117 protein-coding genes, 1 tRNA gene and 3 pseudogenes (2 of these 121 cut by a window edge) are annotated in these 109,948 nt (G+C 70.5%); 65 read left to right on the forward strand and 56 right to left on the reverse strand.

Features of this window, described 5'->3' with window-relative positions; translation table 11 throughout:
- From ACIBL4_RS31610 to ACIBL4_RS31640, 7 genes are all read left to right on the forward strand, one after another.
- A protein-coding gene (locus ACIBL4_RS31610) for a hypothetical protein (RefSeq protein WP_399415204.1) crosses the window boundary here: on the forward strand, positions 1-735 show its 3' portion. Its footprint begins 360 nt before the window's first position; 735 of the gene's 1,095 nt are visible here — the last part of the coding sequence; its start codon lies beyond the left edge, outside the window; it ends in the stop codon at positions 733-735.
- Between the two features lie 378 nt (positions 736-1,113).
- Positions 1,114-1,854 carry a DUF2993 domain-containing protein gene (locus ACIBL4_RS31615; protein WP_399415205.1) on the forward strand — a complete coding sequence of 247 codons (741 nt, stop codon included), beginning with the start codon at positions 1,114-1,116 and terminating at the stop codon, positions 1,852-1,854.
- Between the two features lie 204 nt (positions 1,855-2,058).
- Positions 2,059-2,139, forward strand: a complete 81-nt coding sequence (locus tag ACIBL4_RS31620) for a putative leader peptide (protein ID WP_350310325.1) — start codon at positions 2,059-2,061, stop codon at positions 2,137-2,139.
- Positions 2,140-2,275: 136 nt separating this feature from the next.
- On the forward strand, positions 2,276-3,121 hold the full coding sequence (locus ACIBL4_RS31625) for a sulfurtransferase (RefSeq protein WP_399415206.1): 846 nt from the start codon (positions 2,276-2,278) through the stop codon (positions 3,119-3,121).
- Between the two features lie 43 nt (positions 3,122-3,164).
- A complete protein-coding gene (locus ACIBL4_RS31630) occupies positions 3,165-3,452 on the forward strand; it encodes a DUF1416 domain-containing protein (protein ID WP_010036201.1) in 288 nt (95 codons plus the stop codon).
- Between the two features lie 86 nt (positions 3,453-3,538).
- The gene (locus ACIBL4_RS31635; protein WP_399415207.1) at positions 3,539-3,799 is read left to right on the forward strand and encodes a DUF3099 domain-containing protein; all 261 of its coding nucleotides are present in this window, start codon (positions 3,539-3,541) and stop codon (positions 3,797-3,799) included.
- Between the two features lie 21 nt (positions 3,800-3,820).
- The gene (locus ACIBL4_RS31640; RefSeq protein ID WP_399415208.1) at positions 3,821-4,207 is read left to right on the forward strand and encodes a VOC family protein; all 387 of its coding nucleotides are present in this window, start codon (positions 3,821-3,823) and stop codon (positions 4,205-4,207) included.
- Here ACIBL4_RS31640 and ACIBL4_RS31645 read toward each other — a convergent pair.
- Positions 4,201-4,563, reverse strand: coding sequence for a DsrE family protein (locus ACIBL4_RS31645; protein ID WP_356927799.1), 363 nt, complete (start codon positions 4,561-4,563; stop codon positions 4,201-4,203). The two genes, ACIBL4_RS31640 and ACIBL4_RS31645, sit on opposite strands and share 7 nt — an antisense overlap.
- A 101-nt stretch (positions 4,564-4,664) precedes the next feature.
- On the opposite strand from ACIBL4_RS31645, the gene ACIBL4_RS31650 reads away from it, so the two are divergent.
- The 9 genes from ACIBL4_RS31650 to ACIBL4_RS31690 all read left to right on the forward strand — a co-directional run bounded on the left by ACIBL4_RS31650 (position 4,665) and on the right by ACIBL4_RS31690 (position 12,710).
- A complete protein-coding gene (locus ACIBL4_RS31650; RefSeq protein ID WP_399415209.1) occupies positions 4,665-5,426 on the forward strand; it encodes a hypothetical protein in 762 nt (253 codons plus the stop codon).
- On the forward strand, positions 5,423-6,262 hold the full coding sequence (locus tag ACIBL4_RS31655) for a hypothetical protein (protein WP_399415210.1): 840 nt from the start codon (positions 5,423-5,425) through the stop codon (positions 6,260-6,262). The genes ACIBL4_RS31650 and ACIBL4_RS31655 overlap by 4 nt, the downstream gene beginning before the upstream one ends.
- A complete protein-coding gene (locus ACIBL4_RS31660) occupies positions 6,259-7,098 on the forward strand; it encodes a hypothetical protein (RefSeq protein WP_399415211.1) in 840 nt (279 codons plus the stop codon). The genes ACIBL4_RS31655 and ACIBL4_RS31660 overlap by 4 nt, the downstream gene beginning before the upstream one ends.
- Positions 7,099-7,316: 218 nt before the next feature.
- Entirely contained in the window at positions 7,317-7,892 is a 576-nt protein-coding gene (locus ACIBL4_RS31665) for an FABP family protein (RefSeq protein WP_399415212.1), read from the forward strand.
- 375 nt (positions 7,893-8,267) lie between these two features.
- Positions 8,268-8,936 carry a hypothetical protein gene (locus ACIBL4_RS31670; RefSeq protein WP_399415213.1) on the forward strand — a complete coding sequence of 223 codons (669 nt, stop codon included), beginning with the start codon at positions 8,268-8,270 and terminating at the stop codon, positions 8,934-8,936.
- 17 nt (positions 8,937-8,953) lie between these two features.
- Positions 8,954-10,639 carry an N-6 DNA methylase gene (locus tag ACIBL4_RS31675; RefSeq protein ID WP_399415214.1) on the forward strand — a complete coding sequence of 562 codons (1,686 nt, stop codon included), beginning with the start codon at positions 8,954-8,956 and terminating at the stop codon, positions 10,637-10,639.
- Positions 10,636-11,268: a restriction endonuclease subunit S gene (locus tag ACIBL4_RS31680; RefSeq protein ID WP_399415215.1), complete on the forward strand. Its 633-nt coding sequence runs from the start codon at positions 10,636-10,638 to the stop codon at positions 11,266-11,268. Before ACIBL4_RS31675 ends, ACIBL4_RS31680 begins: the two co-directional genes overlap by 4 nt.
- A gap of 28 nt (positions 11,269-11,296) precedes the next feature.
- A complete protein-coding gene (locus ACIBL4_RS31685) occupies positions 11,297-11,734 on the forward strand; it encodes a Fur family transcriptional regulator (protein WP_399415216.1) in 438 nt (145 codons plus the stop codon).
- A 10-nt stretch (positions 11,735-11,744) separates the two neighbouring features.
- The gene (locus ACIBL4_RS31690; protein ID WP_399415217.1) at positions 11,745-12,710 is read left to right on the forward strand and encodes a YgfZ/GcvT domain-containing protein; all 966 of its coding nucleotides are present in this window, start codon (positions 11,745-11,747) and stop codon (positions 12,708-12,710) included.
- A 19-nt stretch (positions 12,711-12,729) separates the two neighbouring features.
- On the opposite strand, the gene dtd is transcribed toward ACIBL4_RS31690, so the two are convergent.
- On the reverse strand, positions 12,730-13,155 hold the full coding sequence (gene dtd, locus ACIBL4_RS31695) for a D-aminoacyl-tRNA deacylase (RefSeq protein WP_010036184.1): 426 nt from the start codon (positions 13,153-13,155) through the stop codon (positions 12,730-12,732).
- Between the two features lie 211 nt (positions 13,156-13,366).
- Here dtd and ACIBL4_RS31700 point away from each other — a divergent pair, with 211 nt between their 5' ends.
- The 3 genes from ACIBL4_RS31700 (at position 13,367) to ACIBL4_RS31710 (ending at position 16,466) form a co-directional block, all read left to right on the forward strand.
- Complete coding sequence (locus ACIBL4_RS31700; RefSeq protein WP_399415218.1) at positions 13,367-13,999, forward strand: aerial mycelium formation protein; 633 nt, start codon at positions 13,367-13,369, stop codon at positions 13,997-13,999.
- A 72-nt stretch (positions 14,000-14,071) separates the two neighbouring features.
- Positions 14,072-15,334 (forward strand): GNAT family N-acetyltransferase, encoded by a 1,263-nt coding sequence (locus tag ACIBL4_RS31705; protein WP_399415219.1) that lies wholly within the window; start codon positions 14,072-14,074, stop codon positions 15,332-15,334.
- A 223-nt stretch (positions 15,335-15,557) separates the two neighbouring features.
- Positions 15,558-16,466: a FadR/GntR family transcriptional regulator gene (locus ACIBL4_RS31710; protein WP_399415220.1), complete on the forward strand. Its 909-nt coding sequence runs from the start codon at positions 15,558-15,560 to the stop codon at positions 16,464-16,466.
- A 2-nt stretch (positions 16,467-16,468) separates the two neighbouring features.
- On the opposite strand, the gene ACIBL4_RS31715 is transcribed toward ACIBL4_RS31710, so the two are convergent.
- A complete protein-coding gene (locus ACIBL4_RS31715) occupies positions 16,469-16,657 on the reverse strand; it encodes a hypothetical protein (RefSeq protein ID WP_020273448.1) in 189 nt (62 codons plus the stop codon).
- Between the two features lie 139 nt (positions 16,658-16,796).
- Here ACIBL4_RS31715 and ACIBL4_RS31720 point away from each other — a divergent pair, with 139 nt between their 5' ends.
- From ACIBL4_RS31720 to ACIBL4_RS31740, 5 genes are all read left to right on the forward strand, one after another.
- Positions 16,797-17,675, forward strand: a complete 879-nt coding sequence (locus ACIBL4_RS31720; RefSeq protein ID WP_399415221.1) for a GntR family transcriptional regulator — start codon at positions 16,797-16,799, stop codon at positions 17,673-17,675.
- Positions 17,676-17,704: 29 nt separating this feature from the next.
- Entirely contained in the window at positions 17,705-18,418 is a 714-nt protein-coding gene (locus ACIBL4_RS31725) for an HAD family hydrolase (protein WP_399415222.1), read from the forward strand.
- A 176-nt stretch (positions 18,419-18,594) separates the two neighbouring features.
- Positions 18,595-19,608 (forward strand): phosphotransferase, encoded by a 1,014-nt coding sequence (locus tag ACIBL4_RS31730; RefSeq protein ID WP_399415223.1) that lies wholly within the window; start codon positions 18,595-18,597, stop codon positions 19,606-19,608.
- A 39-nt stretch (positions 19,609-19,647) separates the two neighbouring features.
- Positions 19,648-20,271 (forward strand): TetR family transcriptional regulator, encoded by a 624-nt coding sequence (locus ACIBL4_RS31735; RefSeq protein ID WP_399415224.1) that lies wholly within the window; start codon positions 19,648-19,650, stop codon positions 20,269-20,271.
- Positions 20,272-20,312: 41 nt separating this feature from the next.
- Complete coding sequence (locus ACIBL4_RS31740; RefSeq protein ID WP_399415225.1) at positions 20,313-22,328, forward strand: HelD family protein; 2,016 nt, start codon at positions 20,313-20,315, stop codon at positions 22,326-22,328.
- A 69-nt stretch (positions 22,329-22,397) separates the two neighbouring features.
- Here the strand turns inward: ACIBL4_RS31740 and ACIBL4_RS31745 are convergent, their stop codons facing one another.
- Positions 22,398-23,579 (reverse strand): GDSL-type esterase/lipase family protein, encoded by a 1,182-nt coding sequence (locus ACIBL4_RS31745; RefSeq protein ID WP_399415226.1) that lies wholly within the window; start codon positions 23,577-23,579, stop codon positions 22,398-22,400.
- Positions 23,580-23,584: 5 nt separating this feature from the next.
- Positions 23,585-24,172, reverse strand: coding sequence for a TetR/AcrR family transcriptional regulator (locus ACIBL4_RS31750; RefSeq protein ID WP_399415227.1), 588 nt, complete (start codon positions 24,170-24,172; stop codon positions 23,585-23,587).
- 375 nt (positions 24,173-24,547) lie between these two features.
- Here ACIBL4_RS31750 and ACIBL4_RS31755 point away from each other — a divergent pair, with 375 nt between their 5' ends.
- Positions 24,548-25,201 (forward strand): class I SAM-dependent methyltransferase, encoded by a 654-nt coding sequence (locus ACIBL4_RS31755; protein ID WP_399415228.1) that lies wholly within the window; start codon positions 24,548-24,550, stop codon positions 25,199-25,201.
- 19 nt (positions 25,202-25,220) lie between these two features.
- On the opposite strand, the gene ACIBL4_RS31760 is transcribed toward ACIBL4_RS31755, so the two are convergent.
- Both ACIBL4_RS31760 and ACIBL4_RS31765 read right to left on the reverse strand, forming a co-directional pair.
- Entirely contained in the window at positions 25,221-25,949 is a 729-nt protein-coding gene (locus ACIBL4_RS31760; protein WP_399415229.1) for a hypothetical protein, read from the reverse strand.
- Between the two features lie 277 nt (positions 25,950-26,226).
- The gene (locus ACIBL4_RS31765; protein ID WP_399415230.1) at positions 26,227-27,228 is read right to left on the reverse strand and encodes a helix-turn-helix transcriptional regulator; all 1,002 of its coding nucleotides are present in this window, start codon (positions 27,226-27,228) and stop codon (positions 26,227-26,229) included.
- A 138-nt stretch (positions 27,229-27,366) separates the two neighbouring features.
- Here ACIBL4_RS31765 and ACIBL4_RS31770 point away from each other — a divergent pair, with 138 nt between their 5' ends.
- Entirely contained in the window at positions 27,367-27,762 is a 396-nt protein-coding gene (locus ACIBL4_RS31770) for a RidA family protein (RefSeq protein ID WP_306965788.1), read from the forward strand.
- Positions 27,763-27,817: 55 nt separating this feature from the next.
- Here the strand turns inward: ACIBL4_RS31770 and ACIBL4_RS31775 are convergent, their stop codons facing one another.
- From ACIBL4_RS31775 to ACIBL4_RS31850, 16 genes are all read right to left on the reverse strand, one after another.
- On the reverse strand, positions 27,818-29,179 hold the full coding sequence (locus ACIBL4_RS31775; RefSeq protein WP_399415455.1) for a replication-associated recombination protein A: 1,362 nt from the start codon (positions 29,177-29,179) through the stop codon (positions 27,818-27,820).
- A 55-nt stretch (positions 29,180-29,234) separates the two neighbouring features.
- On the reverse strand, positions 29,235-30,086 hold the full coding sequence (locus tag ACIBL4_RS31780; protein WP_399415231.1) for a PhzF family phenazine biosynthesis protein: 852 nt from the start codon (positions 30,084-30,086) through the stop codon (positions 29,235-29,237).
- A gap of 29 nt (positions 30,087-30,115) precedes the next feature.
- The gene (locus tag ACIBL4_RS31785; protein ID WP_399415232.1) at positions 30,116-31,792 is read right to left on the reverse strand and encodes an asparaginase domain-containing protein; all 1,677 of its coding nucleotides are present in this window, start codon (positions 31,790-31,792) and stop codon (positions 30,116-30,118) included.
- The gene (locus ACIBL4_RS31790) at positions 31,789-32,274 is read right to left on the reverse strand and encodes a DUF488 family protein (protein WP_399415233.1); all 486 of its coding nucleotides are present in this window, start codon (positions 32,272-32,274) and stop codon (positions 31,789-31,791) included. Before ACIBL4_RS31790 ends, ACIBL4_RS31785 begins: the two co-directional genes overlap by 4 nt.
- 50 nt (positions 32,275-32,324) lie before the next feature.
- A complete protein-coding gene (locus tag ACIBL4_RS31795) occupies positions 32,325-33,335 on the reverse strand; it encodes a methyltransferase (protein WP_399415234.1) in 1,011 nt (336 codons plus the stop codon).
- Between the two features lie 43 nt (positions 33,336-33,378).
- Positions 33,379-33,744, reverse strand: coding sequence for a DUF4186 domain-containing protein (locus ACIBL4_RS31800; protein WP_399415235.1), 366 nt, complete (start codon positions 33,742-33,744; stop codon positions 33,379-33,381).
- 40 nt (positions 33,745-33,784) lie between these two features.
- On the reverse strand, positions 33,785-34,195 hold the full coding sequence (locus tag ACIBL4_RS31805) for a VOC family protein (RefSeq protein ID WP_399415236.1): 411 nt from the start codon (positions 34,193-34,195) through the stop codon (positions 33,785-33,787).
- Between the two features lie 43 nt (positions 34,196-34,238).
- A complete protein-coding gene (locus tag ACIBL4_RS31810; protein WP_399415237.1) occupies positions 34,239-34,730 on the reverse strand; it encodes a PhzA/PhzB family protein in 492 nt (163 codons plus the stop codon).
- 68 nt (positions 34,731-34,798) lie between these two features.
- A complete protein-coding gene (gene asnB / locus ACIBL4_RS31815; protein WP_399415238.1) occupies positions 34,799-36,655 on the reverse strand; it encodes an asparagine synthase (glutamine-hydrolyzing) in 1,857 nt (618 codons plus the stop codon).
- A 43-nt stretch (positions 36,656-36,698) separates the two neighbouring features.
- On the reverse strand, positions 36,699-37,319 hold the full coding sequence (gene phzG, locus ACIBL4_RS31820) for a phenazine biosynthesis FMN-dependent oxidase PhzG (RefSeq protein ID WP_399415239.1): 621 nt from the start codon (positions 37,317-37,319) through the stop codon (positions 36,699-36,701).
- A complete protein-coding gene (locus ACIBL4_RS31825; protein ID WP_399415240.1) occupies positions 37,316-37,663 on the reverse strand; it encodes a hypothetical protein in 348 nt (115 codons plus the stop codon). The genes phzG and ACIBL4_RS31825 overlap by 4 nt, the downstream gene beginning before the upstream one ends.
- Positions 37,660-39,564, reverse strand: a complete 1,905-nt coding sequence (locus ACIBL4_RS31830; RefSeq protein ID WP_399415241.1) for an anthranilate synthase family protein — start codon at positions 39,562-39,564, stop codon at positions 37,660-37,662. The genes ACIBL4_RS31825 and ACIBL4_RS31830 overlap by 4 nt, the downstream gene beginning before the upstream one ends.
- Positions 39,561-40,184, reverse strand: coding sequence for an isochorismatase family protein (locus ACIBL4_RS31835; RefSeq protein WP_399415242.1), 624 nt, complete (start codon positions 40,182-40,184; stop codon positions 39,561-39,563). The genes ACIBL4_RS31830 and ACIBL4_RS31835 overlap by 4 nt, the downstream gene beginning before the upstream one ends.
- A complete protein-coding gene (locus ACIBL4_RS31840; protein WP_399415243.1) occupies positions 40,172-41,380 on the reverse strand; it encodes a 3-deoxy-7-phosphoheptulonate synthase in 1,209 nt (402 codons plus the stop codon). The genes ACIBL4_RS31835 and ACIBL4_RS31840 overlap by 13 nt, the downstream gene beginning before the upstream one ends.
- Positions 41,381-41,416: 36 nt before the next feature.
- Positions 41,417-42,010: a YybH family protein gene (locus tag ACIBL4_RS31845; RefSeq protein ID WP_399415244.1), complete on the reverse strand. Its 594-nt coding sequence runs from the start codon at positions 42,008-42,010 to the stop codon at positions 41,417-41,419.
- A 531-nt stretch (positions 42,011-42,541) separates the two neighbouring features.
- The gene (locus ACIBL4_RS31850; protein ID WP_399415245.1) at positions 42,542-42,793 is read right to left on the reverse strand and encodes a hypothetical protein; all 252 of its coding nucleotides are present in this window, start codon (positions 42,791-42,793) and stop codon (positions 42,542-42,544) included.
- 481 nt (positions 42,794-43,274) lie between these two features.
- On the opposite strand from ACIBL4_RS31850, the pseudogene ACIBL4_RS31855 reads away from it, so the two are divergent.
- The 4 genes and pseudogenes from ACIBL4_RS31855 to ACIBL4_RS31870 form a co-directional block, all read left to right on the forward strand.
- Positions 43,275-43,475, forward strand: a pseudogene (locus ACIBL4_RS31855) (AI-2E family transporter); the annotation flags it as partial.
- Between the two features lie 222 nt (positions 43,476-43,697).
- Positions 43,698-44,399 (forward strand): helix-turn-helix domain-containing protein, encoded by a 702-nt coding sequence (locus tag ACIBL4_RS31860; protein ID WP_399415456.1) that lies wholly within the window; start codon positions 43,698-43,700, stop codon positions 44,397-44,399.
- Positions 44,400-44,487: 88 nt separating this feature from the next.
- A complete protein-coding gene (locus tag ACIBL4_RS31865) occupies positions 44,488-45,156 on the forward strand; it encodes a hypothetical protein (RefSeq protein ID WP_399415246.1) in 669 nt (222 codons plus the stop codon).
- A gap of 118 nt (positions 45,157-45,274) precedes the next feature.
- A complete protein-coding gene (locus ACIBL4_RS31870; protein WP_356927857.1) occupies positions 45,275-45,607 on the forward strand; it encodes a DUF2516 family protein in 333 nt (110 codons plus the stop codon).
- Between the two features lie 30 nt (positions 45,608-45,637).
- On the opposite strand, the gene ACIBL4_RS31875 is transcribed toward ACIBL4_RS31870, so the two are convergent.
- From ACIBL4_RS31875 to ACIBL4_RS31895, 5 genes and pseudogenes are all read right to left on the reverse strand, one after another.
- On the reverse strand, positions 45,638-46,987 hold the full coding sequence (locus ACIBL4_RS31875) for a PP2C family protein-serine/threonine phosphatase (protein WP_399415247.1): 1,350 nt from the start codon (positions 46,985-46,987) through the stop codon (positions 45,638-45,640).
- 296 nt (positions 46,988-47,283) lie between these two features.
- A complete protein-coding gene (locus ACIBL4_RS31880) occupies positions 47,284-48,378 on the reverse strand; it encodes a C40 family peptidase (protein WP_399415248.1) in 1,095 nt (364 codons plus the stop codon).
- 193 nt (positions 48,379-48,571) lie between these two features.
- On the reverse strand, positions 48,572-49,393 hold the full coding sequence (locus tag ACIBL4_RS31885) for a class I SAM-dependent methyltransferase (protein WP_399415249.1): 822 nt from the start codon (positions 49,391-49,393) through the stop codon (positions 48,572-48,574).
- 92 nt (positions 49,394-49,485) lie between these two features.
- A pseudogene (locus tag ACIBL4_RS31890) lies at positions 49,486-50,101 on the reverse strand (dihydrofolate reductase family protein).
- A 140-nt stretch (positions 50,102-50,241) separates the two neighbouring features.
- Positions 50,242-51,108, reverse strand: coding sequence for a calcium-binding protein (locus ACIBL4_RS31895; RefSeq protein ID WP_399415250.1), 867 nt, complete (start codon positions 51,106-51,108; stop codon positions 50,242-50,244).
- Positions 51,109-51,414: 306 nt separating this feature from the next.
- Here ACIBL4_RS31895 and mshA point away from each other — a divergent pair, with 306 nt between their 5' ends.
- Positions 51,415-52,752, forward strand: coding sequence for a D-inositol-3-phosphate glycosyltransferase (mshA, locus tag ACIBL4_RS31900; RefSeq protein WP_399415251.1), 1,338 nt, complete (start codon positions 51,415-51,417; stop codon positions 52,750-52,752).
- A complete protein-coding gene (locus ACIBL4_RS31905; protein WP_399415252.1) occupies positions 52,745-53,254 on the forward strand; it encodes a YbjN domain-containing protein in 510 nt (169 codons plus the stop codon). Before mshA ends, ACIBL4_RS31905 begins: the two co-directional genes overlap by 8 nt.
- Positions 53,255-53,310: 56 nt before the next feature.
- Here the strand turns inward: ACIBL4_RS31905 and ACIBL4_RS31910 are convergent, their stop codons facing one another.
- On the reverse strand, positions 53,311-53,847 hold the full coding sequence (locus ACIBL4_RS31910) for a hypothetical protein (protein WP_399415253.1): 537 nt from the start codon (positions 53,845-53,847) through the stop codon (positions 53,311-53,313).
- Positions 53,848-54,254: 407 nt separating this feature from the next.
- Here ACIBL4_RS31910 and ACIBL4_RS31915 point away from each other — a divergent pair, with 407 nt between their 5' ends.
- Entirely contained in the window at positions 54,255-55,160 is a 906-nt protein-coding gene (locus ACIBL4_RS31915; RefSeq protein ID WP_399415254.1) for an SCO1860 family LAETG-anchored protein, read from the forward strand.
- Positions 55,161-55,374: 214 nt separating this feature from the next.
- Here the strand turns inward: ACIBL4_RS31915 and ACIBL4_RS31920 are convergent, their stop codons facing one another.
- Positions 55,375-56,190, reverse strand: coding sequence for a helix-turn-helix domain-containing protein (locus tag ACIBL4_RS31920; protein ID WP_399415255.1), 816 nt, complete (start codon positions 56,188-56,190; stop codon positions 55,375-55,377).
- Between the two features lie 49 nt (positions 56,191-56,239).
- On the opposite strand from ACIBL4_RS31920, the gene ACIBL4_RS31925 reads away from it, so the two are divergent.
- Together ACIBL4_RS31925 and ACIBL4_RS31930 are read left to right on the forward strand one after the other, a co-directional pair.
- Positions 56,240-56,683 carry a DUF2000 family protein gene (locus ACIBL4_RS31925; protein ID WP_399415256.1) on the forward strand — a complete coding sequence of 148 codons (444 nt, stop codon included), beginning with the start codon at positions 56,240-56,242 and terminating at the stop codon, positions 56,681-56,683.
- A gap of 168 nt (positions 56,684-56,851) precedes the next feature.
- A complete protein-coding gene (locus ACIBL4_RS31930; protein WP_399415257.1) occupies positions 56,852-57,553 on the forward strand; it encodes a hypothetical protein in 702 nt (233 codons plus the stop codon).
- Positions 57,554-57,555: 2 nt separating this feature from the next.
- Here ACIBL4_RS31930 and ACIBL4_RS31935 read toward each other — a convergent pair whose 3' ends face one another.
- Positions 57,556-57,996 (reverse strand): DUF5707 domain-containing protein, encoded by a 441-nt coding sequence (locus ACIBL4_RS31935; protein WP_399415258.1) that lies wholly within the window; start codon positions 57,994-57,996, stop codon positions 57,556-57,558.
- Between the two features lie 202 nt (positions 57,997-58,198).
- Here ACIBL4_RS31935 and ACIBL4_RS31940 point away from each other — a divergent pair, with 202 nt between their 5' ends.
- Genes ACIBL4_RS31940 through ACIBL4_RS31950 form a run of 3 tightly spaced genes read left to right on the forward strand, consistent with a single transcriptional unit; the run spans position 58,199 to position 61,569 of the window.
- Positions 58,199-60,520, forward strand: a complete 2,322-nt coding sequence (locus ACIBL4_RS31940; protein ID WP_399415259.1) for a histidine kinase — start codon at positions 58,199-58,201, stop codon at positions 60,518-60,520.
- Positions 60,517-61,194 (forward strand): response regulator, encoded by a 678-nt coding sequence (locus ACIBL4_RS31945; RefSeq protein ID WP_399415260.1) that lies wholly within the window; start codon positions 60,517-60,519, stop codon positions 61,192-61,194. Before ACIBL4_RS31940 ends, ACIBL4_RS31945 begins: the two co-directional genes overlap by 4 nt.
- A gap of 57 nt (positions 61,195-61,251) precedes the next feature.
- Complete coding sequence (locus tag ACIBL4_RS31950; RefSeq protein WP_399415261.1) at positions 61,252-61,569, forward strand: SCO4225 family membrane protein; 318 nt, start codon at positions 61,252-61,254, stop codon at positions 61,567-61,569.
- Here ACIBL4_RS31950 and ACIBL4_RS31955 read toward each other — a convergent pair.
- The 3 genes from ACIBL4_RS31955 to ACIBL4_RS31965 all read right to left on the reverse strand — a co-directional run bounded on the left by ACIBL4_RS31955 (position 61,566) and on the right by ACIBL4_RS31965 (position 63,242).
- A complete protein-coding gene (locus ACIBL4_RS31955) occupies positions 61,566-61,991 on the reverse strand; it encodes a nuclear transport factor 2 family protein (RefSeq protein WP_399415262.1) in 426 nt (141 codons plus the stop codon). The genes ACIBL4_RS31950 and ACIBL4_RS31955 overlap by 4 nt on opposite strands.
- A 65-nt stretch (positions 61,992-62,056) precedes the next feature.
- Positions 62,057-62,428, reverse strand: a complete 372-nt coding sequence (locus ACIBL4_RS31960) for a hypothetical protein (protein ID WP_399415263.1) — start codon at positions 62,426-62,428, stop codon at positions 62,057-62,059.
- A gap of 202 nt (positions 62,429-62,630) precedes the next feature.
- Entirely contained in the window at positions 62,631-63,242 is a 612-nt protein-coding gene (locus ACIBL4_RS31965; RefSeq protein ID WP_399415264.1) for a DUF664 domain-containing protein, read from the reverse strand.
- 831 nt (positions 63,243-64,073) lie between these two features.
- Here ACIBL4_RS31965 and ACIBL4_RS31970 point away from each other — a divergent pair.
- Positions 64,074-66,638 carry a hypothetical protein gene (locus tag ACIBL4_RS31970; RefSeq protein WP_399415265.1) on the forward strand — a complete coding sequence of 855 codons (2,565 nt, stop codon included), beginning with the start codon at positions 64,074-64,076 and terminating at the stop codon, positions 66,636-66,638.
- Positions 66,639-68,116: 1,478 nt separating this feature from the next.
- Here the strand turns inward: ACIBL4_RS31970 and ACIBL4_RS31975 are convergent.
- The 3 genes from ACIBL4_RS31975 to ACIBL4_RS31985 are packed head-to-tail and all read right to left on the reverse strand — an operon-like array spanning position 68,117 to position 69,376.
- On the reverse strand, positions 68,117-68,497 hold the full coding sequence (locus ACIBL4_RS31975) for a hypothetical protein (protein ID WP_399415266.1): 381 nt from the start codon (positions 68,495-68,497) through the stop codon (positions 68,117-68,119).
- Positions 68,497-68,922, reverse strand: coding sequence for an ATP-binding protein (locus tag ACIBL4_RS31980; protein WP_399415267.1), 426 nt, complete (start codon positions 68,920-68,922; stop codon positions 68,497-68,499). The genes ACIBL4_RS31975 and ACIBL4_RS31980 overlap by 1 nt, the downstream gene beginning before the upstream one ends.
- Before the next feature lie 46 nt (positions 68,923-68,968).
- Positions 68,969-69,376: an NUDIX hydrolase gene (locus tag ACIBL4_RS31985; protein WP_062931480.1), complete on the reverse strand. Its 408-nt coding sequence runs from the start codon at positions 69,374-69,376 to the stop codon at positions 68,969-68,971.
- 107 nt (positions 69,377-69,483) lie between these two features.
- Between ACIBL4_RS31985 and ACIBL4_RS31990 the strand changes: the two genes are divergently transcribed.
- The 10 genes and pseudogenes from ACIBL4_RS31990 to ACIBL4_RS32035 all read left to right on the forward strand — a co-directional run bounded on the left by ACIBL4_RS31990 (position 69,484) and on the right by ACIBL4_RS32035 (position 76,516).
- Positions 69,484-70,272: a GntR family transcriptional regulator gene (locus ACIBL4_RS31990; protein WP_020274970.1), complete on the forward strand. Its 789-nt coding sequence runs from the start codon at positions 69,484-69,486 to the stop codon at positions 70,270-70,272.
- 164 nt (positions 70,273-70,436) lie between these two features.
- Positions 70,437-70,793, forward strand: a complete 357-nt coding sequence (locus tag ACIBL4_RS31995) for a hypothetical protein (protein ID WP_030851889.1) — start codon at positions 70,437-70,439, stop codon at positions 70,791-70,793.
- Entirely contained in the window at positions 70,793-72,169 is a 1,377-nt protein-coding gene (locus ACIBL4_RS32000; RefSeq protein ID WP_399415268.1) for an FtsK/SpoIIIE domain-containing protein, read from the forward strand. Before ACIBL4_RS31995 ends, ACIBL4_RS32000 begins: the two co-directional genes overlap by 1 nt.
- Positions 72,170-72,257: 88 nt before the next feature.
- The gene (locus tag ACIBL4_RS32005; RefSeq protein ID WP_399415269.1) at positions 72,258-72,932 is read left to right on the forward strand and encodes a DUF2637 domain-containing protein; all 675 of its coding nucleotides are present in this window, start codon (positions 72,258-72,260) and stop codon (positions 72,930-72,932) included.
- A gap of 12 nt (positions 72,933-72,944) precedes the next feature.
- A complete protein-coding gene (locus ACIBL4_RS32010) occupies positions 72,945-73,136 on the forward strand; it encodes a mobile element transfer protein (RefSeq protein ID WP_399415270.1) in 192 nt (63 codons plus the stop codon).
- A 15-nt stretch (positions 73,137-73,151) separates the two neighbouring features.
- On the forward strand, positions 73,152-73,346 hold the full coding sequence (locus ACIBL4_RS32015) for a hypothetical protein (RefSeq protein ID WP_399415271.1): 195 nt from the start codon (positions 73,152-73,154) through the stop codon (positions 73,344-73,346).
- A 23-nt stretch (positions 73,347-73,369) separates the two neighbouring features.
- Complete coding sequence (locus ACIBL4_RS32020; RefSeq protein ID WP_399415272.1) at positions 73,370-73,618, forward strand: SpdD protein; 249 nt, start codon at positions 73,370-73,372, stop codon at positions 73,616-73,618.
- A 157-nt stretch (positions 73,619-73,775) separates the two neighbouring features.
- Positions 73,776-75,058, forward strand: a pseudogene (locus ACIBL4_RS32025) (replication initiator).
- Complete coding sequence (locus tag ACIBL4_RS32030) at positions 75,051-75,287, forward strand: AlpA family transcriptional regulator (protein WP_191846998.1); 237 nt, start codon at positions 75,051-75,053, stop codon at positions 75,285-75,287. The pseudogene ACIBL4_RS32025 and the gene ACIBL4_RS32030 overlap by 8 nt, the downstream one beginning before the upstream one ends.
- The gene (locus tag ACIBL4_RS32035) at positions 75,287-76,516 is read left to right on the forward strand and encodes a tyrosine-type recombinase/integrase (RefSeq protein ID WP_399415273.1); all 1,230 of its coding nucleotides are present in this window, start codon (positions 75,287-75,289) and stop codon (positions 76,514-76,516) included. The genes ACIBL4_RS32030 and ACIBL4_RS32035 overlap by 1 nt, the downstream gene beginning before the upstream one ends.
- Before the next feature lie 832 nt (positions 76,517-77,348).
- Here the strand turns inward: ACIBL4_RS32035 and ACIBL4_RS32040 are convergent.
- Positions 77,349-78,110: a phosphoglyceromutase gene (locus tag ACIBL4_RS32040; protein WP_399415274.1), complete on the reverse strand. Its 762-nt coding sequence runs from the start codon at positions 78,108-78,110 to the stop codon at positions 77,349-77,351.
- A 166-nt stretch (positions 78,111-78,276) separates the two neighbouring features.
- Between ACIBL4_RS32040 and ACIBL4_RS32045 the strand changes: the two genes are divergently transcribed.
- Positions 78,277-79,584, forward strand: coding sequence for an MDR family MFS transporter (locus tag ACIBL4_RS32045; RefSeq protein ID WP_399415457.1), 1,308 nt, complete (start codon positions 78,277-78,279; stop codon positions 79,582-79,584).
- Between the two features lie 382 nt (positions 79,585-79,966).
- Positions 79,967-81,130 carry an RNA-guided endonuclease InsQ/TnpB family protein gene (locus tag ACIBL4_RS32050; RefSeq protein WP_399415275.1) on the forward strand — a complete coding sequence of 388 codons (1,164 nt, stop codon included), beginning with the start codon at positions 79,967-79,969 and terminating at the stop codon, positions 81,128-81,130.
- A gap of 34 nt (positions 81,131-81,164) precedes the next feature.
- Here the strand turns inward: ACIBL4_RS32050 and ACIBL4_RS32055 are convergent, their stop codons facing one another.
- The 3 genes from ACIBL4_RS32055 to phoU all read right to left on the reverse strand — a co-directional run bounded on the left by ACIBL4_RS32055 (position 81,165) and on the right by phoU (position 82,575).
- Positions 81,165-81,416, reverse strand: a complete 252-nt coding sequence (locus ACIBL4_RS32055; RefSeq protein ID WP_399415276.1) for an SCO4226 family nickel-binding protein — start codon at positions 81,414-81,416, stop codon at positions 81,165-81,167.
- A gap of 168 nt (positions 81,417-81,584) precedes the next feature.
- Positions 81,585-81,740, reverse strand: coding sequence for a hypothetical protein (locus tag ACIBL4_RS32060; RefSeq protein ID WP_356926195.1), 156 nt, complete (start codon positions 81,738-81,740; stop codon positions 81,585-81,587).
- Positions 81,741-81,873: 133 nt separating this feature from the next.
- Positions 81,874-82,575 (reverse strand): phosphate signaling complex protein PhoU, encoded by a 702-nt coding sequence (gene phoU, locus ACIBL4_RS32065; protein WP_356926196.1) that lies wholly within the window; start codon positions 82,573-82,575, stop codon positions 81,874-81,876.
- A gap of 245 nt (positions 82,576-82,820) precedes the next feature.
- On the opposite strand from phoU, the gene ACIBL4_RS32070 reads away from it, so the two are divergent.
- Positions 82,821-84,113, forward strand: coding sequence for a sensor histidine kinase (locus ACIBL4_RS32070; protein WP_399415277.1), 1,293 nt, complete (start codon positions 82,821-82,823; stop codon positions 84,111-84,113).
- On the forward strand, positions 84,110-84,790 hold the full coding sequence (locus ACIBL4_RS32075) for a response regulator transcription factor (protein ID WP_030243122.1): 681 nt from the start codon (positions 84,110-84,112) through the stop codon (positions 84,788-84,790). Before ACIBL4_RS32070 ends, ACIBL4_RS32075 begins: the two co-directional genes overlap by 4 nt.
- A 78-nt stretch (positions 84,791-84,868) precedes the next feature.
- Here the strand turns inward: ACIBL4_RS32075 and ACIBL4_RS32080 are convergent, their stop codons facing one another.
- Positions 84,869-85,549 (reverse strand): DUF461 domain-containing protein, encoded by a 681-nt coding sequence (locus ACIBL4_RS32080; RefSeq protein ID WP_399415278.1) that lies wholly within the window; start codon positions 85,547-85,549, stop codon positions 84,869-84,871.
- A 581-nt stretch (positions 85,550-86,130) separates the two neighbouring features.
- Here ACIBL4_RS32080 and ACIBL4_RS32085 point away from each other — a divergent pair.
- From ACIBL4_RS32085 to ACIBL4_RS32110, 6 genes are all read left to right on the forward strand, one after another.
- Positions 86,131-86,613: a CarD family transcriptional regulator gene (locus ACIBL4_RS32085; protein WP_003953493.1), complete on the forward strand. Its 483-nt coding sequence runs from the start codon at positions 86,131-86,133 to the stop codon at positions 86,611-86,613.
- Positions 86,614-86,898: 285 nt separating this feature from the next.
- Positions 86,899-87,663, forward strand: coding sequence for a 2-C-methyl-D-erythritol 4-phosphate cytidylyltransferase (gene ispD, locus ACIBL4_RS32090; RefSeq protein ID WP_399415279.1), 765 nt, complete (start codon positions 86,899-86,901; stop codon positions 87,661-87,663).
- Positions 87,664-87,694: 31 nt separating this feature from the next.
- On the forward strand, positions 87,695-88,210 hold the full coding sequence (ispF, locus tag ACIBL4_RS32095) for a 2-C-methyl-D-erythritol 2,4-cyclodiphosphate synthase (protein ID WP_399415458.1): 516 nt from the start codon (positions 87,695-87,697) through the stop codon (positions 88,208-88,210).
- 45 nt (positions 88,211-88,255) lie between these two features.
- The gene (gene cysS / locus ACIBL4_RS32100) at positions 88,256-89,653 is read left to right on the forward strand and encodes a cysteine--tRNA ligase (RefSeq protein ID WP_399415280.1); all 1,398 of its coding nucleotides are present in this window, start codon (positions 88,256-88,258) and stop codon (positions 89,651-89,653) included.
- 97 nt (positions 89,654-89,750) lie between these two features.
- Positions 89,751-90,692: a 23S rRNA (guanosine(2251)-2'-O)-methyltransferase RlmB gene (rlmB, locus tag ACIBL4_RS32105; protein ID WP_399415281.1), complete on the forward strand. Its 942-nt coding sequence runs from the start codon at positions 89,751-89,753 to the stop codon at positions 90,690-90,692.
- A gap of 128 nt (positions 90,693-90,820) precedes the next feature.
- Positions 90,821-92,581 carry a DoxX family protein gene (locus ACIBL4_RS32110; RefSeq protein ID WP_399415282.1) on the forward strand — a complete coding sequence of 587 codons (1,761 nt, stop codon included), beginning with the start codon at positions 90,821-90,823 and terminating at the stop codon, positions 92,579-92,581.
- Between the two features lie 176 nt (positions 92,582-92,757).
- Here ACIBL4_RS32110 and ACIBL4_RS32115 read toward each other — a convergent pair whose 3' ends face one another.
- The 4 genes from ACIBL4_RS32115 to ACIBL4_RS32130 all read right to left on the reverse strand — a co-directional run bounded on the left by ACIBL4_RS32115 (position 92,758) and on the right by ACIBL4_RS32130 (position 96,538).
- Entirely contained in the window at positions 92,758-93,489 is a 732-nt protein-coding gene (locus tag ACIBL4_RS32115) for an NDP-sugar synthase (protein WP_399415283.1), read from the reverse strand.
- Between the two features lie 108 nt (positions 93,490-93,597).
- Positions 93,598-94,053, reverse strand: coding sequence for a hypothetical protein (locus tag ACIBL4_RS32120; RefSeq protein WP_399415284.1), 456 nt, complete (start codon positions 94,051-94,053; stop codon positions 93,598-93,600).
- A 228-nt stretch (positions 94,054-94,281) separates the two neighbouring features.
- Positions 94,282-95,370 carry an ABC transporter ATP-binding protein gene (locus ACIBL4_RS32125; RefSeq protein WP_086845418.1) on the reverse strand — a complete coding sequence of 363 codons (1,089 nt, stop codon included), beginning with the start codon at positions 95,368-95,370 and terminating at the stop codon, positions 94,282-94,284.
- Between the two features lie 199 nt (positions 95,371-95,569).
- Entirely contained in the window at positions 95,570-96,538 is a 969-nt protein-coding gene (locus ACIBL4_RS32130) for a helix-turn-helix transcriptional regulator (RefSeq protein ID WP_399415285.1), read from the reverse strand.
- Between the two features lie 120 nt (positions 96,539-96,658).
- Here ACIBL4_RS32130 and ACIBL4_RS32135 point away from each other — a divergent pair, with 120 nt between their 5' ends.
- Together ACIBL4_RS32135 and ACIBL4_RS32140 are read left to right on the forward strand one after the other, a co-directional pair.
- Positions 96,659-97,078 carry a DUF3224 domain-containing protein gene (locus tag ACIBL4_RS32135; protein WP_399415286.1) on the forward strand — a complete coding sequence of 140 codons (420 nt, stop codon included), beginning with the start codon at positions 96,659-96,661 and terminating at the stop codon, positions 97,076-97,078.
- An 88-nt stretch (positions 97,079-97,166) separates the two neighbouring features.
- Positions 97,167-97,240: transfer RNA gene (locus ACIBL4_RS32140), tRNA-Thr, on the forward strand.
- Between the two features lie 314 nt (positions 97,241-97,554).
- Here ACIBL4_RS32140 and ACIBL4_RS32145 read toward each other — a convergent pair.
- The 4 genes from ACIBL4_RS32145 to ACIBL4_RS32160 all read right to left on the reverse strand — a co-directional run bounded on the left by ACIBL4_RS32145 (position 97,555) and on the right by ACIBL4_RS32160 (position 101,998).
- Positions 97,555-98,787: a DUF4037 domain-containing protein gene (locus tag ACIBL4_RS32145; protein WP_399415287.1), complete on the reverse strand. Its 1,233-nt coding sequence runs from the start codon at positions 98,785-98,787 to the stop codon at positions 97,555-97,557.
- Positions 98,788-98,790: 3 nt separating this feature from the next.
- Positions 98,791-99,714 carry an aminoglycoside phosphotransferase family protein gene (locus tag ACIBL4_RS32150; protein ID WP_399415288.1) on the reverse strand — a complete coding sequence of 308 codons (924 nt, stop codon included), beginning with the start codon at positions 99,712-99,714 and terminating at the stop codon, positions 98,791-98,793.
- Between the two features lie 99 nt (positions 99,715-99,813).
- Complete coding sequence (locus tag ACIBL4_RS32155) at positions 99,814-100,794, reverse strand: zinc-binding dehydrogenase (RefSeq protein ID WP_399415289.1); 981 nt, start codon at positions 100,792-100,794, stop codon at positions 99,814-99,816.
- A 43-nt stretch (positions 100,795-100,837) separates the two neighbouring features.
- On the reverse strand, positions 100,838-101,998 hold the full coding sequence (locus ACIBL4_RS32160) for an NAD(P)-binding protein (protein WP_399415290.1): 1,161 nt from the start codon (positions 101,996-101,998) through the stop codon (positions 100,838-100,840).
- Between the two features lie 129 nt (positions 101,999-102,127).
- Between ACIBL4_RS32160 and ACIBL4_RS32165 the strand changes: the two genes are divergently transcribed.
- Entirely contained in the window at positions 102,128-102,805 is a 678-nt protein-coding gene (locus ACIBL4_RS32165; RefSeq protein WP_399415291.1) for a pentapeptide repeat-containing protein, read from the forward strand.
- A gap of 8 nt (positions 102,806-102,813) precedes the next feature.
- Here the strand turns inward: ACIBL4_RS32165 and ACIBL4_RS32170 are convergent, their stop codons facing one another.
- Both ACIBL4_RS32170 and ACIBL4_RS32175 read right to left on the reverse strand, forming a co-directional pair.
- Positions 102,814-103,467: a hypothetical protein gene (locus tag ACIBL4_RS32170; RefSeq protein WP_399415292.1), complete on the reverse strand. Its 654-nt coding sequence runs from the start codon at positions 103,465-103,467 to the stop codon at positions 102,814-102,816.
- A 66-nt stretch (positions 103,468-103,533) separates the two neighbouring features.
- A complete protein-coding gene (locus ACIBL4_RS32175; protein WP_385657589.1) occupies positions 103,534-104,034 on the reverse strand; it encodes a hypothetical protein in 501 nt (166 codons plus the stop codon).
- 238 nt (positions 104,035-104,272) lie between these two features.
- Here ACIBL4_RS32175 and ACIBL4_RS32180 point away from each other — a divergent pair, with 238 nt between their 5' ends.
- Positions 104,273-105,664 (forward strand): M1 family metallopeptidase, encoded by a 1,392-nt coding sequence (locus ACIBL4_RS32180; protein ID WP_399415293.1) that lies wholly within the window; start codon positions 104,273-104,275, stop codon positions 105,662-105,664.
- A 17-nt stretch (positions 105,665-105,681) separates the two neighbouring features.
- Here the strand turns inward: ACIBL4_RS32180 and ACIBL4_RS32185 are convergent, their stop codons facing one another.
- The gene (locus tag ACIBL4_RS32185; RefSeq protein ID WP_399415294.1) at positions 105,682-106,206 is read right to left on the reverse strand and encodes a GNAT family N-acetyltransferase; all 525 of its coding nucleotides are present in this window, start codon (positions 106,204-106,206) and stop codon (positions 105,682-105,684) included.
- 121 nt (positions 106,207-106,327) lie between these two features.
- Positions 106,328-106,903: a TerD family protein gene (locus tag ACIBL4_RS32190; RefSeq protein ID WP_010035999.1), complete on the reverse strand. Its 576-nt coding sequence runs from the start codon at positions 106,901-106,903 to the stop codon at positions 106,328-106,330.
- Between the two features lie 146 nt (positions 106,904-107,049).
- Between ACIBL4_RS32190 and arfB the strand changes: the two genes are divergently transcribed.
- Entirely contained in the window at positions 107,050-107,487 is a 438-nt protein-coding gene (gene arfB, locus ACIBL4_RS32195) for an alternative ribosome rescue aminoacyl-tRNA hydrolase ArfB (RefSeq protein WP_399415295.1), read from the forward strand.
- Here the strand turns inward: arfB and ACIBL4_RS32200 are convergent.
- Together ACIBL4_RS32200 and ACIBL4_RS32205 are read right to left on the reverse strand one after the other, a co-directional pair.
- Positions 107,484-107,951: a GNAT family N-acetyltransferase gene (locus ACIBL4_RS32200; protein WP_399415296.1), complete on the reverse strand. Its 468-nt coding sequence runs from the start codon at positions 107,949-107,951 to the stop codon at positions 107,484-107,486. The genes arfB and ACIBL4_RS32200 overlap by 4 nt on opposite strands.
- A 49-nt stretch (positions 107,952-108,000) precedes the next feature.
- On the reverse strand, positions 108,001-108,585 hold the full coding sequence (locus ACIBL4_RS32205; RefSeq protein WP_399415297.1) for a flavin reductase family protein: 585 nt from the start codon (positions 108,583-108,585) through the stop codon (positions 108,001-108,003).
- A 461-nt stretch (positions 108,586-109,046) separates the two neighbouring features.
- Between ACIBL4_RS32205 and cdgB the strand changes: the two genes are divergently transcribed.
- A protein-coding gene (gene cdgB / locus ACIBL4_RS32210; protein WP_399415298.1) for a diguanylate cyclase CdgB crosses the window boundary here: on the forward strand, positions 109,047-109,948 show its 5' portion. 760 nt of this gene lie beyond the right edge of the window; 902 of the gene's 1,662 nt are visible here — the first part of the coding sequence; the start codon lies at positions 109,047-109,049; its stop codon lies off the right edge, out of view.

Raw genomic sequence — 109,948 nt, forward strand, 5'->3', positions numbered from 1 at the left:
CGGGCGCGGGCGGAGGGCCGGTCGCCGATCATCGAGCCCGGGATGCAGCCGGCCGCGCTGACGGCGCTGCTGGGGCTGTTGCTGGCGGGCGCGGCGGCGGTCGGCACGTACGCGCTGCTGGTGCCGCTCGTCGTCCTCCAGGCCGTCACCGCGGCGGGCTGGTTCCGGCTGAACGGGATGTGGCCGGCGCGGCAGGGCATCGCGCTGGGCTTCGCGGGCGCGCTGGCCGCGGACGCGGCGCTGCTGGCGTCGGACCGCTCGCCCTCGGCGATCCTGGGCACGCTCGGGGTGTGGGTGCTGCTGGCGCTGGTGCTGCAGCTGCGGTCGCACGCCGACCCGGACGAGCGGATGTACGGCCTGATGGCGACGGTCGCGGCGTCGGCGCTGGCGATCGTGGCGGGCGGGTACCTCGCCGCCGAGGCGGACGCGGTGACCGTGGGCGCGATCGCGGTGGCGGTCGCTGTCCTGGCCCGCGCCCTGCCGCTGCCGACCCCGGCGTCGGTGGTGGTGGCGCTGCTCGCGGGAGCGGGCGGCGGCGTCGCGGCCGGCTCGCTGACGGGCCTGGGCACGTCGGGCGCCCTCCTGGGCGCGGGCGCCGCAGCCTGCGCCCTGATCGGCCACCGAGTCGCGAGCTACGACTACCCGTCCCGCTTCGTCCACTTCACGGCGGGCGTGGCGCTGCCGCTGTCCGCTGCGGCCCCGGCGGTCTACGTACTCGGGCGGGCCCTGGTCTAGCGCCTGCGGCGGGCTGGTGGGTCGGGGCCGTGCCGGGGGTGTCCGTCCTCGGAACGGCGCGATGGGTGGGTGACCAACTCACTGGCGTTTGACGCGCCAACCGCTGCGGGCGGCTGAGCTGCGGGCAGTCGTGCCTCCCCCAGTGCCTTAAGGGCCTGGGAGGTGCCCCCAGGCGGCACGGGTGGACGCAGCGGCACCCCGCAACGCCGGGCTGCGGACCCACCCGGCCTCAGCACCCACGCCGGGTGCCTGACCTGTCACAGATGATCGACAAACCCGGGGACCGAAGCACCCACGGAGTTACCCTCACGCAAGGACGGCCGCTCGGTCGTCGAACACCGGACCGCCGTCCAACCGCCTAGGTGGGGGAAACACCGCATGCGCGCACTGCGAATACTGCTGATCGTCGTCGTGATCGTCGGCGGGCTCTTCGTGATCGCCGACCGCGTCGCCGTGAACTTCGCCGAGGGCGAGGCCGCCGACCGCCTGAAGACCACCGAGAACCTCTCCGCCACCCCGGACGTGTCCATCAAGGGCTTCCCGTTCCTCACCCAGGTCGTCGGCGGTTCCCTGGACGACATCGAGGTCGGCATCACGAACTACGAGGCGGTCGCGGGCAACGGTGCCGGGAAGATCCGTATCGACGACCTCCGGGCCGACATGCGCGGCGTCGAGTTCTCCGGCGACTACAGCTCCGCCACCGCCACCAGCGCCACGGGCACCGCGACCATCGCCTACGACGAGCTGCTGAAGACGGCCAAGTCCGAGCCCACCCAGGTCGCCCCGGGCGTCACCGCCAGCGTCGTCGGCCTCTCCGACGGCGGCAACGGCAAGATCAAGGTCACCGTCGAGGCCACCGTCCTCGGCACCAAGCTGCCCGAACCGGTCTCCGTGCTCAGCTCGGTGACGGTGATCAACGGCGACACCGTACGGGTGAAGGCCGACGGCCTGCCCAAGTTCGGCGGCGTCGAGATCGCCGAGTCCCGCGTCCGGTCCATCACCGACTTCCAGCAGAAGATCGACGGCCTGCCGGGCGGCATCCAGCTGGACAAGGTGCAGGCCGCGCCGGGCGGCGTCGAGATCACGGTGAAGGGTTCCAACGTCCGCCTGGCCGGGTAGGAAAGGCACCGGACGGACCCGGACCTGGGGTGTCCGGTGGGCGAGACGGTGACGTCCGTAGCTCAGATGTGACGGCGGATACATGCGGGCACGACCCGTGCCCCACACCTCCCCAACCCCATCGATCCCACATCGTGGATTTTCTCGTCTCAGCATGCGACACGCCGGTGACACGCGTGCCTGACCGTCCCTACGATCGACGGCATGAAGCGACAGGCGGATCTCACGAAGCGGCGGGCAGTAGACCTGTGCCGCGTCGCCGCCATGCTCTGTCGCACCTTCTGAGCGACCGCCTCGGCCCATGCGCCGACGCGCGCATCCCCGCCGCCCCGCACCAAGGGCACCCGTGCGCCGCCCTCGTCATGGGCGCGCCCCGCAGACCTCGCACGCCCCGCCGTAACTGCCCCGGAGGAGAAAGAGCATGAGCCGCAGCGACGTCCTGGTCGACGCCGACTGGCTTCAGGAGCACCTGGACGACCCGACCATCGCCATCGTCGAGGTGGACGAGGACACGTCCGCCTACGAGAAGAACCACATCCGCAACGCCATCCGGATCGACTGGACCAAGGACCTCCAGGACCCGGTCCGCCGTGACTTCGTCGACCAGGAGGGCTTCGAGAAGCTCCTGTCGGAGAAGGGCATCGCCAACGACCACACCGTGGTCCTCTACGGCGGCAACAACAACTGGTTCGCCTCGTACGCGTACTGGTACTTCAAGCTGTACGGCCACGAGAACGTCAAGCTCCTCGACGGCGGCCGCAAGAAGTGGGAGCTCGACGCCCGCGAGCTGGTCGCCGGCGACGAGGTGCCGGAGCGTCCGAAGACGGACTACAAGGCCAAGCCGCAGGACACGTCCATCCGCGCCTTCCGTGACGACGTGGTCGCCGCCATCGGCTCGCAGAACCTGGTCGACGTGCGCTCGCCCGACGAGTTCTCCGGCAAGCTGCTCGCCCCGGCCCACCTGCCGCAGGAGCAGTCCCAGCGCCCCGGCCACGTGCCGAGCGCCCGCAACATCCCGTGGTCCAAGAACGCCAACGACGACGGCACCTTCAAGTCGGACGAGGAGCTCAAGGAGCTCTACGCCGCGGAGAGCGTCGACCTGGCCAAGGACACCATCGCCTACTGCCGCATCGGTGAGCGCTCCGCGCTGACCTGGTTCGTGCTGCACGAGCTGCTCGGTGTGGAGAACGTCAAGAACTACGACGGCTCCTGGACCGAGTACGGCTCCCTGGTGGGCGTGCCGATCGAGCTCGGCGCCAACAAGTAAGCGAACCGACCGACCTCTCAAGACCTCTCTTCAGGAGTACGACATGTGTGGAGCGAAGGCCGGCGGCCCGGACGCCTCGACGATCAAGCCCGGTGAGACCACCATCCAGGGTCAGGTGACCAAGGACGGCGAGCCCGTGACGGGTTACGTGCGTCTGCTGGACTCGACCGGCGAGTTCACGGCCGAGGTGCCGACCTCGGCGACCGGACAGTTCCGCTTCTACGCGGCCGAGGGCACCTGGACCGTCCGCGCCCTCGTGCCCGGCGCCACCGCCGACCGCACGGTCGTCGCCCAGAAGGGCGGCTTGGCGGAGGTGGCGATCGCCGTCTGACGGCGACAGTGCCACGAAGGGCCGCATCCCACGGGTTGGACACCTGGGGTGCGGCCCTTCGGCCTGCCCGGACCTACGCTGGACGTATGTACGCACGACGGCGGCGCACGTACTTCGCGATGATGGGCGGCTGCATCGCCCTCTTCGTCCTGGCCTGGGGCGTCGTACGCCTGTGGTCCATGCCCGTCGCCGTCGGGATGTGCGTCGTCGCCATGGTCATCCCGCCCGTCGCCGCGATGGTCGCGAACCGCCGGGGACCGGAGGACCGCTGGTGGGACGATCCGTCCGGCGACCCCCAGTCGGACGAGTGGTGGGACGAACTGGACGGCAAGAAGCGCCCGTACTGAATCGACGAGGGGGGAGCGACCGTGCGCCTGACGGCGGCGACTCTGGACGCCCCGAACGCCCGTGAGCTGGCCGCCTTCTACCTGCGGCTGCTGCCCGGGTGGCGGGTGTGGCGCGGGGAGGGCTGGCAGGACTGGGTGCACATCCGGCCGCCGGACGGCGGTACCGGACTGTCCTTCCAGACCGAGCCCGCCTACCGGCCGCCCGTCTGGCCGAGTACGCCGGACCGGCAGCAGATGATGATCCACCTCGACATCGAGGTCGACGACCTGGAACGCGAGACCGCACGGGCCCTTGCCGAGGGCGCGCGGCTCGCCGAGCACCAGCCGCAGGACGGCGTCCGGGTGCTCCTGGACCCGGCGGGCCACCCCTTCTGCCTCCACACGGAGGCCGCGGAGGCGTCTCAGTAGACGAGCGCCTGGGTGTCCTCCGCCATCGCCTCCTGGACGAAGACCTGGGCGCCGGCGATGCGGACGCCCTTGAGGACGTCCTGCTCCGTGATCTCGCGGCGGGCCGCGCACTGCGTGCACAGCGTGACGCGGCCGGCGGCCAGGACCGAGTCGAGCAGGTCGGGGAGCGGGGCCGCGTGCGGCAGCTCGAACTCGGCGGCGCGGCCGGGCAGGGCGAACCAGGCGGACTCGCCGGTCAGCCACAGGGAGACGTCGACGCCGCTCGCCACCGCCACCGCCGCCACCGTGAACGCCTGGGAGCACCGCTCGGGGGCATCGGCCCCCGCCGTCACCTTGATCACGAGCTTCTTCGCCATGGCCGAATCGTAATCAACGCACCTGCAACTCCGGGCACTGCCTGAAGGTCTCCTGTGCGCGCGCATGCGGAATGCGCGCTTCACGTTCTGTGGGGGACGTCTTGGAAGTACCCGAAGAAGTGGCCGGCGAGTCCGGGGCCGAGCCCGGGCCCCGTCGCCGTGGGCGGGGGCGTACGGCCGCGCTGATCGGTGCCGCCGCCTTGCTCGGACTGGTGGCCGGCACCTGCGCCGGTTACCTCGTACAGGTGGACCGCGCGCCCACGAAGCTGCCCTCCCTCTCGCAGCCCTCGCTCGCGCAGGCCACGGGCGACGGCCCCGAGCCGCTGTCGGCCGCGCGGGACAGGCGGGTGAAGACCGACGGTGACCTGCGGAAGCTGCTGCTGAAGAAGCCGCGCGGGGCGCGGGACGCCGAGTATCTGATGGGCGACGAAGGCTGGCTGGACCTCGCGGGCTACGCGGCGTACTACAAGAAGCCGGGCGAGATGTTCGGCGAGCTCGTCAGCGACGAGTTCCGGCGCGCTGCCGTCACCGGCTGGCGGGTCGGCGGCACGTACCAGGTGGAGATCCGCCTGGTGCAGTACCGGCAGGAAGAGGTGCTCGCAGCCGCCGACAGGGCCGGCAACAGCCAGTACTGGGCCGAGGCCGAGGGCGGCACCGACAGCTGGGCCGTGCCCGGCACCGGGGACGGCCGGGCCTACGTCCACAACCGGCCCGAGACCAAGCCCGGCTACGTGCCGGTGTACAACGCCGAGGCACACGCCTGGCGTGGCGACATCGCCGTGGAGATCTGGGTGACGGACACCAAGCCGATTCCCAAGGCGAAGATCATGAACCTGGCCGAGCGGCAGCTGGAGCGGCTGTGAGCGACAACGTGGAGCCGGTGGAGCCGGTGGAGTCGAGGGCCCTGTCCGAGCCCGCCCCCGAGCCGCAGCAGAAGCCCGTACGCCGTGGCCGTGTCGCCGCCGTCACCGCGTCCGTCCTGCTGGCGGTCACCGTCGCCGGCGGCGCGGGCTACACCGTCGTGGCCGTGAACGGCGCCGACCGGGACGCGGGCGCCCCCGTCTGGACGTTTCCCCGGAACAACACCGAGGCCGAGGCGGACGAGAAGGCCGCTCCCACCGGGCTCGCCGGCATGCTCGTGCCGTACGGGGCCCCCGGGACCAACGAGTGGGGGCGCGGCCCGGACCTCGGTGAGTACGGCTCGGACGCCGCGCTGAGCGGGGAGCAGGCCACGGCCCTGCGCAAGGAGTCCCTGAGCGGTCTGCCGCGCACCCAGCGCAAGCGGCTGGAGAAGGCGGTCGACCGGTTGCGCATCACCGGCATCGCCATGCGCAGCTACCTCAGCACGACCAAGCTCTCCGACGCCTACACCGACGACGCCTACACGGTGCGCGTCGAGCTCGCCCAGATGGACAACAGGGCCGCGGTCCGGGACGCCGCACGCTTCCGGAGCGCGGTCGTCGACGCCCTGGGCGGCTTCCGCAAGGGCCCGGAGATCCAGGGCCACAAGAACGCCCACTGCTTCCTGCCGCCGAAGGACGCCGACGGGGGCCTGGAGACGATGTACTGCTCGGCCCACGTCGGGAACGTCCTGGTCACAGCCGTCGCGGCCGGCGCGGAGCCACTCGACACCAAAGGGGCCGCGATGCTGCTGCGCGAGCAGCTCGACCGTATAGCCGAGCCGGGGGAGGCGGTATGACCGAGCAGCAGCAGACCGCCGTTCCGGCCGTGCCCGAGATGCGGCCGGACGTGCCGTCGGGCCCGGTGCGCACGGACCGCCGGGTCCTGCGGGCCGTTCTGCGCTGGACCGCCGCCGTGGCCGTCTGCGCGGCGGTCGGCGCGGCCACGGCGTTCGGCATCACGCGCATGGACCGGACCGACCTACCCGGGCTCGCGACGGAGCCGGACGGGCGCTGGGAGTACCCGGTGCTCACCCGCCCGCCGCTGCCCTCCGGCAGTCCGGGCCCCTTCGCCGAGGGAAACACGGCCGGCACGCACCACGCCGACCCGCGTGCCCTCCTCCTGCCCGCTCCGGAGGGCGCCAGGGAGGACAAGGCGCTGCGGGGCTCGGCCGGCTTGCCGGCGAAGAAGGACTTCCTGGCGGAGTACGCCGCGAAGGACGACCGCGAGGAACTCGGGCAGCAGCTCACCGACCACGGTCTGCGGCACATCGCCGCCCGCGGCTGGACGATGCCGGATGGCACCCGCACGCGGATCTACCTGCTCCGGTTCGACACCGCGGCCGTCGTCGACGGGCTGCTCGCGCCCTACCTCGCCCCCTACAGTGCGCCGAAGTTTGCCCTGCGCGGCGCCGGGACATCCGTGAACGACAAGGCGTTCCCCGACGACGCCGTGGTGGACGACGTCGAGTGCGTGGTCTACGACGAGGCCCGGCCGTACGGCGGCGAACAGGTCCGCCACGCCTACCTCGCCGCCGGTGACACCCTCGCGCTGGTCATGCAGTCCCGGAAGGGCGGTGCGCGGGCCGTGCCCTTCCAGCAGACGGTGACCCTGCAGGGCCAGCTGCTCGGCTGACTCCCGCCGGGGCCCACCTCACAACGAGGCCCGGGCCCCGGCCGCGTAAGCTGGGCCCGGCCCCGTGCACACATCCGCAGCCCGCTCAAGGAGCACCCCGTGGAGCTTTTCTTCGAAATCCTGTTGGTCCTGGTCGCCGTCGGCGTCCTGGCCTTCGCCGGACTGACCGTGAAGAAGCTGTACCAGGGCCAGCGCTGACCCACGTCTAGGAACCTCTCATGATCGAGATCCCGTCCGACCTCCACAAAGACCTCGTCCCGCTCGCCTTCCTGCTCGGCAACTGGGCCGGTGCCGGTGTGCACGACTTCCCCGGCTCGGAGAAGTGCAACTTCGGGCAGGAGGTCGCCTTCACCCACGACGGCCGGGACTTCCTCGAGTACCGCTCCCACAGCTGGGTGCTGGACAAGGACGGCAACAAGGTCCGGCCGCTGGAGTCCGAGCACGGCTTCTGGCGGATCGACGCCGAGCGCAAGGTCGAGGTGACGATGACCCGCGACGACGGCGTCATCGAGATCTGGTACGGCGAGCTGGCCGACAAGAAGCCGCAGATCGACCTCGTGACGGACGCGGTGGCCCGCACCGCCGCCTCCCAGCCGTACAGCGGCGGCAAGCGGCTCTACGGCTACGTCAAGAGCGACTTGATGTGGGTCGGCGAGAAGCAGACCCCCGAGGTCGAGCTGCGCCCCTACATGTCGGCCCACCTGAAGAAGGTCGTCACCCCGGAGGAGGTCGAGCGCTGGGCCAAGGCCCTGCCCGACGACATGCCGGACGACGGGATCGCTTTCTTCAAGTAGTCTCCGCTGCCCCACGATTCCCAATGGCCCCGGCCCGGACATGGCCGGGGCCATTCCATGTGCGTCAGGGCCAATCCTGAAACAGCCCAGGGGGGGGGTTAACAGATCGCTCTAGCAGTGCACTGCGGTTGCGGACACTTGCCTTTTGTGACTACGGTGGAGACCGCAGCGCCGAGTGGTGTGATCCTCGCGCGGTGTGTGAAAAGCAGAACCCCCGGCCGCGCACGGAGTGCGGCCGGGGGCTTGAAAGCCGTGCCCCGGGTGGCGTGCTGTGCAGAGGCGAGCCCAGGGCGTTCGTATCTCACCGTATCACGGTGGGTCTTCCCGTACCTGGACCATGCTGGGCGACGCCATGCCCAAAAGAGGGGGATCACAGTGACCGACCAGCTGCCGGAGTGGATGCTGCGCGCCTTTTCCAAGCTCAGGCTGGCGCGCTACGTGAGCGCGGCGCGCGGCAACGCCGTGGTGGCTGGGCGGCTGTACTGGTGGAACGTCGAGGCGTCCGCCGCGCTGTACGGCTCACTCCACTGTCTGGAGCTCGCCCTGCGCAATGCCCTCCACCGTCAGCTCTCCCTCGCCTATGGCAGGGCCGACTGGTGGGCTGTGGCACCGCTCAGTCCCAACGGACAGCGGCTCGTGGCCAAGGCGCGGAGCAAGTGTGAGCGCCGCGGGCTCGTTCCCGCACCGGCGGACGACATCGTGGCCGAGCTGTCCTTTGGTTTCTGGGCCTCCCTGGTCAGCGGTGGATCGCGGTACGACCGTCTGTTCTGGGTGCCCACCGTGCACAAAGCATTCGCCCACTACTCGGGCCGACGCGACGCCCTCTACGACGGTCTGTGGTCACTGGTCCTGCTGCGGAACCGGATCATGCACCACGAGCCGATCCACCACCGGGACCTCGCGGCCGACCATGCAAAGATCTACCGCATGCTGGGCTACCTCGACCCGCGGCTGGCCAAGGAGGCGCAGGCCATGGACCGATTCCCGGTGGTCCTTGCGAGCCGCGGGGACGTGCTGCGCGGTTCCAGGCCGCCCCGCTTCTGACTCCTCGGGGAGGCGCTGTGAGTAGCATCGACGACGTACTCGTCTCGCGGGCCGACATCGCGCGGCTCGCGGGGGTGCGACGACCCGCGGTGACGAACTGGGAGCGGAGGCACCAGGACTTCCCCGATCCGGCCGTCGTGGATCGCGCCGACGGCCTTGGCGAGATCGAGGTGTTCCGGGCCGCCGAGATCCTGGGATGGCTGGAGCGGCGCACTGTTCCGGCGAACGCGCGGCGGCCCGAGGAGCCGGCCGGGACGACTTACGGGGACCGGTTCCGCGCCGGTCTGGGAGGGGCGCGGGCCGGGGCGCTGCTTCAAGTCGTGCAGCGCTTGGGCGGCCCGGAGGCGGAACGCTTCCGCGGGGAGCTTTCCGTGGCGGACTACCTCACCGTGCTGCTCTCGCTCGTCTACGTGCGGGGCTGCCTGCCCGAGGAATGGAAGAGAGTGACGGCTGATGCGAGCAGGTATCAGTTCCCGCACTCCGGTGAGCTGCTCGTCCGCTTTCTCGCGCGCGCTGTCGAACAGGGTCTAGGCCCCGGCCATGGCCAACTGCTCCTCGCCCTTTCCAGGAGGCTCGGCGACTCCCGGGTAGCCGACACCGTGCAGTTGTTGGACGAGACGGGGTCGGTGGAGAGGGCGGAGTACGCGCAGGCCTTCGAATGGCTCCTGGCTCGGTACGGCGAACTCGCGGGCAGGACGGCCGGTGACTTCTTCACGCCGCGTGCTGCGGTCGACCTCGTGTCGAAGCTCATGACCAACGACGCTCAGGACGTCAGGAGCGTGCACGATCCCTTCGTGCGCGCGGGTGAGCTGCTGGCCGCCGCACTCGACGGTGTGGCGGACGCCCGGGAAGGGGCGCTTCTGCCCGAAGCCAGTGGGGCGGGAGTGGGGGAACACCCGCTGGCCCTCGCCGGCATGAACCTCGCGCTGCACGGCCTGACCGACGCCGATCTGCTGCCCGGGCACACCGCTCCGTCCGCAGGGCTCGGCCCCGGGCGCCGCGCGTTCGACCGTGTCGTCGCGAACCCGCCGTTCAACACCCGGCTTCCGGAGTATCCCGGCGACCCCGCGCACTGGCGCTACGGTAAGCCGCCCCGGCACAACGCCAATTTCGACTGGCTCCAGTACGTCGTGGCCTCGCTCGCTACGGACGGGCGCGCGGCCGTGGTGATGCCCGACATCGCGGCCTTCTCCTCCAACCCCTCCGAACGGCGGATCCGGTCCGCCATGGTGGAGGACGGCGCGGTGGAGGCCCTGATTGCCTTGCCCTCCCACCTCTTCACCACGACCAGCATCTCCGTCACGATCTGGCTGTTGCGGTATCCGGAGGGCAGCGGTGACGAGGTCCTCTTCGTCGATGCCAGGCGGTTCGGATCGATGGTCTCCCGGGTGCAGAGAGCGCTCGCCCCAGAAGAGACGCAGAGAATTTTCCGGGAGTACGAGTCCTGGCGGGCGGCCCGGGCGGCCGGGCGCCCCTACCCGGGCACCCCGGGGGTGAGCAGGGCCGTACCCCTCGCCGAGATCAGGGAGCGGGACCACACACTCAGCCCTTCCGTCTACCTGTCGAGCGACATTCCGACAGACGCGTTGGCCGTGGACCCGAGCCAACTGAACGTGCTGGCCGTACGGCTGGCGGAGGCGCACAGCCGGGCCCGTGCCGCGGACGCCGCGGTCGATGAGCTGCTGAGGAGGTACGGCCCGTGAGCGCGGACAGCCGCGAAGGCATCCCGGAAGGGTGGCAGCCGGTCCCCCTCGGTGACATCTGTGACATCCAGTCGGGCGGGCCGGCACCGCGCCGGAGCGAGGACGTGCCCGGTGGTGTTCCTCTGGTCCGTCCGGCCGATCTCCGCAATCGGAGGATCTCGCCGAAGCCGGGGATGCCACACGTGTCCCCCGAGCGGGCGCGCGAACTCCGCAGACACCAGCTCGTCGCCGACGACATCTTGGTCAGCCGCACCGGGACGGTCGGCCGGGCGGCACTGGTCACCGAGCACGAACAGGAGTGGCTCTACAACACCCACCTGCTGCGCGTGCGACCGCACGATCCGGCGCAGGCGCTGTACCTCGTCGCGTATCTCGCCCGCCGGGCGACGGCCGACTGGCTGGGGAGCCGAGCCGTAGGAACGACCGGCATGAGATCGATCACCGTACGCACCCTGTCGGAACTGCCGGTGCTGCTCCCCCCGGTCGATCAGCAGCGGGACATCGGAGCTGCCCTGGCCGCGGTCGACGAGAAGATCCGGGCCCATGAGGACATTGTCAGGACGACTGGTGTCCTGCGCGACACTCTCTCGGACCTCCTGATGTCGGGTCGGCTGCCGCCGTGTCCGTGATCGGGCCGGCACTTCTACACTGGGTGCTGTGGTGAGCACCGACTGGAAGAGTGATCTGCGGCAGCGCGGCTACCGGCTGACCCCGCAGCGGCAACTCGTGCTCGAAGCCGTGGACACCCTGGAGCACGCGACCCCCGACGACATCCTCGTGGAAGTGAGGAAGACGGCGTCGGGGGTCAACATTTCCACGGTGTACCGGACGCTGGAGCTGCTGGAGGAGCTCGGCCTGGTCAGCCACGCCCATCTGGGGCACGGGGCGCCGACGTACCACCTCGCGGACCGGCACCACCATCTCCACCTGGTCTGCCGTGACTGCCAGAACGTCATCGAGGCGGACGTCTCCGTGGCCGCCGAGTTCACCGCGAAGCTGCGGCAGACGTTCGGCTTCGACACCGACATGAAGCACTTCGCGATCTTCGGCCGGTGCGAGAACTGCACGCTCAAGGCTTCAACTACCGAGTCGTAGGCTTACGGATATGAAGAGCCCCCTGCTGACCCTGCCCGGCGCCGTCCCCGCCGAGGGCGTGGACGAAGGCGTCGCCGCCCACTACGGCGATCTGTTCCGTGAGCAGCGTGCCCTCGCCGACGGCACCGGTTTCGTGGACCTCTCGCACCGGGGGGTCGTCACCGTCACCGGCGAGGACCGGCTCGCCTGGCTGCACCTGCTGCTCACCCAGCACGTCAGCGACCTCCCGGCCGGCCAGGCCACCGAGGCGCTGATCCTCTCCGCGAACGGCCACATCGAGCACGCCCTGTACCTCGTCGACGACGGCGAGACGGTCTGGGCCCATGTGGAGCCGGGCACTCAGGACGCGCTGATCGCGTACCTGGAGTCCATGAAGTTCTTCTACAGGGTCGAGGTCGCCGACCGGACGGCCGACATCGCGGTGGTGCACCTGCCGGCCGGCTCCATCGCCGAGGTGCCGCAGGACGCCGTCGTACGGGAGACGCCGTACGGCCGGGACCTGTTCCTGCCCCGCGCCGACCTGGAGGTGTACGCCGCGCAGGCCGGGCCGCCCGCCGGGATCCTCGCCTACGAGGCGCTGCGCGTGGAGCAGCACCGGCCCCGGCTCGGCTTCGAGACCGACCACCGCACCATCCCGCACGAGCTGGGCTGGATCGGCTCGGCGGTGCACCTCCAGAAGGGCTGCTACCGGGGCCAGGAGACGGTCGCCCGGGTGCAGAACCTGGGCAAGCCGCCGCGCCGGCTGGTCTTCCTGCACCTGGACGGCAGTGAGGTCCACCTGCCGGTGGCCGGCACCGAGCTCCGGCTCGCCGGCGACGGCCCCGACGGCCGGAAGATCGGCTTCATCACGACGTCCGTACGCCACCACGAGCTGGGGCCGGTCGCCCTCGCCCTGGTGAAGCGGAACGTGGCCGTGGACGCCCCGCTGGTGGCCGGTGACACGGCCGCGGCCCAGGAAGTCGTCGTCGAGCCGTAAGGCTTGTCGTTCTTTCGGGTCAGATCTCGATCAGTACGGTGAACGGGCCGTCGTTCGTCAGTGATACGCGCATGGCCGCGCCGAAGCGGCCCGTGGCCACCGTCGCGCCCAGCGAGCGCAGCTGGGCGACCACCTCGTCGACCAGTGGCTCGGCGACATCGCCGGGGGCGGCCGCGTTCCAGGTGGGGCGGCGGCCCTTGCGGGCGTCGCCGTACAGGGTGAACTGGCTGATCACCAGGAGCGGGGCGTCGATGTCGCTGCACGACTTCTCGTCGTGCAGCATGCGCACCGACCAGAGTTTGCGGGCCAGCTGGGCCGCCTTCTCCTTGGTGTCCTCGTGCGTGACGCCGACGAGGACGCACAGCCCCTCGCCCTCGATCGCCCCTACGGTCTCGCCGTCCACGACGACGCTCGCGCCGTCCACCCTCTGCACCACTGCTCGCATACGTCCATCATGCCGGGAGGTGACTTTCGCGCCTCGCGCGGTTGGCGCATGGCCCGAAAGGGTGGTTTGCCCGGGCGCCAACAGGCCGCGCACGGCCGTATTTTGCTGCTTAACAGCCCATCTGGGGTCTATCGGGGGCACTCGTTCCCATAGCGGCCACTTGGGGTGGCACGATGCTTTCACACACCGGTCGAGGGGACGGTTGAGGCACATGAGCACATCCAGTACCGGACATCCGCTGGGGGCCGTCTGGTCCAGCCACACGGGGGCCGGGGCGGCGGAGTACCACCGGCCGCCCACACAGCGCACCGACAGCCCGCCACTGCCCTCGGACGCTCCCGAGCACGATCTGGCCACGCTGAGCCTGCCCGAGCTGCGCGCGCTGCGCCGCGAGGCCCAGCGCGACGAAGCCGACCTCAGCTACGTACGGCGGCTGCTCCAGGGGCGGATCGACATCCTGCGGGCGGAGCTGACGCGGCGCACCCCGGTGGGCGCGTCCTCGGTCGCCGGGCCCGCGGAGGCGTCCGTGGTCGAGCGGCTCGCGGAGATCCTGCGGGACGCCCCGGCCCGGCACCGCTCCTCCGCCCGTCATCTGACCCTGGGGACGCCGCAGGGCGAGGAGTACCGGCAGCTGGCCGCGGAGATGCTCGCCGAGGTCGAGCTGTCCGACCTGGACGCCCGGACGGACCTGGAGCTGAACACCGCCATGGGCCGGCTCGTGCGCTACGAGCAGCAGGTCTCCCGGCGTCGGCAGCGGCTCCAGCGCACGGCCGACGAGTGCAGCACGGAGATCGCGCGCCGGTACCGCGAGGGGGAGGCCCAGGTCGACGACCTGCTCGTGTGAGTCGCTCGGGGTCCGGTAGGGCCGGTCGGATATTTACGCGACACCGACCGGCCCTGCGCCTAGCGTGATGCCATGACCGCCACTCCCCGCGCCGACGGCATCGACGTACGCCCCATCACCGAGAGCGAGTTCGCCGACTGGCTGCGCGCCGTGAACACCGGCTTCCTGCGGGTGCCGGCCCTGTCCGAGGAGGAGATCGAGGGCCGCCGTGAGCGGTTCGTCCCGGGCCGCTACCTCGGCGCCTTCGACGGCGGCCGGTGCGTGGCGACCTTCCGGTCCTTCGCCCAGGAGCTCACGGTGGTGGGCGGGGCGAGAGTGCCGGCCGACGCCGTCTCGGGCGTCACCGTCCACGCCACCCACCGCCGCCGCGGGCTGCTCAGCCGGATGATGGCGCGGGACCTGGCGGCCGCCAAGGAGCGCGGGGACGTCGTCGCGACGCTGATCGCCGCCGAGTACCCGATCTACGGCCGGTACGGCTTCGGACCGGCGACGTGGATGGCCGAGTGGACGGTCGACGTGCCGCGCGCCGGTCTCGACGCCCGCTGGGCGGGCCCGGCGGACGGCGGGCGCATCGACCTGGTGGACGGCGAGGACGTCCGCAAGCTCGGCCCCGACCTGCACGAGCGGCTGTGCCGCCTGCAGCCCGGCGCCATCGACCGCGACGAGCTGTGGTGGAAGTGGAACACCGGCGCCGTAAAGGTCGACCCGTCCTGGAAGCAGCCCTTCTTCGCCGTGTACCGCTCGGCTTCCGGCGAGGTCGAGGGCATGGCCGCCTACGACGTGGACGACAACTGGGGCGATGGCAAGCAGCCCTTGAACACGGCGACGGTGAGGTGGCTGATCGGCGTCACGCCGGACGCGGAGCGCGCCCTGTGGCAGTACCTCTGCTCCATCGACTGGGTCGTGCGGGTCAAGAGCGGCTGGCGGGCCCCCGACGACCTGCTCCCGCACGTCCTGCCCGATCCGCGGGCGGCCGAGATCACGTCCCTGGCGGACTGGCTGTGGGTGCGGATCCTCGACGTCACACGGGCGCTCGAGGCGCGGACGTACGAGGGGGAGGGGACGCTGGTGCTGGAGGTCGCCGGCGTGGACGGTCTGACCGGCGGGCGTTACCGGCTGGAGGCCTCGGCCGCCGGGGCGTCCTGTACGCCGACCACGCGGAGCGCGGACATCACTCTCGGGCTGGTCGAGTTGGGGGCGCTGTGGCTCGGCGACGAGTCGGCGGTGCGGCTGGCGGCGCTGGGCCGGGTCCGGGAAGAACGAGCGGGCGCCGCCCGGAAGGCCGACGCCCTGCTGCGTACGTCCAGGCGGCCTTGGTGCCCGGACCTGTTCTGAGCCGCTCCCTTCCGCGGACGACAGGGACCTCGTATCCGTAGTGAGTTGTCCGGGGCTCCCGGCTCCCCTCCGGAAGGGAGCCCCTTGATGGATGGCCAACCCCTTGAAGACCTGACCATGTCAACGAAGTTGGCGACCAACTTCACTGTACTTATCTCCGCCTGGAAGCGGCTCATAACCACCTGGTACTGAACTGCCGGAAGATGGCGGGAAGTTGTACTGTTTGGTTGTGGACCCGGAACACGCCCCCGTCAATGGACGGAAGAGGTCGCAACGGCCACAGAGGACACATCACGAGGTGGCCGACGAACTGCGCGCCCGGATCAGGTCGGGAGAGCTGCAGCCGGGCGAACGCATGCCCACCCAGGCACAGCTGGCCCACGAGTTCGGCGTCGAGCGCGGTGCCGTACGCCAGGCCCTGCGCATCCTCCAGTCCGAACGGCTGCTCACCAACGTGTCCAAGGGCAGCCCGGCGACCGTCGCCCCCGACCCCGCCGGGGCGCTGACCGGGCCACAAGCCCCGCCGCTGCCCACCACGGTGGCCCTCGCGCCCCGGATCGCGGCGGCCTTCGCGGCGGAGCACGTCGAGATCGACGCCGTGTGCCTGACCGCCATCTCCCTCACGCTCGCCATCGGTGAGCCGCTGCGGCAGATCCACGCCGGGCGGCTGAAACCGGCCAAGGTCGACGTCCGGGTCCTGCTGCCGAGCCGGGACATCGACCTCGCCTTCCCGGTGCCGGTCGGGGGCCACGGTGACGACTCGGTGCACGAGCGGTGGCTCGCGATGCGCAACGCCCAGGGGCAGGTCCTCCGGCACAACCTGCTGGCCCTGCGCTCCACGCACGGCATCGACGTGCACGTCACGTTCCGCGCGCTGCCCTTCACCCCGCCGGTGAAGCTGTACCTGCTCAACAACACCGAGGCGCTGTTCGCGTACTACACGCTGACGCGCCGGGAGGCCGAGATCGACCACGAGCACCTGGAGATGTACGACGCCCAGGGCACCCAGTCGATGCTGTTCTCCTTCCAGCAGGGCCCCGGCCTGCGTGACACGACGTTCGTCGAGCAGTCGCACCTGTGGTTCAACGCACTGTGGGAGACGATCAGTTCGGAGCTGGTGCTCACGAGCTGACGTCATCGGACGGGGCCCGTCATCAGCAGGGCGAGCACGACCGCTCCGGCGGAGCTGACGGCCGGGCTCTTGGCCTTGATGCCCACGGTGAGAAGGATCAGCCCGACGATTCCGGCCGGGCCGTACTTCCACTGGACAAGCTGCTCGAAGGCGACGACGAAGGCGGCGGAGAGGAGAGCGAGGGCAGGCATCGGAGTTCCCCCTTCGGAAGCAAAACTTCCGCCAACTCAAGCGAGTTGGCAACCAACTCTGATTAAGTTGTCCCCACTTGGCTACTGGTAATAAACAACTTTCAAACAACTCCCGCCAGATGGATCAGAGTTGTAGCGTTTGGTCGTGACCCAGGAGAGCGTGGCAGTGAACGGCAGCAGCAGGCATTCGCCCCAGAAGATCGCCGACGTCCTGCGGGAACGTATCCGCGCCGGTGAGCTCAAGCCGGGCGACCGCCTGCCCACCCAGGCCGAACTGGCGGAGGAGTTCGGCGTGGAACGCGGCGCCGTCCGTCAGGCCCTGCGCGCACTCCAGGAGGACGGCCTCCTCACCAACGTCAGCAAGGGCAGCCCGCCGCGGATCGCCACGCCCGCCCCGGCCCGCGGCGAGCCCCAGCCGACGATGGTGGGCCTGGCACCGCGGCTCACCGAGGCGTTCTCGGCCCGTAGGGTCCGCGTCGACGTCGTCTGCCACACCGCGGAGACCCTCATGGTCGCCATCGGCGAGCCGCTCCGCCTGATCCACGAGGGCCGTATCCACCCCGAGTCGATCGACGTCCGCATCCTGGTGCCCTCCCGGGACATCGAGCTGGCCTTCCCCGTCCCGGTCGAGGCGCACGGCGACGACAATCCGGTCCACCGGCGCTGGCTGGCCATGCGCAACGCCCAGGGGCAGGTCCTCCAGCACAACCTGCTCGCCCTGCGCTCCACGCACGGCATCGACGTGCACGTCACGTTCCGCGCGCTGCCCTTCACCCCGCCGGTCAAGCTGTACCTGCTCAACGGGGAGGAGGCGCTGATCGGCTACTACATGCTGACCAGGCGAGAGGAGGAGTGGGGCAGCCGGACCCTGGACATGTACGACGTCCTCGGCTCCCAGTCCCTCCTCTTCTCCTTCGTGAAGCGGGCGGGTCTGCGGGACGCGGCTTTCGTGCAGGAATCCCAGAAGTGGTTCGACGCCCTCTGGGAAACCATCACCACGGACCTGACACTCTCCTAGTGACTCCTGATACGACGCAGACTGGTTCGGTGACAGTCGAGAACGAGAACGATCAGTACCATCTTCCGACTCTGATCAAAGGCGCCCGTGTCGTGCTGTGGGACTTCGACGGGCCCATCTGCCGGCTGTTCGCCAGGCACTCGGCGGACGGGGTGGCGACCGACCTGGTGGCCTGGCTGGAGGGCCGGGGGCTGCACGGCCTGCTCACGGAGAGGGAACGCGAGACGCTCGACCCGCAGGTCGTCCTGCGCGCCGTGGACCGCCGGCATCCCGGCAGCGACCTCGTGGCGGAGCTGGAGGAACGTCTCACCCAGGAGGAGCTGCGGGCCGCGTCCTCCGCGATGCCGACCCCGTACGCGGATCCGCTCATACGCACCTGGTCCGCGGTGGGCTCCGGCCTCGCCATCACCACCAACAACTCCCCGCGGGTGGTGCGCACGTACCTCGAGGGCCGGGGCATCGCCGGCTGCTTCGCCCCGCACATCTACGGCCGCGCCCAGGAACTCCACCACCTGAAGCCGGACCCCCACTGCCTCAACCGGGCGCTGAACGCCATGGGCGCCGCCCCGGCCGACGCCCTGATGATCGGCGACGCCCCCTCGGACCACGAGGCCGCCGTCCGGGCCGGGGTGCCGTTCCTCGGGTACGCGAGCAACCCCCGCAAGGCCAAGATCCTGAAGGACGCGGGAGCCGACACCGTGATCGAATCCCTGGAGCCGGTGCTGGCGTTGCTGCGCGGCTAGGGGGCGCCGGTTCACCTGGGAGGGGGGAGTTCGGGTCGATAGCCCGGTTCTCCCCTGATGACGGCGTCCGGTGGAGTAACGTGCCTTCCCCCTTACACCATCCGCACCACCGGGGCAGGCTGAACCACCCAATGACACCCCCATCGGTCTCCGGTGCTCGGCAGCGAGCAGTCGAGATGAGCGGCGACCCGAGCCTGGTCAAGGGGCCGCTCAAGGGGTACCACCACGAGACCTACGTCCTCGCGTTGCCCGGTGGGACACGATCCGTCAAGGTCCGTGAGCCGCGCTCCGAGATCCTGTGGTTCGACCGGCGGTGCTTCAGGTCGGAGGAGGCACTGCTGCGCGCCCTCCAGGAGCACATCAGCCGCGTGCCGGGCATCGTCGAGGTCGCCGGCATGGGATTGCAGGGCTTCATCGAGGGGCGGACGCTCGGGGAACAGCGGCGGCCGGGGCGACGCGTACCCGACGCGGTGTTCCGGCAGATCGTCGATCTCTTCCGGGAGATGGTCCGGGTCACGCCGGACATGCTGCGGGTGGAGCGGCGCTGTGAGGACCGCGACCGCGCCGAGGACGGGGACAGCGACGGCTTTCTGGAGCGGCTGGTCGTCTTCGTCGAGGAGCAGGTCTACCGGAAGAACCACGCGGAGTTCGCCGGTCTGTTCCAGGCGCTCGGCATCTCGGAGGAATCGTTCACCCTGCTCCGGGAGCGCGTCCTCGGGCTCCAGAAGCGCCCGTTCTGCCTCCTGCACGCGGATCTGCACCGGGAGAACTTCGTCCTCGACCCGGGGGGCCGGCTCTGGGCCATCGACTGGGAGCTGGCGATGCTGGGCGATCCGCTCTACGACCTGGCCACCCACCTGTACCTGATGCGCTACCCGGGCGACCAGGAGAGCCGTATGGTCCGGGAGTGGTGCGACCTGGTCGAGGGGATCCGACCGGGCAGTTCGGCCGGGTGGGAGCGGGACCTGCCGCTGATCCTCGACTTCAAGCGGGCGCAGTCGGTCTTCACCGATGTCATCCGGGTGTCGCTGTCCCTGCGCGAGGACGCGGCCTTCAACTGGATGGCCCTGCCCGTGGCCGCCGGCAAGCTCCAGAAGATCCTCACCGCCGCGGCGCGGCCGCTCGGCCTGGCGCAGGTGCCGAGCCGCTCGCAGATCATGGCCGCGCTGGTCCGCTGGCACACGTCCTGACGCGGAAGCCGGCCGCGCGCCACTGCGTAGGCTCGCCGCATGAGTGAGATCGGGCTGCGGGAGCGCAAGAAGCAGCGGATGTACCAGGTCGTGTCGGACATCGCGATCCGGCTCTTCCTGGAGAAGGGGTTCGACGCGGTGTCCGTCGCCGAGGTGGCGGCGGCGGCCGAGATCTCCAAGCCGACGCTGTTCCGGTACTTCCCGGCGAAGGAGGACCTGGTCCTGCATCGGATCGCCGACCACGAGGGCGAGGCGGCACGTGTGGTGGCGGAGGCCGAAGGGGACCCCGTGGAGGCGCTGCGGCGGCACTTCCTTCAGGGGCTGGAGCGGTGCGATCCGGTGACCGGGCTCAACGACGATCCCCGGGTGCTCGCCTTCCACCGGCTGCTCTACGGGACGCCCTCCCTGGTCGCCCGGGCGTACACGCACCAGGAGCGGTCCGAGGCCGCGCTCGCCGAGGCGCTCGGGGGTGATCTGGACGCGCGGCTCGCGGCCGGGCAGATCATGGCAGTGCGGCGGATCCTCGCGCTGGAGAACTGGCGGCGGATCGCGGCGGGGGAGCGGGTGGCGGACGTACGGGCGGACGCGGTGGCGGCGGCGGAGCGGGCGTTCGGGTGGCTGGCGGCGGGGCTGCCGCCCGGCATCCGGAGCGATACTCGGTAATCAATTTAACCAGGTCACGTTTTCGCGGTACGCTCTGTGGAATGACGTCGACCGAGCCTGCCCTTCAGCATGTCCTCGACCGTGAACGCGCCCACCACGACCGCTGCCGGGCCGCCCTCGCCGCGATGGTCGAGGGGGCCGGGGAGCAGGTCGTCATCGGGGAGGACGTGTCCGCGTCCGGCGCCGATGCCGAGGTGCTCGGGTACCGGCTGCGCAGCCAGGCCAAGGCGCTGCGTGAGCTGCCCGAGGGCCCCTTGTTCTTCGGGGCCTTGCGGGGGGAGGACGGGCAGTTGCACATCGGCCGGCTGCGGATCTCCGAGCATCCGGCCGAGCCGCCCCTCGTCGTCGACTGGCGTGCACCCGTCTCCCGCGCCTTCTACCAGGCCTCGGCCCGCGACCCGCAGGGCGTCGCCGTGCGCCGCCGGTTCGGGTGGGCGCCCGGCAGCCGGGGCGACTCCGCCGACCTCACCGGCCTGGAGGACGAGCACCTGGGGCAGGGCGAGGCGCGGACCAGCGAGATCGTCGCCCGGGAGATCGAACGGCCGCGCGTCGGGCCCATGCGGGACATCGCCGCGACCATCCAGCCCGAGCAGGACGACCTCGTACGGGGGGACCTGGCGGTGTCGGTGTGCGTGCAGGGGGCGCCCGGCACCGGCAAGACCGCCGTCGGGCTGCACCGGGCCGCGTATCTGCTCTACACGTACCCGCAGCGCATCCGCCGCGGCGGTCTGCTGATCCTCGGGCCCAACCGCACCTTCCTGTCGTACATCGCGGAGGTCCTGCCGTCCCTGGGCGAGACCGGCGTGCGGCAGTCGACGCCGGCCGAGGAGATCGCGCGGCATCCGGTAAGGGGCTTCGACGAGCCGGCGGCCGCCGTCGTCAAGCACGACGCACGGATGGCCGAGGTGCTGCGGCGGGCGCTGTACGCGAGGGTGCGCGCCGAGGGGGCCGGCTCCCTCGCCGTGCCGGACGGGTCGTACCGCTGGCGGGTGCCGGCGCAGACCCTGGAGGGGATCGTGGCGGACGTACGGGAGGAGGAACCGCCGTACGGGGTCGGGCGGGAGCGGGTGCGGGCGCGGATCGTGCGGTGCCTGCGCGAGCAGGCCGAACGCCGGGCCGGGCCGCCCCCCAACGCCTGGGTGCGCCGGATCGAGCGGGCCCGGCCCGTGTCCGCGTACGTCGACGCCGTCTGGCCCCGGGTGCGGCCCGAGGAGGTCGTGGCGGAACTGCTCACCGACCCCGGGGTGTTGGCGGAGGCCGCCGACGGGCTGCTGGACCCCGACGAGCAGCGGGCGCTGCTGTGGCGCAAGCCGCCCCGGTCGTGGAAGTCGGCGCGCTGGTCGGCCGCCGACCTGGTACTCCTCGACGAGGTCGCCGGGCTGATCGAGCACCCGGAAGGGTACGGGCACGTCGTCGTCGACGAGGCGCAGGACCTGTCCCCGATGGAGTGCCGGGCCATCGCCCGCCGGGCGCGCTTCGGCTCGCTGACGGTCCTGGGGGACCTGGCGCAGGGGACGACACCGTGGGCGGCACGGTCGTGGTCGGCCGTCCTGGCGCACCTGGGGAAACCGGACGCGGCCGTGGTCGAGCTGACCACCGGCTTCCGCGTGCCGCGCGCGGTCGTCGCCCTCGCCAACCGGCTGCTGGAGCGGCTGGACGTGGACGTACCGGCGGCCCGTTCGCTGCGCGGGGACGGGGAGCTGCGGATGCGCGAGACGGACCCGGACGGCGTGCCCGGCGCGGTCGTCGAGGCCGTCCGGGACGCACTGGCGCGGGAGGGCTCGATCGGGGTCGTCGCAGCGGACGCGGACGTGCCCCGGATCCGGGCGGCCCTGGACGCGGCCGGCCTCGACGCGGCGGGCCCGGAGGAACTCGGCGCGCGGGTGTCCCTGGTACCGGCGAGCGTCGTCAAGGGCCTCGAGTACGACCATGTCGTGGCCATCGAGCCGGCGGCGATCGCCGAGGCGGAGGAACGGGGACTGCACCGGCTCTACGTGGTGCTCACGCGGGCGGTGACACGGCTGGAGGTGGTGCGGGGGCGGCCGTTGCCGTTCTGACCTGCCGACCGGGCCGCAAGGCGCGACGGCGTCCCCAGGCTGTGGACGCCGCCGCGCGAGGTCACGCGGTCACGAGGCCGGGGCGAAGGGGCCGTTCCCGGTGAAGGCCAGGGCGTGGAAGCGTTCGCCGATGCGGCGGTGGGTGGCGGCGTCCGGGTGGACCTCGTCGGGGAGGGGGAGTTCGGCCGCGTCGGAGGCGCCGTAGAGGTCGAGGCCGTCGAGGTAGTGGATGTTCGGGTCCTCGGCGGCGCGCTGCCGGACGATGCGGGACAGTTCCTCCCGGATGACGCCGAGCGTCAGCTTCCCGGCGGGCACCTCCGCCGGGTCGCCCATCGCGGCGAACCGCAGCCGGCCCTCGCCGAGCGCGCTGATGTCCGGGGCCGTCGGCCCGGGCGTGCTCTCGTGGATGGCGCAGTGGACGGAGGAGACGACCAGCAGCGGGACGTCAGGGTGCCCGTCGCGGATCGTGTCGAGGAAACCGTGCACGGCCGGACCGAACGCGCGCAGCCGCATCGCGTCCGCGTTGACGATGTTGATGCCGATCTTCACGCTGATCAGGTCGGCCGGGGTGTCCCGCATGGCGCGCGCGGTGAACGGGTCGAGCATCGCACTGCCGCCCAGACCGAGGTTGATCAGTTCCACGCCGCCGCGCAACGCGGCGATCGCGGGCCAGATGGCGGTCGGGCTCGCGGCGTCGGAGCCGTGGCTGATCGAACTGCCGTGGTGCAGCCACACCCTCCGGCCCCGGTCCGGCACCGGCTCCACGGGCGCGTCGGTGCGCAGGGCGACGAGCTCGGTGGTCTCGTTGTGCGGCAGCCAGATCTCGACGTCCTTCTCGCGCGCGGGCAGCCCGGTGAAGCGGACGGTGCCGACCGGGCCCGGCGTGACCTCGCCGTCCCAGGTGGCCATGTCGATCGTGAGGACGTTGCCGCCCGTCCCCGCGGCCTGGCCGGCCGGGCGCCCGTCGACGAGCAGGTCGTACAGGCCGTCCGGCCGGGGCGGGAAACCGGCGTAGTCGCGCTTGGTGCGCAGCGTGTCCAGTTCGACGGCGGTCGCGGCGGTGCGGAACGCCAGCCGTACGCCGGACGGCTGGGCCTCGGCCATGGCCAGCTGGGCGTTGGTGTTCTGCGCGCGGACCCGGGCGGGCAGGCGGTGCGGGAGCAGCCCGTGTTCGGTGCGCTCCAGGTCGAGGGCGCCGCGCAGCAGGTCCGCGGTGAGGGGGGTGGTGATCCAGTCGTGCTCGGTGTGCATGGGTGTCAGCCTCGGGGGTCGGTGGGGGGCGCGGGCCAGTTGCGCAGCAGCGCGTCGAGGGCGTCGAGGATCCGGGCCCAGGTGGCGTCGGTGTCGGGAGCGCTGTGACTGAACCCGCCGCCCATCTCCAGGCTGACGTACCCGTGGAAGACGCTGCCCAGCAGCCGGACCGCGTGGGTCTGGTCCGGTTCGGTCAGGTCGTAGCCGCGCAGCAGCGCCCGGGTCATCTGCGCGTGCCGGACGCCGGCGCTCGCCGCCGCCGTCTGCGGGTCGAGCCGCAGCTGGGCGGCGGCGTAACGGCCGGGGTGTTCCCGGGCGTAGTCGCGGTAGACGTTCGCGAGGGCGGCCAGGGCTTCCTTGCCGGACCGCCCGGCCAGGGCGTCGGCGGCCCGGTCGGCGAGTTCCGTGAGCGCGAGCAGGGCGATCCGGGTCCTGAGATCCTGGGAGTTCTTCACGTGCGAGTACAGACTCGCGACCTTGACGTCGAACCGGCGGGCGAGCGCCGAGACGGTCACCTGATCAAATCCGACCTCGTCGGCCAGCTCGGCACCTGCCCGGGTCAGGCGTTCCGGTGTCAGTCCTACGCGTGCCATACGGCCACTCCCTTCTGCCAGAAGGTAGTGTGCATCTGCCTAATAGTTTTAGGCAAATTCCCGTGCTGTTAGGAACAGTGGGATACCGGCTCAGGCGTCCTGGAGGGCACGCCGGGCGGGTGCCCTCAGCCTCCTGCCCCGCCTGGCCGGGCCCCAGGGCTTCAGGACGGGAATCGGACGGGGCATCAGCTTCGGCTTCACGCTGCCACCGTGCCGGGCGGGGGGTGGCGGTGGCGTCTTACAGGGGAAGTAAAGCGGCGTACTGGCGTGGGAGTACCGGCCGGGGGCGGGCGGAGGAGTACGGGCGGGGGACCGGCATGTGCTCGCTCGGCGTGACGGCCCGGCCCTGTCAGCGCCGTCGTCTACCTTCACGGCATGACCGAGCCCTCCCACCTCACCGCCGTCCGGGAGTCGTACGACACCGTCGCCGCCGACTATGCCCGGCTCGTCAAGCAGCCGGCCGAGCTGGACCCGGTGTCGCGCGCGATGCTGGCCGCCTTCGCCGAGCTCGTCCGGCCGCCGCACCCCGGGCCGGTGGCCGACCTCGGCTGCGGCCCGGGCAAGGTGACGGCACATCTGGCCGCCCTGGGCGTGCCGGTGTTCGGCGTGGACGTGTCGCCGGAGATGGTCGGGCTGGCCCGGGAGGCGTACCCGGATCTGCGCTTCACCGTCGGCTCGATGACCGCTCTGGAGATCGGCAGCGGCGAACTCGGCGGCATCCTGGCGTACTACTCCACCCACCACACCCCGCCGCAGTGGCTGCCGACCGTGTTCGCCGAGTTCCACCGCACCCTCGCACCCGGCGGCCGGCTGATGCTGGCCGGCCCGGTGGGCGGCGGCGAGCACCTGCGTCCGTCGCACGCCTACGGCGACCACCCGGTGTCCTACGAGTCGTACCTGCTGCCGCCGGAGCGGATCGCCGAACTGCTGCACCGGGCCGGGCTGGTCATCACGACGCGTGTGGTGCAGGAGCCGGACGAGGGGACCAAGCGGCAGATCGGCACGTTCCTGGCGTACAAGCCGCGGTAGCGGGTGGCGGGTCCCGCCGCTACCCGCCGTGCAGCCACACCCGCAACGGGCCGGCCGGCTCGAAGCCGTGCCGGAGGGCGGTCCGCAGGTCGTCGCCGCTCTCGTAACCGACCACGGGCAGGGCGGGGAAGAGCCGACCGAGCAGGTGCAGCAGGCCCGGCCAGGCCGTGTCGGGCCCGCCCTCCCGCCCGAAGACGTTGGAGACGCCGACCAGGTGCGCGCCACGGGTGGCCACCGCTCTGGTGACGACGCGCCCGTCACCGGACCGCCCCGCGATCACGAAGGTCTCCGGGCCGGCGAGCAGCCCGTCCCGCCAGAGGCCCGCGTTCCCGGCGCCGCCGTCCCAGGCCAGTGCCCAGGCGCGCAGCGCGTCCGGATCGCGCACCACGTCCCACGCGAGATCCGTCGGCCCGGGGGCGCGGGCGGGCGCGGCCGCACCCGCCGGACGGTGGATCCACCGCGCCTCGAACAGCACCCGGAACCCGGCCCCCGTCAGATCGAGATCGGCGAAGCTGTCCTTGACCGAGGCGCCGGGCGAGCCCATGTCGACCCGAGCCACGAGCGCGTCCGGGTCGGCGCCCGGCTCCAGCGTCACCGCGTCGGGGTAGTAGAGCGGCGCCCGCCCCGCGGCGGCCCACGCCTCGCCCCCGAACTCACTCGCCACACCGTGCGCCCGGCACATCGCCGCGCACCACTCGGCGTTGTTGCGGGCGGCGGCCCGGGCCAGAAACTGCGGCGAGGTCGTCATGGATGCGGATCATGGCCGCGCAGGGCCTGACAGTCGAACGATTTTGGGCCGGGCCGCTTCTCGGGTGATCGCGAGTGTCCACCGACGATCGGGCCAGGGAGGCCGGCATGTCCGTACAGATGAAGTCGAGCGATCGACGCCGAATTCGCCTCGCTGGGCGGCGGGGACGGACTCTCCCTCGGCTTCCAGCGGGTCGACGCGCGAGTGGGCGCCGCACCGGCGCGGTGAGCCCCTCACCCGCCACGGGCTGAGGGACGCTCTCAAGGCCCTGGTGGGGTCAGTCCGGAACGGGGCACCGGGCCGCTCGGGACGGCGAACCGTAGCGGGCGGCGACCGCGGCGGCGCGGTCGCACAGGGAGGTGCGCAGCCACTGCGGGGCCAGGACTTCGGCGTCCATGGCGTGCTGCCACAGGGCCCATTCGGCATGGCGCGAATCCTGGAAGATCACGTTCAGCCGCAGCCAGCCGTCCGCGTGGGCTTCCTCGGCGCAGACGGCCAGGGCGGTGCCGACCAGGTGCTCCCGCCGTGCCGGATTCACCCGTACCAGCACGGCGACCTTGTCACCGCCGGTCCGGAACCGCGCGTTACGTTCCTGCCAGGCCCGGTCCAGGTCGACGGTTTCCGGTCGCTGCGCGGGTTCGTCGAGTTCTTCGGCGGCCAGCACCCGGGACAGCCGGTAGGTGCGGTCCTCGCCGGCTCTCTTGGCCAGCAGATAACCCTGTTCCCGTACGGTGACCAGGCCGATCGGGTCCACCGTGCGCCACTTCGGGGCCTGGCCCGCTGCCGCGTAGTGGATGCGCAACTTGTGTCCGGCGAACACCGCGCGCCGGACCTCGGCCACGATGGCGTCGGGCATCTCCTCGGTGGCCGTGCGGCGCGAGAGGAGGTCGGTCTCCGGGTCGATGAGTAATCGCCGCGCCGCATCGGCCGCCGTGTCCCGAAGACCCTCGGGCAACGCGTCGACCACCTTGAGCATGGCCGAGGCGAGCGCCGAACCGAGGCCGAACAGCTGTGCGCCGCGCCGTGATCCGGCCACGAGCAGGGCGAGCGCCTCGTCGTGATTCAGTCCGGTGAGCGCCGTCTGGAAGTCGGGCAACAGGGCGAAACCACCGTGCCGGCCGCGCTCGGCGTACACCGGGACGCCCGCCCCAGACAGCGCCTCGATGTCGCGCAGCACCGTGCGGGTGGAGACCTCCAGCTCACGAGCCAGTGTCTCCGCGGTCATCCGACCGCGCTGACGCAGCAGAAGCACCAGGGAAACCAACCGGTCGGCGCGCATGCGAAAACTCTAACGAAATACATGACCGAGGATGTCACGTATTGCTGGAAGGCTCCTTTGTGCGACGACAAAGCCCGGCGGATGCCGATTTGTTGAACGTACGTACTCAGTGAACCGAGTGGATGGAGCGAGTCGGCAATGGAACGTAACGCGGTCAACCCGGTGTCGTGGTCGGTCGAGATGGGCTTCAACCAGGGTGAGGTCGTCTCCGGGCACTCGCGGACCCTGTACATCTCGGGGCAGACCGCGATGAGCAAGGAGGGCAAGCCCGAGCACGATGGTGACATGGCGGCGCAGTTGGCGCTGAGCATCGACAACATCGAGGCGGTGCTCGCCGAGGCCGGCATGTCCCTCTCCAACCTCGTCCGGCTCAACGTCTACACGACTGACGTCGACCTGCTCTTCCAGCACTACGGTGTGCTGGCGGGCCGACTGGGCGCCGCCCAGGTCGCGCCGACGACCACCATGCTCGGTGTGACGCGCCTGGCGATCCCCGGCCAGATGGTCGAGCTCGAGGGCACCGCTGTCGCGTGATGTGACCTCGTCTCCTCCGCTGCCCGTGCCCGTGAGCCGGCACGGGCAGCGGGCGTTACCCCTCCTCGCCGCGGACGGCACGGCGGAGCTTGATGAGGCGCTCGTGCAGGACGCGCTCCCCGCCGTGCTGCGTGGGGCGGTAATAGTCCGTGCCCACCAGGTCGTCCGGCGGGTACTGCTGCTCCAGGACTCCCTCGGGGAGCCTGTGGGGGTAGCGGTAGCCGATCGCGTTGCCCAGTTCCCTGGCGCCGGCATAGCGGCCGTACCGCAGATGGGCGGGGATCTCGCCGACGGCGCCCGCCCGGACGTCGGCCATCGCCTCGTCGATTCCGACGATCACCGCGTTCGACTTCGGCGCCATGGACAGGTGCACCGTGGCCTGCGCCAGGGCGAGGCGGGCCTCGGGCATGCCGATGAGCTGGACCGTCTGCGCCGCCGCGACGGCGGCCTGCAGTGCCGTGGGGTCGGCCAGCCCGACATCCTCACTGGCGTGCACCACCAGCCGCCGCGCGATGAACCGCGGGTCCTCCCCGGCCACGAGCATGCGGGCCAGGTAGTGCAGCGCGGCGTCGGGGTCCGAGCCGCGGATCGACTTGATGAACGCGCTGACGACGTCGTGGTGCTGGTCGCCCTGCCGGTCGTAGCGGACGGTCGTCTCGGCGACGGCCCGCTCCACCGCGGACACGTCGACCACCGTGCCGCCGGTGCCGGTCACCCCGTCGGCGCTCGCCTCCAGAGCGGTCAGCGCACTGCGGGCGTCGCCGGCCGCGAGGCGTACGAGGGCGTCCTCGGCCTCGGGGGACAGCGTGACCGCACCGCGGAGGCCCCGCTCGTCACGCACGGCACGGCGCAACAACGCGCGGACCTCGTCCTCGCTCAGGGACTCCAGTCGCAGTACCAGCAGGCGGGAGAGCAGCGGGGCCACCACCGAGAACGACGGGTTCTCGGTCGTGGCCGCGACGAGCAGCACGAGCCTGTCCTCCACGGCGCCGAGGAGCGCGTCCTGCTGGGTCTTGGAGAATCGGTGCACCTCGTCGATGAACAGCACCGTCTGCCGGTTCTGGCGGTCGCGGCGATGGCGCGCGTCGTTCATCACGTCGCGCAGTTCCTTCACCCCGCTGGACAGCGCCGAGAGGGCGACGAAGTGCCGGTGGGCCGCATCGGCGAGCAGCCGCGCGAGGGTCGTCTTCCCGGTGCCGGGCGGACCGTAGAGCAGCACCGACGCCGCCTCCCCGCCCTCCGCCAGCCGCCGCAGCGGCGAGCCGGGCCGCAGCAGGTGCGCCTGGCCGACCACCTCGGCGAGCGTGCGCGGTCGCATCCGTACCGCCAGCGGTGCGCCGGCCCTTACGGGCTCGGCGGGCGGAGTGTCGTTAGACGACGTGGGTAACGCGAACAGCCCGTCGTCCTCAGCGGCCATGGACACGCGCGGCGGCCCTTCCTGTGCAGTCAGGTCACTCATACGATCTCGGCGGCTACGCGTACAGCGTTCCACGGGCGACGACCACGGCGGACCCCGCCACCTGGACAGAATCGATCCGTTCCGGCGTCCCCGTCGCGCGAGCCCGCATCGTCGAAGGACGCCCCATCTCCACCCCTTGGCGGATCTCGATCCACTCCCCGAACGGGATCAGTCCGTGCCGGGCCAAGTGTACGGGGAGGGAGCCGGCGGCCGAGCCGGTGGCCGCGTCCTCGACCACGCCGTAGGCGGGGGAGAACATGCGCAGCCGCCACCGGGTCCCCGAGCCCGCGAAGCAGTTGGCGGCCATGTCGGGCAGCCTCGCGAGCATCCTCTGGTCCGGCTCCAGGGCGGAGAGCGCGGCCACGCTGTCCAGGCCGACGAACACGTGCCGCGGCCCGTTGTCGTAGACCTCGACCGGCAGAGTGCTGCCGGTGGCCACCAGGTCGAGACCGGTGAGCAGTTCCTCCGCGCGGTCGTAGGGCTCCCACGTCGGGAGGGGCTGCCACATGCCGGCGGCGACGGTCCGGCCGTCGTCGTCACGCTCCAGTTCGAACGCCACGGTGCCCTTGGCGGTCTCCATGCGGAGTTCCTTCGCCTCGTGCGACTCGCCGAGCACCACGGCCGTGCCCAGGGTGGGGTGTCCGGCGAACGGCAGCTCGTTCACCGGGGTGAAGATGCGGACCCGCACATCGCCGTCGTCCTGCGCGGGCAGGACGAAGACGGTCTCGGACAGGTGCATCTCCTGTGCGATCTGCTGCATGCGTGCGGCCGAGAGGCCGGAGGCGTCGAGGAAGACCGCGGTCGGGTTTCCTTCCAGCGGGACGTCGGTGAAGACGTCGGCCACCACGTACTCGTACGTACCCATGGGTTCCGTTCTCGAAGGTGTGCTGCGGGTCAGTGGGTGTCGAACAGGGCCTGGTACTGGCCGACCGCCTTCTCGGTGGCCGCGCGCTCGTCGGGGGTCGGGTCGAAGGGGTCCGCGGCCGGGGGCAGGGCACCGAACTTGAGCAGTGCGGCCATGAGCAGCATGCGTGCCTTGGTGGCGGTGAGGTTGTTGCCCGAGATGAACGTCGGGTCGGTGCGGTACGCCATGCCTCCGGTGTTGCCGCGGCCCGTGCGGACCACCGGCATGCCGGCGAAGACGGCGACGCTCAGCGCCGCGTTCCTCGTCGGGTCGGCCATCCCGAACGGCGACATGCCTTCGCACACGAAACCGGACAGGGGCGCGCCGGCGAGGTTGGCGTCGATCCGGGCGAGGATCTCGACCTCCTCCTCGGCGACGGGCGGATCGTCGGTGCCGGTTCCCGTCGCGGCGTACCGGCTGTACTTGGTGATCGAGACGTGCGGCACGGCGGTGGGCAGGAGTCCCCCGGCGTCCTTCGTCTCGACGTCGACCGAGAAGACGCCCGAGTCCAGGCTCCCGGCGACGCCGGCCACCCGCTCGGGGAGCACGGTGAGGCGCAGTTCCGAGCGGTGGGTGTGCTTGCGGGCAGGAAGGTAGGTGAGCTGCGGGGGGCCGTAGCCGCCGAGGTCGGCGACTATTCCGCCGTGGCCGCCGGTGACCTCGTAGCCGCCCGGCCGGGCGTCGACCTTGGTCACGTCCCGGGCCGAGTAGACGAGTTCGTCGACGATCACGCAGGCACCGACGCGGTCCTCGCCCCGTTCGTCCAGGGTGACGCCCGACGCGATGAACTTCACGCCGTCCACCACGTTGCGGTCGCCGTCCGCGCTCAGGGACTGGTGGCGGCGCTGCGCCGCGTGTCCGACGAGCGGCACCTTCGTGTCGACGAGCAGTCCGAGCCAGTACAGGGTCTCGTCGACGGTCGGGCTCCCCTCCAGCCACTGGACGCCGGCGAACTCGCCCGTGGCGAGGACGGACTGGACCTGGTTGGTCGCCCGGGCGAGGTCCGCCAGACCGGGCTCGCTCTGGAGGTGGTACGGGTAGTAGACGAAGAAGTCCTGCCCGAGGCGCTCGGATGCGGGACCCGTGGTGTATCCGCCGGACGGAGCGGCCCGGAAGAACTCGAAGTCGGCGACGGACCCCAGCTCGACGGGGGTGCCGTAGTCGGCCAGGCCGAACCGCTCGATCTCCTCGTAGAGGCGTCGGGCGTCGGGGTAGAACGTCTGCCGGCCGGCTTCCGGAGGTGCGTACGGTGCGGTCGAGGTCTCCTCCCATGCGGATCCGTCTGCCTGCCTCCCCATGTAGGGAAGGGGGTAGAGACCGTCGGCGGGGTCGAGTTCGACGACGTACACCGGTGTGGCGTCGTCGGACGGCTGCTCGGCGTGGAACGTGCCGTCCTCGTCGAGCCAGCCGTCCGCCGGGGCGTACAGGCCGGCCGCCTCCCGTTCGAGGGGGTGCGCGCTGAACGCCTCGACGTACAACGTCACGGGCGCCGCGAGCCGTTGGGGACGCAGGGTGTCGAACCGGCAGGGGCGCGGCGGCAGACCGTGGCGTGCGCGGGCCTTGTTCGACGTGACCAGGTCCGGTGTGTTCAGGATCGTCGCCGTGGGCCCGGCGAACACCGCGATCCGCGGTCGCGGCCTGCCGGCCCCGGGGATGTCGTCCGTCACAGCGGCCTCAGGTGCTCGATGGTGATGTGGTGCTCCTCGGCCAGCCGCTGGGCGACCAGCGAGCGGTGGCACGCCTCGGGGTCGCGCTCGACGCAGAACAGCGACGCGATGCCGCTGCTCGGAAGAGCCGCCACGATCGGATCGAGGTCGGCCGGGCCGAGGATCTCGGCCGTGTAGCGGCGGGTGTACTCGGCGGCGAGCTCGCGGCGGGAGCGCTTGCCGACCCCCTGGCGGTCGTCCTCGGCGTACTGAAGGTGACGCAGTTCGGTGGTCGGGGCGAGTTCGCGGTGGTGCCGGTAGGCGATCCGGGCCTCCGCGAGGGCCGCCTGCAGCCGGAGTGAGTTCGCCCAGGCGTAGTCCGGTCCGCGCACTCCGCGGCGCTGACGTACGTCGAGCAGCAGGCGCACGTCCGCCTGCCGTAGTCGTTCCAGGAAGGAATCGCCGTCGAAGCCGTAGACGCCGATCGTTGCCAACTTGAGCACCGAGGTCTCCTGTTCGCGCTGTTGCGCACGTTCTGCGTGCCTGCCTGCCGTTACGGGGTGTGCGGTGCGGCGATCAGGGCGGTCGTCTCCATGGGCAGCTCCGCGGTCCCGGTGATCTCCAGGCCGGCGCGGTCCAGCAGGTGCGTGATCCGGTCGAGGGTGCGGTGTTCGCCGCCCGTCGTCACCAGGAGGTGCAGGTCCCACAGGGCGGGCAGAACGGTGGAGTTCTCGTCCTCGACGAACCGGTCGAGGATCAGCAGCCGCGAGGAGGAGTCCGCCATGGCGTGGCGGCAGTTCTCGAAGACACCGACGACGGCTTCGTCGTCGTGGCCGGCCAGCACCCGGCAGAGGATGTAGACGTCCCCGCCCGCCGGGACGCCCTGGAACATGTCGCCCCCGACCAGCTCGGCCCGGTCCAGGCCGACGGTGGCGGACAGGTGTTCACGCGCCTTGGGCATCATGTGCTCGCGGTCGAAGAGCGTGCCTTGGGCGTCCGGCGTGGCGCCGAGGATCGTGGCGAGCAGGTGCCCGCCGCCGCCACCGACGTCCACGACCTTCCTGCCGGAGAAGTCGAAGACCTCGGGCACCTGGTGGAAGAACATGCTCGCGGCGTTCATGGTGACCTGGAACCGGCGGGCGGTGGCCGGGTCCTGGCCCAGGTACTCGTAGAACGACCGGCCGTAGGCGACTTCGAATCCCGAGCTCCGCGTGCTGACGGCGTGGTGGGCGTGACCCCACGCGGCGTAGAACTCCTCGCCGTACAGCAGGCACATGTCGCCCAGGGACTGGGGGCCTTCGAGGAGGGCGGCGCTCACCCGGGTACCGCGGTAGCCGGTGGAGTCGCTGCCCTCGAATATGCCCATCGCCACCAGCAGGCGCATCAGACGGTGAATGCCCTGCTCGTCCGCCCCGGTCGCCTTGGCCAGTTCGGCGTCGGTGTCACGGCCGGCCTCGATGTGGTCGGGCAGTCCGAGTCTGACCGCGGTGTAGAGCGCCTGCGCCCTCCATCCTCCGGTGATGATGTCGACCACGTCCCGAGTGGCCTGCACGTCGACTGTCATGGAGTCCTCACCTCACGCTTGGCGACACGACTTGACTTGCCTCTCACGGTGAAGCCTCGTACTGCCTCACGATCCACCGGCAGATCACCTCCACGACGTAGGCCCGCTCGGCGTCGTCGAGTGCGTGGCCGGCGGGGATGCCGTGCCAGCGCGCGAGGCAGGTACGGCAGCACGTCGCGGTGGCGTGCTGGGCGACGAAGACGGGATGCCCTCGGTAGGGCGTCTGACGGCCGTCGTTGTGCGGTTCGGCCGGCGCCAGCCTGCGACCGATCAGATCCTCGGCGTGCTTGCGGACGGTCGTGATCCCGCGCAGGTCGACCACCGCGCGATCCCTTCCGCGCAGCCGGAACTTCGCGCGGAAGGGGTGCCGCCCGATCCGGTCCAGCCTGTCGTCCAACCCGTCCGTCATCGGTTCCCGGCTCCTTCGAACCCAGTGGCCCCGCGGGCGATCAGGACTGCCGCTGGGTGATGTTGAACATCCAGGTGATCCCGAACCTGTCCACGAGCGTGCCGGCCTCGTCGCCCCAGATCTGCTTCTTGAGGGGCAGTGACACGGTGCCGCCGACGGACAGCTTCCCGAAGTACTCGCGCAGGCCCGCGTCGTCGCCGCCGAGGTAGAGCGCGACGTTGGTGCCCGGGTTGAAGGGGACCCGCTCCGGGACGTCCCACGCCATCACCGTGAAGCCGTCCGCGGTGATGAGTGTGGCGTGCATGATCTTGTCGGGGTCGGGCGACTCCGGCGAGCCGAAGTCGCCGAACGTGCCCAGCTCCAGCTTGCCGCCGAGGACGTCGTGGTAGAACTCCATCGCCTGCCGGGCGTTGCCGTCGAAGGCGATGTACGGGTTGAGCTGAGATCCCACCTGATGCTCCTTGCTGTCCGTGTGAACGAGTGGTGGGAAGTCCCTAGGTGGGGATCCCGCCGCGATTGATCTTCGGCACCTCGATGCCCAGCGCACGCAGCTGCTGGAACGGGTTCATGAACTCGCGTTGCTGCTTGATCTTGCCGTCTTCGAGCAGGAACGAGTGGATGAAGTGGTTCCGGTAGTAGCCGGGCGGGTAGGCCGGGTAGAGGATCTCTCCCTCCCCGTCACACTCGACCCAGAACCTGTTGGGGTCCTGTGTCTCGAAGATCTCGACGTTCTTCCATTCCCAGTCGGGGAACATGCGCAGCGACCACTCGCCGTGCGCCTTGAGCTTCTCGTGTCCCTGGGAGTTGATCGGTTCGCCGGTGTCGCTGGTCCACAGGCCGGCGCTGCCGTCCTCGGTGAAGAGCAGGTAGCGCGTCAGCCGGTTCTCGCCCTTGCGGCTCATGTAGTCCGCGACGACGGCACGGTGCCGGGCGCGCAGGTCGAGGTCGGCATCGAGCCCCTTGGACCGGTCGTCTTCCGTTCCCATCTCGTGTTCCTCACTCCGTGTTCCGGGCGTGCCCGGGGTGGACGTTGACGTGGGGTGCCCGGCCGCGTTCAGATCCGCAGCTCGGGCCGGTAGATGTCCAGCCAGGTGCTCAGGTCGAGCACGCGCTCCATGCCGTTGCGGACGTCGATCGGCATGGTGGCCGAGTCACGCCGCGTGATGTCCTCCAGCCAGCTGCGGTCTACCAGGTCGAAGACCGGGTCGTCGGTCGTGAGCAGCTCTTTGGACTGCTGCAGCAGCGCGCTCGTGTACTGCGGGTCCAGCGTGGCCGGGTAGGGGGCCTTCACCCGATCCAGCACCGACTGCGGCAGCAGGTCCGCGGTCGCGGCGCGCAGCAGGCTCTTCTCCCTGCCGTCGAAGGTCTTCAGCGACCACGGGGTGTTGTAGACGTACTCGACGAGGCGGTGGTCGCAGAAGGGGACGCGGACCTCCAGCCCGACGGCCATGCTGATCCGGTCCTTGCGCTCCAGGAGCATCCGGACGAAGCGCGTCAGGTGCAGGTGGCACATCACCCGCATCCGCATCTCGTGGTCGCTCTCGCCCTCCGCCCGCTCGACCTCGCCGACCGCGTCGGAGTACCGGTCGCGGATGTAGGTGGGAAGGTCGAGGGCGGCGGTGATGTCGGCGTTGAACCGATCGGACACCTGGGCCCGTGCGCCGCTGACGAAGACGGCCATCCAGGGGAAGGTCTGCGCGGCCTGGACCTCCGGCTGGTGGAACCACCTGTACCCGCCGAAGACCTCGTCGGCGGACTCCCCGGACAGGGCGACCGTGGACTGCTCCCGGATGGCCTGGAACAGCAGGTAGAGCGAGTTGTCCATGTCACCGAGGCTGAGCGGACTGTCCCGCGCGGTGATGACGGCTCGGCGCACCCCCGGGTCGGCGATCGAGGCGTGGTCGAGCACGATGGACTCGTGCTGGGAGCCGACGTGCGCGGCCACCTCCAGCGCGTACGGGGCGTCCGTCGTGCCCCGCAGTTCGTCGGCGACGAAGTCGTTCTCCCGTCCGACGAAGTCCACGGCGAAGCTGCGCACCTTCTCACCGGGCTCGCCGTGCTCTCCGGGCCGGCCGAGCTTGGCGGCGGCCAGCGCGGTGATCACGCTGGAGTCCAGACCGCCGGAGAGCAGGGTGCAGCGCGGGACGTCGGAGACCAGCTGGCGGCTGACGATGTCCTCGAGCAGTTCGCGCACGGTGGCGACGGTGGTCTTCTGGTCGTCGGTGTGCGGACGGGTGGGCAGCGTCCAGTAGCGGCGCTCGCGCAGACCGGAGCGGTCGACGGTGACCAGGCCGCCCGGGACCACCTCCTTCATCCCGCACCACACGGCGCTGCCCGGCGTCTGGGTGAAGCTGACCAGCTCCCGCAGTCCGGCGAGGTCCACGGCGCGGTCCGCCAGCGGGTTGGCGAGGATCGCCTTCGGCTCGGAGCCGAAGATCACCCCGTCGTCGGTGCTGGAGTAGTAGAGCGGCTTGACTCCCATCCGGTCGCGGATCATCACGAGCTTCTCGACCCTGGAGTCCCAGACGGCGAACGCGAACATGCCGTTGAGCCGTTCGGCGACCGCTTCGCCCCACTCCAGGTAGCCGTGGAGTACGACCTCGGTGTCGCTGCGGGTCTGGAAACGATGGCCCCGACGACGTAACTCGGCCCTGAGTTCGGTGTAGTTGTAGACCTCACCTGTGTACGTGATCGTCACAGGACCGTCGTCGGTGGGCACCACCATGGGCTGGGTGCCGCCTTCGAGGTCGATGACCGCCAGCCTTCGATGGCCGATCGCCGCATGCCGGTCGAGCCAGGCGCCGCGGGCGTCCGGTCCCCGGCAGGCCATGGTCTGCGTCATCGCGTCCAACTGCGCGCGCTGCTGCGTCAGATCCCGGTCGAACGAGACCCAGCCCGTCATTCCACACATCGACTTGCCTTTCTTCCTGTCGAGTCCACGGTCCAGAGCACGGTCAGGGTTGGAGCCGGTCCGTACGCCAGCCGGAACCGTCGCGCTCGTAACGCAGCCTCCGGTGCAACCGGTCCTCCGGGTCGGCCTGCCAGAACTCCACCGACGCCGGCTCCAGCAGATAGCCCAGCCAACGCTCCGGGCGGGGCAGCGCCGAGCCGTCCCGGCCCAGTTCCCGGGCCTGCTCGCGCAGCGCGTCCTCGTCCAGCAGCGGCGCGCTCTGGTGCGCCGCCACCGACATCGGGTGCGTGCTGACGGGCCGGGCCGCCCACAGGGCCTCGGACTCCTCGTCGGGCAGCGGACGGGTCGGGCCGCTCACGCTCACCTGGCGGCCGGCCTCGCGCCAGTAGAACACCCCGGACGCCCAGCCCGTCTCGGCCAGGTCCCGGCCCTTGCGGCTGTCGGAGTGGCTGGCGAACACCAGGCCCGTCGCGCGGATCTTCAGAACCTGGACGATCCGGTTGGAGGCGTGGCCGCGGGTGTCGACGGTGGCCAGTGCCAGCGCGCCCGGCTCGCGGACGGCGTCCGCGACGGCGCTGTCGAACCAGGTCTGGAGCAGCTCCATGGGTTCGGCGGGCGGGGCGGTGAACTCCTCGGCGGTCCGGGGCTTCGTCGATGCGCTCACGATGACTTCACGCTCGTCTCGAAGGCCAGGCCGCGTTCGACCAGCCGGCCGGAGTGGACACCTTCGACGATGGCCTCGACGTCGGACACCATCCGCACGGCCGGCGGGTGTCCGATGAGCTCGGTGGCCCGGTTCGGCGGCATGGGGGCCGTCAGGTCGGCATCGGAATCCCACAGCATCACGGCGCCCCAGCGGTTGGTCTCCCGGTCGGAGATCCAGAACTTCAACCGCATTCCGTGGACCTCCGTCCACGGATCCACGCCCTCGTCGCGCAGGTAGACGCGCAAGGAGTCGATGGTCTGGCCGGACCCGGTCAGGTCCCACCAGGAGATGGTGGCTTTCATACGTTCACTACCTCCGCGGTCTCCATCAGCGGTACGAGCAGGTCGGCCAGGAGGCGCTCGCTGTCCTGGGTGAGCACGGACTCCAGGTGGAACTGCACCGAGCCGAAGTGCGGCCCGCGCAGGGCGTGCACCTCGCCGGTGCCGGCGTCGAGGCAGACCTTCACCTCGCCGACACCGGGGCACTGAAGCCGGTCGGCTCGCGCGCGGGCCGAGTAGGAGTTGTAGAAGCCCACGCGTTCGCGCGCGCCGAACAGGTCGATCTCGCGCTGGGTGCCCTGGTTCGGGACATCGCGGCGGCGCAGTTCGAACCCGAGGTGCCGGCAGAGCAGCTGATGGCTCAGGCAGACGGCCAGGAAGGGGATGCGCCGGGACAGCAACTCCTCGATGGCCCGGCTCACTTCGGCCATCCTGGGGTGGTCGGTCTCCCGTGGATCGCCGGGCCCGGGGCCCATGACGACGAGGTCGTGGTCGTCGAAGTGGTGGTCCGCGTCGAAACCACTGAGTTCCACGGTCAGGCCGATGGCGCGCAGCTGGTGGGCCAGCATCGCGCTGAAGGTGTCCTCGGCGTCGACGACCAGCGCCCGGCGGCCGTCCAGCATGGGATGGGGCCGCGCGCGCTTCTCGGCCTCGCTGAGCCAGAAGTTCGCGATCGTCTCGTTGCGCCCGACCAGCGCCTCCCGGACCAGCGGGTGTGCGCCGAGCCGCTCGCCGGCACCCAGCGCCGCGAGCACGCCCGCGGCCTTGGTACGGGTCTCGGCGACCTCGGCGTCGGGGTCGGAGTGCCGGACCAGCGTCGCGCCCACGCCGACCTCGACGTGGCCGGTGTCGTCGACGTCCGAGGTCCGGATGTCGGCGGTACGGATGAGGATGGCCGAGTCCAGGGTGCGCGCGCCGTCGGCGTCCTGGCCGATGAGGGCGGCGACGCCCCCGTAGTAGCCGCGGCCGCGGGGCTCGTAGCGGGCGATCACCCGGCAGGCGTTCTCCAGCGGGCTGCCGGTCACGGTGGGGGCGAACATCGTCTCCCGCAGGATGTCCCGGGGATCGAGCTCGCTGCGCCCCTCGATGACGTACTCGGTGTGCGCGAGCCAGGCCATCTCCCGCAGGAACGGCCCCCTGACGCGGCCGCCGCCCTGGCAGACCCGGGCCATCATCTTGAGTTCCTCGTCGAGGACCATGTACAGCTCGTCGGTCTCCTTGCCGTCGGTGAGGAACTCCATGACCTCCGACAGGACCGGTCCTGAGGCCGGATAGCGGTAGGTGCCGCTGATCGGGGTCATCGCCGCGACACCGTCGCGCAGGCTGACGTGGCGCTCCGGTGTGGCTCCGACGAAGGTGCGGGTGCCGGTGTGCACGAGGAAGGTCCAGTAGGCGCCGGTCTCCCGGGTGAGCAACCGGCGGAACAGGCTCAGCGCGCTGCGCGTCGAGTATCCGGTGATGCTGGTGACGAAGGAGCGCTTGATGACGAAGTTCGAGCCCTCTCCGGTGCCTATCTCCTTCTTCAGCACCGCGCGAACCGTGTCGGCGTAGGCGTCGTCCTCGGTGTCGAAACGCCCACCGGTCAGGTTGATCGGCTCGTCCGGCAGGGATCTCAGCGCCTCGGACGTGGTGATCTGCCCCTGGTCGGTCACCGACATCGCGAGCAGCGGCGAGCCGTCCGCGGCGGCGGCGAAGCCGCGCTCGGTGATCTGCTGGTGGGGCACCAGGACCAGCGCTTCCTGCCGGGCCCGGCCGGGTCGCCCCGTCCGGTCGGCCAGCGGGATGTCGGCGAGCCGGGCCGGGGTGCTGACCCGGCCCAGCAGGATCTCCACTCGGTCCGGGCCAAGGGTCTCGGGGCGGTGCAGGAGGGCGAAGGCGCCCGGATCGGGGCCCAGCACCCGGTCGAGCAAGTGCGGTGAGTTCATCGGAAGACCTCCGCGGTGGTGGTGACCACCGAGCAGCGGGCGGCCGCGTAGTCGAGGGCCAGCCGGTGGTACTCGGCGGAGAAGTCGCCGACGGCGTCGGCGACCAGGAACGGCTGGATGTCGTTGGTGAACGCCTCCAGGGCCGTCACCAGCACACCGACGTGCGCGTAGACGCCGCAGATGATCAGCTGGTCGCGGTTCTGGTCGCGCATCCGCGTCAGCAGATCCGAGCGGAAGAACGCGCTGTAGCGCCACTTGGTGAGCACCTGGTCCGCCGGCCGGGGCGTGAGTTCCGAGGCGATCTGACGATCTACGGGGTCCACCCTCATGCCCGGACCCCAGAAGTCCTTCAGCAGGCCGCGTTCCTCCTCTGTCATGCCACCGGGTTGCGCGGTGTAGAACACCGGAACGTCGAGCGCGGCGCAGCGCTCCCGCAGCAGCACGCAGTGGCGCACCAGCGGATCACGCACCGAGGAGGGAAACGGCGCGAGGAAATAGCGCTGCATGTCATGGACGAGCAGCACCGCCCGGCGCGGGTCGGGCGTCCACCGCGCGGTGCTGACGGGCAGCTCGGCCGCGGTCGGCAGTGGGTAGGCGGGGATCGGCGCTATGCCCGGCACGGTTCTCCCTCGGCCCGGTCCGTCATCACATGCGTCTGCCAGGCCGAGACCACCGACACCGCCTGGCGAGGATTGAGTCGCGGGTCGCACAACGTCGTGTGGTTCCGGCCGATCCGGTCGATGCCGTGGTGGGCGTCGACGCATTCGGTCACGTCGTCGGGCGTGGTCTCCAGATGTATCCCGCCCGGTGTTCCGCCGGCTGCGCGCACGGCGGCCTGGAACGCCGCGACCTCCCGGACGATCGTCTCCACGACCCGGGTCTTGCGTCCCTCAGCGGTGGTCAGGGTGTTGGCGTGCATGGGGTCGACCAGCCAGATCACCGGGTGTCCGGCGGAGCGCACGGCCTGGACCAACGGCGGCAGCACATCCATCGTCGCGTCAGCACCCATCCGGGCGATCAAGGTGAGTCGGCCCGGTTCCTGTCCGGGGTCGAGCCGCGCACACAGCGCGACCAGATCGGCGACCGTCATACGCGGCCCGACCTTGCACGCGACCGGGTTGACCACATCTGCCAACAGCGCGACGTGGGCCCCGTCGAGCTGGCGGGTTCGCTCACCGATCCACGGCCAGTGAGTGGACGTGAGCGCGACCCGGCCCTCCCGGTCCCGGCGCAGCATCGGGATCTCGTAGTCGAGCAGCAGGGCCTCGTGGCTGGTCCACACGGCCGGCTCGACGCGCGCCCGTGGCGTCGGGGCGAGATGGGCCATGACCTGGCTCGCCGCCCGATAACCGGCCAGCAGGCGCCGGGGGTCGGGCCTTCGCGCTTCCGGAACCGGCTCCGGACCGTTCACCATGTGCCCTCGGTACACCGGGAGTTCGACGCCACCGATCCACTCGGTGTGCGCCGACCGGGGTTTGGCGTACTGGCCGCCGATCCGGCCCACCCGCACCACCGGCTGATGAGTGATGGCGGTCATGACGCCGGCGAGCACGTTGAGCAGTCCCACCTTCCGCTCCACGTCACCCGCGGTGCATTCCGCCGGATCCTCCGCGCAGTCACCCGCCTGCACCACCTGTGCCTGCCCGGCGGCCACTTTGGCGAGCAACCCCCGTAACCGGCTCAGCGATTCGGCCTCCACGAGCGGGGGAAGGGCTGCCAGCACATCCCTGACCTGCTTGACCTGTGCCGGGTCTGCCCACTGAGGCTGTTGCCGTGCGATCGGGGCCTGCGAAACTTCGAGCGAGGTGACGTTCAAGTTTTTCTCCAGACCTCGAACACCGAGGTAGCCCGGTCAGTGGTGGGCCGTTGTCGCGTTGCCGTGGGGCGGGTAAGGGTTGTCCTGGAGGTACAGCCACGTACCGTTCGGCTGCTCTTGCACGGTGTCGCAGAAATTCCCGGTGAAGCGCGTGCGGGTACCGTCGGGATCGGTCTGCTCCAGGGAATAGTCGCCCATTATGGACGCCGTGCGGTTACGTACCCTGTCACCCGTGCGCTTCCCTCCCGCCAGCACGGTTTGGCGAGCGTTGACGGTGAGTACCGGATCGGACTTGAACCAGTCGACGTAGAACGCCCGTATTTCCTTGTGGCCCCTGATAATCGACCCGTCGTAATTGACGATCGCCGCTTCGGGATCTTGGAGGGCGATGATTCCGTCTACGTCCTTGGCCTTGATCCGCTCGCCCAGGAGCTGCAGCAACTCGGCCGGCGTACGAGCGGCGTCCTGCGTGCTCTCGGCATTCGCCGTGACCGCGGTAGCAGATGACTTGCCCGCAGGCGCCGATGTATTCGCCATCTCGGTCTGGATGAAGGTAGGGCCCGCGATGCTCACGGCCGTAAACACAATGGCCGAGGTGGCGATCGACAACGTGAGCTTGATTCTGGTCATGGCATCTCCCCCAAATGGAGATGGCAGCAGGTCAAGAGAACGCCTCTGCGGCGTTGGCCCTTTGAATGGCCCCCGTTTGCCACCCCGCCCCGTTGATGAGGTCATGCAACATTCCGGAACTAACCTCTGTCAACCCTCCCGGAAATGCGGATGATGCCGGTCCGCTATTTATCTGCCCCAGGCGTTGAAGCGGAACATCGACTGCATTACGAAGACCTGCGGGTATCGCCGTTTCCGGAGCGTGATCCGGCAGGGGTGCACGTGGGCGGATGGAGTGGTCGGCAACAAGGAATCGCCTATTCCAGGGCGCCGGAACGCTCATTTTGCGCCAGACGTGCGGGAGTGTCGGCCAATGTCCCTCCAGTGGCGTGCGTCACATCAGCCCCGCCGGGCAGATGTCCGGTCTCGCTCACGGTGAGGCAGAGTGCGTGCCTGACCGGGTGCCGCCCGGTCAGGGCGGCGCCATTCGGGACCGCCGAGGCGCCTGAAGCCGGCCCTGTCCTGTGAGGATCGCGGTTCACGAAGCCCTGCTCAATGCGTCAGATCGAGTACGGCCGTGCAGTGCGGATCGTCCTCCGGCCCCTCGAACAGCTCCCGTTTCTGCGACCGGGAGAACATCTCCGCGATCACGGCTGGCCCGGCCTCCGCAAGCCGGACATCGCAGTGACTCGGCCTTTCCCGCTCCTCGTAGCCAGGAGCCGGGCAGTTGAGTGGGGTGAGCAACGTGTGCACCCGGTCCTCCAGTCGCTCCTCGCCGGGCACGGCCACTTCCCACGGGGTCATTTGCCGCCCGACTCACTGCGATTTCAGTGGAGGAATGGGGGGAGCGGGCAGGGGCTGACCTTCTCTCCGGTTCGCGCCGCGGGTTTGTGCCAGAACGTCCTTGGACTCGGTGGCGAGGGTGCCGAAGACGATCCGATCACCGGCAGCACGGCGATCGGATCTCCGACCGCCCGGGCACCGGCAAGCAGGCCCGCGGCAGGGTGAATACCGCCCGCAGACACTCCGCCACCGGCTCACGCCGCACCCTTGGATGCCGGTAGCCCGACAGCCGGCGCAGATTCGCCGCCGGCACGGGACCGATCACCCCGACCTTCTCGTAGCCCCGGCCGACCCGGGCGCACGCCGCCGTAGCCACGAACTTCGCCGCTCCTCGGCTCTGCCAACTCGTCCGGACGCACGTCCCGCCGGCCGTCGACGTACTCCAGCCAGAAGTCCCCCGCCTCGGTCAGCCACTCCCGCAACTGCATGGCTGCTGGGGCGGATGTGGTCGGTGGTCTGGCCGCTCGTCGTCGGGTTGCTGCTGACCGCGCTGACCTGGCCCGCGGACCGCTTCCTGGGTCGGCGCGGGTGGCCGCCCGCGCTCGCCGCGTCGGTGGTGACCGTGCTGTTCCTGCTGGTCGCCGCGGGTGTCGTGGCGCTGATCGCCGTGCCCGTGGCCTCCCAGTCCGGTCAGCTGACCGACGGCGTGGTCGAGGGCATCCAGGAGATGCGCGAGTGGGCCGCCGGGCCGCCGTTGAACATCGGGGACGCCCAGATCAACAAGGCCTTCGACACGGCCGTCGCCCGCGCCCAGGAGGGTGCAGACGGGACAGCCACTGCGGCACCGCCGGTCGGTGTGCGTGGCGTGGCGCACTTTTGCAAGCGGGTGCTTGCAATAGTTAGCGGGGTGCTGCACTCTGGAGTCATGGCATCGCTCAACGTCGGCAATCTCGGTGACTACCTGCGCGAACAGCGGCGCAACGCGCAGCTGTCGCTGCGGCAGCTCGCCGATGCCGCCGGGGTGTCCAATCCGTATCTGAGCCAGATCGAGCGCGGGCTGCGCAAGCCGAGCGCGGAGGTGTTGCAGCAGGTCGCCAAGGCCCTGCGGATCTCCGCCGAGACGCTGTACGTCCGGGCCGGCATCCTCGACGCCGAGCGGGACCGGGACGAGGTGGAGACGCGTGCCGTCATCCTCGCGGACCCGACGCTGAACGAGCGGCAGAAGCAGGTGCTGTTGCAGATCTACGAGTCCTTCCGCAAGGAGAACGGGTTCGGGACCGGCGACGGCTCCGCGGTCGTCGGCCTCGTGGGCGCCGAGGACGCGGCGGACGGAGACGGGGACGCCCCGCACGGCGGCACCGGGATACGACGGCCCCGCACGGCCGACGGCGGCCGGCCCGCCGAGCGCCGTACCCGCGGCAGCGACGGGAGCGCCGGGAGCGACGGCAGTGACGGCGGTACGTCCGCGTCACCGTCGGCGACCCGCCGCACGCGCAAGGGCGACGGCGGTACGTCACCGTCGACCGCCCGTCGCGCTCGCAAGACCACCGGCGGTACGTCCGCCGCCCGCCGGGCCCGCAAGACCACCGGCGGCAGTGACACCGACCCGCAGCAGACGGCCGGCTAGCCGGACCAGGGCACCGGCCGCACCACTGCGGATCACACCACCCTCAGCCGAACCCTCAAGCGAAAAAGAATCCGGGAGGACCATCACCATGGCCATCACCGACGACCTGCGCAAGACCCTCAGCGACCCGACGCCGCTCTACTTCGCCGCAGGCACCGCCGACCTCGCCCTTCAGCAGGCCAAGAAGGTGCCGGCCCTGGTGGAGCAGCTGCGCTCCGAGGCCCCCGCGCGGATCGACGCCGTACGCAACACCGACCCGAAGGCCGTTCAGGAGAAGGCCTCCGCCCGGGCCAAGGAGGCCACCGCCCGCGTGAAGGAGACGCAGGAGACCCTCCAGAACAAGGTCACGGAGTTCATCGGCTCCATCGACATCGACATCAAGAAGCTCGGCAGCACCATCGACGCGGACCTGAAGAAGGTCGGCGAGACCGCCCAGGACTTCGCGCTGCGCAGCGTCGGCGTGGCCGCCGAGTACGCCGTCAAGGCCCGCGAGACCTACGAGAAGGTCGCCGAGCACGGCGAGCAGGCCGTGCGCACCTGGCGCGGCGAGGCCGCCGAGGGCATCGAGGACGTCGCCGAGGGTGTCGAGGAGCTGGCCGTGGCCGTCGAGCCGAAGGCCAAGCCGGTCGAGGTCAAGGAGGAGCCGGCGAAGCCGGCCACCGCCACGGCCGCCCCGGCGAAGAAGGCCCCCGCGGCGAAGAAGGCCCCTGCCCGCAAGACCACCACCGCCAAGAAGACCACCCCGCCCGCCAAGTAGGACGGCCGAGGGCGCAGAGCGACCGCAACGGGCCGGGCACCCTGGGGGTGTCCGGCCCGTTGTACGGGTACGGTGACCGCGTAGGGACGAGCCGAGTCAGGTGGTGGACGTAGTGCTGATGCAGGGCTTCGCAGGGTTCATGTGGCTTCTGAGCATGGCCCTGATCATTTTCAGCGGCTTCGCGTTGTTCGACGCCGCCGTGCGGCGTGAGGACGCCTACCGCGCGGCCGACAAGAAGACCAAGCCGTTCTGGATGATCATCCTCGGGCTGGCCTTCGTGGTGAACCTGCTCTTCCCGATCCTGTCGTTCCTGCCGATCATCGGGCTCATCGCGACGATCGTGTACATGGTCGACGTGCGTCCCGCCATCCGGGCGCTCCCCGGCGGCGGCCGCAGCCGCCGCGGCTCCAGCAGCGACGGCCCGTACGGCCCCTGGAACGGCGGCCGGTAAGACCCCGGGCAGTACGGGAGCCGACCGGGGCTACGGCACCCGGTCCAGCAGCAGTACCGCCACGTCGTCCGTCAGCTCGCCACCGTTGAGTTTGCGCACCTCGTTCACCGCCGCGCGCAGCAGCTCCTCGCCCCGCAGTCCCTCGGCGATCTGGCGGCGCACCATCTCGGTCATGCCCTCCTGGCCGAGCCGCTCCCGGCCCTGGCCGACATGGCCCTCGATCAGGCCGTCGGTGTAGAGCATCAGGCTCCACTCGGCGCCCAGCTCCACCTGCATGCGCGGCCAGCGGGCACCCGGCAGCAGCCCGAGGGCCGGCCCGTTGTTGTCGTACGGCAGCAGGCGGGCCGGCTGGCCCGGGCCGGCCAGCAGCGGCGACGGGTGGCCCGCCAGGCACAGGCCGGCGCGGCGGCCGTCCGGCGCGATGTCCACCGTGCACAGGGTCGCGAAGATCTCGTCGTCGGCCCGCTCGTGCTCCAGCACCTGCTGGAGCGTGCCCAGCAGCTGGTCGCCGCACAGCCCCGCCAGCGTCAGCGCGCGCCACGCGATCCGCAGCTCCACGCCCAGGGCGGCCTCGTCCGGGCCGTGACCGCAGACGTCACCGATCATGGCGTGCACGGTGCCGTCCGGCGTGCGCACGACATCGTAGAAGTCGCCGCCGAGCAGGGCGCGCGAGCGGCCCGGGCGGTAGCGGGCGGCGAACCGCAGCGGGGAGCCGTCCAGCAGCGGGGTCGGCAGCAGACCGCGCTCCAGGCGGCGGTTCTCCTGGGCGCGCAGCCGGCCCTCGGCGAGCCGGCGCTCGGCCGACTCGGAGCGTTTGCGCTCCACGGCGTAGCGGATGGCCCGGCTCAGCAGCCGGCCGTCCAGCTCGTCGCGGAAGAGATAGTCCTGGGCGCCCACGCGCACCGCCTCCGCGCCGCGCTCGGCGTCGCCCGAGGCGGTCAGCGCCAGGACGGCATGCCGGGGCGCGAGCTCCAGCACGTGCTTGAGCACGGCGAGCTCGTCGTCGGAGTCGCTGCGGCCCGGAGCCGGCAGCGCGAGGTCCAGCAGGATGCAGTGGACGTCGTCGGTCAGCAGCCGCCCGGCCTCGGTGAGGTTGCGGGCCGTGCGGACGCGGATCGGCTTGCCCGCCTGGTCGAGCATGTCGGGCACGATCGGCGACCCGGCCGGATCGTCCTCGATCAGCAGCAGGGTCAGGTTCGTGTGGGCGGTGTTGTTCTCCACCTTGTCCGTGATGTTCCCGGCGGTGTCCGGCGTGCGCGGGGCGGCTGCCGAGGCGTCCGTGGCGGACTGCTCGGCGGGGCCGTCGCAGCGGGACTCGGCCTGCGCCTGACCACTCTCCACGGCCGGGATCGCTCTCTGCCGCGGTATGGGTACGGGCATCGTCTTGGGTTCCTTCCCTCCCCCCGAGGGCATGGCGGGGGCGAGGGACCTCGACCCACCGACCGGGACCATAGCGGGTGTCGGCGCCCCATTGGAATGGTGTGAGCCACGCCGCTGCGCCATCGGCCAGTGTCATATGCCGCGATATGCGCCCCAGTTGGACACCGCCGGGATGCTGCGGGGATGACGAACGTCACGTCAGCACGTGGTTTGGCGGTGGGTCCGGGGTGGGCTGGGTCACGTGGGCCGGGCCGGGTGACCCATGGGGCGGCCCATCGGCCGCTGCCTTCCCGCGCTCAGTCGGCGTCCGCGGCGGCGTCCGGTCGTACCACCCCGAGGATGGGCATCGACCCGGCTCCCGCGATGGTCACCGTCCGTCCGGGCCGCGGCGCGTGCACGATCGCCCCGTCGCCGACGTACATCGCGACATGGCTGGCGTCGTCGAAGTAGATGATGAGGTCGCCGGGCCGCATGTCCTGGATGTCGATGTGCCGCAACTGCTTCCACTGCTCCTGCGAGGTGCGCGGAATGCCGCGGCCTGCGGATATCCAGGCCTGGGAGGTCAGCCCGGAGCAGTCGTAGGTCTTCGGGCCCTCGGCGCCCCACTGGTACGGCTTGCCGATCTGGGCCGTCGCGTACGCGACGGCCTTCCTGCCCTGCTCGGAGGCCTTTCCGCTGATCTCGTCGAGGATGCCGGAGCCGAGCCAGGCGGTCTGCGCCTTGCCGGCGGCCTCCTTCTCCAGCTCGGCGAGGCGCTCCTGCTCCTCCTTCTGGAGCGCGGACTCGAGCTTCTCCGCCTGCGCGATCTGCTTCTCGACCTTCTTCCGCGCGGCGGCCTTGGCCTTGCGGCCCGCCTCCAGTTTCTTCCACTGCGCCGAGGCGTCCTGCGCGTACCGCTCCAAGTCTTCCTGGGTGCGGGTCAGTTCGCCGATCAGGCCCTTGGCCGCGTGCTGGCCCTGGCGCACCCGGCCCGCTCCGTCGAGGAACTCCTGCGGATCGTCGCTCAGCATCAGATGGGCCTCGGGCGGCAGTCCGCCGCCGCGGTACTGGGCGGCGGCCGAGGCGCCCGCGCGGTCCTTCAGCTTCGCCAGCTTCTCCTGGCCCTTGACGATCTTTTTGGCCAGCTTGACGATCTCGGCGGACTGCTTGTCGGCCTTCTCCTCGGCGGCGTTGTACTCGTCGGTGGCGCGGGCCGCGGCGCGGTAGAGCTTGTCGAGCTTCTCGCGTACGGCTTCCAGGTCCTTGCTGGGCGCGAGAGTGGGGCCGGCGCTCGGGGTGGGTGTGGGGGTGGGTATGGGGGCCGCGAACGCCGTGCCCGGTGCCGCCAGCACCGTGAGCGCGCAGACCACCGTCACGGCCGTCGCGATCAGGCCACGCTTGCCCGGTCCCATACCTCAGCCCCCAAACTGATTAACCGTCAGTAACATCCGGTACGCCTGGGGATGCTGCCACGTCGGCGCGCGAAGCGACAGGGGTAGTACTTCCCTCGGTCCCCTCCCCGATATGCCCCCGGCATGACGATCTCCCCGCCTGTGTGACGAACGACTCAAAGAGATCGTTCCCGGCGGGCCCGTCTGCGTGGATTCACCCTCGTGGGGCCAACGCCTCCCACCGCACCGTCACTTCGCCCTGCCGCCACCGCACCGGCCCGTCGGCCACGGGCCAGTCGGCGGTCAGGTCCCGTACCGCCCGGATCCAGCGCTGGCGGGCGCCGTAGGACGCGTAGGGCGCGGCGGCGGCCCAGGCGCGGTCGAAGTCGCGCAGGAAGGCGTGCACCCGCTCGCCGGGGACGTTGCGGTGGATGAGCGCCTTCGGCAGGCGTTCGGCCAGGTCCGAGGGGCGTTCCAGGGAGCCGAGCCGGGTCGCGAAGGTGACCGTGCGCGGTCCCTCCGGGCCGAGCGCGACCCAGACGTGCCGGCGTCCGATCTCGTCGCAGGTGCCCTCGACCAGCAGCCCGCCGCGTGCCCCGGTCGCCGGATCGGCCGGCGCGAGGCGCCCGCACAGCCGGTGCCAGACGGCCTCGACCTCGCCCTCCGCGTACTGCCGCAGCACGTTCGCCGCGCGGACCAGCAGGGGCCGCTGCGGGACCGGGATCTCGAAACCGCCGTGCCGGAAGACGAGCCCCGCCCGCTCGTACGGCAGCGCCGCCGCGACCCGGGCCGGCTCGATCTCCACGCCCACCACGCGCGCGCGTGGCGCGACCGTCCGCAGGCGATGCAGCAGCTCGACGGCCGTCCAGGGGGCGGCGCCGTACCCGAGGTCGACGGCCACGGGGTCGGCGGCACGGCGCAGCTCGGCGCCGTGCGTGGCCGCGATCCAGCGGTCCATGCGGCGCAGGCGGTTCGGGTTGGTCGTCCCGCGCGTCACCGTGCCCACGGGGCGGCGGGCGGCGGCGCGGGATGTCATGCGTACGAGGTTAAGCGGCTCCCGGGCGTGAACAGTCCCCGGTGTCGAACGGCTCCCCGACGTGAACGGCCCCCGGTGTCGAACGGCTCCCCCTAGGCCCCGGCCCCGCCCCCGCCCCCGTACGTCCCGAACCCCGGAACCCCCGCCGACTCGAGCACATGCACCGACAGGCCGCCCGGCGTGGTCCGGTGGTCGGCCAGCCGCAGTCCGGTCACTGCGCCGCCGTCAGGGAAGAGGCGGCGGCCCTGGCCGACCACGACCGGGGCGATCACGAGCCGCAGCGTGTCGATCAGCCCGGCGGCCAGCAGGGACTGGGCGAGCCGGGCGCTGCCGTGGATCTGGAGCTCCCGGCCGGGCTGCCGCTTCAGGTCCGCCACCTGGGCGGGGACGTCACCGGACAGGATCGTGGTCGGGGCCGTGGTCAGGCTCCGGGAGGCGAGGTACTTCGGCAGGCGGTTCATGATCCCGGCGAGGGGGGTGGTCGGTCATCGCCGGCCAGTCGCGGGCGAAGTTCTGGTACGTACGCCGCCCGAACAGCAACGCGTCCGCCTCGCCGAGCCAGCTGCCGGCCAGCCGCTCGAACTCCTCGTCCAAATGCGGCACGAACCAGCCGCCCCGCTCGAAGCCGTCGCTGGTGTCCTCGTCCGGGGCGCCCGGCCCCTGGGAGACACCGTCGAGCGACAGAAATTCCTGTACCACGAGCTTCATCGCGCACCACTCACTTCTCGCTCGGCGTGACCACCGATTCCGACGGTGGGGGACGCGGAAACTCATCGGTCGGCCGTCCGGGGAACCGCGTGGTTCCCCGGACGGTGAGAAGCGTCAACCCTGGCGCACGATGCTCGCTGTCAGTCCTGGCGGACGATGTTCTTGCCCGGGCCCCCGGAGAGTGTGTCCGCGCCCGGCCCGCCGTACAGCTCGTCGTCGCCGCTGTTCCCCCAGATCCGGTCGGCGCCGCCGTTTCCGTGCAGGATGTCGTTGCCCCTGCCGCCGTGGATCTCGTCGTCGCCGGCCCCGCCGTAGACCGTGTCGGCCCCGTCGTCGGCTCGCAGGATCTGCTCGCCCGCGCCGCCGCGGAGGACGTCGTCGCCCGCGCCGCCGTCCACGATCTCGCCGTCGATGCCGGCGTGGAGGGTGTCGTCGCCGTCACCGCCGCCGGCGTATCCCAGCGCGCCCACCCGGATGATGTCGTCGCCCGCCCCGCCCAGGGCCGAACTGCCGTCGACGCGGTCGCCGGTGGCGCCGGTCCACCGGTCGTCGCCGGCGCCCAGCTCGATCCGGTTGAAGTAGTAGACCTGGTCGGTGGCGTTGCGGAAGGCGGCGGTGTCATCGCCGTCGGCGAGGTCCATCTCCATGGAGGTGACCGGGGACTGGCTCTCCGGGGCCTCGACCGTGCAGGAGATCTTGGTGCGGTCCGCGCTGTCGGGGTGGCGGCAACCGTTTCCGGCGTCGATCGGGACGGCGTCGTCGATGACGTAGGTGAACTGCGAGCGGTCGCCGGTGAACGACTGTGTGACGGCCACCTTGTTGGCCTGCCCGGGGGCGGCCGTGTAGGTGAGCTGCCAGCCGTACTCGTTCACCGCGGCGGTGGCCGTAGGCTCCGCGGCACCGGCCGGGCCGGCCAGGGCGATCGGAACGGTCAGGGCCAGGCCGAGGACCGGCGTCAGAACGGATGAGGCGCGTAACAGCCGGCGGCTGACCGGGCGAGAGGGCATTGCGTAACCTCCGTGCGGCAGTGGTGGATCCTTCCGCAGGCTGTGACCGGCCGGGCGGGCGCCGGGTTGTCCGCAGTACCGGCCTCGTCATCCTTTCCACGGCCTTTTCATCGCGGAGACAGCGCGTGTGGCCTGCGATGTTCGATCGAGTTCAGCTGCCCGTCACCCTCGAACGGTTGAGCGGGGAGCCGTAATGATTCGGTAAAAGTCGCGAATCAGGAAATGGAACTCAACCCTCCGCTGTTGGATCCGCTGGAGGGCACGTGCGCCCTGCCAAGGCATGCCCGGAGCGAGGAGGAACGCCACGTGAGCCAGTACATCGGCAGGCTCGGGCGGCGCTCCGCGTCCCCGTCCACGCGCCTCCGGCTGCACCGAAGGCCCCGCCGGGTGGCCATGCTCTCCGTGCACACCTCCCCGCTCCACCAGCCGGGCACCGGCGACGCCGGCGGCATGAACGTCTACATCGTGGAGCTCGCGCAGCGCCTCGCCGCGATCAACATCGAGGTCGAGATCTTCACGCGCGCGACCTCGGCCGCGCTGCCGCCGACCGTCGAGCTCGCCCCGGGCGTCCTCGTCCGGCATGTCGACGCCGGGCCCTACGAGGGCCTCAACAAGGAGGACCTCCCGGCCCAGCTGTGCGCCTTCACGCACGGCGTGATGCAGGCCTGGGCCGGCCACCGCCCCGGCTACTACGACCTGGTCCACTCCCACTACTGGCTCTCCGGCCACGTCGGCTGGCTCGCCGCCCAGCGCTGGGGCGTCCCCCTGGTGCACGCCATGCACACCATGGCCAAGGTCAAGAACGCCAACCTGGCCGACGGCGACACCCCCGAACCGGCCGCCCGCGTCATCGGCGAGACCCAGATCGTCGCCGCCGCCGACCGCCTCATCGCCAACACCACCGAAGAGGCCGACGAACTCGTACGGCACTACGCGGCCGACACCGACAAGGTCGCCGTGGTCCACCCGGGCGTGAACCTCAGCCGCTTCTCGCCCGCCGACGGCCGCGCCGCCGCCCGGGCCCGTCTCGGCCTGCCGAGGGACGCGCTGATCCCGCTCTTCGCCGGGCGCATCCAGCCCCTGAAGGCCCCCGACGTGCTGCTGCGCGCCGTCGCCGTCCTCCTCGACGAGCGCCCCGAGCTGCGCTCGCGCATCCTCGTCCCCGTCGTCGGCGGCCCCAGCGGCAGCGGCCTCGCCAAACCCGAGGGCCTCCAGAAGCTGGCCGCACGCCTCGGCATCGCGGACGTCGTACGGTTCCACCCGCCGGTCGGCCAGGACCAGCTGGCGGACTGGTTCCGCGCCGCCTCCGTCCTGGTCATGCCCTCCTACAGCGAGTCGTTCGGCCTGGTCGCCATAGAGGCGCAGGCGGCGGGCACCCCCGTCCTGGCGGCCTCGGTCGGCGGTCTGCCGGTCGCCGTGCGCGACGGGCACACCGGCTTCCTGGTACGCGGCCACCATCCCGCCGACTACGCGCGCGTGCTGCGCGACTTCGCCGACGACCCGGAGCTGTCGCCCCGGCTGGGCGGGCAGGCCGCCCGTCACGCCCAGTCCTTCGGCTGGGACACCGCGGCCGCCACCACGGCGGACGTGTACACGGCCGCGATGCAGGCACACCGCCGTCGCGTACGCTCGCAGCATGGGTGAAACCGATCTGGAACAGCGTGCGGCACAGGTCGTCGAGGGAGTGCTGAAGGACGCCGACCTGGAGTGGGAGAGCCCGGAACCCGGCACCTACGTGGCGCAGCTCCCCGGCACTCGCAAGCTCAAGACGACGGTCTCCCTGATCGTCGGCCGCCACTCCCTCTCGCTCAACGCCTTCGTCATCCGCCACCCCGACGAGAACGAGCAGGGCGTCCACCGCTGGCTCCTGGAACGCAACCTCAAGCTCTACGGCGTGAGTTACGCCGTCGACCAGCACGGCGACGTCTACGTCACCGGCCGGCTCTCCCTGTCCGCCGTCACCGCCGACGAGATCGACCGCCTGCTCGGCCAGGTCCTTCAGGCCTCCGACGGCAGCTTCAACACCCTGCTGGAGCTGGGCTTCGCCTCGGCGATCCGCAAGGAGTACGAGTGGCGGGTGTCCCGCGGGGAGTCGACGCGCAACCTGGACGCGTTCGCCCACCTCACGCAACGCCCCGGCAGTTAGACAGTCCGGTTCGACAAGCGCGGCCTTTCCCGTCGGCATGGCACCCGACGGCCTGCCTACTTGATCAGGGCGTTCGCGACAATGATCACCAGGCCGATCAGCATGTCCAGGCCCCCTGCCAGGCATGAGGACGGCCATCCGTGCCCGGCGGTGCGGGCGGTCCAGGCGCCCCAGCCGAACAAGGCGACAGTGTTGAACAGCAGGGCCACGTCCACAGCCGTGGCCTCCGCCCACCACCCGGCTGCCGCGGCGAGCAGGAGCGCCACCGTGGGCAGCACGGCGGCGACCAGTGGCCACTCGGCGAGCACCGACCGCAGTCTGTTGGTCGTGGCAGCTCCGTCGTGGGACGCACGCTGGGCGATGACGTGCGCGTACCCATGGGCGGCGCCCGACGCCAGTGCGGTGAGCAGGACCCACAGCGCGTCCGGACCGGGCTCCGCCTTCTCGCCCGTCGCGTCCAAGGCGGCCACCAGTGCGCTGGCCAGCACCAGTCCGTAGATGCCGCTGAACAGCGACTGCTCCGGCGGCCGATGACGCGTGATCCACCTTCGGGCGACGCTTTCGGAGCGGACCTGGTCGGCGCGGTCGGACATCGCATCGCCTCGGTGCGGGAGGAGGGCAGGGTCCGCACATGCTCACCCGCGTCGCGCCGGGGAACATGACGCCACGCGCTACTTGCAGGGTTGTTGTGCTCCCAAAGAGGGTCAGGAACCCCGCGATCGACACGGAGATCTCACGGCGTCTTGGGGCCCGAGCAGGACCAGGGCGGCACACCGTGGTAGCCCGGAAAGCCATGGTTAGAACGCTTGCCCGCAAACGTCTTCCTTGTAGTGAAGATTCCGTGTTGCCCCTTCCTGACAGCTTTCGCCCGAGCAGGATGGAGCCCTGCTGCCCGGCCGGTCACCGGCTGGTTCCGGGCGGCCTCCACCTCTTCGTACGCAAGGACACCGCGTTGACCAGAATCTCGCCTCGGACTGCATACGCCCGTCGCCTCGCTGCCGTGTCAGCCACGGGCCTCCTCCTGGCCGGCTCAGCACTCGCCGCCGAAGCCACTGCGGCTCCCGCGGCCGACACTTCCCGAGGCAGCGCCACGGCAGTGGCGTTCCGCGCAGCGCTGGACGTCTCCCGGGCCGGGTCGGCCGGAACGACGCCTCTGCGCGCCACGCTCAATGAGGTTCAAGCTCCGGCGACCGCGGAGAAGAAGACCCTCGACGTCACCCTCGACCGAGTCAACCACGACCGCCCGGTCCGTCTGCTTCAGGCCGACGCCGTCACGGCGAAAGCCGATGTCGCCGACGGCCGGGCCGAAGGGACGTCCCATCTCGTACGGGCGCGTGTCCATGTCCCCGGGCTGCCTGCGCTGTCCCTGGTGGAAGTAGAGCAGGTCACCGCCACGGCAACGTGTGCCGCTGGCCGGAAACCGGCCGCCGAGTCCCAGGTACTGGGCCCCGTCACCGCTCTTGGCAAGCGGGTGCCGCTGGCAGCCGGCGGCACCGCCACCGTCGAGGCCCCAGGCGTCGGCACGGTCCGGCTCTCCCTGTCCCAGAGGGAGACGACCAGTGACACGGCCGCCGCCACGTCACTCCGCTTGCACGTGTCCGTGGATCCCCTGCGGCTGGGCGTGGAAAAGGTGGAAGGCACCGTGACCCTGGCGCAGGCCACCTGCCGGTCTCCTCAGCAGGCCTCCGAGAGCCCGGCACCGTCCGCCACGCCGTCGGTCACCCCGGCAACGTCCGGCCGGTCGGCACCCGTCGTGCAGTCGGTCGCGCCTTCCCAGGAGGCCGGGCTGGCGGAGACCGGTGGCAGCCCCATGACGCCGTACCTGCTGGCAGGCGGGGCGGTGCTGGTCACTGTGGGCGGAGCAGCCGCAGCACTCGCCGGCAGGAAAAGCCGCAGGAACACCTGATCCGGCGCGCTCGGCGCCGGCAGGGTGGTCGGCAGCCCTGGCCGCTGTCGGTGCGGTTGGGCTGCTGACCGTTGCGACACCGACGGTGACCGGTGTTCTGCCTGTGGCGCCGGCACCGCCGCTCAGCAGCGGACAGCGGAGGCGGATCGGGCTTCGGGCCTCGACGAGGAACTGACGCGCCGGCAGCAGAGGTCACACCACGACCAAGGATCGACTACTGGCGCGGCACCCCGGGCCCTCTCCGTCGGTAACGCCCCGGCGGCACGCCCACCAGCTTGCGGAAGTGCCGGGTGAGGTGGGACTGGTCGTAGAAGCCGGTCTCGGCCGCGACCGCTCCCGGTGAGCGCCCTTCGAGCAGCAGCCGGCGGGCGCGGTCCACGCGCAGGGACGTCAGGTACTGGTGCGGGGCGATGCCGTAGGCGGTGCTGAACGCCCGTACGAGATGGGCGGGATGAGCCCCGACGAGCCCGGCCGCCTCCCGCAGCCCGACGCCCTCCACGACCCGCTCGTCCAGCAACTCCCGCAGCCGCCGCGCGAGCACGGGATCCGCCGGACGGGGCGTGCCGCTGTCGCCCCGCAGATGCCCGCGCAGCCGCTCCCCGACGAACAGCAGCCTGCTCTCGGCCTCCAGTTCCTCACCGGGCCGCAGCAGCGCGCCGTGCACCTGCCCCACGCGCTTGCGCAGCAGCGGATCGCGCAGGTCCGGCCGGTCGACGGCGGCCCCGATCAACTCGTCCCCGAGGTACGTCCGGTCGAGATACAGCACCCGCTTGCGGAAGCCCTCCGGGGTGACGGGGGAGCCGTTGTGCGGCACGTGCGGCGGCAGCAGCGACACGGTGTCGTGCGGGGTGCCGTGCTCATGCCGGTCGAGGTCGTACCGCACGGCGCCGGTGTCGACGATCAGCAGCGTCCAGGCGTCGTGGACGTGCATCGGGTACGCGTACTCGGTGAAGCGGGCGTGGAAGACCTCGACGACGCCGGGCACGGCGGGCCGCCAGGCGGAGACGATCCGGGCGGGCTGGGAAGCCATGCAAAAAACGTACAAGACCCCGGCGAGGGCCGCCCGGCACGCTCGCATCATGAACACGCACACCGAACCGGCTCCTGAGCCGATCCGCTTCGACACGAAGATCGCTGTACTGCTGCGCGCCGACCTGGAGCCCTGGCAGCGTCTCAACGTCACGTCGTTCCTGGTCAGCGGCTTGGGTACGCAGGTCCCCGAGGTGATCGGCGAGCCGTACGAGGACGCCGACGGCGTGCCCTACCTGCCGATGTTCCGCCAGCCCGTCCTGGTCTTCGAGGCGACGAAGGAGACCCTGACCACGGCCCACACCCGCGCCCTGTCCCGCTCCCTGCCCCGTGCGATCTTCACCTCGGACCTGTTCGCCACGGGCAACGACCGCGACAACCGCGCGGCCGTACGGTCGGTGCCGACGGCGGACCTGGATCTGGTCGGCCTCGCGGTCTACGGGCCGAAGAACGCGGTGGACAAGGTGGTGAAGGGGGCGCGGATGCACCCATGAGGCGAACGTGGCCGTGAGGCGAACGTAGCCGTGAGGCGGGACGTGGCCGTGAGGCGGTGCGTGGACGCGCTCGGCGACCAAAGTCGCGGACGCGTAGACCAACGGCTGACGACAGGGCATGCCCCGCCCGTCGAGACTCGCCTCATGGAGGACGCGAGGAACGTTCAGATGGGGAAGAAGCCCGTCCCGCCGGCGAGCGCGGGCAAGGACACGGAACTGTCCGAGTCGGCCTGGGCGATCACACTCTTCTGCGTGGCCTGCGGCGCCGGCGTCGGTGCCGTGCTCCCGCTCCTCGCCCGCCTGCTGCTGAAGCTGCCGTGGGCACCGCTGGAGGGCCCGGCCGAACTGCTGACCTCGATCCCGGAGCCCGCCCTCACCCTCGGCACGGTCGCGGTGGGCGCACTCGGCGGCCTGCTGCTGGGCCTCGCCGCCGCGCACGAGTCGCTGTCGGTCCGCGTCTGCGACACCCACCTCGCCCTGACCGTCAGGGACAGCACGCGGGAGTTCACCCGCGAGGAGATCGCGGTGCTGTGCAGGGACGGCAAGCAGCTCGTGGTCCTGGCCCCGGACGGCATGGAACTGGCCCGGGAGCACTGCGGCCTGCCCTGGCCACGCCTCGCCGCCACCCTCACCGGGCACGGCTACCGCTGGGCGGAGGAGGACCCGTACCGCGCGGAGTTCCGCCGCTGGGTCCCCGGCACCCCGGGTCTCCCCGAGGGCGCGGACGCCCTGCTGCGGGCCCGCGCCCAGGCCCGCAAGAGCGACGACGACGCCGAGGACGCCCGAGAGCTGCGCCGCGAGTTGCTGCGGCTGGGCGTGGTCGTACGGGACGAGGAGAAGCGACAGTACTGGCGGATCGTCAGCGGGTGACGTCAGCGGGTGACCTCGAACGTGGCGGCCTGGGGCACGAACGTCGTGTCGCCGTCCTCGCCCGTCGCCAGCGCCGAGACGTACCAGGTGCCGGTGGTCAGCTCGGACGCCTCCTTCTTGGTGGCCCGCACCGTGTACATGCAGCGGGACGTCTCGGCGCCGGTGCTCCGGCACGTGGCGTTCTCCGCGGACCGCAGTTCCGCCTCGGTGGGGTCGAGCTTCGAACTGGCGGGCCAGGCAAGGACTTTGAGGCTCCGGATGCCCGAGTCGTCGCTCACGTCCGTGGTGAAGGTGAGCGTGCCGGTACGGGCGTAGCGGGCCGAAGTGTCCGACAGGGACGGGTCGGTGGAGGCGGACGCGGCCGCCACGGCGAGGCCGCCGGCGGTGATTCCGCCGATGGCGACGATGCCGACGAGCGACGCGACCAGAGTGCGCTTGGACATGGGAAATCCTCCGTGATGGGTCGTGGAACGGGACGTGTCCCTGTGCGGGATGTCGATGTGATCGAGCCTATGGACGGCACGTCGCCCGGTCCTCACGCTGTGGAACGGCCGTCCCCGCGACCTCTGTAACCCAGGTAAGAGACCGAAATCGGCCTCCAGCCGGAGAGGCGCCCCTGGCCCGCGGCCCTAGCCTGGTCAGGTCATGAATCGAACCGACGATCGACTTCTCCCGGTCGCGCTGATCTGCGCCCAGGCCGCGGTCTGGCCCGGCGCGGCGCTGCTGCGCGGTACCGTGCCGCCCGCCTCCGACCTGCTCGTGGCAGTCCTGGTCGGCGGACTGACGACGGCCGTGCTCGCCCTGCGTCGTACCCGGCCGGTGACGGCCCTCGTCGTGATCGCCGCCGCCCTGGCGCTGGGCGCCGGCCCGCTGCCCGCGGGCGCGGTCGCGGTACTCGGCACGGCGGGCGTCGCACTGGCCCTGTTCAGCGTGGCGACCGAGCGCGACACGTACACCGCCGTCCTGTCCGTCGTCACGCTCGCCGCCTGGCAGTCACTGCACGGCCTCACCCTGCACGGCCTGAGCGCCCCGGACGGCCTGGACCTGGTCCTGACCGCGCTGCTCTACGCCGCCGCGGGCGGCTCCGGCCTGCTGGTACGGCGTACCCGTCGCGCCCGGCGGGCCACCGAGCGCCTGCTGAAGCGGGCCGAGGCCGAGCGCCACCGCCTCCCGGAGGCCGAGCGTCGCCGTATGGAACGGGAGCTGCACGACGTGAGCGCCCATCACCTGACCGCAGTGGTCGTCACGGCCGGGGCGGCCCTCGGTCTGCGCGACCGGCGCCCCGAACTGGCCGCGGCGGCCCTTGAGTTCGCGACCGAGACGGGCCGCGAGGTCACCCGGGCGCTCGGAGCGGTCCGTGCGCCGGCGCCCTCACAGGAGGAACTGCCGTCCCCGGACGAACGGTTGCGGGCCCTCGTCGCCGGGTTCCGCCGCCTCGGCCAGCAGGTGGACTGCGAGATCGACCCGCTCCCGGACGGCACCGTCGCGGACGCCGTGTACGGCATCGTCCGCGAGGCCCTGACCAACGTGACCCGGCACGCGCCCGGCGCGCACACGACGGTGCTGTGCCGGTACGGCGACACGCGCACGGAGGTGGCGGTCAGGAGCGCGGCGCCCCCAGCCGGTTCACCGGCCCATGGCACAGGACTCGGCTCGGGGCGGGGCCAGGGGTTCCTGCGGTCCCGGGCGAGGGAGGCGGGCGGCACGCTGACGAGCGGCCCGACGGCGGACGGGGGCTGGGAGGTCAGGGCGGTCCTGCCCGGCCGCAACGCCGGGTCGGCCGAGCGAACCGTCCCCCGCACCTACCGCCTGGCCCAGCTGACGGCCGCTGCCGGTCTGGCCGGGCAGCCGCTGCTCCCGGTGCTGGTGATCCGGTCCTCGGAAACCACGCCCGGGTCCCAGGTGTCCGCCGGAGTCCTCTTCGCGTTGCTGGCCGCCGCCCAGGCGGTGGCACTGCTGTGGCTGGCGCGGGCACCCAGGGCGGCCTACGGGGTCCTGCTCGGGCTGGCGTTGCTGTGGCCGCCGGCGATGGAGGCGGGCGGATACACCGGACCGGTGCTCGTTCCGCCGCTGCTGAGCATGATCGCGACCTGTGCGGCGCTCGTGGTGAGGGCGGCGCGAGGGGTCGCCGACCCGTCGCCCGGCCGTCGTCTCCCGGGTGCTCTGCGGGGTGCTCTACCGGGTGCTCTGCCGGCTGTTCCGGTGCACGCGGTGGCCGTGACGGCCGCCGTCCTGGACCGCGGTACGACGCTCCCCGTCTGGGCGGTCGGAGCCGGCGCGGCAGCCGGAGCGGCGCTGGTTGCCGGCACGGCCCACTGGTACGGAACGCTGCGCGGCCGGCACGACGCGGCCGGCCGCAGCACACGGGACGAACGCCTGGCCACCTGGACCGAAGAGGCCGTCCGGGAAGCATGGGCCGAACGCCGCCGGATCGCCACCGGCCTGGAGACCACCGTCCTGGCGCGCACCGCCGACATGATCGAGGAGGCGGAGGCGGGGCACCTCGACGCGACGGCGGACCGCGCACGCGAGGCCCTGGCGGCGATGCGAGCCCTGCTCGACACGGTGCGGGAGGGCGATCCGGCCCCCGAACTGCGACCGCAGCCCACCCTCCAGGCCCTCGACCTGCTGGCCCACCAGTGCCGGGTGACGGGCAGGGACGTGGAGATACGCCTGACGGACCGCGTGCCCGAGCGACTGCCGACGGCGGTGGACCTGGCCGCCTACCACGCGGCCGAGACGCTGCTGGCGGCAGGCGGTACGCGGCCGGCCCTGCTCGAACTCGACGCGGACGGCGATACGTTGACGCTCACGGCCACCGGCGTGACCGCCGCGGCCGAGCCGGACGTCCGCCGGCGCCTGGAAACACGGGTCAAGGCACTCAACGGCACGCTCACCACCGGCCCGGAAGGCGGCACGGTCCGCATCGGCCTGCCCCTGCCCGCAGAAGAGGAGACCGAACGATGAGCCTCAAGGTGCTGGTCGTCGACGACCAGGGCATCGTACGGGCCGGTTTCGCGGCGGTGATCGACGCCGAGGACGACATGACGGTCGTGGGCGAAGCCGCCGACGGCGTGGCAGCGGTACGCCTCGCCGAAGAGCTCTCGCCCGACGTCGTCCTCATGGACGTACGCATGCCCGAACTGGACGGCATCGCCGCCACCCGCATCATCACGGCCCGGGAGAACGCGCCCCGGGTCCTGGTCCTGACCACCTTCGACCTCGACGCCTACGTCTTCGACGCCCTGCGCGCCGGTGCCTCCGGCTTCCTCCTCAAGGACGTGCACGCCTTCGAACTCCTCCAGGGCATCAGGGTGGTGGCCACGGGCGAGTCGGTCCTGGCCCCGGCGGCGACCCGCCGCCTGATCTCCCACTACGCATCCGGCCCGGGCCCCCGCAACACCGGCGGCCCCCACGAACTGAGCACCCTGACCACAAGCCAGCGAAACGTCCTGGGGCTGGTCGCCGCAGGCCTCAACAACGCCGAGATCGCGGACACGTTGGGCATCACCGTAGGCACGGTGAAGTCCCACGTGAACGCGCTCCTGCGCAAACTCGGCCTACGAGACCGGGTCCAGGCCACGATCCTCGCGTACGACCTGGGCCTGGCCCACCCGAACAAACCCGGCACGCACCTCTGACCACCCCGATGACATCCCTACGACATCCCGATGACCTCCCGACCGAGGAGTCCCACCGTGACCGCAGCACCTCCCGGCCGCCCGCTCTCCCGCGAGGCGGCCCACGCCCTACGCCACCCCGCCGCTCTCGTCTACCTCGCCGCCTGCGCGATCCTGCTGGCATGGGCGCTGGTGGTGACGCTGGCCGACGGTACTGACGAATCGATGGCGGCGGTGATCCCGCTCCTGGCGACCGCCCCCGTGAGCCTGGTCCTGCTGCTCCTCCCGGACCACGGCTCGATGCTGGTCGCCGCCGTCGTGCTCGGGGCGCTGGCGAACGCCCTGATCATCGGCTGGTGCGCCCGGGCGCTGCGCAGGGGCGACAGCGCGCACTAGACGTCCGGGGTGCACGCCGCGGCGATCGACACGCTGTTCTCGTAGAGGTGGTGCCGGGTGATCCGCCCGCCCTCGACGGTGAGCCGCAGCGCGAAGGGCCCCGAGAAGGACTTGCCGGTCGCACGGACGGTCCCGGAGAGGTGCCCCATCAGAACGGCGTCGGTACCGTCGACGAGGATCGTGTCGATGGACGCGCGGGCGTCCTCCGGCACGGTGTACTCGGCCAACTCGTCGGCTTGAGCCGCACATTCGGCGGCCGTGGACCGAGGTCGGATCCAGGGAACGACGGGGTTCTCGGCCAGCATCCAGTCGACCTTGTCCGCGAAGAGCTCGGTGAGCCCTTCGGTGTCACCGGCGAGTCGGAGTTCGAGGAACTTCTGGACGGTGGCGCGGGTGGCGTCCGCGGCGCTGGTGGCTGTCATGAGAGCCAGCTTGCCGGGACGCCGAAGACCCGTCGATTACGTCGGAGGTAAGGACGTGAACGCTGCTACGCGGCGCCCGAGTAGATGCAGTCCATGGGCACGTACCCGGTGGTGCCGCGGTACTTCACCTTGCGCCAGTGCGGCGAGTCGTCTCCACCGCACGAGCTGTAGACGCCGCCCTTGACCGTTCCACTGGACATGCAGCCGTTGGTGTTCTTGTACCAGAGGCGCAGGGCGGTGGCGCTCATCTTCGGCTTGTTGCGGATCTTCACATTGGTGATGGCGTGCCCCATCGGAAAGTCCGCCGTGCAGCCGGCCGCAGCCGTGGCGGCCGAGGTCTTCCCGGCCGCGCCCGTGCCTGCCGCAGCCGTTGCGGTGCTGGTACCGAGCATCGCGCATGTGGCGATGACCACGGGAATCAGGAGACGCTTGGTCATGTGGGTCTTCCCCCTTGAACCTGCGAGGTCGGGTGCGGGCATGCCGGGAGAAGGCGTGAACGTTCCCCCGTTCCGCCGCACGTTGCAAGTGGGAACCTACCAGAGGAGGTGGGCCCGTCAGCGCTGGACCGAAGGCCCACACAAGACGTCAACAACCCCTACGCCAAGCGGACTTCGGCGCCGTCGCCGCCTCCTCTTGTGATCACTGCCCGACCCGTCCGTCGATCAGCTCACGCAGCAGGTCGGCGTGGCCGCAGTGGCGCGCGTACTCCCCGATCTGCGCCAGCAGCACGTCGCGCAGCTGAAGCTGCCCACCGGGCTCGGCTCCGAGGTCGGAGTACCCGGCGTTCTGTGTGGCGAGGTCGGTGACACCGGCCAGATACCGCTCGTTGAGCTCCACCTCGGTCCGCCACTGCCGCCACGCCGCGTCCACGACCGCCGCGTCCGCGACCGCCCCGTTGAAGTCACCGTCCCGGTCCTCCTCGGTCCGGTACAGCTTCGGCGCGTCGTCCCCGGCCATCACACGCCGGAAGTGCCGCTCCTCCTCGGTCAGATGCCGCACCAGCCCGAGCAACGACATCGTGGACGGCGGCGCGGACCGCCGAGCCATCTGCTCCGCGTCCAGCCCCGCGCACTTCATCTCCAGGGTGAGGCGGTAGTGCCGCAGGCTCTCCAGCAACGCCCCACGTTCATCGACGATCTCCGTCTCGGTCTCGCGCGGGTCGTCGTCCGGATCCACCCACATGTCGGGATAGACGCTCGCCCGCGTCCACCGACCGACCGCTGGTTCACTGACGTGCTCGTGGGAGACCATGCTGGGATGGTGGACGGGATGGGAGGGGTTCCGCTACCGAATATCGCTTAGCGAATATCGCCTAGCGCTTCTGTGCCCTGTAGCGCTTCATCAGCATGGTGATCCGCGCCTGGTCCGCCCGGTCATCCGGCCCGGACACGACAACAAGCCCCCTGCCAGCGGCGAACCCGCAGGCAGGGGGCTTCTTCAGCTCGGCCTACTTCTTCTTCCCCTGGGTGTTGTCGGGGATCTTGGGGAGCTGGGTTTTTGCTGGTCAGGGGCGGTGGGATCGAGCGCCTGGTGGTCGTCGTTGGTCGTCATTGGCCACTGTCGAGCGGCCTCGGACGGCCCAGGGACGGCCCAGCTCTGCCGCACTCGACTGACGGCCGGCGCCCTCGATGCGCCATGTCTGAACCTCAGCCGACGGCAGTCAGCCAAAACGGCGGGCGAGCCGACCGACCACGCACGCGTGTGTCTCGCTGTGCCCCCACCGGCCTCAGCCACGCTGCCCTGTCGTCGATCAGAGGAAGTCGCGACGCCCGGCCCGTGGCTGCGACGCCTGAACCCCCAGCGGGGGGAAGCTGTGCGCATCCGGCTAGATAAAGCGCTGCCTGGCGAGACGTCTGAGTCACCGCACTGTCGGTGTCGCTTGCCTCTACCGTGCTCCTCGCTGTCCCCGCTCGATCTGGTGCGCTTGTGGTGCGGAGTCGTGTGACGCTGAGCGGATCGCGTTCCTGAGCCGCTTCACCACCGCCGCCACTTGTTCGTGAGCTGGTAGGGCCGAGGCCGTGACGTGCGGTCAAGTCGCCCGGAGCTCCCGTGAGTGTCAGAGGAACATGGAAACATGGAGTCGTGAGCGGTGTAGACACAGTCAGAGGTATTGCCTACCAACAGGCACAGGCTGTCTTGGCGGCAGTAGGACTGCTTGAGGACCCAGCCCTCGGGAGCATCCGAGTGGAAGGCTCTGACGACGCCGTCGACATTGAGCTGTTCAACCGCGATGCGACCGTGCGACACGCCATGCAGGTCAAGGTGCGTGCCCCTGACTACACGTGGGGTGAAACGGCACTGCTTGCTGTCTTGAAACGTTGGGCAGTGCTCCCCGACGCCGAGCACGCGTCTTTCGAGTTCCTCACCGACGGCCGGCTCGGTCCCAGTGGCCAGCGCGTACAGCAAGCACTTGAAGAGGCTGCGGAGGGGCGTACTGCTCCTCTTGCCCAACTCCTGGGAACGGGCGTCAGCGATGCCGTGTGCGTCGCGCTCGGAAGAGCGAGCATCCGCCAAGACCCGTACAACACTGGTGCGCTGCTGGTGCGCGCCGAGAGTCAGGTTGCCGAGATGCTCCCCTCTGCCCGAACAGAGGAAGATCTTCGACAGCAAGCCACTGGAGCCGTCGACCGCCTTTTCCGTGCCCTGTTCGACTACGCAAGCAACTCAGACGCTCGACTACGTATAATCGACCGACAAATCGTTGCCGCTCTCCTCGGGGTACCAGCCAATCAAACACCTGCTCAGAGATGGCCAATCATCAAAGCGCGATACCTCGAAGTCGCTGCATCTCTCGGCGACCAGTGCGCAGTCACCCCAATAGTCACGAGCCTTGAGGGATCCCCTGGAGGAAATTCTCGGCAATCCGGCGATGGAGATACTCGGGATATCGACCAGCTCCTGAGAGGAACGGGGCCAGCAGTACTGGCTGGCAGTACGGGTACTGGAAAGTCCACCGCAGTTCGGCTGTTGCGTCAGAAATCAGCCGCCGAGGGCAAGGCAGTCATCGTGGTCCATGCCGAGAGCTACCTACCAGGGCGAATGGCGGCTCTCGCAGCGGACGGTATCGCTTCCGTCCTTGGGGAGCACTACCCAAAGGCAACGGGCGAACAAGCTCTGTCGGATACTCAGGTCACCTTCGTCATCGACGGAGCTTCGGAAGTGGCAGAGTCTACGCGCCAGGCTCTCCATACGGACCTGCTTGCATCTGTGGCCTCAGGGCATGGGGCACGGGTCGTGGTGGTGGGGAGGGACGTTGCGGCTCTGCGAGCCCTACTACCGAGCAGCGCGCTTCCGGCAGTTTATCGAATAGAGCCTCTCGATCACGAACGGCAGGTTGACCTGGCGAGGAAAACGCTCACCCAAGGCGCCATGCCAGCGGAACCCGAAACTGCCTACGCCGCGGTTCGTACGGTTTGTGCATCACTCGGTGATGCGGCACGCAACCCGCTATTGTTCTCTATGGCTGTTACCCTCCACACCTCGGAAGCAAATAGGGGTAGGGCCGGACTCTATAAAGCGTTCATTGAGAAGCTCGTTGCCCGCAGTGGTGCCACGGGAATCTCTTTGGTGCGAACAGTCCTTGGAATAGTGTTCGTTCGCCTATTGAATGAGGGACGTCGCTACGCAGACCTGTACGAATGGCACCAGCTACTGATGGATGCCGTTGCGACCTTGCGTGAAAGCGGGTTGGTCGTTGATATCAAAGACATCGAAAGTGCCGCCCGCCGCTGTGGCCTGATCACAACGCTCGGCTGGGATCAAACCGTTGTGGCAATACATGATTCGTTCGCCGACTATCTTGCAGGATCGGCACATGCTAGCGGCGCTGCTCCTCTGCCTAGCAGGCTTACTGCGGGGGATGACCAACGAATTCTATTTTGTGCAGAACTAAAGGGTGTCGATCAGGAGCTAGCGGAACTAGTCGCCAGGGATATCCCTTTTACCTCTGTCTCGCTATCCTCTTTCGACTCTAGGCGGCTAGAGGAAGATGCACCCGAATTGGTGGATTCCCTTTTGGGTATGGTTTCCCAGGCGCAGGGCCAAACTGTCGCCCTATGTCTACTAAGCGACGACAGAGTGATGGCCGTCCGTCATCCAGGTCATAGGCCTAGCTGGATTGGGCAAGCGCAAGCGCGAGAACTAGCGCAGAGGTTCGGTGCAATTGTGGTTGATGCGACGGCCGGTCCCACTACTGTGGCAGTTAGGCTATGGCGAAAGGAAATGCAAGCACTGCTCCGTGCTCCTTCTGCGCCAAAAATCCGACGTCTAGCCTCTGCAGAAACTGCCTGTGAGGTGCTAACGGCGCATGCCAGGAAAACCGCCGACATTTCTCGTGACTTGATCGAAAGAGTCACACCCCCTGGCCATGGTGAGATGCTAGATGCACAAGTTGGCCCTCTAGGGTTGCACGCGGTTATTAGCCAAGAGGAGAATGGCCCCTTCGGAAGATTCCTACCCGTAAAGTATCGGCGGGCGAGTGACATCCTTGTGCGAGTTGACTCCGAGCCAGGGAGCGGTATCGCCTCAGAGGGTGAAAGTTCCACGACGCTTGAGTACTTGCTGGATAAATCTCCTGCATCTACAGCGGCTGAACGCATCCAAAAGGCTATCGAAAGTTTGACAATCCAGGGATGGCTTGGCATGTGAGCGGAAACCCAGAGAAAAGAAGAGGGTATATCGAATGACAAACTCGCATATCTGGTCGGCGGTAACTCGGCAAGCTGAATGCTGGGCAGCGCTTCCGCTTGTTCAAGACTTCGCGAAGCAGTTGCCGCGCAATGCCTCCACTCGCACTGCTGGAGTGCCAGGATATCTACAGGCGCTGCAGGCCAGTGGTGCCCAGATTGCGGCCACCCCCCTGCGGCTTACCGGGCTTGTGAGCGGATTTAGCGAGCTTGTCAAATCATTTGATGTCCCATACGACGAGAGTGATTTGCAGCGTTGGTTGCAGATGGCGGGTCAAGTAGAAATTGCACATCGAGAAACTGTCGCTTGGTTGCGATCACGCATGCCTGGTTACCCGCAACTACCCGCGCCTCAGCTTGCGCCCGGAACTCCTCTTACGACCGTCGAGTTCACCTATCGACTCTCGTGGGGAGCGCAAGAACGAGCACAAGGCCTGCAACTGCAAGACGTTCCGTCTGGCATTGCTCGTCGCTTGGGAGCCAATGCAAGTCAGGCTCATGGTCTCGGCGAGGCCGCTCGTGCGCTTGCCTCAACGTTGCGGTCAAGTGAGGAATGGTTGCGTCTCGGTGTGGCCCGCAGCGCTCTAGGTGCTGCTGATCGGGAGGCTCTCCGGGACACGCGCGCTCGGGTGAGACAACGGCTTAGTCCCAGCATGATTGATGCGCACGAGCCTCGCCGCGCTTTGCCGCGGCACGACTATCGATGCGCTGTCTTGAAAGAAGAGCTGGACGCTCTAACCGGCCAGGCTCGCGAATTCGCAGACGCCTTCGATGCCGCAGACGAGCTAGTCGAACTCGCGGCTAGCGATGTGTTTGGCCAACTCGCCGTTTATGGATTCCCGGTAAATCTCGGGAGAGTTGCAGAGATTGACCTGGAACCCGGAGCCACCCAGTATGCTTCGTTCACCCTTCCCGGTGACACATGGCTTGAACCCGGATGTCTGATCCGGATCGACGATTCGCTCATCGCCGACACCATGCTTATGGTCGGTGGATCCTTCAGCTTCGGAAGCACGTCTAGGACTCGCGTTCGGGCGCGCGTGCTGCCCGGTACTTCCTCTGTCTGGTAGGCCCATCCGCCATAGCGCGTCAACGTACATGTAAGTCGGCGAAACGGCTTTGGGGTGGCGCCGCTTTGGCGCGAGTGATCATGGTCTCGTAAGCTTCCGGCGCTTCGACCAGTCTGTGGACCTGCCTGGAGAGCACGACTGGAGCCATGATCTTCGAGGCTCGCGCCGAAGTGGCTCCGTAAAGCCGTGGAGCCGACCGCCCTAGCCACGACGTACCCCTTCTCTGACATCAGGCGGCTGATCGTCATGCGCGGCACGGGCGCCGGCCGGGCTGGAGCGGGGCGGAGACAGGAGCGCAGGCCCGGCCGGGGGCCGGGCCGCGCGCGGTGAGGGGAGCGAGCCGCCTTGAACCAGTAGAGAAAGTTGTAACTCAGTCTGTGGTGTGGGGCGTGAACTCGTATGCGCAGGCTGGGAGATCGGCACCCTGGCGGTTGGCCAACGGCAGGAAGACCACTGGTCGGATCGTCCATGTGATGCGGGTGCTGGCTTGGGTCAGAGAGACCGTGCAGGGTTCCATGCGTAAGAGGGCTTGTCGCGTCTCGATGCGGCCGTCGTAGAGCCATTCCCAGGCCTCGTCGGAGGCGTCTGGGTCGAGTGCTGGTGAGATGGTGCGCAGGGCGACCGCTACCCATCTGTCGGCCTGCGGTGCCGAGTAGGCGTCGAAGGATGCCCGGAGTGCTGGCCACCCTGTCTCGTCGTTGACGTCCTGTGTCCAGCACTCGCACCAGAAGCCCCGCTGGGGCTTGTCCATCAGCACGGGTGTCCTCCGGGCTGGGTGTCCGTGAAGAGTTCGGCGGTGACGGTGTAGCCGCTGTGGCCGCCGTGGACGACGACCCGGTGTGCGATGACGCTGACCATGCCCAAGCCGCGGCCGTGTACCGCGTCCTCGCTTGGCTGCTCGACCTTGGGGGCGGTGCCCGTCCCTCCCTCGTCGGTGACCGACAGGGCGACCACCTTGGGGGAGACCGCGAGGGCCAGGTGGAAGCTGCCGAGTCCGCCGCTCGCTGTGTGGAGGATCGCGTTCGCGCTCAGCTCGCTCACGATGAGCTCGGCGTCGTCGGCCAGGGGCGATCCGCGCAGGATGTCCCGCGTCCAGCGGCGGGCCCGGCTGACCTCTTCCGGAAAACCTGGGCAAGTGAGTCCCCAGACCCGGGCGCTGCTCGTATACTCGTGCATACAAGTTCCTTCGTGCTGGTAGGCCGCCATGTGCAGCGGGTTCGGGCTAGACGAGTTTCACGCCGTCGTGGGCGCGGATGGCCGGCGGGGACACCGCGTCGAGTGCGTCCAGGACGCGGATCGCGTATGCCTCGTCGGCGAGTTCGATGACCTCTTCGCGGGTGGCCCAGCGCAGTGCGCGGGTCTCGTCCCCGGTGGTGGGCGTGCCGTCGGCGGCCTCACAGCGGAAGACCATGGAGACGATCAAGCCCTTCATGTTCTTGTAGATCCCAGTCAGGGTCGCCGGAAGGGCGATCTTGATGCCGGTCTCTTCGAGAACTTCGCGCTGGAGGGCCTCGGGGATGGTTTCCTCGCGTTCGAGGATTCCGCCCGGGGGCTCCCAGTGGCCGTTGTCGCGGCGTTTGATCAAGAGGGCGCGGTCCTGGTCGTCGACGATGACTCCGGCGACGCTCACGGAGTGCGGACGGTCGGTGCTCACGTTCCTCTGCCCTCTCGGATGGCTAGGCTCTCCACCGTAGCAACAAAGCTCGCCCACTCGTCTAGATACCTAAAGGAGTACACGTGCCCTCTCTTTCCTCCGGCCTCCTCGGCGATCTCGACCCCACGAGCGATCGTGCGGTCTTCCGGCAGATCGCCGACCAGCTGCGCGAGGCCATCGACCGTGGGCGATTCAAGGAGGGCGAAAAGCTGCCCTCCGAGGCCGAACTGGTCGAGCATTACGGGGTTTCCCGTATGACGGTTCGAAACTCCTTCTCCGTCCTCCAGGGCGAGGGCCTGGTCCACGCCGAGCACGGCAAGGGCGTCTTCGTGCGACCACGACCGCCCGTACGGCGGCTCGCCTCCGACCGGTTCGCCCGGCGCCACCGCGAGCAGGGGAAGTCCGCGTTCATCGTCGAGGCCGACGCCGCCGGCAGTCACCCGCAGGTGGACAGCCTGGAGGTCAAGGAAGAGAAGGCCAGCCAGGACGTCTCCACCCGGCTCGGGTCCGTGCGACGAGTGCTCGCCCGGCGTCGCCGGTATCTGCTGGACGGGCGGCCGGTGGAGTTCGCCACCTCGTATCTGCCGCTCGACATCGCACGGGGCACACCGATCGCCGAGCCCAACCCCGGGCCCGGTGGCATCTACGCCCGGCTTGAGGAGCTGGGGCACCGCCTCGACCACTTCGAGGAAGAGATCCGTGCCCGGATGCCCTCGCCCGATGAGGTGCGCACACTGCGGCTGGCCTCCGGCGTGCCGGTCATTCACCTGATCCGCACGGCGTTCGACCAGGAGGGACGGGCCGTGGAGGTCTGCGACACGGTCATGGCGGCCGACGCGTACGTCCTGTCGTACCAGCTCCCGGCGACGTGAGTACCTGACCGGCGGTGGTGCGCGGGGTGCTTCTCCGAACTCGTACACCCCAACACGCTTACTCGTATAGACGAGTGGGCAAGTTGTGTGGCAAGGTGGTTGCCGTTCCCGGAGATCGGGTTCCAATCGCGCATCTTGTATAGACGAGTAGATGGGAAGAAGTCTTGCGCACCATCCGTGTAGAGACCTCGGCCGCGACGATCCTGCTGACCGAAGCGCCTGAGCCCAAGGTCCGCGACCGGCAGACGGGCGAGATCGCCAAGGACGCCACCAGCGGGGAGGCACTGATGACGATCGGCGTCGTCTACCTGGAAGACGGCGAGTCGTCGCTGATCAAGGTCACTGTTCCGGAGAGCGGAGTTTCCGAGGGGCTGACGCTCGGGGCTCCGGTCTCGCTGCCGGGGCTGGTGGCCCGGCCGTGGGAGAGCGTCTTCAATGGGCAGCAGCGGCACGGCATCGCCTACCGCGCCGCCGCCGTGACACCGGCCGCCTTCCCGGCCGCCACCGGGGCCGCTGCCTGATGACCGACCTGACGACGCTCCTGGAGGTGGGTGGTCCTGTCGCCGCACTCGGCGGCGGGGCCGCCTACGCCCGGGCCAAGCATCCCGGGGTGTACTGGTCCACGGTCGGCCTGCCGATATCCACGGCCCGGCTCCTCAGCTCCTATGGCTCGGTCATGGAGGCCTGCGGCCTGACCGTGGCTCCGTCCCGGCTGCGGATGCTGGCGGTCAAGGCCACCACTCGCCGAGAAGTCCGTCCCGTACCGCCGCGCCGGGGCATCATCCGCCCCACAACGACCGGGCTGCGGCTCCGGCTCCGGCTCGCCCCGGGACAGGAACCCGCCGACGTCGCCGCCTCGGCGGAACGACTGCGGCACGCCTGGGGCGTCCACGCCGTGTACGTGACCACGGTCAAGCCCGGTGTGGTCGAACTGCGCTTGGTCGGCTTCGACGTGCTGCGGCGAGTGCGGATGCCACGCAAGGTGGACGCAGAGTTCCTTCAAGTGCCGGTGGCGCTGCGGGAGGACGCCATGCCGTTCGTACGTGACTACCGGGCCGTGCCCCACCAACTCACCCTCGGCGCCACGCTGTCGGGCAAATCCATGTACCTGCGGCACCTGATCGCTGGACTTGCTCCTCAGCCGGTCGCCCTGGTCGGCATCGACTGCAAGCGCGGAGTGGAGCTGGCGCCGTTCGGCTCCCGCCTCTCCGCGCTGGCGACCGAACCGGAACAGGCAGCAGAGCTGCTGCCCGTGCTCGTGAAGGAAATGGAGGACCGATACGACCTGATCAAGGCCCGGCAGGGCATTGCTCCTGACACTCCGGCCGAGGAAATCACCTCCGACATCTGGGGACTGCCCGAGTCCGAACGCCCGGTTCCCCTCGTGCTGTTCGTGGACGAGGTGGCCGAACTCTTCCTCGTCGCCACCAGGAAGGACGAGGAACGCCGGGACGAGATGGTCACCCAGCTCATTCGCCTCGCCCAGCTCGGCCGCGCGGCCGGTATCTACCTGGAGGTCTGCGGGCAGCGCTTCGGCGCCGAGTTGGGCAAGGGCGCGACCATGCTGCGGGCCCAGTTGACCGGCCGCGTCTGCCACCGAGTGAACGACGAAGCCTCCGCGAAGATGGCGCTCGGCGACATCGCCCCCGAAGCGGTCTCGGCTGCCTGTGCCATCGCACCTGAACGCCCCGGCCTGGCCGTCGCGGGTGACACCTCCGGCGGCTGGTCACGCATCCGCACGCCGTACCTGTCCCTCGGCGATGCTGCCGAGACCTGCCGCGAGTCGGCCCACCTGGTCCCCGACCTGCCCGCACTCAAGCCCTTCCGGCCCGACGTGCCCGTACGGCCCGTCGAGGCACCGGGACCGGCTGTGCGGCCCCGGCCAGTGGCCGACTGACCCGCGTCCCCACTCAATCCCGGTCGGCGTGACCGCCTCACGCCATGTCCTTACCCCTCCCATGCCCAAATTCGGAAGGAGCCGCAGCATGCGCGCCCACCTGGCCCGTGTCGATGCGGTGCTCGTTCAGGCAGTCATCGCCGCCGCGCTGTCCTTCGCCCACCTGCACGACGTCGCCTCGGCGGCTGGACAGGACGGGTGGAAAGCGTGGGCCTACCCGATCAGCGTCGATCTGCTGCTCGTCGCCGCCTGGCGCCGACTGCGCTCCGGGGAGGCGAAAGCGGCCGGGTGGTGCTGGTTCCTCATCGCGCTCACGGCCTCACTCGGCGCCAACGTCGCCACTGCCGGCCTTCTCGACATGAACCACGTCCCGGCCTGGCTGCGCATCCTCGTCGCGGGCTGGCCCGCGGTCGCCTTCCTCGGCGGCACCCTGCTCGCACACTCCGCACCGAAGACGATCGACCACGCCGCCGAACCCGACACGGACGACGACGAGGTTCACGACCAGGCGGAGCCACCAGAACTCCTCCCCGAGCCACCCGTCCACCCGGCACCCGAGCAAACCCCGCCCCAGCGTCCGGTCAACGAACCGGAACCGCCTGAGCGTCCCGCCCTGCCCGTTCCGCCCGCCCTCGTCGCACACGCCCGCAAGGTCGCCGCCGAACACCACACCCGCACCGGCACACCCATCGACACCCCCGCCCTCCGCGCCCGCCTCGGCGTCCCCGCACCCATGGCCGAAGCCATCGCAACCCACCTCTGAAAGGAGACCTGCGTGACCGCCAACCGCCGCTTCCGCAACGTCGTCCGCATCGGCCCCGTCCAGGTCGGCACGTACTACGACGGCCGGGGCCAGGAGAAGCACACCGCCGCCTGCACCGCCCCGCGCTGCGGCTTCTCCGCCGACTACGACGGCTGCGCCGCCGCCGAGCTGGCCGCCCGCACTCACCGCTGCCCCGTTCGCTGAAAGGGCCCGCACCTCGTGACCGTCAGCCTGCCGCTTGTCGTCGTCCTCGGCTTCTTCGCGTGGGGAGCCGTCAGGTTCCTCGGCGTCCGCGTCTGGATCATCGTCCTGATCGCCCTCTTCGGCTTCTGGCTCTCCCGCACCTTCCTCGCGCCCGCCATCGAGTCCGGCACGCGCTCCGGCGTGACCGTCATAAACGGCTTACACGACTAGACGAGTAGATAAGGAGCCTGACCGTGTTCATCCCGAAGTACCCCGACAGCCCGACCTCGCCGGCCGCGCACACCCACCCCCACACCCCGACCGAGACGGCCCCCGTACGCCGCTCGCTCCCGTCGGTCTCCATTGATCAGAAAACCGTCGTGGCCTTGGTCATCGGTGGCGTCGTTCTCACCGCGCTCCTGGCCGCCGTAGCCGTCACGGCCATCTCCGTTGCCGTGGCCGCCGTCGTCCTGCGCTCCATGCTCCGCGACCACCGCCGCTGAACCGCGCTGGCCTCCGGGGCGGCGGCACACGACCAAGCATTTCGCCGCCCCGGCGCCTGTTCCTCCCGACCGAACCAGTCAGAAGGGAAACGCCATCTTCACCCGCACCACTCCGGCACCACTCCCGGAACTCGCGAACCTGGCCGCGCAGGGCACACTGCCGGGTATCCTCCGCCAACTCTCCGGACTCGGCGGCTGGACTCACCCGATCCGCCTCGACGGCCACCGCACCGAGTACGACGTCGAAACCACGACCGGAGAGATCGGCAACGTCCTCCACCGCCTCGACTCGTCCCGCCTCCCGGCCGGGCAGCTCCTCGTCCGCTGCAACAACCGCCGCACCACCCGCTGCGCGGCCTGCGCCGAGGTATACCGCCGCGACACCTTCCACCTGATCACCTCCGGACTGCGCGGCGGCAAGGGCATCCCCGAACACGTCGCCGCCCACCCGCGCGTGTTCGCCACTTCACCGCACCGAGCTTCGGCCCGGTCCACAACCGCCCCTCCAGCGGGCGCCCCTGCCGCTGCGGCACCTACCACGATCAGGACGACGACGTACTCGGCTCCCCGCTCGACCCGGACACCTACGACTACGAAGCCGCCGTCCTCTGGAACGCCCACAACGGCCCCCTCTGGCGGCGCTTCTCGACCTACCTGCGCCGAGAGGTCGCCAAGCGCGCCGGCCTCTCCCAGCGGCGCTTCCGCGAGCACGCCCGCGTGTCCTTCGCCAAGGTCGCCGAGTACCAGAAGCGCGGAGCCGTCCACTTCCACGCCGTCATCCGCATCGACGGCCCCACCGGCGGAGACACCCCACCCCCTGCCTGGGCCACGGCCGAGCTGCTCACGGACGCCATCCGGGCTGCCGCCGCCAAGGTCCGCGTGGACGGCCCGACCATCGACGGCCGCACCCACACCTTCACCTTCGGCCGCCAACTCGACGTACGCACCATCCGCTCGGCCGACTTCAGCGACGGCCAGGAGCTGACCGAACGGGCCGTCGCCGCCTACATCGCCAAGTACGCCACCAAGGGCGCCGAGACCGCGACAGGAGCTCTCGACCGGCCGCTCAAGTTCGCCGCCGAACTCGCCCAGCTCGACATCAGCGACCACGCCCGGCGCCTTATCCGAACCGCATGGTTCCTCGGCGCACGCAAGGACCTCGAACACCTCCGCCTGCGCGCCTGGGCCCACATGCTCGGATTCCGCGGCCACTTCTCCACCAAGTCCCGCCGCTACTCCACCACCCTCGGCGCCCTCCGCGACGCCCGCGCCGAATGGCGCCGCACCCAAGCCGCCGCAGCCAACGGCCCCGAGCCCGACACGACGTACGTCCTCGCGCACTGGGTCTTCGCCGGAACCGGCCTCTCGGACACCGAAGCCTGGCTTGCCGCCTCCCTCGAACCCGCCCCCGGAACGGAAGGAGAACCAACCCGTGGCTAACCGACGCCTCACCCTCGCGGACGTCGCTGCCGAACCGCGCCCTCTGCCTTCCCGATACCTGACGCCTGAAGACCTGGTCGAGATGTTCGACCTGCCCAGCGTTGAGACGGTCTACCAGTGGCGCAGGAAGCGCACCGGTCCCAGAGGGTTCCGTGTCGGCCGGCACCTGCGCTTCGACCCGATCGACGTAAGGGCCTGGGTGGATGCCCAGCTTGGGGAAGCTGCCTGATGGCCGGGCACATCCAGGACCGTTGGTACAAGACCGAGGTGGGCCCGGACGGTAAGACCAGCAAGGTCAAGACCGAGCGGTACGGCTCGGGCATGCGGTACCGCGCTCGGTACGTCGGCCCGGACGGCACGGAGAAGTCGAGGAGCTTTCCTGACCGGCAGAAGCGGCTCGCCGAGCAGTGGTTGACTCAGACTGAGGCCGACATGGCGCGCGGGCAGTACATCGACCCGCGCGCGGCACGGATCACGTTCCAGCAGTACGCCGAGAACTGGGTGACTCACGCACCGGATCCGAACACTCAGGCGTCGATGGAGTCGCAGCTTCGGCTGCACGCGTTCCCGTACCTGGGGTCGCGTCCGCTCGGCTCCTTCCAGCCTGCTCACATCCGTGACTGGGTGAGGCAGCTTCAAGAGAACGGCGTCCGTGGCTCGTACGCTCGGACGATCTACTCCAACGTGCGGGCGGCTCTGAGCGCTGCCGTGGACGATGGGCACCTCCCCCGGAACCCGTGTGCTGCTCGCTCGGTCCGGCCGCCGACCGTGGACAGCAAGCGAGTCGTCCCATGGACGGCAGAGCGGGTCTTCGCCGTCCGGGCCGGCATGCCCGAGCGGTACCAAGCCATGGTCGACCTGGGCGGCGGCTGCGGTCTCCGCCAGGGGGAAATCCTTGGCATCGCCGTCGACGCGATCGACTTTGCGGCGGGCACGCTCCACGTGGTCCAGCAGCTCAAGCTGAGCCGCAGCAAGCCCGTGTTCGCCCCGCCCAAGGGTGGCAAGCTGCGGGACGTGCCGCTGCCCGGTCCGGTCGCTGATGCCCTCCGGGACCACATGAAGCGGTTCCCGCCGGTGGAGATCACCTTGCCGTGGAAGGTGGCGGACGGGCCTCCCGTGACCAAGCGGCTGATCTTCACCGGCCCGCGTGGCGGTCATGTCTGGCGGACGTCCCTCAACGAGGAAGTGTGGAAGCGGGCGCTCGCCTCGGCCGGAGTGATCCCTGAGCGGCAGCCAGGCGAGTCTTACGCCGAGTCCCGCGAGAACGGCATGCACGCCCTCCGGCACTTCTACGCCTCAGTGCTCCTGGACGCCGGGGAGAGCATCAAGGCCCTGGCCGAGTACCTCGGCCACTCGGACCCGGGCCTGACACTCCGTGTGTACGCGCACCTCATGCCGTCTAGTCAGGAGCGCACTCGCAAGGCAATAAGTGCGATCTTCGGATCGCGGAAGCTTTAGCTTCTCAGCAGCCGGTTCCGGACAGCGTCCGATGCGGGTCCTCGCATTTGAATCCGTTTTAGAGAACCAGATAGTAGAAACCAGTAAGACCAAACCGCTTCCCCTAACCGGCTTAACCCAATTGATTTGGTTAAGCCGGTTGGTCAAGCGGGCTAGAAGGATCCGTCGGCCGCTGAACGAAGGACCGAATCCCCTGCCCTCCAAGGTAGAGATCCGTCGGTGTGCGGTGCTGCAACGCGGATCCGAAGGCGGCACCAGGTGAAACGGGTCGACACCAGGCAACGCGAGGCGACACGGAGGGGCACAGGGCGACGCGAGGTGACACCTGGAAACATTGGAAATATTGGCAAGACTTCCAGGAATGCTGGAGCGCTCAGCTGTCCACGCGCGTGAACGAGGTGTTCACGCAACCGAACAAGGTGACTTTTAGCTGCACGTTTGTCTGGCGCGTGATGACTATGGGAAAGTTTCAGCAGCATACGAATGCCGCCCGGCCAGGGGCGGCATTCGTCTCCAGTGCCGCGCTCTAGCCATCACCTTGACAAGTGAACCGAACACAACAGGAGGCGTCCATGCTCCCACGCACGGGCCTGACAGTCGACATCCGCCCCCGAGACTTGCCGCTCGCCCTCATCGGCACAGCGGGGGGTGCACTCGCCATTTGGGCTGATGCTCCCGCCGAGATCGCCGTTCCCGTGGCACTGCTGATCGTCCTCGACGTTCGAGTCCGCCGCGGGTGTCGTCGCACCTGACGGCCCAGGGGCGGCCCAGCACCACCCAGAAGCCCCCTCCCTGCCAGGAAAGCGCAGGTCGGGGGCTTCTTCAGCTCGGCCTACTTCTTCTTCCCCTGGTTCTTGACCGCCTCGATCGCCGCCGCAGCCGCGTCGGGGTCCAGGTACGTCCCGCCCGGGTTCACCGGCCTGAAGTCGGCGTCGAGTTCGTAGGACAGCGGGATGCCCGTCGGGATGTTGAGGCCCGCGATGTCCGCGTCGGAGATGCCGTCCAGGTGCTTGACCAGGGCGCGCAGGCTGTTGCCGTGGGCGGCGACCAGGACCGTGCGGCCCGCCAGCAGGTCGGGGACGATCGCGTCGAACCAGTACGGCAGCATACGGACGACGACGTCCTTCAGGCACTCCGTCTGAGGCCGCAGCTCCGGCGGGAGGGTCGCGTAGCGCGGGTCGGAGAACTGGGAGTACTCGGCGTCACGGTCCAGCGCCGGCGGCGGGGTGTCGTAGGAGCGGCGCCACAGCATGAACTGCTCCTCGCCGAACTCGGCGAGCGTCTGGGCCTTGTCCTTGCCCTGGAGGGCGCCGTAGTGGCGCTCGTTCAGGCGCCAGCTGCGGTGGACCGGGATCCAGAGGCGGTCGGCGGACTCCAGGGCGAGCTGCGCGGTGCGGATGGCGCGCTTCTGGAGGGACGTGTGCACGACATCGGGGAGCAGGCCGGCGTCCTTCAGCAGCTCGCCGCCGCGCGTCGCCTCCTTCTCGCCCTTCGCGGTCAGGTTGACGTCCACCCAGCCGGTGAACAGGTTCTTCTCGTTCCACTCGCTCTCGCCGTGGCGGAGGAGGATCAGCTTGTACGGTGCGTCGGCCATGCCTCAGAGCGTAATCCACGCATTCGCCCGTTCGCGTGGCTGCCCGGCAGGCGGACGTTTGACGGGTTCTGTTAATTGAGTGGCCTCCGTCAAGCGCGGATTCGTAACGTGTGATCACTGCATGCGCCGCTTACATTCTTGCGTTCCGGGGGAGCCCATGTTGTCCATGCCGTACGCCCTGCGTGCCAGACGAGCCGTCCGGGAGACCGTCTCCGGACTGCCCCGCGAGTTCTGGTGGCTGTGGACCAGCACCCTCGTCAACCGGCTCGGCGCCTTCGTCGCGACCTTCATGGCGCTGTACCTGACGCTCGACCGCGGCTACTCCGCCACCTACGCCGGTCTGGTCGCCGCCCTGCACGGGCTCGGCGGGGTGATCTCCTCACTCGGCGGTGGCGTGATGACCGACCGGCTGGGGAGGCGGCCGACGCTGCTCATCGCGCAGGCCTCGACCGCCGGGTCCGTCGCGCTGCTCGGGTTCGTGCACCACCCGGTCGCGATCGCCGGCGTCGCGTTCCTCGTCGGCATGGCCAGCAACGCGTCCCGGCCCGCCGTGCAGGCGATGATGGCCGACATCGTCCGGCCCGAGGACCGCATCCGCGCCTTCTCCCTCAACTACTGGGCCATCAACCTCGGTTTCGCCGTCTCCACCATGGCCGCCGGGTTCATCGCCGAGGTCAGCTATCTCGCCGGGTTCCTGATCGAGGCGGGGATGACGATGGTCTGCGCGGTCCTCGTCTTCCTGCGGCTGCCGGAGTCCAAGCCCGCCGAGACGGTGAAGACGACCGCCGCCTCCGACAGCTCCGTCAGTCTCGGGACCGTACTGCGCGACGGGCGCTTCATGGGCGTCGTCGGGCTGTCCTTCCTCGTCGCGCTGATCTTCCAGCAGGCGTCGGTGGGGTTGCCGGTGGCGATGGGCGAGGCAGGGTTCACGCCCGCCGAGTACGGCATGGCGGTCGCCGTCAACGGCGTCCTGATCGTCGTGCTCCAGATCCCGGTCACGCGGTTCATCGAACACCGGGACCCGCGCCGGCTGCTCGTCGTCTCGTCCGTCCTCGCGGGGTACGGCTTCGGACTCACCGCCTTCGCAGGGTCGGTCGGCGTCATCGCCCTCACGGTGTGCGTGTGGACGCTGGCCGAGATCGTCAACGCCCCGACGCAGACCGGTCTGGTCGTCCGGCTGTCCCCACTCCACGGACGCGGGCGCTACCAGGGGATGTACAGCATGTCCTGGTCCGTCGCCGCGCTCGTCGCCCCGCTGATGTCCGGATTCGTCATCGACCGCTTCGGGGCCGAGTGGCTGTGGGGGCTGTGCGCGGTGGTGGGGACGGTGGCCGGGCTGGGGTATGCGTTGTTGATGCGGCGGATACCGGAGGAGGAACAGCAGCCGATTGAGCCTGAGCCGGCTGCGCCCAATGGGCCCGCTGCGCCCACTGAGTCCGCTGAGCCTGCCGCTGACGTCCTGAGATCTCCCTGAGACCGGCCGCCCGCACCACCTCACATCACGGACCGGACGGCCGTCGTCACTTCACCTGCTTCTTGTGAGGAGGCCCCGGCGTTCACGCCGGGGAGGAATCGCATCCGGGTGTCGCGACGTGGAGCGTCGCCGCATCCGGTTAAGGGCGCGGAACGCCCGTACCGCTGTCGATATAACCGAAGTGATGCGAACACGCGTGCCTATGATCGCTGGTCGGAGTGGCGGTCGTGAGATCGGGGTGCGTTTGTGCTGCTGTCGTACATATGGTCCTTCGAAGGGTTCGGGACGGCGCAATGTCCCGTCCGGGGCTTTGAGGGGGCGGGATGGGGCAGGCGACGGCGGCTGCTGAGGCGGGCATGCCCGCTACGCTTACCGGCTGCGCGTGTCGTCCACCGCCCGCACCGCTCTGGCGGCGCAGTGGGACCGGTGCCGGTGGGTGTGGAACGAGTGTGTCGCCAAGTCCAAGGCCGTACATCTGCACAACCAGGCGACCGGGGAGAAGCACACGTGCGGCCCGGCGCAGCTCGACAGGATGCTGACCCAGGCGCGGAAGACGACGCCGTGGCTGCGTGAGGGCTCGTCGGTTGTCCAGCAGCAGGTCATCCGCGACTTCGGCCGCTCCCGTGCCAAGGCGCACAAGGACATCACAGAGCGCCTGCCCATGGCGCGCCGGGCAGGAATGCCGAAGTGGAAATCCAAGCGCGAGGCACTGCCCACGCTCAACTACACCCAGCGCGGGTTCCGGTTAAAGGACGGCCGTCTGCACCTGGCGGGCGGCATCGTCGTGACCGTGGTGTGGTCGCGGGGACTACCGGCTGAGCCGTCCTCGGTGCGCGTGCACCGGGACAGCCTCGGGCATTGGTACTGCTCGTTCGTCGTCCCCGCCCAGGTCCAGCCGCTGCCGGAGTCCGGTCGGGTCCTCGGTGTCGACTGGGGTGTGAAGCAGACCGCGACCACCACATCCGACGCTCATGACCTGCCGCACCCCGAGCACGGCAAGAAGGAGGCCCGGACGAGGCTGACCTGGTACGACCGGATGATGGCCCGCCGCAGGCCGAAGAAGGGTCAACCGGCGTCGAAGGGCTACCGTGAGGCGAAGAAACTGCGAGCGAAGGCGTACAAGAAGGTCGCCAGGCAGCGTCAGGACACGGGCCGCAAGTGGGCCAAGAAGGTGGTCCGCGACCACGACGCCATCGCTGTGGAGGACTTCCGTCCGAAGTTCCTCGCCAGGACCACCATGGCCCGCAAGGCCGCTGACGCCGCCATCGGCGCCACCAAGGCTGCTCTGATCGAGATGGGTCGTAAGCACGGGCGGGACATCCGCCTGGTCCACCCTGCGCACACCACGATGGACTGCGCGCACTGCATGACGAGAGCCAAGCATGCACTGCCGCTGGGTGAGCGCATCTACACCTGCACCGCGTGCGGGGCCGTGTCCCCGCGGGACAAGAACTCCGCATGTGTGATGCTCGTCCGGGCTGGTCTCAACCCGGCTGGTGCTGATGGCGCAAGACCTCCTGGAGCGCTGCTCCAGGAGGCGGCCTGAGCCAGGAATTCCCTCCCTTCAGGGAGGGGAGGATTCAATGGACCGTCAACGGCACCGGATGGATCTCGTCCGCCTTGTGCCCCGCGCGTTCGTGGATGCGCTGGACCGCTTCCGCGGAGGGTGCCTCGGACAGGCAGTAGACGAGGCCGGACTCCGGGTCCGCCCAGGCCCTCTCGAAGTGCACCTTCTCGTCCGCTTCGATGGCGAGGTCCGCGTTGTGGGCCTCGAGCAGCTGCTCTTCCGTGATGCCCTTCATGCTGTGGTGGACATCCATGAACTTGGCCATGACGTCACGCTCCTTCCCAGGATCCAGCGGCACGCCGATACAGCGGGCGTACCTCCATGGTCCGCCCGTACCGGTACGAAGGCACCACGACGGCCGAAACCTTCACAACGCGACAGGGCCCCGGCGGCGAACCACCGGGGCCCTGCTGGTCGTACGGGAATGCCGGCGTCAGCCGCACTGGCAGGGGCTGCCCGACTGGCAGCCGCAGCCGCAGCCCGAGCCGCAGCCGCACGCGGCGACCAGGGGCAGGTTCCTGATCTCGGCGGGCTGCTCGGTCTCGCGCTGCTGCGTGGGGTCGGGCGTGGTGCTGGGGGATTCGGCCATGGGTCCCTCCTCGAGGCTGGTGCCTGTGCCCATTGGATGCCCGTTCCGCTGGGCGCATCAACGGCGCACAGAGGCGCCCGCGCGCCCCGGCACATCCCCGCCGGCCCCGGCCACTGGCCAGCTCACCCCGCGCTCAGGCGCTCTCCGCCCCCGTCACCGCCTGGATCTCCGGCTGCGCATCCGCCTGGAGCTCGTCCGCGTGCTCACCCGTCACCAGGTACACCACCCGCTTGGCGACCGACACAGCGTGGTCGGCGAACCGCTCGTAGTAGCGGCCGAGCAGCGTCACGTCCACGGCCGTCTCGATGCCGTGCTTCCAGCGGTCGTCCATCAGGTGCCGGAAGAGCGTGCGGTGCAGCAGGTCCATCTCGTCGTCGTCCTGCTCCAGCTGGAGCGCCAGGTCGACGTCCTTGGTGATGATCACCTCGGCGGCCTTGGCCATCAGGCGCTGGGCGAGCTGACCCATCTCCAGGATGGTGGCGTGCAGGTCGCTCGGGACCGCGCGGTCCGGGTAGCGCAGGCGCGCGAGCTTCGCCACGTGCTGGGCGAGGTCGCCCGAGCGCTCCAGGTCGGCCGACATGCGCAGCGACGTGACGACGATGCGCAGATCCGTCGCCACCGGCTGCTGCCGCGCCAGCAGGGCTATGGCCCTGGCCTCCAGGTCGTGCTGCAGTTCGTCGACCTTCTGGTCGGCCTCGATGACGTTCTCGGCCAGCTTCAGGTCGGAGTCGAGCATGGCGGTGGTGGCGCGCCCGATCGCCGAGCCGACCAGCCGGGCCATCTCCACCAGACCGTCGCCGATCGAGTCCAGTTCCTCGTGGTACGCGTCCCGCATCAGGCATCCCTCTCGTGCGTCCGTGTCGGGGGTTCAAGGGCCGGGGCCCACCGAACAACCGGCGGTACGACCGTCGCATTACCAACGGTCCGAACCCCACGCTCCCACGTTCCGTCCCGTACGCGTCCGTTTCCGTCATCCCAAATGAACCAATACTGGCTCCAAGGTGAACTCTGGGCGACGAGTGTTCGAGGTCGCAGCCCGACGGCTGTGGCCCGTGCCCGACCCATGCCTAACCTGGGTGCATGGACGTGAACGCGGCGGTCGCCGCAGTGGCAGCGATCGCCGGGGTGCTCACCGGCGTCATCGCCATGCTGGCGTTCCGCTGGAGTGAGCGTGAACAGAAGCGCCCCACCCGCAGCTCCCTGCACACGGACGCGGTGCTCCCGCCGGGGGTGGACACCGTCCTTTCGGTCCTCAGGTCCTCCGCCGTCGTGCTCGACGAGGCGGACGCGGTGGTCAAGGCCAGCTCGGCGGCGTACGCGCTCGGCCTGGTCCGCGGCGGCAAGCTCGCCGTCGAGCCGATGCTGCAGATGGCCCGGGACACCCGGCGCGACGGGGAGATACGCCAGGTCGAGCTGGACCTGCCGAGGCGCGGCACCGGACGCGGAGAGGCCCTGGCCGTCTCCGCGCGGGTCGCGCCGCTCGGCTCCCGGCTGGTGCTGCTGCTCGTGGAGGACCTCACCGAGGCCCGCCGGATCGAGGCGGTGCGGCGCGACTTCGTCGCCAACGTGAGCCATGAGCTGAAGACGCCCGTCGGCGCCCTGTCCCTGCTGTCCGAGGCCGTCATGGACGCCTCCGACGACCCCGAGGCCGTCGAGCGGTTCGCCGGGCGCATGCAGATCGAGGCCACCCGGCTCACCAGTCTGGTCCAGGAGCTCATCGACCTGTCGCGGGTGCAGAACGACGACCCGCTGGAGGACGCCGAGCCGGTCCGCGTCGACGAGCTCGTCGCCGAGGCCATCGACCGCTGCCGGCACCAGGCCGGCACAAAGGAGATCACCATGGCCGCGGGCGGCACCGCCGACCTGCATGTGTGGGGCAACCGCGGCCAGCTCGCCGCCGCCCTCGGCAACCTCGTCGAGAACGCGGTCAACTACTCGCCCGCCCGCACCCGCGTCGGCATAGCGGCCCGCAAGGTGAACGCGCCCGGCGGGGAGCAGATCGAGATCGCCGTCACCGACCAGGGCATCGGCATCTCCGACAAGGACAAGGAGCGCATCTTCGAGCGCTTCTACCGCGTCGACCCGGCCCGCTCCCGTGCCACCGGCGGCACGGGCCTGGGGCTGGCGATCGTGAAGCACGTGGCCGCCTCGCACGGCGGGGAGGTCACGGTGTGGAGCGCCGAAGGCCAGGGCTCCACCTTCACCCTGCGGCTGCCGGAGGCCGGTGCGGCCCGCGACCGCGCACATCAGCAGCCCGCCCGAGAGATACGCGCAGGAGGCGCGGGCCTCGACGAGGAGGCCGGGCGGTCCACCCCCACATCCCCCGAATCAACCGCGTACGAAACGCTTCCCGCCCCGGAGGTCCTTCCGTGACCCGTGTGCTCGTCGTCGAGGACGAGGAGTCCTTCTCCGACGCCCTGTCGTACATGCTCCGCAAGGAGGGCTTCGAGGTCGCCGTCGCGACCACCGGGCCCGACGGACTCGACGAGTTCGAGCGCAACGGCGCCGACCTCGTCCTCCTCGACCTGATGCTGCCCGGCCTGCCGGGCACCGAGGTCTGCCGCCAGCTGCGCGGCCGCTCCAACGTCCCCGTCATCATGGTGACCGCCAAGGACAGCGAGATCGACAAGGTCGTCGGCCTGGAGATAGGAGCCGACGACTACGTCACCAAGCCCTTCTCCTCGCGCGAACTGGTCGCCCGCATCCGCGCCGTGCTGCGCCGCAGAGGCGAGCCGGAGGAGGTGACCCCCGCCGCGCTGGAGGCCGGCCCCGTCCGCATGGACGTCGACCGGCACGTGGTCACCGTCGGCGGCACCAAGATCGACCTCCCGCTGAAGGAGTTCGACCTGCTGGAGATGCTGCTGCGCAACGCCGGCCGCGTCCTGACGCGCATGCAGCTCATCGACCGCGTCTGGGGCGCCGACTACGTCGGTGACACCAAGACGCTCGACGTCCACGTCAAGCGCCTGCGCGCCAAGATCGAGCCGGACCCGGGCGCCCCGCGCTACCTGGTGACGGTCCGCGGCCTGGGCTACAAGTTCGAGCCGTAGGCCGGCCGCGTACGACGAACGTGAAGGGCGGGACCTCCCGGGAGGTCCCGCCCTTTCGTACGACTGACTCGCGCGAGCTCAGTGCCCGGCGCCCGCGCTTGCGGAGGCCGCGTCGGTCGGCGTGCCCGGCGACTCGTGGCCGCCCGGGGTCTCGCCGGCGGCGGGGCTCTCGCTGCCGGCCGGCGAACCGGAGGGGCTCCCCGACGGCGAACCGGACGGGGACGCCGAGCCGCCCGGCGCGGCCGGCACCTCGGTCGGGCCCCACTCGGCGAAGTAGTGCTTGGCGGGGACGACGAACGCGCGCAGGCTCACGTCGCCCGTCTTGCTGAAGGTGAAGGTGACCTTCTGGGCGTTGCCGTCCTGGACGGCCTCGCGGCTGCTCGGCAGCACGGCGGTGGCGTTGTCCTTGCCGCCCAGTACCAGCGAGCCGTGGGCCGGGATGCTCAGGCTGCCGCCCTTGGCGGGCTTGAGCTCGGCCTTCTTGCCGGTGCCGGGCAGGGTGATGGACTCCAGCGTCTCGGCGGTGTCGCCGGAGTTGAAGAAGGTGGCGGAGATCGCGGCCGGGCCGGTCGACTCGAGGTCGGGCTGAGTGATCACGATCGCGTTCTGGATCTTGATGTTGCCGACGCTCGTCGCCGCGTTGTCCGGCTTGATCTCGAGGGTCTGCGCGTCGTTGCCGGCGCCGCACGCGGCGAGCGAGGCGACGGAGAACGCGATGGCGGCCGCGGCGAGGACGCCGCGTCGAAGGCTGCTGCTCACGGCGGCGGCAACTCCTTGACTCGAGCAGAGCGGCCGATAAAGCCGCCCTAAGTGTCTGTCAGCAGGCCTCAGGTTACCGAGCCGTCCCCGCCCGGCCGCACCCGACCCCCCGGCACCCGTGGTCCCACCTGGGTCACAAGTGACACCCGGGTCACATTGCGGGGTGCTCGTCCTGCATTCACATAAGCGCCTCGGGCGGCGGCGCAGATTTTCCGTGAAGGAATGTGCGGACCACCTGGGAATTGATCACCGGCGGCTCGTCCGGACGCTCGGTGATCAATTCCGGATTCGACCGGAACCCGGCTCGGGTCACCGAACGGAGTAGCGGAAGTCGATCATACGGAACCGGACATATGGGGATGTTCGGCCGTCTGGAGGGGGGTCCGGATGTGTGTAACGTACGCGTTTCACTCGGCCCGGAGAGCCGCTCCGACCTGCGAATACCTTCTTCCATCCCCTGTCCGAAGCACGTTCCTGTTGGACTTGTCAAGCCCCGAGATATGCCCTGACCTGCGAAAACGCCATTCAGAACCCGCAGTTTCCGTGTTACCCTGGATAGCCACGGAAGGGGTACCTGTCACATGACGTTCAAGGTTGGCGACACCGTGGTCTATCCCCATCACGGGGCCGCGCTGATCGAGGCTATCGAAACTCGCCAGATCAAAGGCGTGGACAAGACCTACTTGGTGCTGAAGGTCGCCCAGGGTGACCTGACAGTGCGTGTGCCAGCGGACAATGCGGAGTTCGTCGGCGTGCGTGATGTGGTCGGTCAGGACGGGCTGGACCGGGTCTTCGAGGTGCTGCGCGCGCCGTACGCCGAGGAGCCCACGAACTGGTCCCGTCGTTACAAGGCAAACCTGGAGAAGCTCGCCTCGGGCGATGTCATCAAGGTCGCGGAAGTGGTGCGTGACCTGTGGCGTCGTGAGCGTGAGCGCGGACTCTCCGCCGGCGAGAAGCGCATGCTCGCCAAGGCCCGCCAGATTCTGGTGAGCGAACTCGCCCTCGCGGAGAACACCAACGAGGACAAGGCCGAGGCCCTGCTCGACGAGGTTCTCGCCTCCTGAGGCGAAGCCGGTCGCTCAGCACTCTGCTGATCAATCCTGCACATCGAAATGCCGCGGTGCCCGATGACATTCTCCAGTCGCCGGGCGCTGCGGCATGTTCGTACTCGGACGCCGAATGCGCCGTCACCGCCGGATGTGTTATCACTCACGATCCGGTGCCTGGCGTGCCGGGCCCGGGCAGCCGGCTCGACCAGCGTCACGGAAGGGTCCGGTCGAGCGCGTCGCGCCCGGCACTCCTCCAGGCCATACCCACGCCAGGGCAACACACAAACCTGACAGGAACCGATGTCTGACGATTCGCGTCCCTCGCCGTCGGCCGCCCCCTCGGCAGGCCGTACGGCGGCCGTGATCCCGGCCGCCGGCCGTGGTGTACGGCTCGGCCCGGGCGCCCCCAAGGCGCTCCGCGCGCTGGGCGGCACCCCCATGCTCATCCACGCGGTCCGCGCGATGGCCGCCTCCCGCGCCGTCTCGCTGGTCGTCGTCGTGGCCCCGCCCGACGGTGCCGCCGAGGTCAAGTCGCTGCTCGACGCGCACGCGCTGCCCGAGCGGACGGACTTCCTCGTCGTACCGGGCGGACAGACCCGCCAGGCGTCCGTGAAGCTCGGCCTGGACGCGCTGCCCCCCGGCCACGACATCGTGCTGGTGCACGACGCGGCCCGGCCGCTGGTCCCGGTGGACACGGTCGACACCGTGATCGAGGCCGTACGCGAGGGCGCCCCGGCCGTGGTCCCGGCCCTCCCGCTGGCCGACACCGTCAAGCAGGTCGAGCCCGCCGGGGCGCCCGGCGAGCCGGAGCCGGTCGTCGCCACGCCGGAGCGCGCGCGGCTGCGGGCGGTGCAGACGCCGCAGGGCTTCGACCGGGCGACGCTGGTCCGGGCGCACGAGACGGTCACCGGGGACGTCACGGACGACGCCGGCATGGTCGAGCAGCTCGGCCTCACGGTCGTGGCGGTGCCCGGCCACGAGGAGGCGTTCAAGGTCACCCGGCCCCTGGACCTGGTGCTCGCGGAGGCCGTCCTGGCCCGCAGGAGGCTCAACGATGGCTTCTGACGAGACTCCCGCGACCGGCGAGACACCCGCGATGGGCCAGACCCCCGCGACACACGAGACGCCCGCGATGCCGCTGCCCCAGGTCGGCATCGGCACCGACATCCACGCCTTCGAGGAGGGCCGCGAGCTGTGGTGCGCCGGCCTGAAGTGGGAGGGCGAGGGCCCGGGCCTGGCCGGCCACTCCGACGCGGACGTCGTCGCACACGCCGCGTGCAACGCGCTGTTCTCGGCGGCCGGCCTCGGCGACCTTGGGCAGCACTTCGGTACGGGCCGCCCCGAGTGGTCGGGCGCGTCGGGCATCACGCTGCTGACGGAGGCGGCCCGGATCGTCCGCGCGGCCGGCTTCCGCATCGGCAACATCGCCGTCCAGGTCGTGGGCCCGAGGCCGAAGATCGGCAAGCGCAGGGACGAGGCCCAGAAGCTGCTGTCGGAGGCGGCCGGAGCACCGGTTTCCGTGTCGGGCGCGACGACGGACGGACTGGGCTTCCCCGGACGCGACGAGGGCCTGATGGCGGTGGCGACGGCGCTGGTCGTGCGGGTCGGGTGAACGGCTCTGCCGCACACACCCCCCACGGCCTACTACCCTGGTCCCGTGACTATTCGCCTGTACGACACCAGCGCCCGGCAGATCCGTGACTTCTCCCCGCTCAAGCCGGGTTGCGTCTCGATCTACCTGTGCGGTGCCACCGTGCAGGCCGCACCCCACATCGGGCACGTCCGGTCGTATCTGAACTTCGACATCATGCGCCGCTGGTTCGAGTACCGCGGCTGGGACGTCACGTTCGTGCGGAACGTGACGGACATCGACGACAAGATCATCTCCAAGGCGGACGAGCAGAACCGTCCGTGGTGGGCCATCGGCTACGAGAACGAGCGCGCCTTCAACGACGGCTACAACGTGCTGGGTTGCCTGCCGCCCACCTATGAGCCCCGCGCCACCGGCCACATCACCGAGATGGTCGAGATGATGCGGGACCTCATCGACCGCGGGCACGCCTACGAGGCCGACGGCAGCGTCTACTTCGACGTCCGCTCCTGGCCCTCCTACCTGGAGCTGTCCCGGCAGGACCTCGACGAGATGCGCCAGCCGGCCGAAGAGGGCATCACCGGCAAGCGCGACCCGCGGGACTTCGCCATGTGGAAGGCGGCGAAGCCGGGGGAGCCCAGCTGGGAGACGCCGTGGGGCCGCGGCCGTCCGGGCTGGCACCTGGAGTGCTCGGCGATGGCGCACAAGTACCTGGGCACCGCCTTCGACATCCACGGCGGCGGCCTCGACCTGGTCTTCCCGCACCACGAGAACGAGATCGCCCAGGCCAAGGCCTACGGTGACGACTTCGCCCGGTACTGGGTGCACAACGCCTGGGTCACCATGAGCGGCGAGAAGATGTCCAAGTCGCTCGGCAACTCGGTGCTGGTCAGCGAGATGGTCAAGCGCTGGCGGCCCATCGTGCTGCGCTACTACCTCGGCACCCCGCACTACCGCTCGATGATCGAGTACAGCGAGGAGGCGCTGCGCGAGGCCGAGTCGGCGTTCGCGCGGATCGAGGGCTTCGTGCAGCGCGTGGTGGAGAAGGCAGGTGCCGTCGAGCCGGCCGCCGATGTGCCGCCGGCCTTCGCCGAGGCGATGGACGACGACCTGGGCGTGCCGCAGGCACTCGCCGTCATCCACACCACCGTCCGGCAGGGCAACAGCGCGCTGTCCGCCGACGACAAGGAAGCCGCCGTGGCCCGGCTCGCCGAGGTCCGCGCCATGCTCGGCGTCCTCGGGCTCGACCCGCTCGACCCGCACTGGGCCGGGGAGAGCGACCGCGGGGCCGACCTGCACGGCGTGGTCGACACCCTCGTCCGCATGGTCCTCGACCAGCGCGAGGCCGCCCGGGCCCGCAAGGACTGGCCCACCGCGGACGCCATCCGCGACCAGCTGAGCCAGTCCGGCCTGGTCATCGAGGACAGCCCGCAGGGGCCGCGCTGGAGCCTAGGACCGCGCTGACCCGGCCGCGATCCGGAAGATCGATTGTGCCGCCCGGGCCTCCGGGCGGCACACTTCATAGACGTACGTACGTACCGCACCCACAGACAGGTAGGTCATGGCAGCCAACAACCGCCGCATGTCCGGCAAGAAGGGCGCGCAGGTCGGCAGTGGCGGCCAGCGGCGCAAGGGCTTGGAGGGCAAGGGCCCCACCCCGCCCGCCGAGATGCGCAAGGGACACAAGAAGAACCGTGTCGCCGGCGCCAAGGCGCGGCAGACCGCGCGCCGTCCCGCGCCCCGGGGCCGCGGCGGCAGGTCCACGTCCGAGCTGGTCGTCGGCCGCAACCCGGTCTTCGAGGCGCTGCGCGACGGCGTGCCCGCCTCCACGCTCTACGTCCAGCAGTTCATCGACAACGACGAGCGCGTCCGTGAGGCCCTCCAGCTCGCCGCCGAGCGCGGCGGCATCAACCTCATGGAGGCCCCCCGCCCCGAGCTCGACCGGATGACGAACGGGCTGAACCACCAGGGGCTCGTGCTCCAGGTCCCGCCGTACGAGTACGCCCACCCGCAGGACCTCGCCGACGCCGCCCTCGACGACGGCGAGGACCCGCTGATCGTCGCGCTCGACGGTGTCACCGACCCGCGCAACCTGGGTGCGGTCGTCCGCTCCGTCTCCGCCTTCCGCGGGCACGGTGTCGTCGTACCCGAGCGCCGGGCCGCCGGGATGACGGCCGGTGCCTGGAAGACGTCCGCCGGTGCGGCCGCCCGTACGCCCGTCGCCCGCGCCACCAACCTGACGCGCGCGCTGGAGGCGTACAAGAAGGCCGGCATCGTGGTCGTCGGCCTGGCCGCCGACGGCGAGGTCGAACTCGGTGACCTGGAGGCCCTGGGCGGGCCCGTCGTCATCGTCGTCGGCAGCGAGGGCAAGGGGCTGTCCCGGCTGGTCGGGGAGACCTGCGACTACCGCGTGCGGATCCCGATGCCGGGCGGCGCCGAGTCGCTCAACGCCGGTGTCGCGGCGGGGATCGTGCTGTACGAGGCGGCCCGCCGACGCAGCTGAACGGGCGTCCGGCATCTCACCCGTACGGGTTAATTCCGGGAACGTCGGGCCGATGAGGACAAGCTTGACGGGGTCCGGACAGATCCGGCGAGTCAAAGCAGTGTCCTATCCCGATGTCACTCGGTTAGATGAGTGTGGACACCAGAACACCCCGCACACCCACGGGGGACCGCTCGTCGGGACTCGACGACGCTCCCGCGCTGAGCATGGTGAAGGTGCCGAGCGACCCGGCGCAGGTCATCGTCAATCACGCGAGTTTCCGCGTGCAGTTGGGCGTCTCGACGCGTCGCGTCCAGTCCCCCCGGGTCGCACGGCACCTGACCACCAGCCAGGACACCGCCCGCATCCCCGTCGTCACCGCCGGGAGCGCGGCGGACGGAGCCGCCACGCGCCGCCGGCCCGTCGTCTGGAGCGGCAAGTCCGCGCCCGACGACACCGGCGCCCACCGCCTCCTCCAGGCCGTCCGGCACGAGAGCGTCCGCCACCCCGACGAGTCCGCCACGGACACCGGGGCCACCCAGGTCATCTCCCGCGTGGGCACCGCCCCGCAGGGCCCGGGGTACGGCGCCGGGTACCAGGACGGCGATTACGGCGGCACCGGCTACGAGGGTGACGGCTACCAGGACGACCTCACCCAGACCGTCGAGACCCCCGTCGTCGGCCCGCAGCGCACCCACGAGCCCGCCGACGGCACGCGGCTGCTGCCGCCCATGCGCACGGTGGGCAGCGCCTACGACGAACCGGCCTACGACGAACCCGCCTACACCGAGGAGGACTTCGAGGACGCCGCCGGCGAGGCGGACGACACCGGGTGGCCCGTCAGACGCCACGGCGACGACCCGGCACGGCACGCCTACTACCCGGGCCGCCGGCTGAACCTCGGCGTCGTCATGCTCCCGCTGCGCGTCTTCCTCGGCTTCATCTCCATCTACGCCGGCATGGGCAAGCTGTGCGATCCCGTCTACTTCGACGGCGGCAAGCGCGGCACCATGGTGAAGTGGCTGAACACGCTGCACCCCTGGGAAGTCGCCGAGCCGCTGCGCCAGTTCGCCTTCGAGCACCCGGTCGGCTCGGGACTGGCCATCGCCTTCGCCCAGGTCATCGTCGGCGTCCTGACGCTCCTCGGCTGCTGGCAGCGCGTCGCCGCCTGCTTCGGCGCCCTGCTGTCGGCCGCGCTGCTGGTCACCGTCAGCTGGAAGAGCGTCCCCGTCTACGAGACCCCCGACATCATCTACCTCGCCGCCTGGTCCCCGCTGATCATCGCCGGCGCCCCCGTCTACTCCGTCGACGGCCGCCTGGCCGGCAGCGCCTGGCGCCGCCTCGGACCCCGCGCCGACATCTGGGACCTGCGCCGCTACGTGCTGCGCCGCGGCGCCCTCGTCACCGCCGTCGCGACCGGTCTCACGCTGCTCGTCGGCTCGCTCCTCGGCGGCGCCGTCCGCGACGCCGACCGGGTCGTCGTCCCCGGACCCGGCGAGGCCCCGCGCAACGAACTGCCCGGCTCCCCGCTCCCGGACGCCCCCGGCAAGCGGCAGGACAAGCGGACCCCGTCGGCCTCCACCTCGCCCACCCAGGGCGCCACGGCCGGCTCGGCCAGCCCCAGCGCGGGCACCACGACCACGCCCGGCGCCACCCGGGACGCCGGCACGGTCACCGGCGGCTCGCCCAGCCAGACCCAGGGCAGCGCGGGCCAGGCCCCGCCCCAGCAGTCCTCCCCGGCCGGCCAGGCCCCGAGCACCACCTCGGGCCCCACCTCCGGCGGTACGGCGACCGGCGGCACGGCGACTGGCGGTACGGCGTCCGGCGGCACGGGCTCGACCGGCGGCTCGGGCGACGGCGGCTCCTCGTCCACGGGCCGCCGGGGCCTGGTGGGCGGCTTGCTGGGTTAGCCGGCAGGCACGAGCGAGAAGGGGGGGCCCCCCCCCCCGGGGGGGGGGCCCCGGGGGGGGGGGGGGGGGGGGGGGGGGGGGGGGGGGGGGGGGGGGGGGGGGGGCCCCCCGGGGGGGGGCCCCCCCCCGGGGGGGGGGGGCCCCCCTTCTGGTGGGAGGCGAGGGGAGGCGAGCTCTCAGCGCCCCGACCCCGCCAGCTCCTTCGCGGCCTCCGTCAGATCCTTCGCCGTGTCGATCGCACGCCAATACGACCCCTGAGGGATCGTGAACCCGGCCAGCTTCCGCTCGCGGGCCAGCCGGGGAAACGTCGTGCGCTCGTGGTCCCCGCGTTCGGGCAGCAGCCCGGCGAACCCGGGGGAGAAGACGTACACGCCCGCGTTGATCTCGAAGGTCGACGGCGGGGCCTCGATGAAGTCCGTGATGCGGCCGAAGCCGTCCGTCTTCACGGCGCCCCACGGCAGCCGCGGCCGGGCCAGGGCCAGCGTCGCGACGGCGTCCCGCTCGGTGTGGAAGTCCGCCATGTCACGCAGGGAGAACCGGGTCCAGATGTCGCCGTTGGTGGCGTACCAGGGCTGGTCCGGGTGGGGAAGGTGCGCGGCGGCGTACTTGAGGCCGCCACCGCGGCCGAGGGGCTCCGACTCCACGACCGTGGTGACGGAGACCGGCAGATCGGCCGTCTCCAGCCACTTCTGGAGCACCTCGGCGAGGTGGCCGCAGGAGACCACCACGTCCGTCACGCCCTCCTCGGCGAGCCAGGACAGCTGATGGCCGATGATCGGTGTCCCCGTCCCGGGGATCTCGACCATCGGCTTGGGCCGGTCGTCGGTGTACGGGCGTAGCCGGGAGCCCTGGCCACCGGCCAGAACGACGGCTTGAACGGGGCGGGACGCGGCGCTCGGATCGCTCATGAGACCGAACTGTACGTGGCGTCCCGCCCGGGGCCGCGGCGGACGAGGTTTCTCGCGCCAGCCGCTGCCGGCTTCTCACCTCTCTCGTCCGGCGGCAGGGCGGGGTGCTCAGCTGTGCGCGGCCGCGACGCCCGTGGCGAAGGCGGTGTCGCAGACCGGGCGGGCGTAGGACTGGGCGCGTGTCGGGCCGTAGACCCGGACGGCGGCCTGGCCGAGGGTGCGGGCGATGGACGCGCAGTGCTTCGCCAGCGACGGGCGGCCGTTGACGGCCTGCTGGAGATGGGTGAGGGCGACGCCCGGGTTCTCCTCCTGGAGCTCGGTGAGCAGCTTGTCGCGCAGGACGTCCTGCGGGGCGTGCTTGGCGGCCCGCGAGGTGCCGGCGGACGTGCTGGTGTCCGCGGCGGTGAGCACCGGGTCGGAGGTGCTCCCCGACCAGTTGACTCGGGTGACCGCGAGGGTCCCGGAGAGCACCAGGACGACGGGCAGGACGAAAGCGAGGGAGCGGCCGATCCGGCGGGCGGGGCCCCGGCCGCGTCGCGTCTGTTGGTTAGTGGAGTGCTTCACGCGTGTGAGGGTAGCGCGGGGTAATGGTTTGTAGACATTTAGTCACCGGTTCGGGGGATGAGAGAGTGCCCATTTTTGGGTAAGGCGTTGACGCACACTGCTCGAAACGTCCGTTCTGCCAGGGTATTTGTCGACAACGAGCGGCAACGAGAAGGGCCCCGCAGCACGCTGCGGGGCCCTCTTCGTCAACCTGGGTGATTCACCCGGGGTTGTGCGTTTGCCGGTGGGTCAGTCGGACAGGCGCTCGCCCGTGGAGGTCGAGAACACGTGCGTCTCGCCGGAGCGCGGGACGATGTGCAGCGTGCTGCCCTTCTCCGGGACGTCACGGCCGCTGACGCGGACGACGAGGTCCTTGGAGTCGTCGCCGACCTTCGCGGTCCCGTAGACGTAGGCGTCGGCGCCGAGCTCCTCGACGACGTTGACGGTGACCGCGAGGCCCAGCTCGGCGTCCGGGCCGGCCACGTCGAAGTGCTCGGGGCGGACACCGACGGTGACGGTCTTGTCGGTGGTGGCGGCGAGCGCGTCGCGCTGCACCGGCACGACCGACTTGCCGAACTTCACGCCGCCGTCGGTCACCGGGACCTCGACGAGGTTCATCGCCGGGGAGCCGATGAAGCCGGCCACGAAGAGGTTGGCGGGCTTGTCGTACATGTTGCGCGGGGTGTCGATCTGCTGGAGCAGACCGTCCTTGAGGACCGCCACGCGGTCGCCCATCGTCATGGCCTCGACCTGGTCGTGGGTGACGTAGACGGTGGTGATGCCCAGGCGGCGCTGGAGCGAGGCGATCTGCGTACGCGTGGACACACGGAGCTTGGCGTCCAGGTTGGACAGCGGCTCGTCCATGAGGAACACCTGCGGCTCACGCACGATGGCGCGGCCCATGGCGACACGCTGGCGCTGACCACCGGAGAGGGCCTTCGGCTTGCGGTCCAGGTACTCGGTGAGGTCGAGGATCTTCGCGGCCTCTTCGACCTTCTGCCGGATCTCCGCCTTGTTGACGCCGGCGATCTTGAGCGCGAAGCCCATGTTGTCGGCGACGGTCATGTGCGGGTAGAGCGCGTAGTTCTGGAACACCATGGCGATGTCCCGGTCCTTCGGCGGCAGGTGGGTGACGTCGCGGTCGCCGATGCGGATGGCGCCGGCGTTGACGTCCTCGAGCCCCGCGAGCATGCGGAGCGAGGTGGACTTGCCGCAGCCGGACGGGCCGACGAGGACGAGGAACTCGCCGTCCTCGATGTCGATCTCCAGCGCGTCAACAGCGGGCTTGGTGGAACCCGGGTAGATCCGGGTCGCCTTGTCGAACGAGACAGTGGCCATGATGAGTGAACCCCTTCTACCGGCAGGAACGTGCCGGACGATCCGAGTAGGAAGGTGGTGCCACGACGGTGTTCCGTTGTGGTGTGTTCCGTTGTGGTGTAGTCCACGCGTGTGAACTGGCTCAGGACGGTACCTGGCGTTCACGTGGTCTGTCAGTACCTCCGGGCCTGTGAACTTCGCGGAAATTTTCGAAGACGCCTCACGGCTGCCCGTACCGGTCCGCCAGCGCCGCCACCGCCCGCGCCACGGCCTGCCGCAGCTCCGGCGGCCCGAGGACCTCCGCCTCCGGACCCAGCCGGAGCAGGTCCCCGACCGCCACGGCCTCCGCCTCCACGGGCAGTTCCACCTCCACCCAGCCGTCCGCGTCCGGCGCACCCGCGCTCCGCAGGGCCCGCGCACCCGCCGCCCCGAACTGCATCGGCAGCAGCCGCTGTCCCCGCGGTGAGAGACGCAGCCGGGCGACACCCTGCTGCAGGGCGGCCTCCAGCCGCCGGGACGACTCCTCCCAGTAGGCGGCCAGGTCGAAGCCGGCCGGACGGTCGAAGAGCTCCCCGGTCTCCTCCACGGCCAGCAGGCGGGACACCCGGTACGTCCGCACGGACTCCTCCGCCAGGGCGACCAGGTACCAGATGCCGCCCTTCAGGACGAGCCCCAGCGGCCGCACCTCCCGGTGCACCTCGCCCCGCCACCGCCGGTAGTGCACGCGCAGCACCCGCTGCTCCCACACGGCTGCCGCAACCGGCTCCAGGCACGGCACCGGATCGGCCTCCCGGAACCACGCCGGCGCGTCCAGATGGAACCGCTCCTGCACCCGCCGCGCCTGCCCGGCCAACTCCGCCGGCAGCGCGGCCTGCACCTTCAGCTGGGCACTGGCCAGCACCGCCCCCAGCCCCAGGTCCCGCGCCGGACCGGGCATCCCGGCGAGGAACAACGACCCGGCCTCGGCGTCGGTCAGACCGGTCAGCCGGGTCCGGTAGCCGTCCATCAGCCGGTAGCCGCCCTCCGGCCCGCGATCGGCGCACACCGGCACACCCGCCGCGCCCAGCGCCTCGACGTCCCGGTAGACCGTGCGCACGGACACCTCCAGCTCGGCGGCGAGCTCGGGCGCGGTCATCCGCCCGCGGTTCTGGAGCAGCAGGAGCAGGGAGAGGAGCCGGTCGGCACGCATGGGGGTCATTGTCCGGGGTGCGTTCCCTGTACCTGACAGGAGATGTCAGGTACAGGGAAAAGAGTGGTGGTCCTGGAACGGCCCGCACGGGCCATCGTCTGATCTTCGAAAGGACCACCCATGCCCGGCAGCACACGCACCACCACCGGACACTTCACCTTCGCCGACTGGCAGGAGCGCGTGATCGGCCCGGGGGAGGACGCGAACCCCCGGCTCGCCCACGCCTCCGTCCGGAACACCTTCAGCGGCGGCATCGAGGCGGCCGGGACGCTCTGCGAGTACTCCATCGTCTACGTCACCGAGAAGACCGGCTCCTACACCGGCATGGAACTGATCACCGGCCGGCTCGACGGGCGGGAGGGGAGCTTCGCGGTGGAGGAGCGGGGGTGGTTCGGCGAGGACGGGACGGTGCACTGCACGTTCGAGGTGGTGCGGGACTCCGGGAGCGGGGAGCTGGCCGGGCTGCGGGGGAAGGGCGGGTTCACCGCGCACCATGGAGAGACGACGGTGGCGTACCGCTTCGAGTACGAGCTGGAGTGAGACCGGCCGACGGGGAACTTCGTGGCTCGGGGTAACGGGCTCTGTGTACAGTGGTGCCGCCCTCGCGTACGGCGTTGTAGTACGCGGTGCCTCCTTAGCTCAGATGGCCAGAGCAACGCACTTGTAATGCGTAGGTCGTCGGTTCGAATCCGACAGGGGGCTCTGCTGAACCCCAGGTCAGATCGCTCTGGCCTGGGGTTTCGTCGTTCAGGAGATCCTGCGGCGAGGCCGGGCCCGGGCTGCCGTGGGACGGCTTGCGTGAGCGATGCGCACGGTGGCGCTGATCACGACCGCTCGGAGAGCTTGGGGGTGAGCAGCTCAAATTGTTGCCCAGTGGCCGTGTTCACCACAAGATCGTCACGCCGCGCCGATCTCGCACGGCTGCCGGACGGCAACGCAGCGGCCCGGACGCGGTCCGCACGTCTGACCAACGTGCGGACAAGCAACGGACCGTGCCGGGGGACGATGTGTCGACATCATCCAGAGGCCGGCAGGCTGCTGAGGACTCGGGCGATCGCTGCGGCTGCGCAGTGAAGCGCGGGCCATCGGAGGCACAATCCGCTGCCTCCGATGGCCCGTTCTGCATCGTTATGGGTGACGTCGCGTTCCGGCCGGGTCAGGGCGTCTCCGGGCCCGGGTCGTCTTCTGTTCCGGACGTCGCTCAGGACATCGGTGCTGTCCACCCACTGGTCGATCGCGCCGGTGTCGGGCAGGGAGCGGAGGGCCGGGTCCGTGATGCGGGCACGCAGTGCCGCCGTGAAACGTTCCGCGCGGAGGACCTGGAACGGGCGGCTGTGGTACGGGCGGGTGGTGGGGTCGACGGAGGCCGTGAGCGCGAGGTCGTTGTGGTGGGTCGCGATGGCCTCGTAAGCGTGCTGGAGGTGGTGCTCGCGGGTGTGCCAGTCGGGGGCCGCCAGCGCCGCCGTGAGGGTGGGGGTGAGGGCCGCGCCCCGGGGAGTCGCGGTGAAGGCGGTGCCGAGCCACTTGCCGTACGGCGGGTAGCGGCGGTGCATGAGGAGGCTCAGGCGCATCAGGTCGCGGATCAGACGGGCGGCCACGATCGCCGAGCCGAGTTCGTCGCCCACCTCGCCGCAGCGGCCTACGAAGGCCTCCTCCTGCGAGATGCGTTTCCACTGGCAGGCCAGGACGTACAGCCAGATGTTGTGCGGGTACCACCGGAGGGTGGTGCGGGCCGTGGTGAGCCGGTCGAGGCCGTCGTGGAAGACGGCGCCCGCGGTGACCTCGGCCAGGCGCTGGGTGGGCGTGGCCAGCCAGTCCGCCGTGGTGACGCCCTGGTCCGGGTCGAAGCCGAGCTGGTCCGAGAACCAGGTGGCGGGGTCCGCGATGTCGACGCGGTGGTGGACCGGGCCGTCGGTGCCGGTCATGACGCGGATGTCGGTGCCCGGATCGTCGCCGGTGCGGGCGAAGTGGGTGGGGTGGCCGAGGAAGGTCTTCGGGAGGCGGTCGGAGAGGAGGGCGGTGAGGCGGGGGCCGTGGGTCTCGGTGTCCTCCGGGCGCAGGAAGAGCTGGAGGCGCGGGCCCCACTCGTGGTCGGCCGAGCGCGGGGTGTCGTAGCCGAGGACCTCGGATCCGCTGCCGAGGCGGGCGGCGGAGTGGGGGAGGCCGGGGACGGCCTCGTCCAGGAGAGGGCGTACGGCCTCGGTGTAGAAGCGGCGGGAGAGCTCCAGGCCCTTGAGGAAGGAGGGCATGGGTCAGCCGGTGCAGGCGCGCAGGCGGCGGGCGATCTCGAGTTGGTCGTCGTCCAGGGGGCGGCCGTCCTCGATGTCCCACAGGGCGTTCTGGAGGAGGCGGCCGAGGGTCCAGGCGCGGGCGCGGGGGCGGTCCAGGGCGAGGACGTCGGTCATGGCGTCGAAGCGCCAGAGGATGTCGTCGGGGTCGTAGCGGTTGGCGACGGCCGGCCACAGTTCGAAGCCCGGGTCGCCCGCGAGGGGCTTGGGGTCGATGGCGAGCCAGGGGGCGCGGCCGGAGGCGAGGACGTTCTCGTCGTGGAGGTCCCAGTGCAGGAGCCGGTCGCCCGGTTCGTCGACGACCTCGCGTACGGCGGCGGCGCAGTCGGCGACGAGGCGGCGGGCCTCGGGGTCGGGGATGCGGTCGAGTGCCCACGGGGTCCGGTCCAGCATGGCCCGGGCGATGTCGCCGAGGCGGCGCAGGCCGGGCGGGGCGGGGAAGGAGGTGAGGTGGGCGAGGAGTTCGGCGATGGTGACGACGGCCTGGTGGGGGTCCGGGACGCGGGACAGCATCCGGGTCTCGTCGAGACGCTCCAGCAGCATCGTGCCGGTGGGCTCGTCGTGGTCGAGGAGACGGACCGCTCCGTCGCCGTCCCAGGCGCGCAGCGCGACCGGTTCGCCCTCACTCTCCTCGTCGACGATCTGGAGCTTGAGGACCGCGGGGCCGCCGTCGGCGCGGCGGACCGGGAGGACCAGGGCGGACACGCCGTGCATGGGCGGCCCGTCGGGCTCCAGTCCCCAGCGGTCGAGGAAGCCGGCCGTCAGATCCGGCAGTTCCTCGATGAAGGCGCGGCCCGCCTCGCCGTTGTACTTCTCCTGTGACGCTGCCAGTTCCCGGGGGATGTCGATCACTTTCGGCACGGTAGTGGGCTGGGCCGGGCGGGTCATGTGAATTACCAGGCGGGACCGTCAGGTGAATTAACAGGCGAGGCCGCCGTGTGAGTAACAGGCGGGTCCGTCATGCGAATTGGCAGGCGGGGCCTCGCCTCAGGGCTCCAGGACCACCTTTCCGATCGTCCCCCGGCTCTCCAGCGCGCGGTGCGCGGCCGCGGCCTCGCGGAGCGGGAAGCGCTGTACGGCCGGGGTCAGACGGCCGGCTGCGGCCTCGGCCAGGGCGCGCAGTTCGAGGGTGCGTACGGGGTCGGGGCCGCCGGCCTTCCGCAGCATCACGGGGCCGAGGACCTGCTCGGAGACGCCCTCGACGAGGTAGGGACCGCCCTCGTGGATGCCTTCCGCGGACCAGCCGAAGACGACGTGCTTGCCGCCGGGGCCGAGCAGGGCTACGGCCTCGCGGGCCACATCGCCGCCGACACCGTCGAAGACCACGGTCGCGGCCCGGCCGCCGAGGTGGGCCCGGACCTTCGCGGGCCAGGACGGGTCCTTGTAGTCGACCGCGAGATCGGCGCCGCCCGCCTGCACCCGGGCGACCTTCTCCGGCCCGCCCGCGAGGCCGACGACGGTCGCGCCGGCGTTCTTGGCGTACTGCACGAGGAGCGTGCCGATGCCTCCGGCCGCGGCCGGGACGACGGCCACCGAGTCGGGGCCCAGCTCGGCGAACTGGAGGATCCCCATCGCCGTACGGCCCGTGCCGATCATGGCGACGGCCTCGGCGAAGTCCAGGTTCCGTGGGATCTCGTGCAGGCGTTCGACCTCGGTGACGGCCAGTTCGGCGTAACCGCCCGGGGCGAATCCGAGGTGGGCGACGACCCGCTTGCCGAGCCACAGGTCCGCGACGCCCTCGCCCAGGGACTCGACGACGCCGGCGACCTCGCGGCCGGGGATGGTGGGCAGGGGAGTCGGCTCGGGCGCCGGACCCTGTGCGCCCTCGCGCAGGGCGGTGTCCAGGAGGTGGACGCCCGCCGCCCGTACGGCGACACGGACCTGACCGGGGCCCGGCCGCGGGTCCTCGACCAGCTCGTAGGTGAGGTTCTCGGCCGGGCCGAAGGCGTGCAGGCGGATGGCGTGCATCGGGGCTCCTCGTGTCGTGGTGGTCTGAGCCCAGCCTTCAACCTCAAGCTTGCTTGAGGTCAAGCTCCCGCCGGCCGAGCGCCAACGACACCGCCGTCAGGGCGCTGTTGAAGGAGACCTCCGACAGCACGCCCGGGGCCGCGACCTGGTCGCCGGCGAGGTAGACACCGTCGCCCCGGTCCACGGAGGGCCGGTCGCGCCAGCTGGTGCCGGGCAGGTCGACCGCGCCCGTACGGCCGTTCGCGACGGCCTCGCGCCGCCAGGTGACGCGCTCGCGCCAGCCCGGGAAGCCCAGGTCGAGCAGCTGCTCGGCGCGGGCGGTGCCGTCGGCCTTGGACTCGTGCGGGACGATGGGGATCTGACCCTGGATGAGCTGCTCACCGGCCGGGGCGAGGCTGCGGTCCTGGGCGGTGAACCGTTCGAGCCAGCCCGGCGCGTCGAGGTCGGACACCGCGAACGCGTCCCCGCGCCGCGTGCGTACGGCGAGGTCGACGAGGACGGTACGGCCGCTCGGCCAGGTCAGGGAGTCGTCGCCGAGCAGCCGCCGGGCGGCGTCGAGGGAGGTGGCGACGACGACCGGCGTGTCGGTGGGGAGCGTGTCGACGCGGGACAGGGTCTCCATCCGGACGCCCAGGTTCCAGGCGCGGGCGGCCATCCGGTCGATGAGGCCGGCCCAGCCGCCGCGCGGGTAGTGCGCCTCGGGCGGCAGCTTGGTGGCGCGGCGCAGCCGCTCCTGCACGAACGCGGCCGACAGGGAACCGGGGTCGTGGTGGAAGAGGGCGACGGCCGAGTAGTGGGCGGCGGGCCGGGCCCCCTCCTCGCCCGCGATGCCGGTCGCCCAGGTCAGGAAGTCGACGTCCACGGGCGCCTGTTCGGCGGTCCGGCGCAGCAGCTTCAGCATCGGGAAGGGCGGGGTGCGGCGCAGCACGCCCTGGTGCCGCAGCCGCAGCCGGGCGGCCTCCAGGGGTGGAATCGGGGCGAGCGGCCCGATCAGGTCGCGCTGCTTGAGCCAGGCCCAGTGCGGGCCGCCGTTGTAGAGGGCGTGCGGGCCCTCGTTCGTGCGGTAGGGGCCCTCGGTGGTGCGGGCCCGGCCGCCGAGGGTGTGGTGGGCTTCGTGGATCGTGACCTTGGCACCCGCCTCGGCGGCGGTGATGGCGGCGGTCAGTCCGGCGAAGCCGCCGCCGATGACGGTGATGCGGTGCATGGCTGGTGGTCTCCCTCGGGTCGTGGTCGCCTGCTGCGAGTACGACCGACCGAGGGCACCGGAATGTGACATGGCCGGTGTTCTCGCAGGTCAGGTCCGGTTGTCAGTGGTGGGGTGAACCATGGGGGCATGGCGAGGAGAGCAGCTGGCGGTACGGGTGTGAAGGGCGCGCGGCGACCGGAGATCCGGCTGCCCGCGCTGGAGCCGTTCACGGGCGGCGGGCTGGAGCCGGACGGGGACTACGACGGGCTGGAGTTCCGGGAAGCGGACTTCGCGGGGCAGGACGGGTCGGGGGCCCGCTTCCTGGACTGCGCCCTGACGGAGTGCGCGCTGGACGAGGTCCGGCTGCCGCACGCCTCCGTCCTGGACTCGGTGCTCACGGGCGTCCGGGGCGTCGGTACGCATCTCGCCGAGGCGACCCTGCGCGACGTCGAGCTGATCGACGCCCGACTCGGGGGCACGCAGATGCACGCGGCGGTGCTGGAGAGGGTGCTGATCCGCGGCGGCAAGATCGACTATCTGAACCTGCGCATGGCCCGGCTCAGAGACGTCGTCTTCGAGGGCTGCGTCCTGGTCGAGCCGGACTTCGGCGGTGCCCGCCTGGAGCGCGTGGAGTTCGTGGACTGCGCGCTGAAGGGCGCGGACCTCCACGCGGCGACCCTCAAGGACGTCGACCTGCGCGGTGCCGTGACACTGGAGATCAGCCGCGGCCTGGACCGGCTGGCCGGGGCGGTGATCAGCACGGGCCAACTGCTGGACCTGGCACCGGCGCTGGCGATGCAGTGGGGGATCAGGGTGGAGGACTGATCACCCGCTCAACTGCCGTACCAGCCCCAGGTTCCCGCCCGTTCCGGGCAGTCGTAGGACTGGTGCAGTGCGATCAGGGCGTTGATCAGACGCGGGTCCACCTCGTGGCTCAGCAGCCGGTAGTCCTCGGCCACCGCGCGGAAGACGAGATGGGCGCGGCGTGAGGTGTCGCGCCAGATGACGCGGCGCGGCGGTCCGAAGCCGTCGCCGTCTCCCGCCAGAAGAGCCCAGATCAACAACAGCAGGTACACCGGAAAACCAACGGGCCACCACAGCGCCCACCACACCAGCCGGCCCTGGTACCCCTGGAGGACGGGGCCGGCCACCGGCTCCACGGTCCAGCGGCTGCGGCCCCAGCGGAAGGCGCGGCGGCGCCGCAGCGTGACCCGCCCGAGCGGCGCGCCGTGGGGATCCAGCACCTGGTACACCGCCGGGCGCCCGCTCAGCCGGGACCCCAGGGCCTGCTCCGTGACCACGCGGGCGACCGGCGTCCCGTCCTCGGCGCGCAGATGGAAGGCCCGCAGCGAGCGGAGCCGGTCAGGAGCGGGACTGTCGGGGTCACGGCACAGCCGGACGGAGGTGCCCTGCCCCGGCCCGTCGCCGACGACGGCCGGTGGGTGCACCCTGTAGTCCAGCCCGTAGGTCACACGCCCCTGCGTCATGCTCCCGCTCTCCCCGTGTCAGGTACTGATCACGGACAAGGGTGTCACCGCGGTCGCCGGCGCCCGTCAGGAGACCCTGGGGAAACGCGCCTGGAGCGTCCAGATCGCCGGGTTCTCGGCGAGGTCGTCGTGCAGGTCGGTGAGGTCGGCGATCAGGTCGTGCAGGAAGTCGCGGGCCTCGCGGCGCAGTTCGGAGTGGGAGACGGTGAGCGGGGGCTCCTCCGCGCGCATCCAGTCGGCCTCGATGTCCACCCAGCCGAAGCGGCGCTCGAACAGCATCCGGTCGGTCGACTCGGTGAAGTCCAGCTCCGCCCGCTGCGGCCGGGACGCCCGCGAGCCCGCCGGGTCCCGGTCGATCCGCTCCACGATGTCGCACAGCGCCCATGCGAAGTCGAGCACCGGCACCCATCCCCAGGCTGTGGACACCTCATGGTCGGTCTTGGTGTCCGCCAGATAGACGTCGCCGCAGAACAGGTCGTGCCGCAGGGCACGGACGTCCGCACGGCGGTAGTCGGTCTGGGGCGGGTCGGGGAAACGGTTGGAGAGGGCGTAGCCGATGTCGAGCACGGATGTGATGGTGTCACGCGCCCCAAGGGGGTGTCCGCAAAGTCCCGCCTGCCCCGCGGCGTCCGGCACGCCCTCTCGCCGCACCGGGCGAACACCCGCGTACAACCAGTACGCGGGCGTCCGCCCGGCACTCCCCCAGCCTTCGGCCGGGGGGACCCCCAAGCACGCACCGGACGCCGCCGGGCCCGCCCTCCGGGCGGACGACGGGACTTTACGGACACCCCCTAGGATCGCGACCGTGGCCCGATCTGTACGTCTTGTCCCTGTCCTGCTCGTCTGCGTTCTCGCCGGCACCGCGTGCGGCGGCGGAGTCCACGGCACCCCGGGCGGCTCAGGCGTGCGCGACCCGTACTTCCCGAAGGCCGGCAACGGCGGGTACGACGTCACCCACTACGACCTGCGCCTCGACTACGTCCCGGACGCACACCGCCTCACCGGCACGGCCACCCTCACAGCCCGGGCCACCGAGGCCCTCTCCGCCTTCAACCTCGACCTGCTCGGTCTGGAGGTCGGGAAGGTCACCGTCGGCGGCGAGACCGCCCGCTGGAACCGTGCCGGGCAGGAGCTCACCGTCCGGCCGCGTGAGGATCTCGACCGGGGTGAGACGTTCCGCGTGACCGTCGGCTACTCCGGGGCGCCCGAGACCGTCACCGACCCGGACGGCTCGCAGGAGGGCTGGCTGCGCACGGCGGACGGAGCCCTCGCGCTGGGCGAGCCCACCGGGTCGATGGCCTGGTTCCCCGGCAACCACCACCCCTCCGACAAGGCGGCGTACGACCTCACGGTGACCGTGCCGCGCGGGCTGCAAGCCGTGTCCAACGGGGAGCTGCGCGGCGAGACGACCGCGCGGGGCCGGACGACCTTCCGCTGGCACACCGCCGAGCCGATGGCGAGCTACCTCGCCACGCTCGCCGTCGGCCACTACGACATCTCCCGCTCCACCGCCCGGGCGGGCCTGCCCGTGTACACGGCCGTCGACCCGGCGGAGAAGCAGGGCAGCCGCGCGGTCCTCGCGCGCCTCCCCGAGGTCCTGCGCTGGGCGGAGCGGCGGTTCGGCCCGTACCCCTTCTCCGCCACCGGCGCGATCGTCGACCGCGCGCCCGACATCGGCTACGCCCTGGAGACCCAGAATCGTCCTGTGTTCCCCGGCGGCCCGGACATCACCTTCCTCGTCCACGAGTTCGCCCACCAGTGGTACGGCGACTCCGTCACACCGGAGAGCTGGCGGGACATGTGGCTCAACGAGGGCTTCGCGACGTACGCGGAGTGGCTGTGGGAGGAGGACCACGGCGGCGAGACGGCGCAGGAGACCTTCGACGCGCTGTACGACCATGGGGAGAAGACCTACGAGGACCTGTGGGCCTTCCCGCCGGCGCAACCCACGGACGCCGCGCACCTCTCCGCAGCCCCCGTCTACCAGCGCGGCGCCATGGTCCTCCACAAGGTCCGCCAGGCGGTGGGTGACGAGGTGTTCGGCGGCATCCTCCGGGGCTGGGCGGCGGACCGTCGCCACGGGAACGCCGACACGGCCGACTTCACGGCGTACGTCGAGAAGCGGGCGCCCGGGAAGGACTTCGACGGGATCTGGGAGGACTGGCTGTACGGGGAGGGGAAACCGGAGCGGGCCTGAGGGCGCGCCAGGGCGCGCTAGGAGGCGGTGAGTTCCTTGCGGAGCACCGCACACGGGCGCTTCATCTCCCGGTCCTCGCGATGGTCGATGACCTCGTAGCCGAGGGTGGTCCAGAAGGCCAGGGCCTTCGGGTTGTTGTCGAGGACGGCGAGGCGTACGGCGCCGCGATCCGCCGCCCGGAAGCGGTCCTCCACGAGGGTGGCCAGACGGCGGCCGTGGCCCTGGCCGTGCAGGCTCGCGTCCACCAGCAGGAGGCCGATCCACGGGTCCGGGTCGGCGGGGTCGGGGTGGTGGGCGAGGGTGATCGCGATCCCGGTCAGGAGGCCGAAGCTGCGGGCGAGCAGGACCTCCGTGCCGGGCTGGGCCCATTCCTCCGACAGGGCCTGTGCCACCTGCTCCGGGCGGATGTCGTGCGGGTCGGGGAAGTCGCCGGTGAGGGTGTGGAACGCGTGGTTGGAGGCGTAGAGGGCCGTGAGCTCCGCGAGGACGGGTTCGGGGAGGGCGTGGCCGGGGGGTGGCGGGAGCAGCGGGTCGAGGATCACATCGGGAACGTATCGCGGGCGGTTCGGGAACGTGTCGTGGGCGCGGGTTGGGGACGGGACGGGGAAGCCCCCGGGCCGGTGGACCGGCGCCGGAGGCTTCTGCCCCGCGTGAGGGCGTCCGTCAGACGTTCACGCCGAAGTCCTGGGCGATGCCGACCAGGCCCGAGGCGTAGCCCTGGCCGACCGCGCGGAACTTCCACTCCGCGCCGTTGCGGTACAGCTCGCCGAAGACCATGGCCGTCTCCGTGGCCGCGTCCTCCGACAGGTCGTAGCGGGCGATCTCGGCGCCGCCGGCCTGGTTGACGATGCGGATGTAGGCGTTGCGCACCTGGCCGAAGTTCTGCGAGCGGTTCTCGGCGTCGTAGATGGACACCGGGAAGACGATCTTGTCGATGTCGGCCGGGAGGGCGGCGAGGTTGACGTTGATCGCCTCGTCGTCGCCGGCGCCCTCACCCGTGCGGTTGTCACCGGTGTGGACGATCGAGTTGTCCGGGGTCTGCTTGTTGTTGAAGAACACGAAGTGGGCGTCCGAGTAGACCTTGCCCTGCGTGTTGACCGCGATCGCGGACGCGTCGAGGTCGAAGTCCGTGCCGGTGGTGGTGCGGACGTCCCAGCCGAGGCCCACGGTGACAGCGGTCAGGCCCGGAGCCTCCTTGGTGAGCGAGACGTTGCCACCCTTGGACAGGCTTACAGCCATTGTTGGGAGTCCCTTCCCTCGTTTACGTACGGCAAAGAAGCTACAGCTACCCCCATGAACGTGGAGAGGGGTACGCGAGGTTCCAGGTCCTTTACTTTCTTTACGCGCGATTATTCGGGTGACGTGGACCGGTCAGGAGCGGGAACATGGAGGGCATGTCTGGTCCCCACGTCATCCGCGGCTCCGTCTCCCTGCCCGAGGCCGAGCTCATCTGGCGTTTCTCACGGTCGTCGGGGCCGGGCGGGCAGCACGTCAACACCAGTGACTCGAAGGTCGAGCTCAGTTTCGACCTGGCGAGGACCGAGGCGCTGCCCGAGGTGTGGAAGCAGCGTGCCCTGGAGCGGCTGGCCGGGCGCCTGGTCGACGGAGTCGTCACCGTACGTTCCTCCGAGCACCGGTCCCAGTGGCGCAACCGCGAGACCGCCGCCGTACGCCTCGCCGCGCTCCTGGCCGAGGCCACCGCGCCGCCGCCCAAGCCCCGCAGGCCGACCCGGATCCCCCGGGGGATCAACGAACGGCGGCTGCGCGAGAAGAAGCAGCGCTCGGAGACCAAGCGGGGCCGTTCCCCGCAGAACTGGAACTAGGTCAGCTCCAGCACTCCGACCGTCTCGCCTCCGCTGGTCTCGCCGTTCGTGCGGAAGCCGAGCCCCAGGTAGAAGCCCTCCGGGCCGTCGGGGCCGGGATGCCAGGTGACGTAGTACTCCTTGGTGCCGCGCCGGCGCAGTTCCTCCGCGACGGACTCGACGGCGAAGCGGCCGTAGCCCCTGCCCTGCTCCCCGGCCGCGATGTTCAGCCGCCACAGGCCCGAGCGCAGCACGCTGCCGTCCTCGTACCAGTCGATGTCGAGGAAGGCCATGAGGAAGCCGACCGGGCGGTCGCCGTCGACGATCAGGCGGGGCCAGGCGACCCCGGGATGCACATAGGCCTCGGCGAGGGACTTCACGACCGGGGAGACCGCGTGTTCCTGGTCGGGGCGGACGCGGATGCCGAGTGCGGAATCGAGGTTCCCGGCGGTGATCTCCTCGAGGCGCGGACCCGTCTTTGTCATGCGCGCACCCTAGGCACGCCGATCATCCGGGACCACCGGATTTTTCACGTCACCCCAGGTGCCGGTACCGCCCCCGGAAGTACGTCAGCGGCCCGCCCTCGGCGCTCGGCACGCCGGCCGTCAGGACGCGGCCGATGACGAGGGTGTGGTCACCTGCCCGGACCCGCTGCTCGGTGCGGCACTCCAGGACGGCCAAGGCACCGCCGACCAGGGGCGCGTCGGTGTACTCGCCGCGCGTGTAGGGGATGTCCGCGAAGAGCAGACGGTCGCTGACGCGGCCCTTCATGGCGAAGCGGCCCGCGATGTGCCGCTGGCTCTCGGAGAGGACCGAGACCGCCCACAGGGGCTGCTCCTCGAGCAGTTCGTCCATGCGGGAGCCCTCGCGCAGGCTCACCAGCACCAGGGGCGGGTCCAGGGACACCGACATGAAGGCCGTGGCCGTCATGCCCACGTCCTCGCTGCCCGGCGCCGAGGGGTCGTCCGGGTCGAGCGGCGGCTCTTGCGCGGTCACCAGGACCACGCCCGAGGCCAGCCGGGACATGGCGGCGCGGAACTCGTCGTTGCTCACCCCCTCAGCATGCCCGGAGGCGGGCGGCGGAATGATCGCGGACGTGACAGCGGGAGTGTTCGGCACACCCGAAACGCTAATCTCCGTCTCCGGCGCCCCGCATCGGGCTCCCGCCCGATCACGGTCTTAGGACTCCTGACGGGCTTCCGACGGGCTTCAGGCGGAGTCCCGGCGGGGGGACTCCCGACGGACTCCCGGCGGCCTGCCGACGCCCTCCCGACGGGCTTCTGGCGGATTCCATACGGACCCCGTCGGACTCCCCACGGACTCCCGATCGGCTTGGGCGGTCACAGGGGAGAAATATGTGTGCATCTGACAAAGTTTGCGTTCGGTAGCCGCACGTGAAGAACGCAGAAACTCCACTCAATTGTTCAGGTTTGCCTGTGACTTGAGTCACAAGGGGCAGGAATTGTTGACCCTGTGTACCGAGTGGGCAGCGCGCTGTGATTCAGTGGCTGGGAAGCTGCCAGAACGATACGCCGATGAGAACCCTTGATTCGCTGCGAGGTCTCGGGGGGAGGGCGAGCATGGAGACCGAGTCGGAGCCCTACGTCCGCCTTGCCTCCCTGCGGCAACTGCACCAGGTCATGGCCGACATGAACACGGCCCGCAGCCTGGCGGACACACTGCAGACCGTCGCGGAGGGCGTCGTCGCCGCCCTCGGGTACGAGCTGGCGTGCGTGAACCTCGTACGGCCCGACGGCGACCTCGTCGTCGCCGCCTTCGCCGGGAACCCGGCCGCCGAGGCCCTCATCACCGGCCGCGTCGGCTCCCGCGAGTCCTGGGAACGCCGCCTCGGCATGGGCGAGCACTGGGGTGACCTGGTGTTCATACCGCACACCGAGGGCTGGGTCCTCGACGACGACGACGTCCCGCAGTGGTACACCGACGGCCCCGCCCCGCGCTTCGAGGACGAGTGGCACCCGGCCGACCGGCTCTTCGCCCCGATGTACGCGCCCGGCCCCCAGGGCAGCGCGGCCTGCGGCGAGCTGATCGGCGTGCTGTCCGTGGACCGGCCGCGCAACGGCCGCCGCCCCGGCGCCTGGGGCCGCGAGGCGCTCCAGATGTACGCCTTCCAGGCCGCCATCGCGATCAGCAACGCCCGGCTGCGCGCCAACATGCAGCGGGCGCTCGTCCGGCTGGAGCGTGAGCAGCAGGCGCTGCGGGCCAGTGAGGAAAGCTTCAGGCAGGCCTTCGAGTACGCCCCGTCCGGCATGGCCATCGCCGAGATGGGCGGCGACCAGCACGGCCGGATCCTGCGCACGAACGACGCCCTGTGCCGGCTGCTCGGCCGCCCCGCCTCCGCGATGCGCCGCTACTCGTTCTCCGACCTGGTCCACCCCGAGGACATAGGCACGCTCCTGCGCACCTCCGCCGAGGGTGGCCGGGCCGAGCTGCGCCTCGGCCGCCGGGACGGCACCTACGTCTG

It is taken from the genome of Streptomyces sp. NPDC050416 (assembly GCF_044458845.1).
In the GTDB taxonomy this organism is placed as follows: Bacteria; Actinomycetota; Actinomycetes; order Streptomycetales; family Streptomycetaceae; genus Streptomyces.

Coding starts and splice junctions, on each gene's coding strand:
- ACIBL4_RS32055 (WP_399415276.1), bottom strand. CDS start 81,416: ATGGCCAAGTTCATGGATGTCCACCACAGCATGAAGGGCATCACGGAA.
- ACIBL4_RS32070 (WP_399415277.1), top strand. CDS start 82,821: ATGGACGTGAACGCGGCGGTCGCCGCAGTGGCAGCGATCGCCGGGGTG.
- ACIBL4_RS31755 (WP_399415228.1), top strand. CDS start 24,548: ATGACCGAGCCCTCCCACCTCACCGCCGTCCGGGAGTCGTACGACACC.
- ACIBL4_RS32045 (WP_399415457.1), top strand. CDS start 78,277: ATGCCGTACGCCCTGCGTGCCAGACGAGCCGTCCGGGAGACCGTCTCC.
- ACIBL4_RS31895 (WP_399415250.1), bottom strand. CDS start 51,108: ATGCCCTCTCGCCCGGTCAGCCGCCGGCTGTTACGCGCCTCATCCGTT.
- ACIBL4_RS31760 (WP_399415229.1), bottom strand. CDS start 25,949: ATGACGACCTCGCCGCAGTTTCTGGCCCGGGCCGCCGCCCGCAACAAC.
- ACIBL4_RS31965 (WP_399415264.1), bottom strand. CDS start 63,242: ATGGTCTCCCACGAGCACGTCAGTGAACCAGCGGTCGGTCGGTGGACG.
- ACIBL4_RS31860 (WP_399415456.1), top strand. CDS start 43,698: ATGGCATCGCTCAACGTCGGCAATCTCGGTGACTACCTGCGCGAACAG.
- ACIBL4_RS32085 (WP_003953493.1), top strand. CDS start 86,131: ATGACGTTCAAGGTTGGCGACACCGTGGTCTATCCCCATCACGGGGCC.
- ispD (WP_399415279.1), top strand. CDS start 86,899: ATGTCTGACGATTCGCGTCCCTCGCCGTCGGCCGCCCCCTCGGCAGGC.
- ACIBL4_RS31690 (WP_399415217.1), top strand. CDS start 11,745: ATGAAGAGCCCCCTGCTGACCCTGCCCGGCGCCGTCCCCGCCGAGGGC.
- ACIBL4_RS32115 (WP_399415283.1), bottom strand. CDS start 93,489: ATGAGCGATCCGAGCGCCGCGTCCCGCCCCGTTCAAGCCGTCGTTCTG.
- ACIBL4_RS32135 (WP_399415286.1), top strand. CDS start 96,659: ATGCCCGGCAGCACACGCACCACCACCGGACACTTCACCTTCGCCGAC.
- ACIBL4_RS31795 (WP_399415234.1), bottom strand. CDS start 33,335: ATGACAGTCGACGTGCAGGCCACTCGGGACGTGGTCGACATCATCACC.
- ACIBL4_RS31800 (WP_399415235.1), bottom strand. CDS start 33,744: ATGACGGACGGGTTGGACGACAGGCTGGACCGGATCGGGCGGCACCCC.
- ACIBL4_RS31885 (WP_399415249.1), bottom strand. CDS start 49,393: ATGACATCCCGCGCCGCCGCCCGCCGCCCCGTGGGCACGGTGACGCGC.
- ACIBL4_RS31945 (WP_399415260.1), top strand. CDS start 60,517: ATGAGCCTCAAGGTGCTGGTCGTCGACGACCAGGGCATCGTACGGGCC.
- ACIBL4_RS32035 (WP_399415273.1), top strand. CDS start 75,287: ATGGCCGGGCACATCCAGGACCGTTGGTACAAGACCGAGGTGGGCCCG.
- ACIBL4_RS32130 (WP_399415285.1), bottom strand. CDS start 96,538: ATGCGTGCCGACCGGCTCCTCTCCCTGCTCCTGCTGCTCCAGAACCGC.
- ACIBL4_RS31845 (WP_399415244.1), bottom strand. CDS start 42,010: ATGACCAGAATCAAGCTCACGTTGTCGATCGCCACCTCGGCCATTGTG.
- ACIBL4_RS32160 (WP_399415290.1), bottom strand. CDS start 101,998: ATGCACCGCATCACCGTCATCGGCGGCGGCTTCGCCGGACTGACCGCC.
- dtd (WP_010036184.1), bottom strand. CDS start 13,155: ATGCGAGCAGTGGTGCAGAGGGTGGACGGCGCGAGCGTCGTCGTGGAC.
- ACIBL4_RS32155 (WP_399415289.1), bottom strand. CDS start 100,794: ATGCACGCCATCCGCCTGCACGCCTTCGGCCCGGCCGAGAACCTCACC.
- ACIBL4_RS31645 (WP_356927799.1), bottom strand. CDS start 4,563: ATGGCGAAGAAGCTCGTGATCAAGGTGACGGCGGGGGCCGATGCCCCC.
- ACIBL4_RS31775 (WP_399415455.1), bottom strand. CDS start 29,179: ATGGCCGCTGAGGACGACGGGCTGTTCGCGTTACCCACGTCGTCTAAC.
- ACIBL4_RS32165 (WP_399415291.1), top strand. CDS start 102,128: ATGGCGAGGAGAGCAGCTGGCGGTACGGGTGTGAAGGGCGCGCGGCGA.
- ACIBL4_RS32170 (WP_399415292.1), bottom strand. CDS start 103,467: ATGACGCAGGGGCGTGTGACCTACGGGCTGGACTACAGGGTGCACCCA.
- ACIBL4_RS31830 (WP_399415241.1), bottom strand. CDS start 39,564: ATGAACTCACCGCACTTGCTCGACCGGGTGCTGGGCCCCGATCCGGGC.
- arfB (WP_399415295.1), top strand. CDS start 107,050: ATGGAGGGCATGTCTGGTCCCCACGTCATCCGCGGCTCCGTCTCCCTG.
- ACIBL4_RS32150 (WP_399415288.1), bottom strand. CDS start 99,714: ATGACCCGCCCGGCCCAGCCCACTACCGTGCCGAAAGTGATCGACATC.
- ACIBL4_RS31910 (WP_399415253.1), bottom strand. CDS start 53,847: ATGTCCGACCGCGCCGACCAGGTCCGCTCCGAAAGCGTCGCCCGAAGG.
- ACIBL4_RS31825 (WP_399415240.1), bottom strand. CDS start 37,663: ATGAAAGCCACCATCTCCTGGTGGGACCTGACCGGGTCCGGCCAGACC.
- ACIBL4_RS31750 (WP_399415227.1), bottom strand. CDS start 24,172: ATGGCACGCGTAGGACTGACACCGGAACGCCTGACCCGGGCAGGTGCC.
- ACIBL4_RS31870 (WP_356927857.1), top strand. CDS start 45,275: ATGCAGGGCTTCGCAGGGTTCATGTGGCTTCTGAGCATGGCCCTGATC.
- ACIBL4_RS31780 (WP_399415231.1), bottom strand. CDS start 30,086: ATGGGTACGTACGAGTACGTGGTGGCCGACGTCTTCACCGACGTCCCG.
- ACIBL4_RS31925 (WP_399415256.1), top strand. CDS start 56,240: ATGAACACGCACACCGAACCGGCTCCTGAGCCGATCCGCTTCGACACG.
- ACIBL4_RS31770 (WP_306965788.1), top strand. CDS start 27,367: ATGGAACGTAACGCGGTCAACCCGGTGTCGTGGTCGGTCGAGATGGGC.
- ACIBL4_RS32000 (WP_399415268.1), top strand. CDS start 70,793: ATGACCGACCTGACGACGCTCCTGGAGGTGGGTGGTCCTGTCGCCGCA.
- ACIBL4_RS31735 (WP_399415224.1), top strand. CDS start 19,648: ATGAGTGAGATCGGGCTGCGGGAGCGCAAGAAGCAGCGGATGTACCAG.
- ACIBL4_RS31940 (WP_399415259.1), top strand. CDS start 58,199: ATGAATCGAACCGACGATCGACTTCTCCCGGTCGCGCTGATCTGCGCC.
- ispF (WP_399415458.1), top strand. CDS start 87,695: ATGGGCCAGACCCCCGCGACACACGAGACGCCCGCGATGCCGCTGCCC.
- ACIBL4_RS32145 (WP_399415287.1), bottom strand. CDS start 98,787: ATGCCCTCCTTCCTCAAGGGCCTGGAGCTCTCCCGCCGCTTCTACACC.
- ACIBL4_RS31635 (WP_399415207.1), top strand. CDS start 3,539: ATGTACGCACGACGGCGGCGCACGTACTTCGCGATGATGGGCGGCTGC.
- ACIBL4_RS31625 (WP_399415206.1), top strand. CDS start 2,276: ATGAGCCGCAGCGACGTCCTGGTCGACGCCGACTGGCTTCAGGAGCAC.
- ACIBL4_RS31715 (WP_020273448.1), bottom strand. CDS start 16,657: ATGCCTGCCCTCGCTCTCCTCTCCGCCGCCTTCGTCGTCGCCTTCGAG.
- ACIBL4_RS32005 (WP_399415269.1), top strand. CDS start 72,258: ATGCGCGCCCACCTGGCCCGTGTCGATGCGGTGCTCGTTCAGGCAGTC.
- ACIBL4_RS31630 (WP_010036201.1), top strand. CDS start 3,165: ATGTGTGGAGCGAAGGCCGGCGGCCCGGACGCCTCGACGATCAAGCCC.
- ACIBL4_RS31620 (WP_350310325.1), top strand. CDS start 2,059: ATGAAGCGACAGGCGGATCTCACGAAGCGGCGGGCAGTAGACCTGTGC.
- ACIBL4_RS31745 (WP_399415226.1), bottom strand. CDS start 23,579: ATGCACACCGAGCACGACTGGATCACCACCCCCCTCACCGCGGACCTG.
- ACIBL4_RS31920 (WP_399415255.1), bottom strand. CDS start 56,190: ATGGCTTCCCAGCCCGCCCGGATCGTCTCCGCCTGGCGGCCCGCCGTG.
- ACIBL4_RS32200 (WP_399415296.1), bottom strand. CDS start 107,951: ATGACAAAGACGGGTCCGCGCCTCGAGGAGATCACCGCCGGGAACCTC.
- ACIBL4_RS31935 (WP_399415258.1), bottom strand. CDS start 57,996: ATGTCCAAGCGCACTCTGGTCGCGTCGCTCGTCGGCATCGTCGCCATC.
- ACIBL4_RS31865 (WP_399415246.1), top strand. CDS start 44,488: ATGGCCATCACCGACGACCTGCGCAAGACCCTCAGCGACCCGACGCCG.
- ACIBL4_RS31905 (WP_399415252.1), top strand. CDS start 52,745: ATGGGTGAAACCGATCTGGAACAGCGTGCGGCACAGGTCGTCGAGGGA.
- ACIBL4_RS31765 (WP_399415230.1), bottom strand. CDS start 27,228: ATGCGCGCCGACCGGTTGGTTTCCCTGGTGCTTCTGCTGCGTCAGCGC.
- rlmB (WP_399415281.1), top strand. CDS start 89,751: ATGGCAGCCAACAACCGCCGCATGTCCGGCAAGAAGGGCGCGCAGGTC.
- ACIBL4_RS32060 (WP_356926195.1), bottom strand. CDS start 81,740: ATGGCCGAATCCCCCAGCACCACGCCCGACCCCACGCAGCAGCGCGAG.
- ACIBL4_RS31740 (WP_399415225.1), top strand. CDS start 20,313: ATGACGTCGACCGAGCCTGCCCTTCAGCATGTCCTCGACCGTGAACGC.
- ACIBL4_RS31850 (WP_399415245.1), bottom strand. CDS start 42,793: ATGACCCCGTGGGAAGTGGCCGTGCCCGGCGAGGAGCGACTGGAGGAC.
- ACIBL4_RS31700 (WP_399415218.1), top strand. CDS start 13,367: ATGAGCACATCCAGTACCGGACATCCGCTGGGGGCCGTCTGGTCCAGC.
- ACIBL4_RS31730 (WP_399415223.1), top strand. CDS start 18,595: ATGAGCGGCGACCCGAGCCTGGTCAAGGGGCCGCTCAAGGGGTACCAC.
- ACIBL4_RS32190 (WP_010035999.1), bottom strand. CDS start 106,903: ATGGCTGTAAGCCTGTCCAAGGGTGGCAACGTCTCGCTCACCAAGGAG.
- ACIBL4_RS31955 (WP_399415262.1), bottom strand. CDS start 61,991: ATGACAGCCACCAGCGCCGCGGACGCCACCCGCGCCACCGTCCAGAAG.
- ACIBL4_RS31810 (WP_399415237.1), bottom strand. CDS start 34,730: ATGGGAACGGAAGACGACCGGTCCAAGGGGCTCGATGCCGACCTCGAC.
- ACIBL4_RS31960 (WP_399415263.1), bottom strand. CDS start 62,428: ATGACCAAGCGTCTCCTGATTCCCGTGGTCATCGCCACATGCGCGATG.
- ACIBL4_RS31880 (WP_399415248.1), bottom strand. CDS start 48,378: ATGGGACCGGGCAAGCGTGGCCTGATCGCGACGGCCGTGACGGTGGTC.
- ACIBL4_RS32040 (WP_399415274.1), bottom strand. CDS start 78,110: ATGGCCGACGCACCGTACAAGCTGATCCTCCTCCGCCACGGCGAGAGC.
- ACIBL4_RS31930 (WP_399415257.1), top strand. CDS start 56,852: ATGGGGAAGAAGCCCGTCCCGCCGGCGAGCGCGGGCAAGGACACGGAA.
- ACIBL4_RS31975 (WP_399415266.1), bottom strand. CDS start 68,497: ATGGACAAGCCCCAGCGGGGCTTCTGGTGCGAGTGCTGGACACAGGAC.
- phoU (WP_356926196.1), bottom strand. CDS start 82,575: ATGCGGGACGCGTACCACGAGGAACTGGACTCGATCGGCGACGGTCTG.
- ACIBL4_RS31665 (WP_399415212.1), top strand. CDS start 7,317: ATGATCGAGATCCCGTCCGACCTCCACAAAGACCTCGTCCCGCTCGCC.
- ACIBL4_RS31875 (WP_399415247.1), bottom strand. CDS start 46,987: ATGCCCGTACCCATACCGCGGCAGAGAGCGATCCCGGCCGTGGAGAGT.
- ACIBL4_RS31660 (WP_399415211.1), top strand. CDS start 6,259: ATGACCGAGCAGCAGCAGACCGCCGTTCCGGCCGTGCCCGAGATGCGG.
- ACIBL4_RS31615 (WP_399415205.1), top strand. CDS start 1,114: ATGCGCGCACTGCGAATACTGCTGATCGTCGTCGTGATCGTCGGCGGG.
- ACIBL4_RS32125 (WP_086845418.1), bottom strand. CDS start 95,370: ATGGCCACTGTCTCGTTCGACAAGGCGACCCGGATCTACCCGGGTTCC.
- asnB (WP_399415238.1), bottom strand. CDS start 36,655: ATGTGTGGAATGACGGGCTGGGTCTCGTTCGACCGGGATCTGACGCAG.
- ACIBL4_RS32110 (WP_399415282.1), top strand. CDS start 90,821: ATGAGTGTGGACACCAGAACACCCCGCACACCCACGGGGGACCGCTCG.
- ACIBL4_RS31705 (WP_399415219.1), top strand. CDS start 14,072: ATGACCGCCACTCCCCGCGCCGACGGCATCGACGTACGCCCCATCACC.
- ACIBL4_RS31980 (WP_399415267.1), bottom strand. CDS start 68,922: ATGCACGAGTATACGAGCAGCGCCCGGGTCTGGGGACTCACTTGCCCA.